This window comes from Pseudomonas sp. PvP027 (assembly GCF_017833005.1).
GTDB classification, from domain to species: domain Bacteria; phylum Pseudomonadota; class Gammaproteobacteria; order Pseudomonadales; family Pseudomonadaceae; genus Aquipseudomonas; species Aquipseudomonas congelans.
On record NZ_JAFIBK010000001.1, the window covers coordinates 3801030 to 3915374 of the forward strand.

The following is a 114345-nucleotide window of genomic DNA, read 5'->3' on the forward strand; positions in this document are numbered from 1 at the left end:
CCCTTGAGGTTGTGGATCGCGGCGAGGCTGGTCAGCAGGCCATCGAGAATGCCTTCCGGCACTTCATTGCCATGCTTGTCGAGGATCGCATCGATGGTCATCAGGTGACCCACGTTGCGAATGAACAACAGCGAGCGCCCGTGCAGGGTGACTTCGCCGCCCTCTGGCGTGGTGTAGACGCGGTCCGGGTTCATGGTGCGGGTAAAGGTTTCACCGCCCTTGGATACCGATTCGGCCAGATCGCCTTTCATAAGGCCCAGCCAGTTGCGGTAGACAACCACTTTGTCGTCGGCATCGACGGCGGCGATGGAGTCTTCGCAGTCCATGATGGTGGTCAGCGCGGCCTCCATGAGAATGTCTTTCACGCCTGCCGGATCGGTCTGCCCGACCGGGCTGGCGGCGTCGATCTGCAGTTCGAAGTGCAGGCCGTTGTGCTTAAGCAGCAAGGCAAACGGTGCTAGGGCATCGCCTTGAAAGCCGACCAGTTGGGCGTCATCGTGCAGGCCGGTATTGCTGCCACCCTTGAGACTGACGACCAGCTTGCCGTCGATCAGCTTGTAAGCCGTCGAGTCTGCATGTGAACCTGCTGCCAGAGGCGCAGCCTGATCGAGAAAGGCGCGAGCGAAAGCGATCACCTTGTCGCCACGCACCTTGTTATAGCCTTTACCTTTTTCCGCGCCGCCTGCTTCGCTGATGGCGTCAGTACCGTAGAGCGCGTCATACAGCGAACCCCAGCGGGCGTTCGACGCATTGAGTGCGAACCGGGCGTTCATCACCGGCACAACCAGTTGCGGGCCGGCCATGGTGGCGATTTCTTCATCGACGTTTTGCGTGGTGATCTGGAAGTCCGCTGCTTCTGGCAGCAGGTAGCCGATCTCCTGAAGGAAGGCTTTGTAGGCCGAGGCGTCGTGAGCCTGTCCGGCATGCGACTGGTGCCAGGCGTCGATTTTCGCCTGTAACTCGTCACGTCTGGCGAGCAGTGCCTTGTTCTTTGGCGCAAGGTCGTGGATCAGTTTGTCCGCACCGGTCCAGAACGCAGTGGCATCGACGCCGGTTCCGGGGGTGGCTTCGTTCTGCACGAAGTCGAACAGGACTCTGGCGACTTGCAGGTCACCGACTTGAACGTACTCAGTCATTGCACTTGCCTCACTCTGCTCAGCAGGGTCGAGCACACTCGGGGAGCGCTCTGTTATTGATCTTGGTGCCATGTAGTGCGCGATTCGGGATACTACATGAGCTGCCTTCGCGTGAAAACGTCGCTGAATATGTCACTAAACGACCGGATATTCATATCGGGTCACGATGATATTCACCGTGTTCCCAAAAGCGCTCAGGATTGTTCCATAAAGCGTGGCAAACGGTACACGATTTACCGCGAGCGAGCTGCCCCTCGGGCATGCCTATACTGGTAAGACCGACGCTGTCTCCAAATCACCTGTGCAGAAAGAGGAATTGACCGTGGATCATCTCGTCGTAACGCTGGTTGCTCCCGACAAACCGGGTCAGGTCGAACGCATCTCGCAGTGCATTGCCGAGCATGGCGGCAACTGGCTGGAAAGCCGCATGTCGCGCATGGCCGGGCAATTTGCCGGGATTCTCAAGGTAGGCGTCGAGGCAGAAAAGTATGACGATCTGATCAATGCCCTGAACGGCCTGTCAGCTCATGGCATCCGCATGTTATTGGCTGAGAGCGTGGTCGAGACGTCCGATACTACCCGCTTGATCAGCATGGAACTGGTCGGCAACGACCGCCCCGGCATCGTGCGCGACATCACCCGCTTGCTGGCCGGGCAGGGCGTCAACGTCGAACACCTGATCACCGACGTAGCCCCTGCGCCCATGAGCAGCGAACTGCTGTTCCATGCCGAAGCAGTGTTGGGCGTCCCGCAGGACTTGTCACTGGATGACCTGCAGATGGCGCTGGAGACCCTGGCGGATGATTTGATGGTCGAGCTGGTGCTGGGGACAAAGGAGTAATAATTTTCGGGTTATCCAAGTTAATCGTGCACCTGCCTGTGGATAACCTGGGGGAATAGCCTTGCGCGCCATATCAGCTGCGGCTTCGCGGGATCTGATCAAAAAACCAGCAGGTTCAAGGGCTTGTGCACAGATAAGGTGAGTCTGCCTGTGGATAACCCTTGGAGAACCTCTTGCAGGCCACGGTCGACGTGGCCTGCGAGGATCTGTGTGTTTTTTGATCAGCTGCGGCCGCGGGATTTCAGCCAGATATCCACACTGTAGATGGCCAGCCCCGTCCAGATGAAAGCGAAGGTGATGATGGTGCTGGTGGTCAGGTGTTCGCCATACAGCAGCACAGCCAGTAGCAGAACCAGTGTAGGCGCGATGTATTGCAGGAAGCCCAGGGTGGTGAAAGGCAAATGGCGAGCGGCGGCGTTGAAGCACACCAGCGGTACCAGCGTGACCGGGCCGGCGGCGGCGAGCCAGATGGCTTGCGTGGTGGTCCAGAATTCCGGTTGCGCGCTTACGGCCATCGGGTTCAACGCGAGCCAGATCAGCGCCAGCGGCACGAGCATCCAGGTTTCCACCACCAGGCCGGGCAGGGCGGCGACCGGTGCTTTTTTACGGATCAGCCCGTAGAACGCGAAGGTCAACGGCAGTGCCAGCGACACCCACGGCAGGCTGCCAACGTGCCAGACCTGCTGTGCGACACCCATCGCGGCGAAGGCGACCGCCAGCATTTGCAGGCGTCTGAGGCGTTCGCCCAGCAGCAACATTGCGAGCAGCACGTTGACCAGTGGGTTGATGTAATACCCGAGGCTGGCCTCCAGCATGCGTCCGTTGTTCACTGCCCAGACGTAGATGATCCAGTTGCTGGCGATCAGCGTGCCGCTCAGCGCCAGCACGGCCAGCCGTTGCGGGTTGTTGCGCAGGTCGCGCCACCAGCCGGGGTGTTTCCAGAACATCAGCACTATCGAGCCGAAGAGCGCTGACCAGAGCGCGCGGTGGATGATGATCTCGATGGCCGGAACGGCGGCGATGGCTTTGAAGTAGATGGGGAACAGCCCCCAGATGACGTAAGCACTCAGGCCCAGAATGTACCCACGACGTGGATTGGCAGCTTGCATGGAGCGTCCCTTTAATACAGAAATTTCCGGTTTTATTATGCGGTGATGCGATGGATCGTTTGAATCCTGTTCACGCAGGTGTGCTGATGGTTATACACATATTCGACTGATTCACGCCAAGTGGAGCTGCTCAAGGGCGGACGCAGAGCGTTCAGAACGGCATGCCCACGCGGAGCATGGGCACGATGGTTTCTCCCGAACACCTATCGTTCCTCACGCTCCAGCGTGGGAATGCCCTTTGTGACGCTCTGCGTCACCGGTTCTCGCTTCACCAAGGGCTTGAGAGTGTCCAGAACGGCGTGCTCTGGGTACTCCACGCAAGTGCGTGCAGCCAGCATCAAAACAACTTCAGCGGTTCTTCATTCAGTGCAGCCATCTGCTCGCGCAGGGCCAGGATATGGTCGCCCCAGTAGCGCTCGGTACCGAACCACGGAAAGCTGTGCGGAAACGCCGGGTCATCCCAGCGCCGTGCCAGCCAGGCGCTGTAGTGCATCAGACGCAGGGCGCGCAGCGGTTCGATCAGGGCCAGTTCGCGAGGGTCGAAATCATGAAATTCGTTGTAGCCGTCCATCAGCTCCGACAGTTGACCCAGACGCTCCTGGCGGTCGCCGGCCAGCATCATCCAGATATCCTGAACGGCAGGGCCAAGGCGGCAATCGTCCAGATCGACGATGTGGAACATCTCGTCGCGGCACATCATGTTGCCGGGGTGGCAGTCGCCGTGCATGCGGATGTTGGTGTGCGGTGTGGCCGCGTAAACGTCTTCGACACGTTTGAGCAGGTCGCGGGCCACCGACTCGTAAGCCGGCAGCAGGCTGCGCGGGATGCAGTCGTTTTTCAGTAGAAAATTGACCGAATCATGGCCGAAGTTCTTCACGCCCAGGGCTTCACGGTGCTCGAACGGCTTGGTCGAGCCGACGGCATGCAGACGCCCCAGTAGCTGACCGAGGCGATACAGCTGATCAAGATTGCCCGGCTCCGGCGCTCGTCCACCGCGACGCGGGAACAGCGTGAAACGGAAACCGGCGTGCTCGAACAGGGTTGCGCCGTTGTGCACCATGGGCGCGACCACCGGCACTTCGACCTCGACCAGTTCAGCGGTGAAGCTGTGCTCTTCAAGGATGGCTTCGTTGCTCCAGCGCTGTGGGCGATAGAACTTGGCGATCAGCGGTTGGCCGTCTTCGATACCGACCTGGTACACGCGGTTTTCGTAGCTGTTCAGCGCCAGGATGCGGGCATCGCTGAGAAAGCCGATGCTTTCGACAGCATCCAGGACCAGATCGGGAGTAAGTGTTGCAAACGGGTGAGCCATGACTACTCCTGCGCGCAGCAGGTTGCCGCGTCGGACCGCTGATGGTAACGCAGACCGGTCCCGCTTCGCCAAACCCATCCCATTAAAGTGCTCAAGGGGTGGACTGTCACCAAACGGTCATCACCCAGTCGCGGTATAGCCATGTTTGCCGCTTAGAGTCGCCGTCAATGAGATCGATCTCAAGCGAGCGACAATGACTGATCTGAAAGAGGTAGCGCATCTGGCCGGGGTTTCCCGAGCCACGGCGGCACGTGCCTTCGCAAGCCCCGACGTGGTGCGCTCGGAGACCCGCGAGCGGGTATTCGCCGCTGCCCGCGCCTTGGGGTTTCGTCCCAACCGGCTGGGCCGCCAGTTGCGTCTGCAAACCACCAATCTGATTGGCGTGGTGGTGCCCAACCTGCTCAACCCGGTATTTGCCGAGCAGTTTCAGGCCATGGAGCGGGCGGCGCGGGCGCGGGGCTATAACCTGCTGCTGGCAACCACCGATTACGCCGCAGAACGTGAAAGCGCCGTGGTTGAGGAGCTGTTGCGTCAGCGGGTCGACGGGCTGGTGCTGACGGTGACCGACGCCGAGCACAACCGGGTGCTGCAAAGCCTGATCAATGAAGACACCCCGTTCGTGCTGGCCTATCACCAGACCGGTAATCCGGAGTACAGCGCGGTGTCTGTGGATAACCGTGCGGGCATGGCGCTGGCCACCCGCTACCTGATCGATGCAGGCCATCAGCGAGTCGCCATGGTCGCAGGCCCGGCGATGCAGTCCGACCGCGCCCGACTGCGTTATGAAGGCTATCGCGACGCCATGGCCGAGTGTGGCCTTGAGGTCCGACCGGTGATTGAAATGCCTGCTCATACCCGCGCTGATTTCGCTGCACTGGAACCGCTGTTACGTGGTCCGGACGCGCCCAGCGCGCTGGTCTGTTCCAATGATTTGCTGGCCATCAGCCTGATTGCCGAATTGCGCCGCAACGGCTGGGGCGTTCCCGAGCGCCTGTCGGTGATCGGCTTTGACGGCATCGCTCTCGGCACGCAGATGCACCCGACCTTGTGCAGCGTGGTTCAGCCCATCGCCGAGCTGGCGCACATCGTCATCGACCAATTACTGGCACGGATTGCTGGCGCAGTACCTGTTTCTCATTGTCTGCCGTGCCACATCCGGCCCGGCGAAAGCACCCAGCCCTACCAGGAGATGCTTCATGCTCAGCCTCAGTAAAACCCTCGCGGCACTGCTGTTATGCGGTGCGGCCAGCCTCGCCCAGGCCGCCGAAACCGCCATCTGCTACAACTGCCCGCCCGAATGGGCCGACTGGGGAACGCAGCTCAAGGCCATTGCCGACAGCACCGGTGTGCAGGTGCCGCTGGACAACAAGAACTCTGGCCAGGCGCTGGCGCAGATCGTTGCCGAGCAAGCCGCGCCGGTCGCTGACGTGGTCTATTACGGCGTGACGTTCGGCCTGCAGGCGCAGAAGGCCGGCGTGGTCGATACCTACAAGCCCAAGCACTGGGACGAGATTCCGGCAGGCCTGAAAGACCCCGAAGGGCACTGGTTCGCGATTCACTCCGGGACCCTCGGCATCATGGTCAACGTCGACGCACTGGGCGGTCTGCCGGTGCCGCAAAGCTGGGCGGATCTGCTCAAGCCCGAGTACAAGGGCATGGTCGGTTACCTCGACCCGTCCAGCGCGTTCGTCGGTTACGTGTCCGCCGTGGCGATCAACCAGGCCATGGGCGGCACGCTGGACAACTTCGGTCCGGCCATCGACTACTTCCAGAAACTGGCGAAGAACTCGCCCATCGTGCCTAAGCAAACGGCCTATGCACGCGTGCTGTCCGGCGAGCTGCCGATTCTGGTCGACTATGACTTCAATGCCTATCGCGCTCGCTACAAGGACAAGGCCAACGTCGCCTTCGTGATTCCGAAGGAAGGCACCATCGGCGTTCCGTACGTGATGAGCCTGGTGGCCAAGGCGCCGCATCGTGCCAACGCCGAGAAGGTGCTGGACTTCGTATTGTCCGACGAAGGGCAGGCGCTGTGGGCCAAGGCCTATCTGCGTCCAGTGCGCTCGAAAATGCCTGCCGAAGTGGCTGCACAGTTCCTGCCGGACAGCGATTACGCCCGCGCCGGTGTGGTGGACTACCAGCACATGGCTGCCGTGCAGGAAGCCTTCGCCGCCCGTTATCTGCGTGAGGTGAAGTAATGTCGGCCTCGCCGGAACAAGCGCTGGCTCTGCGCAAGGGCGGATTTTTCAGGCTGCGGTTGCGCCCGACCGCTGCGGTGGCGCTGGCTCCGGCGATGGCGGTATTGCTGGCCTTCTGGCTGCTGCCGCTGACCCACCTGATTGTGCTCGGTGCGCAAGGTTCTGATTGCAATGGCAGCGGCTACTGGCAGGTCCTGAGCAGTGCGCAGTATCTGGGCAGTCTGGTGCAAACCTGCCTGCTGGCGCTGGTGGTGACGCTTGCGGCGTTGCTGGTCGGCGGCATCAGCGGTGTGTTTCTGGCCCGCAACCACTTTTTCGGACGCTCTGCGCTGGTGGCCCTGCTGACCTTCCCGCTGGCGTTTCCCGGCGTGGTGGTCGGCTTTCTGGTGATTCTGCTCGCCGGTCGCCAGGGCATCTTCGCTGCGCTCGGGCTGCACCTGGCGGGCGAGCGCTGGGTGTTCGCCTACTCGCTGACCGGGCTGTTCATCGGCTATCTGTATTTCTCGATTCCGCGGGTGATTCTGACAGTCATGGCGGCCTGCGAAAGCCTGGACCGCAGCCTTGAAGAGGCGGCTCATTCGCTGGGTGCCGGTCATTGGCGCGTGGTGTGCGATGTGATCATTCCGGGACTGGCGCCCGCGCTGGTGTCCTGCGGCGCGATCTGCTTCGCCACGTCGATGGGCGCCTTCGGCACCGCCTTTACCCTGGGCACGCGTCTGAATGTCACGCCGGTAGCGATCTACAACGTGTTCACCAATTACGCCAACTTCACGGTGGCCGCCGCGCTGTCGGTAATCCTCGGTCTGGTGACGTGGGCAGTGCTGTTGCTGGCCCGTCGCATGGTCGGTAAATCGGGAGTTGTCCTGTGAAACGTTCACCGCTGTTCGTGGCGCAACTTGCGTTCACCCTGTTGGTCTGTGCGTTCATGCTGGTGCCGGTGGTGCTGTCGCTGCTTGCCGGCCTGACGCGCAATTATTTTCTGGGCCTGTCGAGCGGGCTGACCTTCGACTGGCTGGTACAGGTCTGGCAGGCCTATTCACCGACCGTCTGGCTGTCGTTACAACTGGCCGTGGCGTGCGCAATCTGCGTTTGCCTGGTGGGTGTGCCGGCAGCGTATGCACTGGTGCGCATGAACAACCGCTTCAGCCGGGCCTTCGAGGAGTTGATGGTCTTGCCCGTCGCCATGCCCGGTCTGGCCAGCGCCCTCGCGTTACTGCTGACCTACGGCCAGTTCGGCGGCTTTCGCAGCAGTTGGTTGTTCATTCTGGTCGGCCACGTGTTGTTCACACTGCCGTTCCTGGTGCGCCCGGTCATGGCGGTGATGCAGCGTCAGCAACTGCCGGTGCTCGAAGAGGCTGCCGCCAGTCTGGGCGCCGGGCCGATCAAGCGGTTCTTCAGCGTGGTGGTGCCTAACTGCCGGGCCGGGATTCTCGCTGGCGTGCTGATGGTCGTGACCCTGTCGCTGGGCGAATTCAACCTGACCTGGATGCTGCACACACCGATGACCAAAACCCTGCCGGTCGGTCTGGCCGACAGCTACGCCTCGGCCCGACTGGAAGTCGCCAGCGCCTACACCCTTCTTTTTCTGTTGCTGATTGTGCCGCTGCTGATTGCGTTGCAGGCCATCAGCGCGCGTCTTGCCCGTGGAGAGAGCCGATGAGCGGAACCACCATTCGCCTGAAAGGCTGCCGCAAGGCATTTGCCGATGGCACCGTTGCTGTAAAGGATCTGCACCTGACCATCGAGCCCGGCGAAACGCTGGCGATTCTCGGTCCGTCCGGTTGCGGCAAAACCACCACCTTGCGGCTGATTGCCGGGCTTGAACATCCGGATGTCGGCCAGGTGTTGTTCGATGATCAGGACGTTACACGCCTGCCCATCGAGCGGCGCGACGTGGGCATGGTGTTTCAGAACTACGCGTTGTTTCCCAACCTCGATGTGGCCGGGAATATCGTTTACGGCCTGAAGATTCGTGGTCTGTCGGCTGCCGAGCGCAACAAGCGTTGCGATGAGTTGCTGGAACTGGTCGGTTTGACCGGCCACGGCAATCGCCGCGTCAACGAGCTGTCTGGCGGGCAGCGCCAACGGGTTGCGCTGGCCCGGGCACTGGCGCCGCGTCCCCGGGTGCTGTTGCTCGACGAACCGCTCGCGGCACTGGATGCGCAGTTGCGCGAGCGCTTGCGCAGTGAGCTGGACCAGTTGCTGCGTGGGCTGGGCATCACCTCGGTGTTCGTCACCCACGATCAGGGCGAGGCAATGGCCCTGGGCGACCGGATTCTGGTCATGGAAAAAGGCTGCGTCTCGCAATTGGCGACACCGAGGGAAATCTATCAACAGCCTGCCAATGCGTTTGTCGCCGGGTTTGTCGGCAATCTGAACGCGTTCAGTGTGGTCGAGCGTACCGCGTCAGGCCTCAAGGTGAGCGGTGGCGAGTTGCCGTGGCAGGGTGCTGAGGTACCGGGCACGGTCTACTGCCGCCCCGAGCACCTGCGTTTGATGTCAGGAAGCGGCCATCTTCATGGGCGTCTGGTCGGGCAGTTTTTTCAGGGCGCGCAAAGTCGCTTGCTGGTCGATGTCGGTGGCCCGCAGCCGTTGCTGGTGGATAGCACCGACAACGTGATTTACGCCGCAAACGCAGTCATTGCCTTGAGTGTCGAGCCGCAAGTGCTGTTTACCCTGCATTCGTGAAATCGTTTTTCGTAGAGAGATTATTTTGAATCGTCCGTTTCTTATTGCTCAGATCAGTGACCTGCACCTCAAAGCCGACGGGCGCCTGACCTATGGCGTGGTCGACACCCTGGGTGCGTTGCGCCGCGCTGTCGCGCACATCAATGCCAGCAAGCAGCGCCCCGACATCGTGGTGATCAGCGGTGACTTGGTGGACTTCGGTCGTGAGGACGAATACGCCGTACTCAAGCCCGAACTGGAACGTCTGCAGATGCCGTTTTATCTGGTGCCCGGTAATCATGACGATCGACACAACCTGCTGGCGGCGTTTGCCGAGCAGGTGTACCTGCCGTTGTCGGCCAGCGGGCCTCTGGATTGGGTGGTGGAGAAATATCCGGTGCGCCTGATAGGCATGGACACGACCATTCCCGGCGAGCATGGCGGGCAACTGGATTACTGTCAGCTGGACTGGTTGCACGCGCAGCTGTCACGTCGTCCTTATGTGCCGACCGTGATCGTCATGCACCATCCGCCGTTCATTACCGGCATAGGGCACATGGACCGCGAACCCTTCGGCAACGCATCGGCGCTGGAGCGTGTGATCGCCCAGCATCCGCAAGTGGAGCGTTTGCTGTGCGGACATCTGCATCGACCGATGCAGCGACGTTTCGGAGGCAGCGTGGCGAGCATCTGCCCGGGCACCTCACACCAGATCGTGCTCGACCTCGACGAAGCCGCGCCAGCGCATTTCAACCTGGAGCCGGCAGGCTACGTGCTGCACCGCTGGCAGTCGGAACAGGGGTTTGTCAGTCATAACGCCGTGTTCGGCGACTATGAAGGTCCGTACCCTTTCTATGATGTGAACGGGCTGATTGATTAATCATCGCTCCCACGCTCTGCGTGGGAGCGCTGTTCCGGACGCTCTGCGTCCTCTTCCTGAAGTAACGCAGAGCGTCAAAAACTGCATGCCCACGCGTAGCATGGGCACGATCACCACCCCCACTATCAGGCGCCGATAACGCCGCCATCTTCACGGGTGATGACCATCACCGATGAACGCGGTTTGCCGTTGGGCAAATGCTCGGGGAAGGTAGAGCCGCCGTTTTCGCCGGGATGCTGGATACCGATGAACAGGGTTTTGTAGTCAGGCGCAAAGCTGATACCGGTGATCTCGCAACCGATCGGCCCGACCAGAAAGCGACGGATCTCGCCGCTGGCAGGGTCGGCACAGAGCATCTGGTTGTTGCCCATGCCAGCAAAGTCGCCCTTGTTGCTGGAATCACCATCGGTCTGAATCCACAGGCGACCTGCCTGGTCGAAGCTCAGGCCGTCCGGGCTGTTGAACATGTTCTGCGCGTTGATATTGCTCGACCCGGCTTGCGGGGTGCCGGCATGCACAGTCGGATTCCCTGCGACCACAAACAGATCCCATTCGAACTCCATCGCCGAAGGGTTACTGCCTTCTTCACGCCAGCGCAGGATCTGACCGTACTGATTCTTGGCACGAGGGTTCGGTCCGCCAACCGGCTGACCTTCATCGCCGCGCTTGATGTTGTTGGTCAGGGTGCAATACACCTGGCCATCCTTGGGGCTGACCACAATCCACTCCGGGCGGTCCATGCGCGTGGCCTTGACCACGCTGGCCGCCAGGCGCGCATGAATCAACACTTCGGCCTGATTATTGAAACCGGCAGCGGCATCCAGGCCGTTCTTGCCATGGGTCAGCTCGATCCACTGGCCTTTGCCTTTCGGATGATCGGGGTTGCTGTCGCCAGCGTCGAATTGCGCCACGTACAGCGTGCCGTGATCGAGCAGGTCGCGATTGGCTTTCGGGTTCTGGTGGTCGATCTTCTCGCGGCTGATGAACTTGTAGATGAATTCGCCACGTTCGTCGTCGCCCATGTACACCACGGCGCGACCGCCCTTGGTTTGGGTGAACGCCGCATTCTCATGCTTGAAGCGGCCGAGCGCGGTGCGCTTGACCGGCGTCGATTTGGGATCGAATGGATCGATCTCGACCACCCAGCCATGCCGGTTGATCTCGTTGGGGTTCTTCGCCACGTCGAAGCGCGGGTCGTGCGGGTGCCAGTTGATCTCCTTGCTGGCAGCGACAACGCCGTAGCGCTTCATGCCTGCATCGAACTTCTGCTCCGCATTGCTGCTGCCGAAGCAATCCGTGAAGTTCTCTTCGCACGTCAGGTACGTGCCCCACGGTGTTTGCCCGCTGGAGCAGTTCTGGAAGGTCCCGAGCGCATGCGTGCCGGTCTTGTCGGCCTCGGTCTTGAGCCAGTCGTGACCGGCTGCCGGGCCACTCAGGTTGATCGGCGTGTTGCCATGCACGCGACGGTTGTAAGGCGAGTCCTGAACAAACTGCCACTTGCCGTTTTTCTGTTGCACCTCGATGACCGACACGCCTTCGGCCGCCAGAGCCTTTTGCACTTCTTCAGCCGATTGCGGCTCCTTGCCGTGATCGAAGAGGTAGCGGTAGTTGGTGTACTCGTTGTTGATCGCCATCAACGCGCGATCTTTGTGACCTGGCATGGGGAACAGGCACATGCCGTCATTGTTGTCGCCGAACTGCACTTCCTGAGCCTTGGCGGTACCTTTGCCGCTCGGGTCGAACGCCGGGCCGCCTGCCTGCAACGGCTGGCCCCAACTGATCAGTACCGAAGAGGTGTAGCCTGCCGGCAGGCTGATGCTGTCGGCGGTGGCAGCAGGAATGCTCTGGAAGCCGAGCAAGGTGCCAGAGGCCGCACTGACGCTGTCCGCCAGGACAGTGCGGCTGAGCAGGTTGCCACCCAGGAACATCGCCGCGCCACACAGGGCACCCGCGCTGATGAAACCGCGGCGGGTGAGGCCGACCTTGTCTGCGCCGACCATGTTTTCCAGATCGGTGGTTTGATTTTCTTCTAATAGTTTCATCATCACGGCTCCCTCGAATATGGCAGCCACCTTAGTGCGCGCATATGACGAAATTGTGTCGTGGTGATGACTTGCCAGCGCCTAAAGCGGTATGCCAAGCAACACCAGTGAAGCTGCAAATCTTGCCTGCACCGTGGCGCCGGGTTTCAGCTGCTGTGCATGCAGGTGCTCAGGCGTCGCCAGGGCGCACAGCGTCTGGCCGCCGGGGAGTGTGATGCGTACTTCACTTGGACCATCTTCAGCCTCGGCCATGCTGTCGATTCGACCGATCAGGCAATTGTTTCCATTTGTTTCTTGGGTGTCGTCTGGGTGCAGTTGCAGCCAGCCGGCCTTGATCAGTGCAACCACTTCCGTGCCGTTCTCCAGCTCCAGACGCAGGGTGCTGTCATGGGTGACCTGTGCTTCGATAAACACCTCGTCAGCCAATTGCAGGCGAACCTGATCGTTGTGTCCCTGTCGGGTGATGCTGACGATTCGCCCCAGCAACTGGTTGCGTGCGCTGGTACGCAGGGTCAGGCGATTGAGCAGGTCCAGATCGCTGCTGTGTTCGGCTGCTTCCAGCACCTGGGCCTGCAATGCCTGGACGCGCTGATAGAGACGCAGCACTCGCTCGCCCTCGACCGACAACTTCGCGCCGCCACCGCCGCGCCCTCCGACACTGCGCTCTACCAGCGGTTTTTGCGCCAGATTGTTCAACTCGTCGATGGCGTCCCAGGCCGCCTTGTAGCTCAGCCCTGCGCTTTTCGCCGCACGGGTGATCGAGCCCTGTTCGGCAATATGCTGCAACAGCGCAATGCGTTGCGGGCGGCGGACCATGTGTTGCGTCAGCAAGGTGGGTAGGGACATGGAAATCCGGGCGGTCGAGTAGGAGAGGGCAGTATGATCGCTCTTGTGCGCGGCGTCGAAAACCGGACGCGGAGCGTGGTCCGCATGCCTTTCGTGACGCTCTGCGTCACAATTCTGCGCCGCACCGCACGCTCAAGATCTGACGCGGAGCGTGGGAGCGATGAGAGTCTTGAGGTTCATGAACATAGAACCAGATCAATCGCCCGGTTTGGGCGTCCGCGCCAGGCAATACACGTCCACTCTTCGCGCGCCGGCCTTGTTCAGCAATCGTGCAATCACCTCTGCCGTCGAACCGGTTGTCACAACATCGTCGATCAGCGCCAGATGCCTGCCTTGTACCCAATCGGGATCAACCAGGGTGAAGGCGCCGCGCAGGTTGCGTTTGCGGGCTTTGGCGTCCAGGCCCTGTTGTGCGGTTGTCTCCCGGCTGCGCAACACATGCTCTTCGTCGACCGGCAGTTGCAGCTGTTTACCCAGCCAGCCGGCCAGCATCGCCGCTTGATTGTAGCCGCGCTGGCGCAAGCGCTTGTTGGCCAGCGGTACTGGAATGAGGCAGTCGGGACGCGGCAGGTCTTCCTCGAAACGGTGCTGCAGATACTGTGCACACAGTTCCGCCAGCAGCCGTCCCATGGGCCATTTGCCGTTGTGTTTGAAGCGGGTGATCAAGCCGTCGACCGGGAAATCGTACAGCCAGGGCGCGATGACCTGAGTAAAGCCAGGCGGCCGCTTGCAACATTGTGCGCAGCTCATGCCTGAACGAGGTAACGGCAGCGCACAGCACACGCAGGCGTTGCCCAGCCACGGCAGCTCTGCTTCGCACGGCACGCAGATGGGCGCGGGCACCTCACTGCGTTCATCGCATAACAAACAGGATTGTTTGTTTTTTAACCAGATGTAAACCTCGTGAGTATGGTTGGGTTGACAGTGCATGACTCTTCCTTAAATATGCCCGACATCCGTGTAGCGCCTGGGGTCTTTCCCGCCCTCGCGCATTGCCCAGAAACACCAAGGAGCCGCCCGATGAGCGCCAGCACCACCGCCACTTTGCGTCACGACTGGACTTTAGCCGAGGTCAGGGCGCTGTTCGTACAGCCATTCAATGACCTGCTGTTTCAGGCGCAAACGGTGCACCGCGCTCATTTCGACGCCAACCGCGTGCAAGTCTCCACGCTGCTGTCGATCAAGACCGGTGCCTGCCCGGAAGACTGCAAGTACTGTCCGCAGTCCGGCCACTACAACACCGGTCTTGAGAAAGAAAAGCTGCTGGAAGTGCAGAAGGTTCTTGAAGAAGCCGCGCGTGCCAAGGCCATTGGTTCGACCCGCTTCTGCATGGGCGCGGCGTGGAAGCACCCCTCCGCCAAGGACATGCCTTACGTGCTGGAGATGGTCAAAGGCGTGAAAGCCATGGGCATGGAAACCTGCATGACCCTGGGCCGCCTCGATCAGGAACAGACCGAAGCGCTGGCCACCGCCGGCCTGGATTACTACAACCACAACCTCGATACCTCGCCGGAGTTCTACGGCAGCATCATCACCACCCGTACCTACGCCGAACGCCTGCAAACCCTGGCCTACGTGCGTGATGCGGGAATGAAGATCTGCTCCGGTGGCATTCTGGGCATGGGCGAGTCCCTGGATGACCGCGCCGGGCTGCTGATTCAACTGGCCAACCTGCCAGAGCATCCGGAGTCGGTGCCGATCAACATGCTGGTCAAGGTCGCCGGTACGCCGCTGGAAAACGCCGAAGATGTCGACCCGTTCGATTTCATTCGCATGCTCGCCGTGGCACGGATTCTCATGCCGCAATCCCATGTGCGTCTGTCCGCCGGTCGTGAAGCGATGAACGAGCAAATGCAGGCACTGGCGTTCTTCGCCGGGGCCAACTCGATTTTCTACGGCGACAAGCTGCTGACTACCGCCAATCCGCAGGCCGACAAGGACATGCTGCTGTTCTCGCGTCTGGGCATCAAACCCGAAGCGGGCGAAGGGCATGCCGACGAAGTGCACCAGGCCGCCATCGAACAGGCGCTGGTCGAGCAGCAAAGCAGCTCGATGTTCTACGACGCCGCCTCTGCCTGATCCGTTGAATGGGCCGGACTGTTCCGGCCCTTTTTGAATTGTCATCCTCCGGACCGGGGCCTGCATGTCTTTTGATCTCCGCACGCGCCTCGATGCCCGTCGCGCCGCACACCTCTATCGCCAGCGCCCGCTGCTGCAAAGTCCGCAGGGGCCGCAGGTCATCGTCGACGGCCAGCCATTGCTGGCGTTCTGCAGCAACGATTACATGGGGCTGGCCAATCATCCCGAGGTGATCGCTGCCTGGCAGGCGGGCGCCGAGCGCTGGGGTGTGGGCGGCGGTGCTTCGCATCTGGTGATCGGCCACAGCGCGCCGCACCACGAACTGGAAGAAGCGCTGGCCGAACTGACCGGTCGTCCGCGCGCGCTGTTGTTTTCCAATGGCTACATGGCCAACCTCGGCGCGGTGACCGCGTTGGTCGGGCAGGGCGATACGGTGCTGGAAGACCGCCTCAACCATGCCTCGCTGCTGGATGCCGGTCTGCTCAGCGGTGCACGATTCTCGCGTTATCTGCACAACGATGTGAGCAGCCTGGAAGCCCGCCTGGAAAAATCCGTGGGCGATACCCTGGTGGTGACCGATGGGGTGTTCAGCATGGATGGCGATATCGCTGATCTGCCAGCGCTGGCCCGGGCGGCGAGGGCCAAAGGGGCCTGGCTGATGGTGGACGACGCCCATGGCTTCGGCCCCTTGGGCGCCAACGGTGCCGGTATCGTTGAACATTTCGGCCTGAGCATGGAAGACGTGCCCGTGCTGGTCGGCACCCTGGGCAAGTCGTTCGGCACTTCCGGAGCGTTCGTGGCAGGCAGTGAAGAACTGATCGAAACCCTGATCCAGTTTGCCCGGCCCTACATTTACACGACCAGCCAGCCGCCCGCGCTGGCCTGCGCCACCTTGAAAAGCCTGCAGCTGTTGCGCACCGAGCATTGGCGTCGCGAGCATCTGACGCGTCTGATCGAGCAGTTTCGTCGTGGTGCCGAGCAGATCGGGCTGCAACTGATGGACAGCTTTACCCCGATCCAGCCGATCATGATCGGTGATGCCGGCCGGGCGTTGCGCCTCTCGCAGTTGCTCCGCGAGCGTGGCCTGCTGGTCACCGCCATTCGCCCGCCCACCGTGCCTGCGGGCAGTGCGCGGCTTCGTGTGACATTGTCTGCCGCGCACAGCGAAGCCGACGTGCAGCTATTATTGAACACTCTGGAGCAGTGCTACCCGCTGCTGGATGCCCACCAATCCTCGGAGCCTGTTCATGCGTGATCGTCTGATTCTGTTGCCAGGCTGGGGCCTTGGCGTTTCGCCGCTGGAGCCGCTTGCCGCTGCGTTGCGCGGGCTGGATGAGCACCTGCGGGTTGAGATCGAGCCGTTGCCGGATATCGACAGTTGCGATTTGCCAGACTGGCTCGACGAACTGGACACCAACCTGCCAGACGATGCCTGGCTGGGCGGCTGGTCATTGGGTGGCATGCTCGCGGCTGAACTGGCGGCGCGGCGCGGCGATCGTTGCTGCGGGTTGCTGACGTTGGCCAGTAATGCCTGTTTCGTCACCCAAGGGGCCTGGCCGAATGCGATGCCCACGCAGGATTTCGAGGCGTTTCTGGCTGGCTGTGCTGATGATCCAGACCAGACCCTCAAGCGTTTCAGCCTGTTATGTACACAAGGCGCAGAAGACCCGCGCGGTCTGGCGCGGTTGCTCAAGGCCGGCGCACCGCACCTGTCGAAAACGGCGTTGATCGACGGCCTGAAAATACTCCGGCAACTCGACACCCGCAGCGCACTACAAACCTATCGTGGCCCGCAACTGCACCTGTTCGCCGGGCTGGATGCCTTCGTGCCCGCCGAGGCAGCAGGTGATCTGCTGGCCTTGTTGCCTGATGTCGAAGTGGGTCTGATCGAGCAGGCCAGTCATGCATTCCTTGTGGAAAATCCTCACGGGGTGGCGGCCGCGATCCACGCCTTTCTGCACGAGCTGGACGATGACTGATCTTTCGACCCCCAAACCACCTTCTGTTCTGCCTGACAAACGACAGGTGGCCGCATCCTTTTCCCGCGCGGCAGGCAGTTATGACAGCGTTGCCGAGCTGCAGCGCAGTGTCGGTAATGAGCTGCTCGCGCGTCTGCCTGCGCAATGCAATCCGTCCCGCTGGCTTGATCTTGGCAGCGGCACTGGCTACTTCAGCCGTGCACTGGCGCAGGCGTTCGGTCGCAGCGAAGGCATTGCACTGGATATCGCCGAAGGCATGTTGCGTCATGCCCGACCCCTGGGTGGCGCACAGCACTTTATTGCGGGTGATGCCGAACACTTGCCGCTGCATGACCAGAGTTGCGGGCTGATTTTTTCCAGCCTCGCGGTGCAGTGGTGCGCCGATTTCGCTGCGGTGCTCAGTGAAGCTCACCGCGTATTGCAGCCAGGCGGCGTATTCGCCTTTGCCAGCCTGTGTGTCGGCACCCTGTACGAACTGCGCGACAGTTGGCAGGCCGTGGACGGGCAGGTGCATGTGAACCGTTTTCGTCACGAGGATGACTACCGCAAGCTGTGTGCGGCCAGCGGCCTGCGAGTGCGCAGCCTCGACGTTCGTCCGCAGGTCCTGCATTACCCGGATGTGCGCAGCCTGACGCACGAGTTGAAGGCGCTCGGTGCGCACAATCTCAACCCCGGGCGGCCCAATGGTCTGACCGGGCGCGAGCGGATCATGGGCATGGTTCAGGCCTATGAAGGCTTCCGCCAGGACGCCGGACTGCCCGCCACCTATCAAGTGCTGTACGCGGTTCTTGAAAAAAACTGACGGATTGACAGGAAAGAGTGCTGAAATGACTGCCGCCTACTTCATCACCGGGACCGATACCGACGCTGGCAAGACCACGGTGGCTGCCGGTTTGCTGCATGCAGCCCGGTCGTCCGGCCTGAGCACGGCAGCCGGCAAGCCTGCTGCATCCGGTTGTTTTGTCACGCCACAGGGGCTACGCAACCCGGATGCCCTGGCGTTGCTGGCCGAGTGTTCTGTCGAGCTGGATTACGCTGAGGTCAATCCGCAGGCCTTCGAACCGGCCATTGCTCCGCACCTGGCAGCACGCGAAGCCGGCGTCGCGTTGACGGTCGACTCGGTGCTGCAACCCATGCGGCATATCCTCGCCAAACAGGCCGATTTCACCCTGATCGAAGGGGCAGGCGGCTGGCGCGTACCATTGTCCGGGCAGAGCACGCTGTCCGATCTGGCCATTGCCCTGGATCTACCGGTGATTCTGGTGGTAGGCGTGCGTCTGGGCTGTATCAATCATGCGGTGCTGACTGCTGAAGCGATCGCCCGTGACGGTTTACGTTTGACCGGCTGGGTGGCCAACATCGTCGATGCAGACACCTCGAGGCTTGAAGAAAATCTCGCCACGCTGGTCGAGCGTCTGCCTGCACCTTGTCTGGGGCGGGTGCCGCGCTTGAACGAGCCAAGCGCCGAAAATGTGGCGCAGTATCTTGATTTGAAGTTGTTGAGCTGACAGCGCCGCTATGTCGCTGACAGACAAGACAGTTTTGGATTTTCAAGACTCAGGCTATCGTGCGGCCTAGTGCCATTAGTCTATTTGTCGAGTATTTCCGGGCAAATGCTGGTTCAATGGCACGTGTTCGTTTTTTGAACTGAGGATCGGCTTATGCAAATCACCATGAACAACACCCTCTACCCGGGCCTTAGCGCAATGCAGGTCGGGCAAGGTCGTGTGGATCAGGCGGCCACCCAGATCGCCAGCTCCAATATCGAAGTGTCGGGCAGAAGCCAGTCTTCTGACTTCCAGCTCGAGAACCTGCGCTCGGTTGATCGCAGCCAGCGTTCCGATCTGCCGTCCAATATCGTCGAGCTCGAAGCCGGCAAGGGCCAGTTCGAGGCCGGACTGGCTGCGCAAAAAGCCAGCGACGAGATGCTTGGCACGCTGATCGACACCTACGCCTGATTTCGCTGCAACTCCCGCCGTGCCATCAGCGCACGGCGTTGTCCCCCCCCCTGAATTTCTCCGCATCATTGTCCTTTATCACGCCTGCACCTGATTCCGCCCTCCACTAGACTTTTGCTTACGCTTCTTTCGCCCCCCGTACGACGTGCGTCTGCGTGGTTTATGCATGGGCCGTGGACGAATGGTGCGTGCTTCGCTATTGACAAGGTTTGGGCGTAAACGTATGTTTCAAACACCTGTTTGACCGCGAGGCATACGAGATTGTCTGGCGCTTGAGGGTATCTCCCCAGCGACCGCCCGGTCATTCGTTCCAGGATTCATCAGCAGAGGTTATCGCTATGCCTGACTACAAGGCCCCCTTGCGTGATATTCGTTTTGTTCGTGATGAACTGCTCGGCTATGAAGCGCACTATCAGAGTCTGCCAGCCTGTCATGACGCCACTCCGGACATGGTCGATGCCATTCTGGAAGAGGGCGCCAAGTTCTGTGAGCAGGTGCTGGCACCGCTGAACCGTGTGGGCGATACCGAGGGCTGCACCTGGAGCGAGTCCGGCGTGAAGACTCCGACCGGCTTCAAACAGGCTTATAAGCAGTTCGTCGAAGGTGGCTGGCCGAGTCTGGCGCATGACGTTGCGCATGGCGGTCAGGGCCTGCCCGAGTCGCTGGGCCTGGCGGTCAGCGAAATGGTTGGCGAGGCGAACTGGTCGTGGGGCATGTACCCGGGCCTGTCGCATGGCGCAATGAATACGATCTCCGAGCACGGTACGCCCGAGCAGCAGGACGCGTATCTGACCAAGCTGGTGTCCGGCGAATGGACCGGCACCATGTGCCTGACCGAGTCGCATTGCGGCACCGACCTGGGCATGCTGCGCACCAGGGCAGAGCCTCAGGCTGACGGGACCTACAAGGTCACCGGCACCAAGATCTTCATTTCCGCCGGCGAACACGACATGGCCGATAACATCGTCCACATCGTGCTGGCCCGCCTGCCCGACGCACCGGCTGGCACCAAAGGCATTTCGCTGTTCATCGTGCCCAAGTTCCTTTCGGCTGCCGATGGCAGCATCGGAGAGCGCAACGCAGTGAACTGTGGCTCCATCGAGCACAAGATGGGTATCCACGGCAACGCCACCTGTGTGATGAACTTCGACGGCGCTACCGGCTACCTGATCGGCCCGGCGAACAAGGGCCTGAACTGCATGTTCACGTTCATGAACACCGCGCGCCTGGGCACTGCACTGCAAGGTCTGGCGCACGCCGAAGTCGCCTTCCAGGGTGGTCTGCAATACGCCCGTGATCGTCTGCAAATGCGTTCGCTGACCGGTCCCAAGGCGCCGGAAAAAGCTGCAGACCCGATCATCGTTCACCCTGATGTGCGTCGCATGCTGCTGACCATGAAGGCATTCGCCGAAGGCACGCGTGCCATGGTGTACTTCACGGCCAAACAGGTCGATATCGTCAAGTACAGCGAAGACCCGGAACAAAAGAAAGCCGCTGACGCATTGCTGGCGTTCATGACCCCGATCGCCAAGGCGTTCATGACGGAAGTGGGCTTCGAAGCTGCCAACCACGGCGTGCAGATTTACGGCGGCCACGGCTTCATTGCCGAGTGGGGCATGGAGCAGAACGTTCGCGACAGCCGGATTTCGATGCTGTACGAAGGCACCACCGGCATCCAGGCGCTCGACCTGTTGGGCCGCAAAGTGCTGATGACCCAGGGCGAAGCGCTCAAGGGCTTCACCAAGATCGTTCACAAGTTCTGCCAGAGCAATGAAGGCAACGAAGCCGTGCAGGAATTTGTAACGCCACTGGCTGCGCTGAACAAGGAGTGGGGCGACCTGACCCTGAAAGTAGGCATGGCGGCGATGAAGGATCGCGAAGAAGTGGGTGCTGCATCGGTGGACTACGTCATGTTCTCCGGCTATGCCTGCCTGGCGTACTTCTGGGCCGACATGGCGCGTTTGGCGGCCGAGAAGCTGGCGGCCGGTGCTTCGGACGAGGCGTTCTATCGCGCCAAGATCCAGACCGCGCGCTTCTACTTCCAGCGCATTCTGCCGCGCACGCGCACCCACGTGGCGGCCATTCTGTCGGGCGCTGCCAACCTGATGGACATGAAAGAAGAAGACTTCGGCCTGGCTTACTAAGCCTCGCTGCTGTCATGAAAGCCGCCTGATCGCTGATCAGGCGGTTTTTTTATGGCTTCGTTTTAGCGCATTGCTGTACTCGACCCCCTGACCCGAACTGAAAAGGAACTCAGGCCCCGTGCATAGCCACGAGAAGTGTTCTCCAGAACACCTCTCGTTCCTCACGCTCCGCGTCATACAGCGGTTCTGCGCTGGCAGTGATGTTTGCTTCTGGCTTGAGTCACCTTTTCGCTCCTCGGCGACCCCCGGATCAGCGTCAGGACTCCGTCGTCACTAACGTCGCACTCTGCGTCGTCAGTGCCATCGCGATAAAAAAGCGCTTTTTATGTGCAGTGATGACAGGCAAAGCATGACGTTGCGCTGCAGCACGACGCGGAGCTTCACCCAATGCATGCCGACGCGGCGCATGAGCAATCACGCAATAAACATTTCCCGCCTCCTGCCGTTAAAGAAAGTAGCGTGTTTATTGATCCTGCCAATGCATTGTTCGCTGGCGGAGGGCACAATGCCATCAGGTCGGCCAGTCATTTAGATGCCGGGTAGGAGATAACCCTTTTGTTGCGTCCATCAGCTGCACGATTGAGTCATTTTCTGCCGTCACTGGGCTTGCTGGTGGCGGGGCTCGCGGCTGCGTATGTAAAAGACCTGAACGTCTTCTTCACTTCGCTGTTCAACGTGCTTCCGACCCTGGTTCTGCTGCTGGGCGGTGCGTACTGCTGTGTTTACCGACGTCAGCGCGAGCTGTTTCTGATGCTCACGGTGTATATCGCCTACTACCTGCTCGATACTCAGACCGATTACTACCGTGACAACGGCAAGGTTCGTGAGGACGCGGCGGTGATCTTTCATCTGGTCTGTCTGCTGCTGCCGGTGCTGTTCGGGTTGTATGCGGCATGGGAAGAGCGCACGCACCTGTTCCAGGACATGGTCGCGCGGCTTGCGGTGCTGGTGGCGTTAGGCGGCGTTGCGGTGGGGCTTGAGCAAAGTTATCCGGTCGAGCTGCAAATCTGGCTGGCCGACATCCGCTGGCCTGCCCTGCATGGCGCATGGATGAGCCTGATTCAGTTGTCGTACGCGATGTTTCTGGTGTCATTCGGGGTGCTGATCTGGCAATACCTGGAAAAGCCGCGACCGCTGCATGCGGCACAGATTGTCGGCCTGCTGGGTTTGTTCTGGGCATTGCCCAAGACTTTCATCCTGCCGTTCACGCTGAACATACTCTGCAGCCAGGTGATGCTGATGATTGCCGCTGCGGTCGCTCACGAGGCTTATCAGATGGCCTTCCGCGACGAGCTCACCGGGTTGCCTGGGCGTCGGGCGCTCAATGAGCGCATGCAGCGTCTGGGTCGCAATTATGTGCTGGCGATGAGCGACGTGGATCACTTCAAGAAATTCAACGACACCCATGGTCACGATGTGGGGGATCAGGTGCTGCGTCTGGTGGCCAGCAAGCTGTCGAAAATCACCAATGGTGGCGGCAAGGCCTATCGCTATGGTGGTGAAGAGTTCGCCATTGTGTTCGCCGCCAAGAGCATCGATGAGTGCATGCCGCACCTGGAAGCCATCCGCGAGACCATCGCCAATTACGAGATTCAGCTGCGCAACAAGGACAATCGTCCTCAGGACGATCAGCAAGGCCGGCAGCGTCGCAGCGGCGCGCAGGCTGGCAGCGTGTCGGTGACGGTGAGTATCGGCGTTGCCGAACGCCAGCCGGAGCATCGGACGCCCGAGGAAGTGCTCAAGAGCGCCGACCAGGCGCTGTATGCAGCCAAAGGCGCCGGGCGCAATTGTGTGGTGGCGTACGGGCAGTTGAACCGGCGCGGCGCTGTCCGCACAACTGAAGCGGCAACCTGAGTAAACCCTGATACTTCCCATGACCTGTTATGACTATTCAGTCATGACACGACCCTATGTCTCTGAAATGTTGTTCGGTTAGACTCGTGAAACTCGACTGCTGATCTGCGTCGCTGGATGCATCGATCGGCTTCCCAAAGCATTTCGATCCGTGTTCACGAGGTTTGCCATGGCTGACTATAAAGCGCCACTGCGCGATATGCGCTTCGTCCTCAATGAAGTCTTCGAGGTTTCAAAGCTCTGGGCTCAACTGCCCGAGCTGGCCGAAACAGTCGATGCTGAAACGGTCGAGGCCATTCTCGAGGAAGCCGGTAAAGTCACCAGCAAGACCATTGCGCCACTGAGCCGCAACGGTGACGAGGAGGGCTGCCACTGGAAGGACACCGTCGTCACCACGCCTGCAGGTTTCCCCGAGGCCTACAGGATCTACGCCGAAGGTGGCTGGGTCGGTGTAGGCGGTAATCCCGAGTTTGGCGGCATGGGCATGCCCAAGGTGGTTTCGGCTCAGGTCGAAGAGATGCTCAACTCTGCCAGCCTGGCGTTCGGTCTGTACGCGATGCTCACCTCCGGCGCCTGTGTATCGATAGACACCCACGCCAGCGAAGAGCTCAAGACCAAATTTCTGCCCAATATGTATTCAGGCGTCTGGGCCGGGTCGATGTGCCTGACCGAAGCCCATGCCGGTACTGATCTGGGCATCATTCGCACTCGTGCCGAACCACAGGCGGACGGTGCCTACCAGATCACCGGCAGCAAGATTTTCATTACCGGTGGCGAACACGACCTGACCGAAAACATCATTCATCTGGTGCTGGCCAAGTTGCCGGATGCACCGCCCGGTCCGAGAGGCATATCGCTGTTTTTGGTACCCAAGTTCATGGTCGGTGACGACGGCAGCATCGGCGAGCGCAACACGGTCAGTTGTGGTTCGATCGAGCACAAGATGGGCATCCAGGCGTCTGCGACGTGCGTGATGAACTTCGACGCAGCCACCGGTTACCTGATCGGCGAGCCGAATAAGGGCCTGGCGGCAATGTTCACGATGATGAACTACGAGCGCCTAGGCGTCGGCATCCAGGGGCTGGCGTCCGGGGTGCGTTCTTATCAGAGCGCCGTTGAATATGCGCTGGACCGTCTGCAGAGCCGTGCCCCGACCGGTGCGCAGAACAAGGACAAGGCCGCTGACCCGATCATCGTCCACCCCGACGTGCGTCGCATGCTGTTGACCATGAAAGCCTTCAACGAAGGCGGTCGGGCGTTTTCCAGCTACGTTGCCCTGCAACTGGATATCGCCAAGTTCAGCGAAGACGATACCGCGCGCAAGCGTGCCGATGATCTGGTAGCGCTGCTGACACCGGTTGCCAAGGCGTTCCTGAGTGATATCGGTCTGGAAACCACTGTTCATGGTCAGCAGGTATTCGGCGGCCACGGTTACATCCGCGAGTGGGGCCAGGAACAACTGGTGCGTGACGTGCGTATCACGCAGATCTACGAAGGCACCAACGGCATTCAGGCGCTGGACCTGGTCGGGCGCAAGATCGTCGGTTCAAATGGCGCGTTCTATCAGTTGTTTTCCGACGAAGTCCGCCAGTTCATCAACGGCTCGGACAACGCGCTCGGCGAGTTCACTCAGCCGCTGAGCAAAGCCTTGAACATGCTGGATGAGCTCACCGGCTGGGTGCTGGATCGCTCGCGTAACAACCCCAATGAAATCGGCGCAGCTTCTGTGGAGTATCTGCATCTGTTCGGTTACACAGCGTATGCCTACATGTGGGCCATGATGGCCAAGGCAGCACTCGGTAAAGAGCAGCAGGAGGAGTTCTACGCAAGCAAGCTGGGTACCGCACGCTTCTACTTCGCACGCCTGCTGCCGCGTATTCACTCGCTGGATGCCTCTGTGCGCGCGGGCAGCGAGTCGCTGTACCTGTTGAAGGCGTCACAATTCTGACCTGAAAAAGTCTTGTAAGCATTTGCTTACACTACGTGACGCCAATTGGCCTCTTCCCAAGAAAGGGATCCAAAGTTAATCTTTGTTCATGGACGTAGCGCAGGAAGCGCAACAAGACATAACAGGGACACGTAGGGAAGCCTGCCAGGATGGCGGGGTGAAAGGGAAATCAGGGAAACAGTCTGGAAAGCCCCGCTTCGGCGGGGTTTTCTTTGTTTGCGTTTTGACGATTCTGTTTCCTTTCCGCTCGCAGCACACGCTGCTGTGCCCGCAACGCAACGCTTGTCCTGAGCCCCTCCCGCTAAAGAATACTGGCGCGCTGCCAGAGCCGGTTGAACCCTCACCTCCGGCCAGGGTCGATTAGCTGTATGGCCAATCAGAGCCAACCAATCAGGAGCTTTCCATGGACATCATTCGTATCATTTTCGCCATTCTGCTGCCTCCGGTAGGCGTGTTCATGCAAGTAGGCTTTGCTGGCGCTTTTTGGCTGAATATCCTGCTGACCCTGCTGGGTTACATTCCGGGCATCATCCACGCGATCTACATCATCGTTTCGCGTAAGTAACACCTCGTCGCACTTGCTGATCGTTCCCTGATGCGGGAACGATCACACGGCCTGATCAGGCATCCAGCACATCCCGATAGAAACGCCATTCCTTCTCCAGCGCATCTGCCAGGTTGTTTGCCTTGCGGAACCCATGATGCTCGTCCGCATAGAAATGCGCTTCGGTCTTGATACCGTTCTCCTGCAAGGCCTTGAGCATGGAGCGGGTCTGTTGCGGAACCACCACGGCATCCAGTTCGCCCTGAAAGAAAATGACCGGCACGTTGATGCTGTCGGCATGCAACAAGGGTGTGCGAGCCTGATAGCGCTCGATGTCCTTGTCGGGGTCACCGATCAGCCAGTCCAGATAATCACCTTCGAATTTATGCGTCGCCCTGGCCAGTGCCACCGGGTCGCTGACGCCGTAAAGACTGGCACCTGCGCGGAATACGTCGTGGAAGGCCAAGGCGCAGAGCGTGGTGTACCCACCCGCACTGCCGCCACGGATAAAGGCCTGTCGTTCGTCAATCAAGCCGCGCTCGGCCAGATGTTTCACGACTGCACAAGCGTCTTCGACGTCCGCCACGCCCCAGGCCAGGTGCAGGCCTTGCCGGTACACGCGACCGTAGCCGCTGCTGCCACGATAATTGAGGTCTGCCACGGCGAAGCCGCGGTGTGTCCAGTACTGAATGCGCGGGTCCAGCACCGGGTAGCAGGCAGAGGTCGGGCCGCCATGGATGAACACCACCAGCGGCGGTTTTTCCGCGCCAGTCATGGCCGGATAGAAGTAGCCATGGGCCTCGGCCCCGCCACTGGGGTAACGCAGCGTTTGAGGGCGGCTGATCTGATCGGCCGGCAGCGGCGACCCGCCTCCGGCAAGCACCTGAACACTGGCGTCGAGGCGAGAAATGGCCAGTACCGCCGAGGTGCTTATGGCTGAGGCCGCAATGCAATAGACGAACTCTTCGTCAATGGCGAGGCTACGAAAGCGGCTGTAACCTGCGCTGAAATCCTCGACACGGCCGTCAGCCTGACTAAGCCCCAGAACACTTGAACCGTCTTCGAACCAGCTCGCCAGATAACCATCGTTGATCGGCAGCCAGGTGCAGCTGCCCATTTGCCACGGCGCGGAAGCATGATCCGCCGCGCGGGCGGGAAGCGGCGCAAACCCGGAAGGCGATTCGCCCCACGGCTGCCAGAAGCCCGCGCGATCAGTCAGGCAGTACAAGCGGCCATGGGCGTCAAAGCGTGGTTGTTGCAGTGACTCTTGCGCACCCTCGCCTGCGATGCACTGTGCAGCAGCCCAGCTGCCGTCGTCCTGCTTCGTTGCACACATCAAGCGGGTGCAGGTCCACGGCTGATGCGGACGTTGCCATTCGATCCAAGCCAGGCGTCTGCCGTCGGCACTGACAATCGGCGATGAGTAGAAATCAGCGCCTTCGGCCAGCAACTGGCGCTGTCCGTCGGCCAGATCGATAGCGACCAGTCGATGCGTATTGCGCTCCTCTTCAACGGCCAGAATCCGGCCACCGCTGAAAAACACGCCACCGTAGCGCTTGTCGCCCGCGGTCAGCGCCACCGGTTCGCTGGCGTCCAGCGCCTGTCGATACAGTTGCTGGTCGCGCTCGTTGACGAACACTACGGCGTCATCGGCGAGGCAGAACGAACCGCCGCCGTATTCATACACCCGACTGCGCACGCTGAAGCCTTGTGGCGTCAGGCAGCGCTTGCTGTTGGCGTACCAGTGCCAGATGCGGCTGGCGCCGTCTTCGGGACGGTATTCGTTCCAGAACAGGCCCGCCGAGCTGACATCCAGTTCGGCGAAGTCGACGCCTGCAGCGACCGCTTGTGCGGCGCTCAGGCGTTCAGGAGGATTTTGCGATGAGTCGTGAGTTTCGGTCATTGCGAAAGGCCAGCTCTTCAATGGTTTGAGTAGCGGTTTCGGACTCGTCACGAGCCTGAGTGATGATCCCGTGGTGATAGGATTTGCTGCACACCGGGTCGGCATTGGCGGCGTCGCCGGTGAGCATGAAGGCTTGGCAGCGGCAGCCGCCGAAGTCCTTTTCCTTCTCGTCACACGAGCGGCACGGCTCGGGCATCCAGTCATAACCGCGAAAGCGATTGAAGCCGAACGAGTCGTACCAGATGTGCTGCATGCTGTGATCGCGTACGTTGGGGAACTGAATGGGCATCTGGCGCGCGCCGTGGCAGGGCAGCGCCGTGCCATCCGGTGTCACGGTCAGGAAGATGTTACCCCAGCCGTTCATGCACGCTTTGGGACGCTCTTCGTAATAGTCAGGGGTGACGAAGATCAGCTTGCATGGGTGACTCTCTGCCTCCAGCCGTTCGCGGTATTCATTGGTGACGGCTTCAGCGCGGACCAGTTGATCTTTGGTCGGCAGCAGGCCGACGCGATTCAGGTGTGCCCAGCCATAGAACTGACAGGTCGCCAGTTCGACGAAATCCGCCTCCAGCGCGAGACACAACTCGATGATCTTGTCGATGCGGTCGATATTGTGCCGGTGGGTCACGAAGTTCAGCACCATCGGGTAGCCATGCCTTTTCACCGCGCGGGCCATTTCCAGCTTCTGCGCGAAGGCTTTTTTCGAGCCGGCGAGCATGTTGTTGACCTGCTCGTCGCTGGCCTGAAAGCTGATCTGGATGTGGTCCAGGCCTGCTTCCTTGAAGGCGATGATCTTCTCTTCGGTAAGGCCGATGCCCGAGGTGATCAGGTTGGTGTAGAAGCCCAGACGCCGCGCCTCGGCGATCAGTTCGGCCAGGTCCTGGCGCACCAGCGGCTCGCCGCCGGAAAAACCGATCTGCGCCGCGCCCATTTCCCGCGCTTCCTGCATGACCTTGAACCACTGCTCGGTGCTCAGCTCCTGGCCCTGTTTGGCGAAGTCCAGAGGGTTGGAGCAATACGGGCATTGCAACGGGCAGCGATAGGTCAGCTCGGCGAGCAGCCACAGTGGCAGCCCGACCTCGGGAGTGGGCGGTATGTAAGGGATGTTGGTGACGGGTGCTATGTCAGACAAGATCGATCCAGTTTTTTTTCTTGGCGCCTTCCATGAACTCGTCGACGTCCATGCCCAGTTCGGGAACATTGGGGAACTGCTGGTGAAGCGCATGAATGATGGTGGCGATGGTACGCTTTCCATCGATCAGCCCGCCAATCAGGGCCGCGCTTTCATTCAGCTTGATCATGCCCTCAGGGTAAAGCACCACATGAGCCTTTTGCGCAGGCTCATATTGAAAGCGATAGCCCTGATGCCATTTGGGTATTAACGCACGGAGCTTCAAATCCTGTTTCAAATCGTGCTTCATAGCCTGATCCCCTTATGCCAGACGCGTTGGTCTGTGACGCTGTGATATGGCGGGCGGTTCAATTCATAGGCCATGGACATCGCATCGAGCATGCTCCACAGGATATCGAGTTTGAACTGCAGGATTTCCAGCATACGCTGCTGACCTTCGTACGTAGTGTAGTGCTGTAACGTGATTGCGAGACCGTGCTCTACATCGCGTCGGGCCTGACCCAGGCGAGTGCGGAAATACTCGTAGCCTGCCGGGTCGATCCACGGGTAGTGCTGTGGCCAGCTGTCCAGACGCGACTGGTGGATCTGCGGTGCGAACAGTTCGGTCAGCGAGCTGCTGGCGGCTTCCTGCCAGTTGGCGCGGCGGGCGAAGTTCACGTAGGCGTCGACGGCAAAACGCACGCCTGGCAGTACCAGTTCCTGAGAGCGCAGCTGGTCCGGGTCGAGCCCCACGGCCTGGCCGAGGCGCAGCCAGGCTTCGATGCCGCCGTCTTCACCGGGCGCACCGTCATGATCGAGCAGGCGCTGAATCCATTCGCGACGGATCTCGCGATCCGGGCAGTTGGCCAGAATGGCTGCGTCCTTGAGCGGGATGTTCACCTGATAGTAAAAACGGTTGGCGACCCAGCCCTGAATCTGCTCGCGGGTCGCACGGCCCTCGTACATCGCCACATGGAACGGGTGATAGATGTGGTAATAGGCACCCTTGGCGCGCAAGGCCTGTTCGAATTCGGCGGGGGACAGCGCAGTCGCTTCGCTCATGTCAGCTCCTAAAGCTCGATGCTCATGCCATCGAAGGCCACTTCGACGTTGCGACGAACCAGCTCCGCGCGTTCCGGGGAGTCTTCGTCGAGAATCGGGTTGGTGTTGTTGATGTGGATAAGCACCTTGCGCTGCTCGGGGAAGCCTTCGAGGACTTCCAGCATGCCGCCGGGGCCGTTCTGTGCCAGATGGCCCATCTCCCGGCCGGTACGCGTGCCCACGCCACGACGCTGCATTTCGTCGTCGTCCCACATTGTGCCGTCGACCAGCAGGCAGTCGGCGTCGCGCATCTTCTCGGCCAGCGCTTCATCGACCTTGCCCAGGCCCGGAGCATAGAACAGCTTGCCGCCGGTGCGGGTGTCTTCGACCAGCAGGCCGATGTTGTCGCCCGGATGCGGGTCGAAACGGTGTGGCGAGTAGGGCGGGGCGGCGCTGCGCAGCGGGAATGGCGTAAAGCGCAGGTTCGGGCAGGCCGGAATCACGAAGCTGCCCTGCAACTCGATGCGGTTCCAGCTCAGGCCACCGTTCCAGTGCTTGAGCATTTCGAACAGCGGGAAACCGGTGCTCAGGTCCTCATGGACCATGTCGGTACACCACACCTGATGCGGGCAGCCTTCGCGCAGGCTGAGCAGGCCGGTGGTGTGGTCGATCTGGCTGTCCATCAACACGATCGCGCTGATGCCGGTGTCGCGCAATGCGCGCCCGGGCTGCATCGGCGCAAAGTCCTGCAATTGCGCGCGAATGTCTGGTGAGGCGTTGCACAGCACCCAGTTGATACCGTCATCGGACAGCGCAATGGACGACTGGGTCCGCGCGTGAGCACGCAGGCTGCCGTCGCGAAAGCCCGCGCAATTCAGGCAGTTGCAGTTCCACTGGGGGAATCCACCGCCAGCAGCAGAACCTAGAATCTGGATGTACATGACAGCTCCTGGGACACGCTCTGAAATAAAAAACAGCCACAACCATAAAAAAAGCCCCGGCGAACCGAGGCTTCACAGCGCACTGAAATCAACGGCTTGCGAAGTACATGGTGACTTCAAAACCGATACGCAGATCAGTGTAAGCAGGTTTAGTCCACGACATAAAAATCTCCTCGGATAAGTGCAGCGATTGGTGACTACATCTTAGTGCATCGCCGGAGGCATACGTTCAGATGCTTAGGGAGCTATGTTACTCAATTTCACAATTGGACAGGTTCGGAATCTGCAGAAAAGACCGTTACCGTTCAGGTAAGGATAGTGGGACGGCCGTGCTGGCAGGGCGATTGGCCACGATCAGCCAGCCACCAGTGGCGCTGATCAGTTGATCTGCAGAGGCCAGCAAGGAGTGTGTATCCAGATTTGACAGAGCCCGCTGCAAGGCATGCGCATGGTCACCCCGATGCCCGGCAAGGTGTGCCTGCCACTGCAGGCCCGCACGCTGTTGCTCCGGCAGACTCGACGGCTCGAACTGCGCTGCAAGGGCGTTTGTCTGCTCAGGCAAATTTGCGTCGCGGACCAGTTGTGGCAATTTGCCGATAAAGGCCTCGATGTGCGCAAACAGCTGTTGGGCATTGCAGGTGGGTGATTGCACGCCGAACAGCAAGCCGTTCCTTCCGTCGATCTGCCTGAGGCCGCTGAACACCGCGTAACCCAATTGCAGCTCGACCCGCAGCCGCTGATAGAACGGCGCTTGGGCCAGCTGCGCGAGCAGGCGCCAGGCCGCTTCATCGTCGATGGAAGTGGTAGGCGCCGGGCAGAACACCAGCACGGCGTCTTCCGAGGAGGACGATGCTTGCGCCGTCCAGTGCTTGCCGGAGCGAATGGTTGGCGCATCGGGTGGGGAGGTTTGCCGAACGCCGGGTGCTGCATTCAATATCGCATCCAGCGTTGACTGGCTGGCCGGGCCGAAACCGCTGCTGAACCTGATCCAGCGCGAAGCTGCCCATAAGCCTGGCAGGTCGCTTATGTTCAGTTCCGGGTCGCTGCGCAGGTAATGATCGGCAAGCTGTTTGAGCAACTGACGAATCGGGATCAACACCGGCTCCTCGTGTTCAAGCGCGTGGGCGCCGGGGTGCTGCAAGCGCTGCAGGCTCTGTTGCAGGACTGCCAGCATCGGTTGGCGCAAGCCGTTCAATTGAAGCTGCCAGTAAGGGCCGTAAGCGCTGAATGTCAGGGTTACGCCAGCCTGACGCGCGTCTTCGGCCAGTGGCTTGAGTGCGGCATCGAGCATCCGCCAAAAAGCGGGCTGCGGGGACGGCAGTTGCCAGCGCAGGTAAAGCGCCGCTTCAGCCGGGTCTTCCGCTGCCGTATCGAGAAACGGATTCGGCGCTGGCAGGCGCCAAGCGACCGGCTCGAGATCGAGGTTATCCACAGCAGCAAAACTGACCAGTGCATCAGCGGTGAGCTTCGCCAGTAATGTGCTTAAGGCTTTTTGGCCTTGCTCGCTCAACTGCGCGGGCGTTTCGCGGCAGTGATGGTTTGCCAGAGCCAATGCACCGCACATCTGCAGACGGCGCTGTTCGAGACGGTGGTATTCCTCGATTTGCGTTGGCCAGTGAGCCTTGAAAAAACTGATCCAGCTGAAAAACAGGCTGTTGATAGCGGTCGCGTTCGCCGGGTCGCCTTTAAACTCGATATCCAGCAAAAGCTGCCCGCCGAACTGGTACAGCGGCGCGGCGTTCAGTGAGGTGCAAAGGCCCCTGCGGACCAGCTCGGCAACCAGTCCGCCAGGCTGCGCGGCATTCAGCCAGTGACAGAAGAAGGCCACCGCTTCGTCAGCCTTGGCTGGCAAGTCCTCGAAGGCAAACAGCAGATGGTTTTGCTCGCCAGCCTGTCGGGGGCTTGCCATCAATGCTGGAGGCGGGCGCTGTCTGACCTTCATCCCGCTGGCGAAAACCGCGCCGTGATTCATCGCCAGTGCCTGCAGTTCAGCCAGCGGCAGCGGGCCACTCAGGCACAGGGTCATCTGCCCGGCTTGATAGAAGCCTTGATAAAAGTCGTGCAATGCCTGCTGAAAAGCCGGGTTGGGCACTGACAGGCTGTAGCGATTGCCGGCGTGAAAGCCGCGTAGCGGATGCTGTGGGTTGATCGCCGTCAGCAAGCGCGTCTGATCGCGGGACGCGCTATCGCCGAGCCAGGCGATGAACTCGGCGTGCAGCACTTCGCGTTCGCGCAATTGATCTGCGAGGCCCATGCGCGGTCGGGCAAGCATGTCGCACAGGCGCTCCAGCCCTTGGGCGAAGGCCGCCTGCGGCAGTTCGAAGAAGAAGTCGGTGGTGCGCTCGCGGGTGCTGGCATTGACCTGCCCGCCATGACGCTGCACGAAGGTCATCAGGTTGTCCCCGGCCGGGAAGCGCTCGGTGCCGAGGAAAAACAGGTGCTCGAGAAAATGCGCCAGCCCCGGCCACGCCTGTGGTGCATCATGACTGCCCGCCGTCACACGCAATGAGGCCGCACAGCGCTTGAGCCGTGGCTCGTGACACAGCACCACATTCAGGCCGTTGGCCAGGGTGAGGCGTTGAGTGTCAGCAGAGTGTGCGGCAGGCATGAGGGGCGTCCGGAAAGCTGTGCAAGGCGAAGCGTCATGCTAGCGGATTAGCTGACCTGTTCGCGAGCCTGCTGCTCAAGCCTCCGAAATAGAGGACGCAGAGCGTCCAGAACGGCATGCCAACGCGGAGCATTGGCACGATAAGCAACGAGAATTACGATAAGCAAACGCGCTATTTCCAGAGGCTGTGCCGGCCTGTTCAGGATCAAGTCAGCGACGCATAAAGCGCCGGACGGCGATCCAGGAAATAGTCGTTCGCGGTTCTGGCCTGGGCCAGCAGTGACTTGTCCAGCGTACCGACCAGCAGTGCTTCGTCCTGACCTGCCAGCACCGGGCGGCTGCCGTCCGGTGCGCAGATGCTGCTGAGCCCGCAGTAACGAATCTCGCCTTCGCTGCCGCAGTAGTTGGCGTACACCACGTAGCAGTGATTCTCGAAAGCCCGCGCGCGGACGGTCACGTCGCAGACGAAATCGTAAGGCAGCATGTTTGCAGTGGGGACCAGAATCAACTCGGCCCCAGCCAAAGCCAGCCGGCGGGTGTTTTCGGGGAATTCCACGTCGTAGCAAATCAGCAGCCCCAGTCGCCAGCCATTCAATTCGACCACCGGGTAATGATCGTCGCCTGCGGCGAACATCGACTTGTCCAGCTCGCTGAACAGGTGCGTCTTGCGGTAGTTGCACAGGCGTGTGCCTTGGCTGTCGATCAACTGCACGGCGTTGTAAATCTGCCGATCGGTAGCGCGCTCCGCATAGCCGTAGAGGATCGCAATGCCGCTGGCCTGTGCGATGGCGGCAATGCGCGTTGCTGCCGGACCGTCCTGCGCCTGCGCCAGCTCAGCGACAGCCTGAGCGCCGATGTTGTAGCCACTGAGGAACATTTCCGGGCAGATCAGCACCTGTGCCCCTTGCTCGGCGGCGGCCTGAGCCTGCTGTTCCAGGCGAGTCAGGTTGCCGCTGATATCCAGCGGCAATGGCGGGCATTGATACAGCGCAACGCGCATGGGGTTTTCCTTCTGTCAGTCGCCCAGTGCAATCGGGCCGATTTCGTGGAACACATCACCGGGGCCGGGGTTCTCGGCGTGAGTCTTGCCGCCGAAGTGATTCATGATGCCCCACACGGCGTTCAGTGAGGTCTGCACTGCGCCTTCGACCCACGCCGGTGTCCACGACACATCGTCGCCGGCGATGAACATGCCGCGCTGTTCGCTGGGCATGTCCTGTTGCATGAAGTGCGCATACATACGCTGGTTATAGCGGTAATGGCCCGGCAGCGCACCCTTGAACGCGCCCAGGAAGTGCGGATCGGCTTCCCATGACACGGTAATCGGATCACCGATGATCCGCGCTGCGATGTCCACTTTCGGGTAGATCTTCTTCAAGGCATCCAGCGCCAGCTTCACCCGCTTCTCGATGGGCTGCGGGAGCATCTTCAGTGCATCGCTCATCCACGAGTAGGACAGACAGATCACGCCCGGCTTGTCGTCGCCGTTATCGAACAGGTAAGTGCCACGGGTCAGCCGGTCGGTGAGGGTCATGCTCATCAGGTCGCGGCCGGTTTCCGGGTCCTTGTCCTTCCAGAACGGGCGGTCGACCATCACGAAGGTCTTCGAGGACTGCATGTAGCGGGTGCGGTCCAGGGCCATCCACATTTTCTGCGAGAACAGCGACTCTTCGCACTCGATCTGCGTGGTCAGCAGCCAGCTCTGGCAGGTGGTCAGCACGGCAGCGTACTGCCGGGTGTCGCCCCAGTTGTCGGTCACTGCAAAACTGCCATCCTCGGCGCGTGCAATGCGCTTCACGCCGGGACGTGGTGCGCCGCGGTGCAGCGACGACAGGCTGGTGCCCTTGGGCCAGTGCGCGCAATGCTCGGGCACGTGGCTCCACAAGCCGACCGGCACTTGCTGCACGCCGCCGACGATCAGGTGCTGGTGTTCATCGCAGTTGGTCATGACTACGCGGAAGATTTCCAGCATCGAGTTGGGGAAGTCCGAGTCCCAGCCGCCCGTGCCGAAGCCCACCTGGCCGAATACTTCGCGGTGAAAGAAAGACAGCTTGGCGAAGGCCTTGGAAGTCGCGACAAAGTCATAGAACGTGCGGTCGTCCCATAACGGCACCAGCTTGTTCCACAGCTCTTTGAGACGCGGCACGTCGCGGTCGCGGATAGCCTGCTGGATGTCACCGAATTGCGAGCCGCTTTCCAGTGCGTCGGCCCAGGCGTCGGCGACTTCCTGAAACAGTGCTGGCAGGTCCGAGAGCATCTGTGCGTAGTAGGTGGTGCCTTCCAGGTCGATAACGGTGCTGCCGGACGCCGCGGTCAGCGGGTTGGGGAACGGCCTGGATTCAAGGCCCAGCTTGTCGACGTAATGAAAGAACGCCGTCGAGGACACCGGAAAGCGCATGCCGCCCAGTTCGGCAACGATACCTTTGGCGCCTTCGAACTCCTGCGAGCGCAGGCGGCCACCCATTTTCGAGGCTTCGTACACCACCGGCTTGAGGCCCATCTTCATCAATTCGTAGGCCGCCACCAGACCGGCTATCCCGGCACCGATAATTGCCACTTCGGCGCCGTGGTTCTCCACAGGAATGCTGCCCAGACCTTTCGGGTGCTCAATCCAGTCATCGAACGCGAAGGGGAAGTCGGGGCCGAACATGGTGATCGGCTTTTTGCCGTTGGCGGGGTGACGGTTGTTCTTCATGACGGACCTTGGTGGGCAACGGCGAAAAACAACAGTCTAGAGAAGGGCGGGCACGTTAATAAGACGCAAAGTGCCGTCGATATGCTGTTTGTTTTGGCTAAGTGACGAAGCTGGCGGTCACTTTGTATGAGTTGCTTGATCGAGTAGTCAGTTACACCGGCTGGCCGCGGTCGATCTTGCTGCTGAGAATGATCGAGGTCGTGGTCTTCTCCACACCATCCACGCTGCCGATCAGGTCCAGTAGCTGGTCCAGTTGCTCGGGAGAATCCGTGCGCAGCCAGGCGACATAATCGAACTCGCCGCTCACCGCACAGAGTTGCTGAACCTGCGCCATGGCACTGAGCCGCCGCACCACTTCCTTGCCCGAGCGGGGTTGCACGGTGATGCCGACATACGCCTGCAACCCGCCACTGACCACGCGCTGGCCAAGGCGCACGCCGTAACCGGTAATCACTTTGCTGCTTTCCAGGCGTGCCAGCCGCGAGGTGACGGTGGTGCGGGCGATGCCCAGTTGCCGGGCGAGCATGGCAACGCTTTCGCGCGCGTTGATTTGCAGCGCGGCAATCAGTTGGCGGTCGATTTCATCCAGCACTGGCGGGCGGGTATCGGGCACGTGCGGTTCCTTAAAACTTCCAGCGTTTGGCAGTCTTGGCCAGACGCGCCTGCAGGCCGTCGAGGTTGAGCGCCAACTGCTGGGTCATCAAGTGGTAGCCCTTCAGCTCGGTAGGAATGACGGCTTTCACTACAGGTGTTCCGGGTGTCTCCGGTGTTTCGTTCGTGCGCGCCAGGCGCTCGGTGGCACCTGTTTGCAGGGCGCGGGCCATGCCGATCAGTTGTCGACGAATCTGGCGGTAGTCAGCGTCCAGCGATGCCTTGAGAGTCTCGTCGGCAAGCTGATTCAGATTCGCCGGGCGAATATTGGCGAGAATCTCCAGGGTGCTCAGGCACATGCGGAAGTGGCCTTGAATGGCGTCCAGCTCGACCATGGACATCTTCACTTCCTTGGACACCGACGGCAGTAGCGAGCGCAGTTGCAGCATCGTGCCGTTTAGCTTGGCGGTCAGTTTCAAATGCTCGTCAGCGGTAACCGGCTGGCCCTGCACGATGCGCCCGTACACCTTGGCGCAGTCACGCAGACCACTGGCCAGGTTGTAGCGCCAGGAAAACACCGCATACAGCGGCAGGGCGAAGGAGAACGCCAGGGCCAGCGCGATACCGATCAGAATATCGACGGTACGCCACAGCCCGTCACTGATCGGGTTGTAACCATGACCGGCCACGATGAACAGCGTGATCGCCGACAGCAGCGCGGTGTAACCCCCTTTGCCAATGGCGTGATAGGCGAAGAAGCCGCACATCACCGACATCATTGCGTAGGTCAGCAACGGCATTTCCAGATAGCCCTGCTGGACCACCACGATCAGACCGAGGCCGGCACCGATCAACGTTCCGTAGGCCCGTTCGACCGACTTCTTGCCGATATTGCCGTGATGCTGCAAACCGCCGATCACGATCAGCATGGTCACCGACGCCCACTCGCCATGAGGCAGGTTGAGGCCGGTGGTCAGCAGAATAGTCACCAGCAGGCCCACCGCAATCCGCGCCGCGTGGATCAGCCGCGCATGCCGATAACGGCGATACGGGTCCAGCAAAGGACGCAAAACAGGGCGAAGCCAGGAGGGTATGAAAGCAGAGCGCGAATTCGTCATGCGTTAAGAGACCGCGAGGGTAGGGAAGAGATTCCCTGATTGGATGATGGCAGGCCTCAGTAAGCCACATTTTGATGGGGGATGGGTGGGGTATGTCGGTGATCAGTGACGTGGCATAGCGCATTCAAGGTTTAGGAATGACGCGCTGAAGGCAGTAATCACGATTTTTATGATTAATTAAGATGTCACTTGGTGATACTTTATTAGAGTTAATGTGTTCTTTCGTGAACTATTATTTTCGGGTCCACGTAGCTATACGTGTTACTTTGTTTTTTCTCGAACACCTGTGCACGTCCACTGGTAACCGCTCATGAAGGCTTTTTTCCCCGTTCAGTGCACCGACACGCTTTTGCGCATTGCGCTGCTGGTAAAGCAGACCAGGTTGCAGCAAGGCATCCGTCAGGTCGATCTTGCCGAAAGGCTGGGCATCTCGCTTCGTACGTTTCGACGTATCGAGGCAGGCAATGCCGAAGGCGTATCGCTGCGTGACTTCATGTTGGTGGTCTGGGGGCTGGGGGTGTCGGAGCGATTGTTTCAAGGGCTTCGGGATGACCAGTCGTTCAGTGTCGAGCAGCTTGAAGCAGCCGACCGAAAGCGTGTCCGCCTGCCTCGAAACAAGCCGGAGGACTTCTGATGGCACAGGCTTATATCTACATGGAGTGCCCTGTCAGCGGGGAGACACTGACGCTGGGCAAACTGACGATTCAGGCGGGCGTCGGAACGTTCCAATATGCACCGGATGCGGTGCAGGAAAGCATCTGGGTGCCGGATCCTTTCAGGTATCCACTGTCCACGCGGTCCTACACCGTGACTAAAAATGGTGGCGTCCCGGGTTTTATCGATGATGCCATGCCCGATGGTTGGGGAGAGCGGTTGCTGCATCGGATTGAAAAAGGCGCGTTGGACTCGATACAGCTGCTGCTCAAGTCTCCCAACAGCGACAGAGCGGGCAATATCATGGCCGGCCTGTCTCGTGTAGCGCAGGACGGTCTGGGCCAGACGCCTCCCAAGGCCTTTCGTGCCAAAGGGCTCGATCGTTTCATCGATGCCTGTGAAGCGATCTATGACAGCCAGCTCAGCGCCGAGCAACTGGAGGCTCTGAAGGTAAGGGATCAGCGATCTTCCGCTGGCGGCGCTCGTCCCAAGCGAACTTATCTGGGCGACAGAAAACTGATTCTGGCCAAGCCTCGCGACAAATTCGATCACTATGACCTGCCCTCCGTTGAGCACGCCTGCATGACCTTCGCCGGGCTTAAAGGGCTGCAGGCGGCCAACACTTCTCTGTATCGCGGCGAGCGGATCAATACACTGTTGGTCGAGCGTTTCGACCGCGCTTTTGATGAGCAGATCCATCGCTTCCGCCGCCTGCCGATGCTCAGCGGCTTGACCTTGCTGGACGCCGAGTGGAAGGCCCGTACGCACCCCGACTGGCAATATGCGGCGCTCGCAGATGAGCTGTATCGTCGTGGTGCGCCTGACCGTGATCGGCAGGAGCTGTATCGGCGCATGGCCTACAACGTGCTGGTCGGCAATGCCGATGACCATCCCCGTAACCACGCAGTCATCTGGAAAGAGGGTGGCTGGAGGTTATCGCCGATGTACGACGTACTGCCCATTCTGGACGAAGGGCCTGCTCAGGCACTTGCCATGTCAGTCGGCATCGAAGGGGCGCGGCTCAACCGAGGCAATCTGCTCAGTCAGCATACTCACTTTGCCTTGAGCAAGGAGCAAGCCGAGGCGACGCTGGACGAGGTGGCCGGTTGGGAAGCCGAACTGCGTGATTACTACAGCCAGCTCCTATCCGGTGCGGAACTGGATGCTGCGGTCGATGCGACCAGTGGCGCACGTCTGAAGCGCTAGCAGTTCCTTCTGCTTTGTAGCGTTCTACGGCAAGGTCCGATTGATCTGGTAGCGAGTGCTGCGGCCTCCACCGGGAAGGCGGACCAGGCAGTTTTTGGCAAGCAGGTAAAGTTAATCGGCTCATGGAGTGAGCCGATTGTGGTGATTATTCGGCTCACCGTCCAGATGTGCCATCGGCGTCTGGTTTCGATGTCAGGTAGTCACGGAGGAAAAACGGGTGGAATTTGATCTGCGTGTGTCGCAGCACAGCGACCTGGACTCGTTACAGCGCCTGTCAGTGCGGGCGCGTCACCGTTACAAAAGCATTCCTGCTCTGGCGCATGTCGCCGAAAGCCTTCCGCTGGGGGTAGACAGGTTTGAAGCCTGCCGGGTAGTTGTCGCAGTCGACAGGCACAGCGGTGACATCATCGGTTTTGCAGCCATGCGCCTGCTGGATGATGACCTGTACCCAGACAACATCTCGGTCGAGCCTGATGCATCCGGCAAGGGTGTTGGAAAAAGACTGCTGGCGTCCGTCGAGGCGTATGCGCATGTCTGTCAGCTTCACGCGATAAGTCTGACGACATTTCGCGAGCCGCGCTGGAACGGTCCATGGTTTCGGCGAAATGGCTTCCAGCCGATGCCAACGGAGCGTATCGGCGATGGGCTGAGAAGTGTCATGGAGCGTCAGGCGCAGTCTTTCAACCCTGCGACGCGCGAGACCTTGTGGCGTCTGCTGTAACCCGCGCAGCAACGCGGGCAATCCGCCACCTTCGTTTTATTGTTCAAGATTCGTACAGCCAGCCTTTGCCATATTCGCCTTGCCAGCCTGTTCTCTTGCCCCTGTGCGAGTTGCAGCGCTCCAGCCAAAATGTATCAAAACGGACATATTCCGGACACGCAACGACCACAGAACTCGCGCCAATCGCTGACGGACCGGCTCATAACCAGAAAATCTCAGGCACCTCCTTCAGACGAGCTAATACCTGCTGCCATGAATAACCTGAACCTGTCGACGCTAGGCCAGAATGAACAATCGCTGGACGTGATTTACGGTCCGATTCAACCTGAGCTGCTACGTGAGGAAGTGCTGGCCGATTTGCTGGAAGCCAGTGTCCGGCGCAATCCGCAGCAAGCGGCATTGATCTTCGGCGAGCGCCAGATCAGCTATGGCGAGCTGGACCGGCAGGCCGATCAGGTGGCTTCTGCGCTGATCAGTGCGGGTGTTCGGCCGGGTCACATTGTCGGTCTGTGGCTGCCGCGTGGCATCGAGCTGCTGGTCATGCAGGCCGGTATCGCCAAGGCTGGCGCCGCCTGGTTGCCTTTGGATCAGGACACGCCGGTTGAGCGTTTGCAGATTTGCCTGGACGACGCCAGCGCAGTCGGGCTGGTGTCCTGCGATGCGATGATGCCTGGGTTGGCCGACACCGGTCTGAAGGTGTGGACTGCCGAACAACTGCTGACGCCGACCGACACAGCGTTGGTGCGCCGCAGTGGGGTGCTTCCCGACCATCCTGCCTATGTGATCTACACCTCCGGCTCCACGGGCAAGCCCAAGGGCATTCTGATTTCCCAGCGCAGCATCTGCCATTTTCTGCGCAGTGAAAACGCGATACTCGGCATTCGGGCCAGCGACCGGGTTTACCAGGGCTTTTCGGTGGCCTTCGACATGTCCTTCGAAGAAATCTGGATTGCCTATCTGGTGGGCGCGACGCTGTGGATAGGTCCGAAGGAAACCAGCGGTGACCCCGAAACCCTGCCGCGCTTGTTGAATGAGCAGCGCATCAGCGTGTTGCATGCGGTGCCGACTTTGCTGGCGCTGTTCAGCGAAGACGTTCCCGGCTTGCGCCTGATCAATCTGGGCGGCGAGATGTGTCCGGAATCGCTGGTCGAGCGCTGGGCAACGCCGAACCGGCAGATGTTCAACACCTACGGCCCTACCGAAGCCACTGTATCGGCCAGCTTGGCGCGTCTGTCGCGTGGTCGCCCGGTCTCGATTGGCACACCGCTACCCAATTACGGACTGTTGGTCATCGCCAATGACCCGGCGGTCGGGAGCAACCTGGCGCCCAGCCTGCTGCCGCGTGGTGAAGTCGGCGAGCTGTGCATCATCGGCCCCGGCCTGGCTGAGGGATATCTTGGCCGGCCGGACCTGACCGAGGAAAAATTCCTGCCGAACCCATGGTCCACCGGCTATCACGATGCGCGTCTGTATCGAACCGGAGACCTTGCCCGGATCGACGATGACGGGCAGGTGCAGTGCCTCGGGCGTGCCGACGATCAGGTAAAAATTCGGGGCTTTCGCGTCGAGCTGGGCGAGATTGAATCGCTGTTGGCGCAACAGCCTGGCGTGGGAACCGTTGCCGTCCTGTTGCGTAACGAGGAGGGCGTGGATCAGCTGATTGCTTATCTGGTGAGCGACACCTCGACGCCTTCCGCATTCACCAGTCAGTTGCGCAAAACCCTGCAGGCGCAGTTACCGCCGTACATGGTGCCGGGACACTTCGAACTGCTCGACAGCATGCCACGCCTGACGTCCGGCAAAATCGACCGTAAAACGCTCAAGGCCCGTCCGTTGACGGTCAATGCCGAGGCCGCCAATGCGGAGTCCGATGTGGCGGAAACAGAAGGTGAGATTGCGCTGTTTGCCGCGCTGAGCACACTGTTCCCCGGCATGCCGATCCGCCGCGATGCGGACTTTTTTACCGATCTGGGTGGGCATTCCTTTTTTGCCGCGCGTCTGGCCTCGGCCCTGCGGGCCAACCCGCGTTTCGCTCAAGTCACGGTGCGTGACATTTACCAGCATCGGCGTATCGGTGCGATTGCCCAAGTGCTGGATCAGGCACCCCAAGAGATGGACGCTCCGGTGGACTGGACGCCTCCGTCAGCCTGGCGCCGCTGGCGCTGTGGCGTGGCTCAGGCGCTTGCATTACCGGTCATGGTCAGCCTGCGCATGAGCCAGTGGCTCGCACCGTTCTTTACCTATCACCTGCTCACCGGTTCGCCCGACGACTCTGTCACCTTGGCGACTTTGGCGTCGATCTCGGTGTTCCTGATTGCCACCGTTCTGCAGTTTTTCATCGCGCTGGCGGCCAAGTGGCTGATCGTCGGCCGCCTGAAGCCTGGGATCTATCCGTTGTGGGGCGTTACTTACTTTCGCTGGTGGGCCGCAGACCGCATGGTCGAGTCGGCGCCGACTTATCTGCTGAGCGGCTCTTCGCTTTACCCCCTGTGGATGCGTGCACTGGGCGCGAAGATCGGGCAGGACGTGATTATCGGCGGGGCGACAGTACGGGCTCATGACCTGCTGGAAATCGGCGACGGGGTCAGCGTCGGCAACGGTGTCAGTTTCGAAAACGCACGCGTCGAGCGGGGCCTGCTGCATCTGGGGCGTATCGCTTTGCAGGACAATGCCTGTGTCGGCTCGTACGTGATCTTGGAAGGCAATACGGCCGTAGGCCCGTGGGGACATCTGGAAGCCCAATCGGCCATGGCCGACGGTCGGGAGGTTCCGGCCGGGCGCATCTGGCAAGGCTCGCCAGCGCGTGACGTCGGCGCGTTCGATACACTCAGTCAACCTGCGCGCCCCGTGAACAGCCCTGCGCGTTTGCGCGCCGAAAAACTGTTCTTCGTCGTCGGCGTTCTGCTGGTCGCGACGCTGTTCTTCATCCCGGTCTTCCCGACCTTTTTCCTGATCGACTGGTTCGACACGCAGCATGTCTTGCCATGGTTCGAGGGCAGCGGGCCACTGGGACAACTGGCGCGCTATTTCCTGCTCGCGTTCCCGGCCAGTGCAGTGCTGATTGTGGCGACCGTCCTGGCGTCTGCGGCATTGCGCTGGGTGGTCTTCCCACGCCTCAAACCGGGCCGTTATGAGGTACACAGCAATACCTACTGCGCCAAATGGCTGATCAGCCAGATTCAGGAAGCCAGCCTCAACGTGCTGTCCGGCATCTACGCCACGGTGTATTCGCCCTTCTGGTATCGGTTGCTGGGCGCGAAAGTAGGGCGCGACGCCGAGATTTCCAGCGCGCAGGGCGTTATCCCGGACATGCTGACCCTGGGCGATGAAACCTTTATCGCCGATGCGGTGATGCTCGGCGATGAGCGTATCGACGGCGGCTGGATGACCATGCAACCCACGGTCGTGTCGCATCGCAGCTTTGTCGGCAATGGCGGATATATTGCGGACGGCACGGTACTGCCGGAAAACGTCCTGATCGGCGTCCATTCCTGCGCGCCGCCCAACAGCAAAATAGTCGACGGCGACACTTGGCTGGGCTCACCACCGATCCACCTGCCTGCTCGCGAGCAAGTGAGTGGCGCTCCCGAGTCGCTGACGTTCAAGCCCTCACCGCTGCGCCGCCTGGCCCGAGGCCTTGTCGAAGGCGTGCGCATCGTTACCCCTCATGCGGTGGTGATCGCGGTTGGCTACACGGTGATGCTTGATCTGATGCCACTCGCCGATGATGAACGCTGGGGTGCCGTACTGGCCTACCTCGCCGTCATCGGCATGGCCTACAGCGTGGGTAATTTTCTGCTGATCGCGGCCTTGAAATGGCTGGTGATGGGCCGCTATCGCAAACGCGCTGACCCCATGTGGACGCCCTTCGTATGGCTTTCGGAAGGCATCACCAGTCTGTATGAAGGCATGGCCGCACCAAACTTCATGCGCTACCTGCGCGGTACGCCGTGGTTGCCGCTGGCGTTCAATCTGCTCGGCTGCAGGATTGGTCGCGGGGTTTACATGGACACTACCGACATCACCGAATTCGACTGTGTCAGCATCGGCGCAGACAGCGAGCTGAACGCCGGCGCCTGCCCGCAGACCCATCTGTTCGAAGACCGAATCATGAAGATCGACCACGTCAGCATCGGCGAACGCGTTTACATGGGGCCACGCAGTGCTGTGCTGTATAGCGCCGTCGTCGGCAACGATGCGCACCTTGGCGCACTGACTCTGGTGATGAAGGGCGAACACATTCCTGCAGGCAGCCGATGGGCCGGCTGCCCCGCGTCACCTGACAGGGCATGAAGCACGGGGCGAGCTGGGCATTCGATGAAGATGGCCGGCTTGCCCCGCCAAAGCCTTTCCCTCGGCAGAATGTATTGCTGGTCAGCTGCGTCACCAGACTGGGCTCTGCAAGAGATGAAGCCAGAAAACGCATTCGGGCTTGCGTGCGTACCGCCGTGGAACAGTGGCTCGAATTGCCATCGGGGGCGATGACGTTCATCAGCGCCGCAGGTGTCGCGCCGCGATTGCTCATCGACGGGCTGCCGGAGCCCGGGTTTTCCATCAGCCACGAAGCTGGATTCTCTCTGGCTGCCGTCAATCTCCAAGGCGCAGTGGGCGTGGACTTGATGCAGTTTCAGGCGGTGCCGGACTGGCATGCTGTCGCGCTGGATTATCTGGGGGCTGAGGTTGCTACCGGCCTGTCAGGCATGCCCGAGTCGATTCGCCCGATCGCGTTCGCCAAGGCATGGTGCAGGCGCGAAGCATTTTTGAAGTTGCGTGGGTTGGCGCTTGAGGAATGGGCAGCAGTGGGAGGGTTGCAGGGCGTTGAGGTTGAGGTTGAATTGGGGGAGGGGATGGTGGGTGTGGTGGCGTTGAGTCAGGGTTTGATGGAATACCTGAATCTTGCTGAGCGGCGTACGGATCCTGAACTGGGACTGTCAGAAATCCCTGATCGATGCGCTGCTGCCAATCATTTCAAAATCTGATCTGGTCGAGCAACTCAACCTTTTCTTTGTTACGCGAGTTTTGCTCTTCAACTTTCTGTTTAACCGCCTCGATGTGCTCAGCGAGCTTTTCTTCTGCCTTTTTTACGTTCTTCTCGGCGGCTGTCGGTTTAGGCGCTGCGGGTTTCCGGAGCTTTTGTTCCATCCCTCCCAGCGGATGATGTGAGGGCTGGGAGGGTTGAAAATCCACCTCGACAAAGCCTGGGTGCTTATCTTCCAGACCTGAACCCGGAGGTGATAGCGCATGCAGTTGCTTCAGCTGACCACTGCTGTCGACATGAATCCTGACTTCAATGTCCCGATCCGGCTTATCGCTCTCGTCCGAGAAATCCTGCGCACGGTAGCTGTAGTGCCGGCTGCCCTCTCCTGAAGATCCTCCGGCGTCGTCAGCGTCCAGATCGGTCATCTCCCCGGTCGGTTTCAACCATGCGGCGAGCCGATGTTTACCAATCCCTTTCGGCAGTTTGAAGCTGCCTACCCTTATCGGCGGTCGGCCTCGCGGAGAAATCTGCGAAGGGACTTCGTGAGTATGACTCTGCGGAGCACTTGGGCCACTCGAACGAGCTGGCCCCGGGGCATGTGCATCGGAGGCAGGCGGACCCCCTGCAGGGTGAGTAATACGGGAGGGATCGAATCCTCGGATCGGGAACATGACGCGAACCTTTAACTGAAGCTTGAAGGCTGAGTGGTCAATACGGCATGCAAGGTTCCCTGGATAGGGGCTTTGTGCGTGTTCGATGGGCGTCGCCGGATTATTCCGGCGTTTGCGCGCCACTGGTCCTGGACAGTTCAGCGGGCCGGGTTGCCGCATTGGAAAAGGCCAAATGATAGGCCAGGCCGACGAACACCGCGCCGCCCACCGCGTTACCTAAAAATACCGGAACGAAATTGTCGCCGAACTGCGCCCAGCTCAAAGCGCCGGCAAAGATCGCTGCAGGAATGACGAACATGTTGGCGACGATGTGCTGAAAGCCGATTGCTACAAATGCCATCACCGGAAACCACATGCCGACCACTTTACCGATCACATCCTTGCTCGCGTAGCTGAGCCACACCGCCAGGCACACCAGCCAATTGCAGCCAATGCCGGAGATGAAGGCCTGTTCGAAGCTGGCCCCCACTTTTGCATTGGCGATGGCCACGGTCTTGGCCATGAATGCGCCTTCAGTCAGACCCACCACATGGCCGAAACAATAGGCGACGAACAGCGCGCCGATCAGGTTGGCCAGCGTCACCAGCAACCAGTTGCGCACCAATTGACCCAGACCGATACGCCCGGCGAACAACGCCATGGGCAGGCTCATCATGTTGCCAGTCAGCAACTCGCCGCCAGCCAGCACCACCAGAATTAGCCCGACCGGAAACACCACAGCGCCAAGCAGATTGCCCAGCGACGCCCACTCGTGAGGGATCATGGTGCTGACATGAATGTCGAGGAGAAACCCGAGGGCGATGAAAGCCCCTGCCAGAAAGCCCAGGATCATCAACGACGACAGGCCCATGTGGGCCTTCTTGACGCCGCTTTCGACGGCAATTTCAGCGATTTGCTGCGGGGTGTTCAAAGACATGGTGGGCTCGTGCGTGGTCGTGGGCTGAGCGTGGGGAGTAGAAACTCAGGCGGTGCGCGCATCTGTCGCACCGGCAAACAACGTTACGGAATGTTTCGGAAGATGGCTAATCGGATGTTTTGATCGGGTGATTGAGATGGTCGATGAGTGGGGAGGTTTGCGCGGAGGTGGGCTTATAGTTGTTTGGTTGGCAGGTTTGTAGTGGGTCGACTAAACCCGAGCACTGAGTTGTCAGCGACCGAGCCACCTTAGAAACGCTGACTCAAGCGCTCAAGCCAGCGGACTGACGCAACTGCAGGCAACGGAGCAAGGCGCCAAGGCTTCTGTAGGACGTTTACTCGTTCCGCAACACGATCCTGTTTTTTACTTCATCCGGCTTGGTATTGCCCGGCATCACCCCATAACTATCCCTGTCTCCATAAACCGCAAGGACAGACCATGACCAACCCAACCGAAACCGCCATCCTTGCCGGCGGCTGCTTCTGGGGCATGCAAGATTTGTTGCGACGCTACCCCGGCGTACTGCATACGCGAGTCGGCTACACCGGTGGTGACGTACCGAACGCCACCTACCGCAACCACGGCAACCATGCCGAAGCGATTGAGATCGTGTTTGACCCGGCGGTGATCAGCTACCGGCAGATTCTTGAGTTCTTTTTCCAGATCCATGACCCGAGCACGCCTAACCGGCAGGGTAATGATCTTGGGCCAAGCTATCGTTCGGCGATTTACTACCTGAGCGAACAGCAAAGGGATATTGCCGAAGATACCGCGGCTGACGTGGACGCCTCCAAGCTGTGGCCGGGACGTGTGGTCACGCAAATCGAGCCCGCCAGGGAGTTCTGGGAGGCGGAGCCGGAGCATCAGGATTATCTGGAGCGGATACCGAACGGTTATACCTGCCACTTCATCCGGCCGAACTGGAAGTTGCCCAAGCGGGCTTGAACCTGAATCGCACCGGGAAAGGCTGCGATAGGGGAGAGCGCAAAAGCTGACCTGTCCCTGTCATGCAGGCAACTGTAGTGGTATCAGACACTTCTATCTGGCGATATTCTCGCCTGAATGAGTGTCCGGAATCACTAGACCACTACAGGACTGTATCTGAGAGGACCTCACCAGAAACACAAAAGCCGCGCAATGCGCGGCTTTGAGTATGGTGGGCCCACACGGACTCGAACCGTGGACCAAAGGATTATGAGTCCTCTGCTCTAACCAACTGAGCTATGGGCCCTCAGTAGGTCGCGGATTATAACGGCGGTTTCGCGGCTGTGCTATCCGAAAAGTCCGAAAGATTCATAAGAAGAAATCTTGCGCAGAATTCTTCGGCGTCGAGGGGCAGGCTGACGATGTAGCCCTGGATCTGTTCGCAGCCTTCGCTGGTCAGAAATTGCTGCTGTTCGCTGTTCTCCACGCCCTCGGCGATCACGGTCAGTTGCAGGCTGCGTCCAAGGGCGATGATGGCGCGGACGATGGCGGCGTCGTGGGTGTCTTCCGGCAGGCCGCGGACGAAGGACTGGTCGATCTTGAGGATGTCCAGTGGCAGGCGTTTGAGGTAGCTCAGTGAGGAGTAGCCAGTGCCGAAGTCGTCGATCGCCAGTTGCACGCCGAGTGTCTTCAATTGGTGCAGCACTGCCAGCGCTTCCTGGGTCTGGCTCATGATGAAGTTTTCGGTGATTTCCAGTTGCAGGCAGCCGGGTTCCAGGCCGTTGTCCGTGAGCAGCTTTTCGATGCGTTCCAGCAGGTTGGTCTGGCGCAGTTGAGCGCCTGCCAGGTTCACCGATAGCGGGCCGAACGGCTGACAGGTCTTGCGCCATACGCCCATCTGGCGGCAGGCCTGCTCCAGCACCCAGTCGCCGATCTGCAGGATCATGCCGTTTTCTTCCGCCAGGGGAATGAAGTGCTCGGGCGGCACTTCGCCAAATGTCGGGTGGTTCCAGCGGATCAGTGCTTCTGCGCCTGCCATTGTGTGGGTTATCAGGTTGATTTTGGGCTGGTAGGCCAACGTCAGTTGATTGCGCTCCAGAGCGCGTCTCAGTTCCTGCTCGAGGGCGATGCGCTCGCTGGCCTGGTCACTGAGGTCGCAGGTATAGCTTTCGACCCGGTTGCGACCTTTTGCCTTGGAACGGTACATCGCAGCGTCGGCATTTTTGACCAGCGTGGCCACGTCATTGCCGTCGGTAGGAAACACGCAGCTACCGATGCTGGGGCTGATGTAGAGCTCATGTTCGCCAGCTTGAAAGGGCGTGTTGAAGCAGGCCAGTAATTTATTCGCGATAGCCTGCGCGTCGCTGGCTTGCAGCAGGCCTGGCAACAGAACGATGAACTCGTCACCGCCCAGGCGTGCGACGGTATCGATGTCGCGCAGGGTTTCCTTGAGCCGGTGTGCGATGCCTTTCAGCAGCAGATCGCCGACCGGGTGGCCGAGGCTGTCATTGATGTGCTTGAAGCGATCCAGATCGAGAAACAACACTGCGCCGAGGCTGCCGGACTCTTCGCTGTGTAGCAGGGCGGCCTGAAGCCGGTTCTCGAACAATATCCGGTTGGGCAGGCCGGTGAGCGGATCATGATGAGCTTGATAGTCGAGGCGCGCCTGTGCGTGTTTGAGGCTGGATATGTCGGCGAAGACGGCGACGAAGTGGGTCAGGAAGTTGTCTTTGTTGCGCACGGCACTGATGGTCAGCCAGCTCGGGTAAAGCTCGCCGTTCTTGCGGCGATTGCTGATTTCGCCCTGCCAATGACCCTCGGCTGCCAGTTGGTGCCACATCGAGGCATAGAACGCACTGTCATGCTGGCCGGAGGCAAGCAGGCGAGGGGTCTGGCCAATGGCTTCATCCTCGCTGTAGCCAGTGATTTCCGTGAATGCCCGATTGACGGCACTGATGCGCTGGTCGGTATCGGTGATGAGCACACCTTCGGCGGTGCTTTCGAATACCGTTGCGGCCAGGTGCAGCTTTTCCTGCATCTGGCTGCCTTCGGTTACATCCCGTGCAATTGTCAGCAGGCAGTCATCGCCCGCGATAATGAGGGGTTGAGAGGACAGTTCGCACAGTCGTATATCGCCGTTGGCATTACGCAGCCGGACGCGCAGGTCTCTGACGAAACCATGCTTCTTCATACGCTCGACGAGCCTTGAGCGCTCACTCAAGTCAACCCAGATGCCCAGGTCGAACGTTGAGTGGTCAAGGCAGTACTTTTCGCTGTATCCGGTGATACGGCAGAATCCTTCGTTGACCTCCAGAAGCATGCCGTCCTGTTGCCGGGTAATCGCCAGTCCGTCGGGCGAGGCATGAAAGGCTTTGGCGAATTTCTCTTCGGAAAGCTGTAACTGTCGCCGGGCCTGTTTGAGCTGGGTGATATCTCGCACTGTCACCAGCACAGCGGGCGTCGAGCTTTGCTCGAACGGTTGGGCGGACATGAGGCCGGAAAAGATTTCGCCGTTTTTGCTCCGGAAGGGCATCTCCAGATTATGGATATCGCCCGTCTGCAATTGCTGCAGGACTTTTGGGCCGATGCCTGGCACTGCCCACAGATTCAGTTCTGTAGGTGTCTTTCCAAGCACTTCGTCAAGGGCTAGCCCGGTTCGCTCCACGAACGCCGGGTTGGCATCCATGATCTGCCCGTCGGCAAGGCTGGCGATGATCATTGCATCCGGGCATTGGGCGAAGACCGAGGCGAATCTTCCTTCGGACAGGCACGACGCCTCCCGATCACCGTTGTCGATTACTCCACTCATATGCGGTTTACGTCCGTGCTTGACTATCGCTGATGATGGTGTGGCGTAACCTTGTACTTCATTGATCCAAGGTTTTACTCGAAGAGCGCTTGTTTCCAGCGTGATACGTAGTTGTAGGTCAATTCATCAGTACCTGCAAATGGATTGATGTATGACCTCTTCTTGTTTTGATCAATTGACGACTGGGCCTGCAAGTTTTGAATTTTTTTCTGCCCGGAAACGCAAAACCCCCGGCATGCCGGGGGTTTTGTTGACTCGCTGGTGTGATTACTCGTCGAGGAACGAGCGCAGGTGCTCGCTTCTCGTCGGGTGGCGCAGCTTGCGCAGTGCCTTGGCTTCTATCTGACGGATCCGCTCGCGGGTTACGTCAAACTGCTTACCAACCTCTTCAAGGGTGTGGTCGGTATTCATGTCGATGCCGAAACGCATGCGCAGAACCTTTGCTTCACGGGCGGTAAGGCCCGACAGCACTTCGCGTGTCGCTTCTTTCAGGCTTTCAACAGTGGCAACATCGATTGGCGACTGCATGGTCGAGTCTTCGATGAAGTCACCCAGATGCGAATCTTCGTCGTCACCGATCGGGGTTTCCATGGAGATCGGCTCTTTTGCGATCTTCAATACCTTGCGGATTTTATCCTCAGGCATCTCCATGCGTTCGCCCAGCTCTTCCGGGGTCGGTTCGCGACCCATTTCCTGCAGCATCTGCCGGGAAATGCGGTTGAGCTTGTTGATCGTCTCGATCATGTGCACCGGAATACGAATGGTGCGGGCCTGGTCGGCAATCGAGCGAGTGATCGCCTGACGGATCCACCAGGTGGCATAGGTCGAGAATTTGTAGCCACGACGGTATTCGAACTTGTCCACAGCCTTCATCAAGCCGATGTTGCCTTCCTGGATCAGATCAAGGAATTGCAGGCCACGGTTGGTGTACTTCTTGGCGATGGAGATCACCAGACGCAAGTTCGCTTCGACCATCTCTTTCTTCGCGCGGCGGGCCTTGGCCTCACCGATCGACATGCGACGGTTGATGTCCTTGATCTCGGCGATTTTCAGGCCGGTCTCTTCTTCCAGGGCGGACAGCTTCTGCTGGCAACGCTGGATGTCAGGCTGCAGGCGACCAATGGCTTCGGCGTATTTGCTCTTGCCCTTGGCCAGTGCGTCAGTCCAGCTTTCGTCAACTTCGTTGCCCGGGAACTGGCGCAGGAAGTCGGCGCGCGGCATACGTGCATCACGTACACACAGCTGCATGATGGCGCGTTCCTGTGCACGAAGACGCTCGAGCGCACCGCGTACACGCTCTACCAGACCTTCAAACTGCTTTGGAACCAGTTTGATCGGCATGAACAATTCGGCCAGAGCAACCATTTCGGCAATGGCGTGCTTGTCGTCGCGACCAAATTTCTTCAGGGCCTTGCGGGTGATTTCCATTTGATCGGAAACCGCACCGAAGCGCTGTTGGGCGATGACCGGATCAGGACCGCTCTCGACTTCGTCTTCTTCGTCGCTGGCGTCCGCCGACTCTTCCTCTTCGTCATCGGCACCTTCGGCCTTGACGGCTTTCGGGTCGACAGGCGGCGGGACTTCGGCAGGCGGCGCAATGCCGTCGTCCGGGTCGATATAGCCGCTCAGGACATCGGAAAGGCGACCGCCTTCACTGGTGACGCGTGTGTATTCGGAGAGAATGTGGTCAACCGTGCCTGGGAAGTGCGCAATTGCGCCCATCACTTCACGGATGCCTTCTTCGATACGTTTGGCGATTTCGATTTCGCCTTCACGGGTCAGAAGTTCAACGGTACCCATTTCCCGCATGTACATACGAACAGGATCGGTGGTACGACCGATGTCGGTCTCGACCGCTGCCAACGCTGCAGCCGCTTCTTCTGCGGCTGCCTCATCGGTATCGGCGTCGGCCAGCATCAAGGCGTCCGCATCCGGAGCACTCTCGTGTACCGGGATCCCCATGTCGTTGATCATGCGGATGATGTCTTCCACCTGCTCGGGATCTGAAATATCCTCGGGCAAGTGGTCGTTGACCTCTGCGTAAGTCAGATACTTCTGCTCACGACCCAGGGTGATCAACTCTTTGATACGAGATTGCTGTTGCGCTTTTCCGGACATAACACCCTATCCACTGAAGGTCTTGGCGGGCAAAAAACAAGCCGAGGATTATACCCGAGCTATGACCTCACGCGCCAGTTGAGGTCGGGGTTTGTGCGGGAACATTGCGATTTAGCAGTTCCCTAAGCTGAATTTTCTCTTCTGCGCTCAACTCGGTCTGCCGAGCCTTGCTGATCAGATGTTCCAGACTGCGCTCGCGCTGGCGAGCGGATAAGCTAGTTATAGTGTCGAAAAACTGTTGTTCAAGGTTATCGGCCTCAATCAGCCATTCCTTTTCTGCCAGTGCGCGCAGCAAGCGGCCCTGTTCGGTGCCATGCCATCGCGCTATCAACTGTAACGACCGAAGGTTCGGATTCTTTTGCCGGGCCTCGATAAGAGCGACCAGCAGTTGTGCGTTTGATTGGTCTTCTGCAGCGAAATGGCTGGCATTTTCGACCTTTTCCGCCAATTCGGGGTGATGCAGCAAGGTTCTCAGCGCAGCCTGCATGGGCGGTTCGACGGCGGTAGGCACACGCGGCGTTCGAGGTTCAAAGTCCTGGCGCTTGCCTTTTTTACCCCAGGATTTGTTGTCCCATTTTTTTTGATTCTGACCGCCGGTTTTCTTCTGCGTCCATTCCTGCTGAGGCTCATAACCGCCTTGTGGCTGGTAATCGGCAAAATCAGGCATGGCATCATAGTCGACATACGGGTCGTAACTCGGTGGCGCCTCTGCCGGCGCGCTCTGCACCAGCTGACTGACGGCTTCTCCGGTCAGTCCGGTAATTTCGCTCAGGCGCTGACGCATCAGAATACGCAGGTTCGCGCCGGGCACCTTGTCGATCAGTGGCGCTGCCAGGGTGGCCATGTGCGCCTTGCCTTCCAGCGAGCGCGGGTCGGACTCTTTGGTCAGTTGTTCGAAAAAATAATCGGCCAGCGGCTGCGCGTGCTGATTGATGCGTGCCTTGAACGCGTCGGTGCCTTCTGAGCGTACCAGCGTGTCCGGGTCTTCGCCTTCGGGAAGAAACAGAAAGCGCGCCCGCCGTCCGTCCTGCAGGTTCGACAGGGTCGCTTCCAGTGCACGCCATGCAGCGTTGCGCCCGGCCTGATCGCCGTCGAAGCAGAACAACACGTTGGGCACGACCCTGAACAGGCGCTTCAAGTGCTCTTCGCTGGTCGCTGTACCCAGCGTGGCCACGGCATTGCGCAAGCCTTGCTGGGCGAGGGCGATGACGTCCATGTAGCCTTCGACAACAATGATTTCATCGAGGTTGCGATTGAATTTGCGCGCCTCGAACAGGCCGTACAGCTCCTGACCCTTGTGGAAAACCGGTGTTTCCGGGGAGTTCAGGTACTTGGGTTTGTCATCGCCCAGTACGCGGCCGCCAAAGGCAATGACGCGCCCACGTGAATCACGGATCGGAAACATCACCCGGTCGCGGAAGCGGTCGTAGCGTTTACCGGTTTCGGCGTTCTCGATCAGCAGGCCGGCATCGATCATCACCTTTTGCTGCAATGAGTCGCTGCTCAGGTGTTTGTACAGGTTGTCCCAGCCGGGAGGGGCGAAGCCCAGGCCGAAGTCCCTGGCGATTTCGCCGGACAGTCCGCGGCCCTTGAGGTAATCCACCGCAGCCTTGCGTGACGGGTGGCTTTTCAGGGCCTGACGGTAAAACTCGGCAGCGGCGGTCAACAGCGGGTAGAGCGGGGAATCGGTCGGTTGCCGGGGCTTCTGGCCTTTTACGCTCTGTTCGCGAGGCACTTCCATGCCGGCGGCCTTGGCCAGGTCCTCGACCGCCTGGGGGAAGTCCAGATTGTCGTGGTCCATGATGAAGCCGAGCGCGTTGCCACCTGCGCCGCACCCGAAGCAGTAATAGAACTGCTTGTCCGGGCTGACGCTGAAAGAGGGGGTTTTCTCTTTGTGGAACGGGCAGCACGCGGTGTAATTCTTCCCGGCTTTCTTGAGCTGCACGCGCGAACTGACAACATCGACAATATCGGTGCGGTTCAGAAGGTCGTCGATAAAGCTCTGGGGAATCAGCCCGGCCATGGCGTTCTCATCATTCAAGCGTGGTGCAAAAGTATCGGATGACTCTACGAGCGTTCCGTCAGCCTGTCAGCCGTCTTTTTGAAGACGTCGGCAATAAACGGGCACGTCTTTGCATCCGAAGGACGGTGTTGGCCTGAAAGGAATAAGGCTTGATCCCGCGAGTGGATCAAAAAGGCCACAAGCTTCGTTGCCCACATGAGTGGTCAGAGCCCGGGACACGGAAGACGCTGCCTTGGCTGAGCTTCTTGCGAAGTCATCAAGGCATACTCGTCTTGTCATCGGTCGATGTGCTGCCCGAGTGGGCATGACCGATGTAGCCTGTGAACAGGCTGGACGTGCTTGACTGAATATCCGAGTCGCATCGGCGGCCTGGACAGGGTCAATCAATAAAGCAAACGCAAAACAGCGAAGCTGTAACTGCCGAAAGCCCGGCTGGTTGGCCGGGCAAGGCAGAAGCTTGCGACGAAGGTCTGTAAATTAATACAGACGAACGGCGCGGCGCTGTTCGCGCTGGACTTTCTTGGCGTGGCGTTTGACAGCAGCTGCTGCCTTGCGCTTACGCTCCGAAGTCGGCTTCTCGTAAAATTCGCGGCTACGAACTTCAGCCAGAACACCGGCTTTTTCGCAGGAGCGCTTGAAACGACGCAGAGCTACGTCGAAGGGTTCGTTCTCTTTAACTTTGACGGCTGGCATCCAGAGCTACCTTCATTCATTACCGGGGTCAACGCTCAGTGCAAACACTGCACAAAAGTACGTCGGTTTTTAAGGGTTGCGGATGTTAACCCCTCATTGAGAGGAATGCAAAGCCTCTGATCGAAAACCGCTGGTCGGCACCTCGGTCGACGACTATTATGCGCGCCTTCAAATCTGCCCCCTACAAGGCGCAACCCCATGCTAGTACTGGGATTAGAAACCTCCTGCGACGAAACCGGCGTCGCATTGTACGACAGCGAACGCGGTTTGCTTGCGGACGCATTATTCAGCCAGATCGACCTGCACCGTGCCTATGGCGGCGTGGTGCCGGAGCTGGCTTCGCGTGATCACGTCAAGCGCATGCTGCCCCTGATTCGCCAGACACTGGCCGAAGCGGACTGCGTGGCCACTGATATCGACGCCATTGCCTACACGGCCGGCCCTGGATTGGTGGGCGCCTTGCTGGTCGGCGCTTCATGCGCCCAGGCGTTGGCATTCGCCTGGGACATTCCGGCGCTGGGCGTGCATCACATGGAAGGTCATCTGCTGGCGCCGATGCTGGAAGAAAACCCGCCACAGTTCCCGTTCGTCGCCTTGCTGGTGTCCGGCGGCCACACGCAGCTGGTACGTGTCGACGGCATCGGTCAGTACGAATTGCTTGGCGAGACCCTGGATGATGCTGCAGGTGAGGCGTTCGACAAGACCGCGAAGATGATGGGCATGCAGTACCCAGGCGGCCCCGAGATTTCAAAGGCGGCCATGCAGGGCGTGGCGGGGCGTTTTGTTTTCCCTCGGCCGATGACTGATCGTCCCGGTCTGGAATTCAGCTTCAGCGGCCTGAAAACCTCTGCGCTCAATACCTGGCAGCAATGCCGGAACGCTGGAGACGACAGTGAGCAAACCCGCTGCGACATCGCTCTGGCCTTCCAACAGGCGGTAGTGGAGACTTTGACCATCAAGTGCAAGCGCGCGCTCAAGCAGACTGGCCTCAAGAGCCTGGTGATTGCCGGTGGTGTGAGCGCCAACAAGGCACTGCGGGCTTCGCTGGAAAGCATGCTTGGCGACTTGCGCGGCCATGTCTATTACGCGCGGCCCGAGTTTTGTACCGATAACGGCGCCATGATTGCCTTTGCCGGGTGTCAGCGTTTGCAGGTCGGGCAGAAGGAAGATTTGAGCATCAGCGTGCAGGCGCGCTGGCCCATGGAGCAGTTGTCGGGGTTGTGACGGCAGGCGAGGCGGGTTGCGCCTCAGAAATGTCGTTCGCGCCCGGCGAGCAGGTCGCGTAGATTGCCGCGATGGCGCCAGACGATGAGCAGGGTCAAGACGCTCATCGGCAACAGCGCATGAGGCTCCTGCCATGCCAGCAATGGCAGGGTCAGGGGGGTGGCGATCAGGGCGGCAAGCGAGCTGGTGCGGGTCAGGTAGAGCGTCAGCAGCCAGGCGACTATCGCCAGGGCGGCGGCGGGCGGATACAGGCCCAGCAGCACACCGGCGGCGGTCGCTACGCCTTTGCCACCGCGGAAGCGAAAGTACAACGGGAACAGATGGCCCAGCACTGCGCAGACACCGATCCAGCCCTGCTGTGCAGTGTCCATGTTCCAGGCGCTGGCCATCAGGATCGGCATCAGGCCTTTGCAGAGATCGCCGAGCAGGGTCAGGATGGCGAGTTTTTTCCCGGCCAGACGCAGCATGTTGGTCGCACCGGCATTGCCGGAGCCACTGGCACGCGGGTCAGGTATGCCGCTCAGTCGGCTGAGCAGGATGGCGAAGGACAGCGAGCCAAGCAGGTAGGCGAAGGTGGCCAGTAACCAAAACATGCGAACCATTCCGGGCGAGGGTGCCCTGATTCTAACGGCGCATCGCGCCCTTGTCGTGCAGTGGAGAGTAGTGCTTGGACAGAGTTTTCATCGAGGGCCTTGAGGTCGATACGGTCATTGGCGCCTATGACTGGGAGCGCGGCATTCGTCAGTGCCTGCGTCTGGACCTCAGTTTTGCCTGGGACAATCGCCCCGCCGCCGCAGGGGATGATCTGAGCAAGGCCCTCGACTACGCCAGCGTCTCGACACGTATCCAGGCGTTCGCCGAGCAGGCACAGTTCCAGTTGGTGGAGACCTTCGCCGAGCGACTGGCCGAAGTGCTGATGGGTGAATTCAATATTCCCTGGCTGCGCCTGAAACTGACCAAGCCCGGTGCTGTGGCGGCCGCCGCCGGTGTGGGCGTGGAGATCGAGCGCGGATGTCGCTGACGCGGATTTTCCTCGGCCTGGGGAGCAACATCGAGCGTGAGCGCCACTTGGTTGCGGGGCTTGATGCGCTGGATGGCTTTCTGACTGACCTGAGCTGCTCGCCGGTTTTTGAAAGCCATGCGGTCGGTATCAAGAGCGGGCCGTTCTTCAATCTGGTGGTGTCGGCGCTGACCGATCTGCCCTTGATGGAGCTGGATCGTCGCCTGAAATTCATCGAAGCGGACAATGGCCGCTATGCCCCGGATCGCAAAGGGTTGCCCCTGGATATCGATGTGCTGCTGTATGGCGAGCAGGTGGGTAATTTCGACGGGCTGATTCTGCCGAGGGCGGAAATCCTGAAGAATGCCTTCGTGCTGCGCCCATTGGCGTTGATTGCCCCTGAACGTCTGCATCCGGGCGTGGGAATTGCCTTCAGCAAACTCTGGGCTGATGCGCAGATTGATCAGCAGCTCTGGCCTGTGGCTTTCGAGTGGCGCGGGCTGGGTCTGACGCCTGAGGATTTACTGCGTAGTTGAGGTGTCTCCACCGCACATCGTTTACACAAGTCCTGGAACGCCCAGAATAAAGGGTTTCCAGGCTTCTGCCCGGAGGGCGTGGGAGAGAATCGAGCGACGCTTCGCTTGTTCGCGAAAGCTCTGTTCTGGGCGATACATCTTCATTGGATGTAACTGCCCGTTCGCGAACAAGTTCGCTCCTACGGCCTTCGGCCAGAACCAAAGCGGATATGTGTACGGCGATGAAACACTGCCGCGTGGGAGCGATAACCGTGCGAGAGAGCCTGTCAGGCGACGTGCTCGGCCTTGTAGGTTTTCAGCGCCTTCAATCGCTCGCTTTTCAGCGCATCACCCAGTTCCTTGCCCTTCAGACCCTGTTCCAGCAACGGCTGTACGGAAACTGCGCGTGCGGCTTCGGCAGCGCCGCGCAGGTAATCGGCCTGTGGGTAACTGCGTTGTTCGAAGCCGTGGCGTCCTCGAGCGTCCATTTCGCAAGCCGCAATGAATTCTTCAAAGCGCTGCGGGCGGCGGTAGACGTCGAAGCTTTGCAGCAGCTCCAGCAGGGTCGAGGGCTTCAGCTCCAGCGCACGGTGGCCGTGGGTATGGTACTGGCCGACCAGCAGCGCCAGTTCCTGGCAGTCCCTTGGTACACGAAAGCGCTCGTTGACCGCCTTTATCAGGCGCAGGCCGGTGTGTTCATGGGCGATGTGCCGTGGCCATTCGGCTTCCGGGGTCAGCCCTTTCCCGAGGTCGTGCAGCAAGCAGGCCCAGCGCACCGTCAGCGGATGTTTATGGCGTGCGGATTGTTCTAGGACACTGAGCACGTGTACGCCGGTGTCTATTTCCGGGTGATGCGCCGCTGGCTGCGGTACACCAAACAACGCTTCGACCTCGGGCATCAGCTCGTTGAGCGCGGCGCAGTCGTGCAGCACCTGGATGAACACCTGAGGCTGTTCTTCCATGAGCGCGCGCGAGATTTCCTTCCAGCTTCGCTCGGCAGTCAGCGCCTTGAGTTCACCCGACTCACTGAGCTGGCGCATCAGCCCCAGGGTCTCGGGTGCGATGGTGAAACCGTAGCCGGCGTAGCGGGCGGCGAATCGGGCCACACGCAAGACCCTGAGCGGATCTTCGGCGAATGCGGGGGAAACGTGACGTAATATCCGCGCTTCTAAATCTTTCTGGCCGTTATAGGGATCGGTGAGATTGCCGTCCTTGTCTTCCGCCATGGCGTTGATCGTCAGGTCACGCCGAATCAAATCCTGCTCAAGCGTCACCTCGGGGCTGGCGTGGAAAACAAAGCCTCCATAGCCCACGCCGCTTTTGCGTTCGGTGCGCGCCAGCGCGTATTCCTCATTGGTCAGCGGATGCAGAAACACCGGGAAATCTGTACCGACCGGGCGGTAGCCCTTGATCAGCATGTCCTCGGTACTTGCGCCGACCACGACCCAGTCGATGTCCGTGACAGGTTGACCCAGAAGACGGTCGCGTACAGCACCGCCCACTTTATAAATCTGCATAAAAAGCCTCCGTAAGCGCGACAGGATAAACCTTGTGTCGTGCTTGCGGAGGCTAAAGCTGCATGACCAAGCGTTTTAAGCACTATTGGCCTAGCGCTTAAAGGTGGACGACCGCCATATCAAGCCGGGGATATTCACTGTCGGCATGCTCGCCTTTCGGGGGTACGTGATGAGTCTTGACCACCTGATCGCCCTGCAAGGTTTCCAGGTGGATGTCAAAGCCCCACAGCCGGTGCAGGTGTTTGAGCACCTCGTCTGTCGAGTCACCGAGCGGTTTGCGATTGTGCTGTTGATGGCGCAGGGTCAGCGAGCGATCGCCTCGGCGGTCGATGCTGTAGATCTGCACATTGGGTTCCCGGTTGCCCAGGTTGTACTGCGCAGCGAGTATTTCGCGGATGGTCCTATACCCGTTTTCATCATGAATGGCGGGTACCAGAAGGTCTTCCTGCTGGTCGTCGTCCATGATGCTGAACAGTTTGAGGTCGCGAATCACCTTGGGCGACAGGTACTGGAGGATGAAGCTCTCGTCCTTGAAACTGCTCATCGCAAACTTGATCGCCGTCAGCCAGTCGCTGCCGGCAATCTCCGGAAACCACTGCCGGTCCTCATCGGTAGGGTTTTCGCACATCCGGCGGATGTCCTGATACATGGCAAAGCCCAGCGCGTAGGGATTGATGCCGCTGTAATAGGGGCTGTCGAAACCAGGCTGAAAAATCACGCTGGTGTGCGACTGCAGGAACTCCATCATGAAGCCGTCGGTGACCAGGCCTTCGTCGTACAGGTCATTCATCAGCGTGTAGTGCCAGAACGTAGCCCAGCCTTCGTTCATCACCTGTGTCTGGCGCTGAGGATAGAAATACTGCGCGATCTTGCGCACGATGCGCACCACTTCGCGCTGCCAGGGTTCAAGCAGCGGGGCGTGCTTCTCGATGAAGTAGAGAATGTTTTCCTGCGGCTCAGCCGGGAAGCGTGCATTGTCTTCCTTGCTGCCCTTGTCGGCACTTTTCGGGATGGTGCGCCAAAGATCGTTGATCTGCCGCTGAAGGTGCTCCTCCCGGTCCTTCTGCCGACGCCGCTCCTCTTCGGCGGAAATCGGGTAGGGCCGCTTGTAGCGGTCCACACCGTAGTTCATCAGCGCATGGCAGGAGTCCAGCAAGTCCTCCACGGCATCGATGCCATGGCGCTCCTCGCATTGCATGATGTACTGCTTGGCAAACACCAGGTAATCAATAATCGAGCTGGCGTCGGTCCAGGTGCGAAACAGGTAGTTGCCCTTGAAGAAGCTGTTGTGGCCATAGCACGCATGGGCGACGACCAGCGCCTGCATGCAGATGGTGTTTTCCTCCATCAGGTACGCAATGCACGGGTCCGAGTTGATGACGATCTCGTAGGCCAGCCCCATCTGGCCGCGTGAATAGGACTTTTCCGTGCTGAGGAAGTGTTTACCGTAGGACCAATGGTGATAGCCCAGCGGCATGCCTACCGACGCATAGGCATCCATCATCTGCTCGGCAGTGATCACTTCGATCTGGTTGGGATAGGTGTCCAGCGCATACCGCTCGGCAATCCTGCCGATTTCGCGGTCGTAGGCGCGGATCAGTTCGAATGTCCACTCTGACCCCGTGGAAAGGGGTTGGCGCTTCTGCTCTCTGGCGGTCATGACACTAACCTTCGCTGAAAGAGTTCGCGGAATACCGGATAGATATCACCGGCAGAGACCAGCTGTTGCTGGGCAAACGTGTCGGCAAAATCTTCACCGATGCGTTCGTATTCATACCACAAGGCCTGGTGCTCACGCGGGGTGATTTCCACGTACGTGTAGTACTGCACGAAGGGCATGATCTGTTTGGTGAGGATTTCCCGGCAGATGGGCGAATCATCGTTCCAGTTGTCGCCATCCGACGCCTGTGCCGCGTAGATATTCCAGTCACTGCTCGGGTAGCGTGCGGCCATGATTTCCTGCATCAGTTTCAATGCGCTGGAAACGATGGTGCCGCCGGTTTCCCGGGAATAGAAAAACTCTTCCTCGTCCACTTCGCGGGCGCTGGTGTGGTGACGAATGAAGACCACATCGATCTTGTCGTAGTTACGTTTGAGGAACAGGTACAGCAGGATGAAAAAGCGCTTGGCGATGTCCTTGGTCGCCTGGGTCATGGAGCCGGAGACGTCCATCAGGCAAAACATGACCGCCTTGGAGCTGGGGTTGGGTTGCTTGACCAGCAGGTTGTACTTGAGGTCGAAGGTGTCGAGGTAGGGCACACGACGAATGCGCGCCTTCAGTCGGTCGATCTCTACTTCCAGTTCCTGAATGTCGCCGAAGTTATCCGGCTCTTCGCGCTTCATGCGCTCAAGCTCGGCGGTGGCTTCCCTGAGTTTCGCGCGACTGCTGCCGGACAGCGCGATGCGGCGTGCATGCGCCGAGCGCAGGGTGCGGATGATGTTGATACGCGACGGGTTGCCTTCGTTGCTGATACCCGCGCGCACGGTCTTGAAGGTGTCGGTGCCGGTCAGGTTGCGCTTGACCAGGTTCGGCAGCTCAAGGTCTTCGAACATGAACTCGAGAAACTCTTCCTGAGTAATCTGGAACGAGAACTCATCCATCCCTTCGCCGGAGTTGCCCGCCTTGCCGGGGCCCTTGCCACCACCACCGCCTTGAGGGCGGGCGATGTGCTCGCCTGTGGTGAACTCCTTGTTGCCAGGATGAACAACAGTCTGCTTGCCGCCGCGACCGTGGTGCAGGACCGGTTCGTCGATGTCGCGCCCGGGAATGCTGATCTGCTCGCCGTGTTCCATGTCAGTGATGGAGCGCCGGCTGACCGCTTCCTCCACTGCTTTCTTGATGTGGTCACGGTAACGCCGCAGAAACCGCTGCCGGTTTACCGTGCTTTTGTTCTTGCCGTTGAGACGTCGGTCGATCACATAGCTCATAGGCTCCTCCGGGGAGCTTCAAGTTGTAAGCCTCAAGCTGCAAGCGAGCACGCGATCAGTCCCGAGCCCGGGTCTTGATCGCTTTTCGCCTGCAGCTGATAGCTTGAAGCTTGCAGCTGCGTTACTGCGATTTCCGCACGCGCAGATACCATTCGGAAAGCAGACGTACCTGCTTGTCCGTGTAGCCCCTCTCGACCATTCGTGTCACGAAGTCGTTGTGCTTCTGCTGATCCTCTTTGCTGGCCTTGGCATTGAAGCTGATGACGGGCAGGAGATCCTCGGTGTTGGAGAACATTTTCTTCTCGATCACCACCCGCAGCTTCTCGTAGCTGAGCCAGGTCGGATTCTTGCCATTGTTGTTGGCACGGGCGCGCAGCACGAAATTGACGATTTCGTTGCGGAAATCTTTCGGGTTGCTGATACCAGCCGGTTTCTCGATCTTTTCCAGTTCTTCGTTCAGGGCCACACGGTTGAGGATCTCGCCGGTTTCCGGATCGCGATATTCCTGATCCTGAATCCAGAAGTCCGCATACAGCACGTAACGGTCGAAAATGTTCTGACCGTACTCGCTGTAGGATTCCAGATACGCCGTCTGGATTTCCTTGCCGATGAACTCGATATAGCGGGGTGCCAGGTATTCCTTGATAAAGCGCAGATAGCGTTCGCGCGTTTCGGCAGGGAATTGCTCCTGTTCGATCTGTTGTTCCAGTACGTAAAGCAGGTGCACCGGGTTGGCCGCGATTTCATGCGGATCGAAGTTGAAGACCTTGGACAGAATCTTGAATGCGAAGCGGGTGGACAGACCATTCATGCCCTCGTCGACGCCCGCACTGTCGCGGTATTCCTGAATCGACTTGGCTTTCGGGTCAGTGTCTTTGAGGTTCTCGCCGTCATACACGCGCATCTTGGAGTAGATGTTGGAGTTGTCCGGCTCTTTGAGGCGCGACAGCGTGGTGAACTGCGCAAGCATTTTCAGGGTGTCCGGCGCGCAGTGCGCCTTGGACAGCGAACTGTTGAACAGCAGCTTGTCGTAGATCTTGATCTCGTCGCTGACACGCAGGCAGTACGGCACCTTCACGATGTAAATACGGTCGATGAAGGCTTCGTTGTTCTTGTTGTTGCGGAAGCTGTGCCATTCCGATTCGTTGGAGTGCGCCAGCAGGATACCGGTGAACGGGATCGCTCCCAGCCCTTCGGTACTGTTGTAGTTGCCTTCCTGGGTTGCGGTGAGCAGCGGGTGAAGGACCTTGATCGGTGCTTTGAACATCTCGACGAATTCCATCAGGCCCTGGTTGGCCCGGCACAGTGCGCCCGAGTAGCTGTAGGCATCGGCGTCGTTCTGCGGGAATTCTTCCAGCTTGCGGATATCTACCTTGCCGACCAGCGCAGAGATGTCCTGGTTGTTTTCGTCGCCGGGCTCGGTTTTCGCCACGGCAATCTGATTGAGAATCGAAGGGTAGAGCTTCACCACCTTGAACTGACTGATGTCACCGCCAAACTCGGCCAGGCGTTTGGTCGCCCAGGGCGACATGATGGTGCTCAGGTAGCGTCGCGGAATCCCGAAGTCTTCCTCGAGAATCGCGCCGTCCTCTGTGGCGTTGAACAGGCCCAGGGGCGACTCGAATACTGGTGAGCCCTTGATGGCATAGAACGGGACTTTTTCGATCAGTTGCTTGAGTTTTTCCGCCAGGGACGACTTACCACCGCCCACCGGGCCGAGCAGATACAGGATTTGTTTCTTCTCTTCCAGGCCTTGAGCGGCATGGCGGAAATACGAAACGATCTGGTCGATGCATTCTTCCATTCCGTGGAAGTCGGCAAAGGCCGGATAGCGGCGTATGACTTTGTTGGAGAAGATCCGCGACAGCCTGGAGTTGGTGGAGGTATCCACCAGTTCGGGTTCGCCGATCGCCAGCAGAAGACGTTCTGCGGCAGAGGCGTAGGCGCTGCGATCCTGTTTGCAGAGCTCAAGATACTCCTGTAACGAGAGCTCTTCTTGCCGCGTGCTTTCGAAGCGTTGTTGGAAGTGGCTGAATATACTCATGACGTCACCTCGCTCGATACGTGGAGCCGGCGGCGGATCGTCAGTCGATGCTGGCAGCAACCGCTTAGCAGCCACTGTTTCCCCCCAGAACACCCTAAAAGTAACTACCGATGACCCACGCGCCGGTGTACCGGCTCTCCCCTGAATACGGATGGCCTAGGGCTAAGGATAGTTCGGATTCGGAAAGATAAAGAAGGGATGCGCGAGAAGAGGGGCTGACCGTTCGTCAGATGGCTCGCGAGCCCGCGTAGAACGCGGGATCAGCTGTCATAAAAATATTTTCTATCAGCCTTGCACGGTTTCTTGCGGGTAAGTGGCGCGCCACAGCTCGAAACCGCCGTCCACGCTGTACACATCCGAGAAACCCTGGCCAACCAGGTAGGCTGCAGCACTCTGGCTGGAGTTGCCGTGGTAGCAGACGACCACCAGCGGCTTGTCCAGGTCGGCCTCGCGGATGAAGTCGGCGATCGAGTGGTTGTCCAGATGCACGGAATCGGGAATGTGATTGCTCTGGAAAGCCTGTGGATCCCGAACATCGACCAGCACGGCGCCTTGCTCGCGCAGAGCCTGGGCCTGTTCAGGTGGAATACGTTTGAATTCAGTCATTGCCTGGGCTCCTGAGCCTGAGGTTACGGAAGGGGAGTAGCGCCGGCTTGCACTCGGGTAACAAGCCCGTCGGCGGCATTGCCGATAGCATCGCAATTGCACTGATGACGTTCAAGCGTATCGACATTGAGCAGCGTCATCGAGCCACCCCAGACACACCCGCTGTCAAGGGCAAAGACGCCCGGTTCGTCGCAGCGACCTTCCAGCGCAGCCCAGTGACCGAAAATGATTTTCACGTCTCGGGTCTTGCGGCTCTGGTGGCTGAACCAGGGCGCGTAGCCAGGTATCGCGGTGCCGACCCCTTCCTTGCTCTTCAGATCGAGCTTGCCGTCGCTGGTGCAGAAGCGCATGCGAGTGAAGTAGTTGGTGATGACCCGCAGACGCGTCACGCCTTGCAGGTCGTTGTCCCACTTGGCCGGTTCATTGCCGTACATGCCGTCGAGGAAGGCGCCATACGGCTGGTCGTCCTGCAGCGCGTGTTCGACTTCGGCAGCGTGCTTCAAAGCCTTTTTCAGTGTCCACTGTGGCGCGATACCGGCATGCACCATGGCGACATTGCGTTCTGCATCGTAATGCATGAGCTTTTGCCGACGCACCCAGCCGAGCAGCTCGTCACGGTCAGGCGCTTCAAGGATTTCAAGCAGCGTGTCGCCTTTTTTCAGCAGCTCTTTTTTACGGGCCACTGCCAGCAGGTGCAGGTCATGATTGCCGAGTACGCACACCAGCGATTCGCGGATGCTGTACAGGTAGCGAAGCGTTTCCAGCGATTGCGGGCCACGATTGACGAGGTCACCCACCAGCCAGAGGCGATCCTGCTCCGGGTTGAAGTGCACGTGCTCGAGCAGGCATTGCAGAGGTTCAAGGCAGCCCTGCAGGTCACCAACGGCGTACACCGCCATCAGTGCAGCGAGCCCGGAACAGCCAGACGGAAAGGCTTGATAACCGCATCGAAGCGTTTGCCGTCTTCGGCCAGCATCTGATAAGTGCCCTGCATATTGCCGACTTTGGTCGTCATGACCGTACCACTGCTGTAGGTATGGCTTTGGCCGACCTTGATCAGTGGCTGCTGGCCCACCACGCCTTCGCCACGCACTTCCTCGACATTGCCATCACCGTCGGTGATGATCCAGTGCCGCGACAGCAGTCGGGCGGGGAGTTCGCCGTTGTTATGCACGGTGATGGTGTAGGCGAAAGCGAAGCGGTTCTGCTCGGGTTGCGATTGCTCCGAGAGGAAGCGTGTGACGACGCTGACGTCGACCTTGTAACGAGAATCGGGCATGCAATAGGCCTTGAAATCCATAGCTGCGAAAAAAGGGCGTGTGCGGCAGGTAGATCAGTCTAGGACAAGTAAGCGGAAAACGAAGACTGAGCCTGCCGTTTACTTGTCCCCAGGGTTCACTCTGTCACAACTTTTTCGCTGAGAGTGTCTGCCAGACGAACGAATGCAGCCAGATCGAGCTGCTCGGGACGCAAGCTGCCGTCTACTCCGGATGCGGTGATCTCATCGCTGCTCAACAGCAGCTTGAGCGTGTTGCGCAGGGTCTTGCGGCGCTGGTTGAACGCCTCACGCACGATTCGCTCCAGCACGCGGTGGTCCTTGGCAGGATGAGGCAGTGTTTCGTAAGGGACGAGGCGCACAATGGCCGAGTCCACTTTCGGCGGTGGGTTGAACGCGCCCGGTCCGACGTTGAACAGGTGTTCCACGCGGCAATGGTACTGGACCATGATCGACAGACGCCCCCAGTCACCTCCGCCGGGGCCGGCAGCCATGCGCTCGACCACTTCCTTTTGCAGCATGAAGTGCATGTCGCGGATCAGGCTGGCGTTCTGCAGGAGGTGAAAAATCAGCGGTGTCGAAATGTTGTACGGCAGGTTGCCCACCACCCGCAGGCTGCGCGGTTCGGCGCCGAGGGTGTTGAAGTCGAACTTCAGCGCATCGCCCTGATGCAGGTTGAAGTTAGGTTTGCCGTCGAACTGACTGTTCAGGATCGGGATCAGGTCCTTGTCCAGCTCGACCACGTCCAGCTGAGCGCCACTGTCGAGCAGTCCTTCGGTCAGTGCACCCTGGCCCGGCCCGATTTCCAGCAGCCGGTCTTCAGGTTTGGCACGGATGGCACGCAGGATCTTGTCGATAACGCCTGCATCGTGCAGGAAGTTCTGCCCGAAACGCTTGCGCGCCCGGTGTTGGTATTGCTCGGTCATGAATGGGTCTCGGCCATCTGGTAGGCGGTTTGCAGTGCGACGTGCAGGCTGCCGGTGTCAACGTTCGCAGTGCCGGCCAGGTCCAGCGCCGTGCCGTGATCGACAGAGGTGCGGATGATTGGCAGGCCGAGCGTCACATTGACCGCTGCGCCGAAACCTTTGTATTTCAGCACAGGCAGGCCCTGATCGTGGTACATCGCCAGCACTGCATCGCAGTGCTCCAGATATTTGGGGGTAAACAGAGTGTCTGCAGGGAGCGGGCCGCGCAAGTCCAGGCCTTCGCTGCGCAGGCGCTCCAGAGCAGGTTCGATGATGTCGATTTCCTCACGACCCAGATGCCCGCTTTCGCCGGCATGAGGGTTGAGGCCGCATACCAGAATGCGTGGGTGGGCAATGCCGAACTTGTTGACCAGATCGGCGTGCAGGATGCGTGTCACGCGCTCCAGGCGATCCGCCGTGATGGCGTCGGCCACATCGCGCAACGGCAGGTGAGTGGTCACCAGTGCTACGCGCAGGTCGCCGGTTGCCAGCATCATCACCACCTGTTCGGTGTGAGTCAGTTCAGCGAGAAATTCGGTGTGTCCGGAAAACGCGATACCGCCGTCGTTGATGACGCCTTTGTGCACCGGGGCGGTGATCATGCCGCTGAACAGACCGTCCAGGCAGCCCTGACCCGCGCGAGTCAGTGTGTGCAGGACGAACGCCGCGTTGGCCTTGTTCAGCACGCCGGTTTGCACCGGAGCGGCCAGTGGCGTATCCCAGACGTACAGACTGCCGGCAGGCGCGGGCAGGTCGGGAAACGCGTCGGGCGTGACTTCGATCAGACTGACCGCCACACTCAGTTGCGTGGCCCGCTCAAGGAGAAGGTCACGGCTGGTGATGGCAATCAGGGGATGTGGCTGAGGCTGCGTGGCGAGCAGCAGGCAGAGGTCAGGACCTATGCCGGCCGGCTCGCCGGGTGTCAGTGCGAAACGCTTGGGTTTCACTGTGCAGCCTGGGTCGCGCCAGGGAGTTTGATTTCTACGTAGGCTTCGTCGCGGATCTGACGCAGCCAGGTTTGCAGCTCTTCGTCGTACTTGCGGTTGCGCAATACGTTCAGCGCCTGCTGTTCACGAGCCTGATCGGTAGCGTCCGTGGAGCGACGACCGAGTACTTCAAGAACATGCCAGCCATACTGGGTCTGGAACGGTTTGGACAATTCGCCTTGTGGCGTTTCGCTCATCACCTGACGGAATTCCGGAACCAGAGAGTTGGGATCAACCCAGTTCAGATCGCCGCCATTGAGTGCCGAACCCGGATCTTCCGAAAAGCTTTTTGCCAGCTCGGCGAAATCCTCACCGTTTTCGATGCGGTCGTAGATCTTCTGCGCAAGACGCTTGGTCTCTGCCTCATTCCGGATTTCGCTTGGCTTGATCAGAATATGACGCACATGCACTTCATCACGCATTTGCGCCTGACCCTGGCCACCACGCTTTTCCAGCAGCTTGAGGATGATGAAACCGCCCGGCGTACGCGCAGGAGGCGTTACGTCACCGACAGGCATCGAACTGAGCATGTCACCGAAGGGAGGTGGCAATTGTGCAGCCTTGCGCCAGCCCATGTCGCCGCCTTCCAGTGCGTTTTCGCTGGACGAGGAGGTGGCTGCGAGCCGGGTGAAGTCAGCACCTTTCTTCAGTTGATCGTAGATCCCCTTGGCCTTGGCCGCTGCAGCCTGGATAGCGTCCGAAGAGGCGCTGTCAGGTGTGGCGATCAGAATGTTGGCCAGGTGAAACTCTTCAGACAGCTGAGCCTTACCCATATCGGAGGCGAGGAAGTTCTTCACTTCCTGCTGGGACACCTGGATACGTTCGGCCACCCGGCGCTGACGCACACGGCTGATGATCATTTCCCGGCGCACCTGTTCGCGCGCATCGTTATAGGACAGGCCGTCATGCGCCAACGCGGCACGGAACTGCTCCACGCTCATGTTGTTGCGCTGGGCAATGGTGCCAATGGCCTGGTTCAGTTCGTCGTCGGAGACACGAATGCCAGAGCGTTCGCCCATCTGCAACTGCAGGTTTTCCAGGATCAGACGATCCAGAACCTGTGGTTGCAGGGCTTCTGCAGGCGGTACGCCAGAGCCGCGCTTGGCAATGGTCTGCTGTACCTCACGTACCCGCTGGTCCATCTGGCTTTTCATGATCACGTCGTTGTCGACGATGGCCACGACACTGTCCAGAGGTTGAACCGCAGCATGCACTGCTCCGCTCAGGAGTAACGCGCCCAGCATCAGCGGGCGCAGACAATCAGAAAGCTTGGTCTTCACGTTCACGATAACCTTGGATGCCTTTGTCGAGGAAGCTGTCTACCTTGGCGCCAGTTACACCGCCGAGCCCCTTCAACACGATTTGTAGGAATATGCCGCGGTCGCCTTTCTCGTTCTGAGGTGCTGCCTGGCTGAACTCGTCGTAGTCGATCCAGTAGCGATTGACCAGACGCATTTTCCAGCAGCAGTTGTCGTACTCGAACCCGCCGAAAGCTTCGATGGTGCGTTCACGGTTGTAGTCATACTGCCAACGGCTGATCAGGCTCCACTGCGGCACGATCGGCCAGATGACCGAGAAATCGTGCTGCTGAATCTTGTAGTAGTCCTTCACGTAGTTTGGCGAACCCGGGGTGCCGTAGTCACCGCCACCCACGACCCAGCGACCGGTGCTTTCGTCGTAACGAATCTGGTCGTTGCGATAGCGATAGCCGACGTTGACGACCTTGTTCGGGTTGTCTTCAGGCTGGTAGTGGAACATCGCACTGCCCGAACGGGTGCTCTTGCTGTCCGGATCCCAGTTGAAATCGGAGTTGAAGCGCCAGTCACGGTTGAAGCGGTATTCGTATTCCAGTGCATAAGGCGAAACATTGGAGCGCGCATCGTCACGATCGGCGAATGCGACACCCGGCAACTGCACCTTGCGGTCTTCGAAATACAGCGCCTGACCGATGCTGAAGCGTTGGCGTTCGAAGCCGTTGTCTTCGATCCAGCGGTTAGTAACGCCCAGCGACAGCTTGTTCTCGTCGCCGATGCGGTCGGTACCGGTGAAACGGTTGTCCCGGAACAGCGAGGCGAAGTTGAAGGTGCTTTCGCTGGTGTCGAATACCGGGATGTCGTTCTGGTCTTTCTCGGGAACATAGAGATAGAACAGACGCGGCTCCAGGGTCTGGCGGTAATCCTTGCCGAACCAGTTGGTATTGCGGTCGAAGTACAGGCCGCTGTCGACGCTGAAGATAGGCACGCTGCGGCTTTGGCTGCTGCTGTATTCTTCGCCAGTCGGATTTTTAAGCGGGTTTGTGAGGTCTGCCTTGCCTTGGCTGTCCAGATCCAGATCGTATTGCGTGTACACATACTTCAGCTTCGGCGTCAGGAAGCCATAGGTCCAGTTCATCGGCAGGCTGACGGACGGAGCCAGGTTCAGGCGATCGCCGTTGGCGCGAGCCAGGCCGGAGATGTTGTTGTCCAGGCGTGTCTCGGAGTTGCCGTCTTCATCGATGAACGCGCCGCTGCGCAGGTCACGTTCGAAGCGCACCGCTTCAGTCTGATAATCGAACTTCAGACCGCCGGGGTTGTAAGGCAGCGTACCGTTGAGCGTCAGCTGAGGCAGGCGGTTGTACGGCGTAACGTTGGCAACCGTCGCCAGCTTGTAGGCCTGGGCGTTGAGCACTGCCGAGTAGCTGTCGCCACGGTAGGTCAGGGAGCCCTGCTGGTTGAGGAAGTCAGTTCTTTTCACGCCGATCTGATCGGTTTCCAGGTCCTGGAAATAGTACGGATCGCTGATGTCGGTGTAATCGACCTGGGTCAGCCAGCGCGTATCAAGCCCGCCCTTGTGCTGCCAGTTGATCATCCAGCGGGTCTTGTCGTAGTCCGACTGCAGTTTGCGGTCGTCATTCTCGTCGTTCAGATACGCGCCGCCGAACTGACCTTCGCTGCCCTTGGTCAGGTAGCGGAACTCGCCTTCCATCAGCAAGCCACGATCAGCCATGTAACGCGGGTACAACGTGGCGTCGTAATTCGGCGCCAGGTTGAAGTAGTACGGGGTGACCAGCGTGAAGCCGTTGTCGCCGCCTGCTGCAATGGTAGGCGGCAGGAAACCGGACTGGCGACGATCGTCGATCGGGAAGTAGATATACGGCGTGTAAAGAACCGGTATGTCCTTGACCCGCAGGGTAACGTTGGTCGCTGTACCGAAGCCGGTGGCCGGGTTCAGCGTGATGTTGTTGCCCTTGAGCGTCCAGGCGTTGCTGTTCGGCTCGCACGTCGTATAGGTACCGTCCTTGAGCCGGATGATCGCGTTCTCTGCACGCTTGGCGTACAGGGCGTTACCGCGAATGTTCGACTTGTGCAGGACGTACTCGGCGTTGTCGACACGAGCTTCGCCGGTATCGAGTTGCAGTTCGGCCTTGTCACCGACGATCAGCGCACCGTTGTCGCGCAGACGGACATCGCCGTTCAGCTCGCCACGGTTCTCGGCCTGATGCAGTGAAGCCTCCTGGGCCTGCACCTGCATGCTGCCCTGGCGCATCACGACATCACCCGCCAGCGTCGCGACCTGCGCTTCCTGTTCGTAACGCGAAGCCTTGGCTCCCACGAACATCGGCGCGTCTTTCATCGGCGTCTTGTCGTCCATGCCAGGACGGATCGGCTCGACGTAGGCACCCGAGCAATACGGGCCGGTTTCGGCCAGTTGCGCTGCGGTAAGCTTTTCGCGAGGAACCCAATCGAGGTGGCTGTAGTCAGCACTACGCGACTTCAGACCTTTGCCCTTGGCTTCAGTGACCAGTTGCGTACCCGCAGACTGCTCACCCGAAGAGGTGCCTTGTGAGGTGACCGTGCCGTTGGAACTGACCGACGTCGTGTCATGCACGGGGCGCGGAGGCAGATCCACTGCAGCAGCATTGGATTTCGGCGCACAGTTCCAGGCACCCGAAGCAGAGACTGAGCAGTCATACTGTTCCGCGGCGACCACGAACTGAGTGGCCAGAGGTTGCATCGCCAGCAGACTGCCGGTTACGAGCAACGGAAATTTTTTACGAAACGCGGGGGATTTCAATGCCATCTTATTAGTCCGGGCTTCCTGCGCGCCATCTGCCCGCGGGGGGGCCGCACGCCTCTCGATGGGCTGAAAAAGATTCCGGATAATAAAGCATGACCCGCTTGACGGCTAGCGCCGTCGGAGACCCTTGTAATGTCAGATCAAGATATACGCCTGCAATCCCTGAAAGTTTGGCTCGATGAGCAGTTGCCGGCGCTGTTTTCGGCGCACGATTGGGGCGCTGTGCCCCCGGCTACATTGACTGCGGCCAGTAGTGACGCAAGTTTTCGCCGTTATTTTCGCTGGGAGGGGGCGGGCCGAACTTTTATTGTCATGGACGCCCCTCCACCACAGGAAAACTGCAAACCGTTCGTGGATATCGCTCATTTATTGGAAAAGTCGGGCATTAATGTTCCAAAAATTTATGCCGAAGACCTGACACAAGGCTTTTTGCTGCTCAACGATCTGGGTCGTCAGACTTATCTGGATGTCATTGACGCTGATAATGCCGATGCATTGTTCGCTGATGCTATCCAGGCGTTGCTGGCCTACCAGCAACTGCCTATGGACGCGCCGTTGCCCAGCTATGACGTAGCGTTGCTGCGCCGTGAGCTGGAGTTGTTTCCCGAGTGGTACGTGAAACGGCACCTGGGTATCGAAATGGACGAGGCGCAGCTGAGCGACTGGCAGCAGGTCAGCGAGTTGCTGATCAACAGCGCCCTGACACAGCCCAAAGTGCTGGTGCATCGCGACTATATGCCGCGAAATCTTATGATCAGCGAGCCCAATCCTGGTGTGCTGGATTTTCAGGATGCGGTCTATGGCCCGGTCACCTATGACGTGACATGCCTGTTCAAGGACGCTTTCCTGAGCTGGCCGCAGGAGCGCGTGAGTGACTGGTTGCGCAGTTACTGGGATCAAGCGCGTACCATCGGTCTCCCGGTACAGGAAGATTTTGCAGCATTCGAGCGCGCCAGTGATCTGATGGGCGTACAGCGACACTTGAAGGTGATCGGCATTTTTGCCCGCATTTGCCACCGCGATGGAAAACCGCGTTATCTGGAAGACGTTCCGCGCTTTTTCGCTTATATAGAGGCGGTTTTGTCACGTCGCCCCGAGCTGGCGCAACTCGGGCAGTTGCTTACCAGTCTGCAGCCGGTAGACACCGCTGTCTGAAATGACAGAGACGGCCAGCGTAAGAAAGGGCCGGTTTTAAACATGGCCACTTTGAATGATGGCCACTTTGGAAAAGATCTTGATTGTGTCGAAGAGGATTGCATGAAAGCGATGATTCTCGCCGCCGGTAAAGGCGAGCGAATGCGCCCGTTGACCCTGCACACGCCAAAACCCTTGATACGTGTCGGGGATGTGCCGTTGATCGAATACCACCTGAACGCGTTGCGCGATGCCGGGTTTCACCAACTGGTCATCAACCATGCGTGGCTGGGCCAGCAGATCGAGGATTACCTGGGTGACGGCCAGCGTTTCGACCTGAGCATTCGTTACTCGCCCGAAGGCCTGCCGCTGGAAACCGGCGGTGGCATTCAGCGCGCATTGCCATTGCTGGGCCTTGAGCCGTTCGTGGTGATCAACGGGGATATCTGGACTGATTACGACTTCGGCGCATTACGCGTGCCGCTTGAAGGCCTCGCGCACCTGGTATTGGTCGATAACCCCGCGCATCATCCGACGGGTGATTTCTCGCTGGTCGACGGTCGGGTACGCGACGACGATTCGGCGGGTCAGCGGCTGACCTACAGCGGCATCGCCATCCTCCATCCACAGCTGTTTGCCGATTGCGAGCCCGGCGCGTTCAAACTCGCGCCGCTGTTGCGCGAGGCGATGCATAAGGGGCTGGTCACCGGCGAGCACTACAGAGGGCGCTGGGTCGATGTCGGTACCCACGAGCGCCTGGCTGAAGTCGAGCAGATGCTAGCGGAGACTCGCTGAATGCTCTGGCCCGGCACACTGATCGGCGCTGGAGCTGGTTATGCAATTGCCAGTATTCCAGGCGCAATGCTCGGTGCTCTATTGGGGCAGGCGCTGGACCGGCGCCTGAAGCTGCAGAGCTGGACGCATCTGCGTGAGCGTATGGGTGGACGCGCAACGATCCCCCAGGATGAGCTGCTGTTTGTGCTGCTGGGCCGTCTGGCCAAAAGTGACGGACGGGTTCTGGCCAGCCATATCCACCAGGCACGTATCGAGATGCGCCGTTTGAATCTGAACGAGACGGATCAGTTGCGCGCCATCAACGCCTTCAAGCGCGGCCGCGATGGCACCGATGGCCTGCGCAGTTATCTGCGTGGGCTGCAACGGCAGCCGGACATTGCCGAAGATATGTTGCGCGCCTGCTGGCGGATGGCCTGGGCGGATGGCAAGGCTTCCCGGGTCGAGCGAGAGCTGATCGGGGTATGGGGCATGTGGCTTGGCTGGACAGGGCCGCAAGTCGAGGCGCTGGCTGCTGACCACGACCCCATGAAACGCGCACCTGTCAGCAGCGGCGACGACTACAAAAGTGCGATGACGCTACTGGGGATAAGGTCGGACACGGATCCTTTGAGCATCAAGCGTGCCTACCGGCGTCTGCTCAGCCGGCATCACCCTGACAAGATTGCCGGCTCGGGCGCCAATCCACAGCAAGTGCGGGTGGCGACCGAGAAGACCAGCGAGTTGCACAATGCCTATCGGGTGGTCAAAGCCCGACGCGGGTTCAACTGAACCTGCTGGTACGCCTGACGCTTATTTTTCCTCCTTGGCATCTATCCAGCCGCGAACGCGGCGGAATAGCTGCTCTTGTTCGGTATCTCCGCTGCCGGCGATGTTGATCAGGCCAATCTGGGTAAAGCCCGGCCCCTTGGTGCGTTTACTGGCCTGCAGGCGCGCCTTTGCAGCCTCGTCGGGCGAGTTTTTGTAGATGAAGTCGACGGCCTTTACTTTCAGCTGAGGCACCATGTCCAGCAGCGAAGGCTTGGCATTCATGGGTTCACGCGCCGCCAGCATCACCAGTTTCTGCACCACAGGCGATGTCCGTTCATTGAGGAACCTGGTCGCCCAGTACGCGCCGCTGCTGTGGCCGATCAACACGATACTGCGTGCCTTGTTCTGCTGCGCAAAGCTGATGGCGCTTTCGATCCGCGCGAAGATGCGCTCGGCCTGGGCCTTGTTGAGTTCTTCGTCGGCAGCAGCCTTGGCTGTTTCAGCCGCAGCCAGCGCCTCGGCTTCTGCGGCCGGGTCTTTTGCTGTCGCGGTGGCGTCCTTGGGGGTCTCCTTCGGTGCTTCAGCGGCTTTGGTTGCGTTTGCATCTGCTGGAGCAGCATCGGGCTCGCGTGCACCCGGTGTGTTGTCGAGCGGATCCGGCATGGTGATGCTCAGGCTCGACCAGCCGACATCCGGAAACTTGCGTCGCAGCGGGCCGACGGCGTCGGGCCAGTCCGGCGACTCGGCGTCGCCAGGCACAATGATGACCGCGCCTTCAGGTGCGTCAGTGTTGGCGGGTTTCCAGAGTGCGAGAAAGCTGTCGTCTCCGGCCTGAAGTTGCTGCTGATCTTCGCGCGGCAATTGGCGTTCCAGCGCTATTGCGTCTTCCTGGGAGCGGCTAAGCAGCGGGGCTCTTTCGACGGGCGCTTGCGCAGCAGCGTCCTTTTCCGGCGCAGGGGCCGGGTCGGCGGCGAGGGCAGGCAAGGCGCAAGGCAGTAGCAATGACAGAAACAATGCAGGAAACGTTGCGCGAAAGGTGTAGGACATCGGATATTCCAAGCCAGAAACTATCCCGGCAGCCTAATGGGTTGATCGGCTTTTGTCAGGCCTGAGCCTGCGCGGCACACGGCCGTGATACGCACACACGAGAGCGACCTAGTGATGATTCGTCTTCTGCGCACCGGTTTTATCGGCTGCCTGGCCTTGCTCTTGATGGCTCAGATGGCGATTACGCTGGCTGACGAAGCTCAAACACCTGCCATTGCGCAGTTGAGCGCAGCGCAACGCAACTGGCTCGACCAGCACGGCCCGTTGCGTGTAGGGCTGGTATTGCGAGCACCTTACGCACAGTTCGATCAACGCTTGCAACAGTTGTCCGGTGCCAATGTCGACCTGATGAATGCGCTGGCGGCGACGCTGCCGGTCGAGTTGCTGTGGCGAAACTTTCCTGACCAGAGCGCGCTGGAGAAAGCGCTGGCCAAGGGTGAAATCGACGTTGCGCCCGGCTTGATGCAAACCCCCACAGGTCTGCGTCTGTGGTTGTTTTCCGACCCGTATCTGCGTGTTTCGCAGTTGTTGATCGGCGAACGTGATGGCAGCACTGCCGTTGACCTGGAGAAACTCGACAGCCTTTCGCGCGTCGCGGTACGCATGCCTAGCACTACGGCCGACTACCTGCGCAGCAACTTTGCGCATCTCAACCTGCAAGGGGTACCGCTGGAGCGCCAGGCCATGCAATTGTTGCTCAGCCAGCAAGCGCGTTATGCCGTGGTGGACGAAGCGCAACTCAGCCGTCTGCTTCGCGAGCCGGAGTTCGCAGGGCTGGCGGTAGTGGGGGATATCGGGCTGCCGCAATTGTTGCGTGTGGCTTCACGTCGCGATATGCCGGAACTGGCAGTCATTGTCAGCGAAGCGTTGCGGGCGATCCCTGCCAAGCAGCTGGAGCAGCTGCATGCGCGCTGGATGCCGCTGACCCCGTCACATTTCATCGAGTCGACCAAACTCTGGACGAACCTGTGCATTCTGCTGCTGGTGATGTTACTGGCGTGTTTCGCCATCGTGGTCTGGCAGCGTCGCCAGCAGCAGGCGCTGGAGCAGGAGCTGCTGGCGGCGCGTGAAGAACTCGCCCGACGTGTCGAAGGTGAGGAAGCGCTGCGCCTGGCGCAGTTCTCCATTGATCAGAGCACCGTCGGCATTCTGTGGGTCAACTGGGACAGTCGGGTGCGTTACGCCAATCGGGCGGCGGAATCCATGCTGGGCTATGCGCCGGGACAAGTGGTGGAGCGTCCACTGATCGATTTCGAGCCCGGTCTGCATATGGATCGCTGGCTCAACCTGTGGAAGAACGCGCGCTCCAGCGAAGACAGCCCGCAGGTGTTCGAGACCCATTGCCTGCGCGCCGATGGCAGCCTGCTGCCTGCCGATGTCTCGTTGAGCTTCCTGCGCTTTCGTGACGCCGAATACCTGGTGGTGTTCCTCACTGACGTCAGCGAACGACGCCGCGCGCATGACCAGTTACGTGATTTGTCAGCGCATCTGGAAAGCGTGCGTGAGGAGGAGAAAGCGCGTATTGCCCGCGAGGTTCATGACGAGCTGGGTCAGATGCTGACGGTATTGAAGCTCGAGACGTCGATGTGCGAGCTGGCCTATGCCGACCTCGACCCCGGCCTGAGCGAGCGGCTGGAGAGCATGAAGCGTCTGATCGCTCAGTTGTTTCAACTGGTGCGTGATGTTGCCACGGCCTTGCGGCCACCGATTCTAGACGCCGGTATCGCTTCGGCCATTGAATGGCAGGCACGCCGTTTCGAGGCGCGCACGCAGATTCCGTGTCTGGTGCAGGTGCCGGACAATCTCCCGGCGCTCAGCGATGCCAGAGCCACAGGCATGTTCCGGATCCTTCAGGAAGCCCTGACCAACGTGATGCGCCATGCTCGGGCACACACGGTGGAGATCAGTCTGACATTGCAGGACGACATGATGTGCATGAGCATCGCCGATGACGGGCAGGGGTTTGTCATCGAGCCGGGCAGAGCGGTTTCGTTCGGTCTGGTCGGGATGCGCGAGCGGGTGCTGATGCTCGGCGGCAGACTGGAGCTGGACAGCGAGGAGGGTGAGGGCACAACCTTGCGCGCCTATATCCCGCTGGACCCCATCGCACAGGAGCGAAGACAGTGATTCGTGTTTTGGTAGCCGAAGACCACACCATCGTGCGCGAAGGGATCAAGCAATTGATTGGCCTGGCCCGTGATCTGCAAGTGGTGGGCGAGGCCAGCAATGGCGAACAGTTGCTCGAAACCCTGCGGCATGTGGCCTGCGAGGTGGTGCTGCTGGATATCTCCATGCCCGGTGTCAACGGCCTTGAGGCGATACCGAGGATTCTTGCATTGACCAATCCGCCGGCGATTCTGGTGCTGTCGATGCACAATGAGGCGCAGATGGCTGCGCGTGCGCTGAAGGTCGGCGCGGCAGGTTATGCCACCAAGGACAGCGACCCGGCGCTGCTGCTCACGGCCATTCGCCGGGTGGCGGCTGGCGGGCGTTATATCGATCCGGATCTGGCTGACCGCATGGTCTTTGAAGTGGGACTCACCGACAGCCGGCCCCTGCACTCGCTGCTGTCGGAACGCGAGTTTTCGGTATTCGAGCGCCTCGCCCAGGGCGCCAACGTCAACGACATTGCTCAGCAACTGGCCTTGAGCAGCAAGACCATCAGCACCCACAAGGCACGGATGATGCAGAAAATGAAACTCAACTCGCTGGCCGATCTGGTCAAGTACGCGATGGAGCACAAGCTGCTCTGAGTCTGAAAACGACACCTGGCACCCCGCGCCCCTTTGCGACGCAGAGCGTCGAGACCTGCATTCCCACGCTGGAGCGTGCGGAACGATAGGTGTCCGTGAGAACACTGTCGTGCCCATGCTCCGTACGGAACGAGAGGCGTCCTTGAGAACACTATCGTGCCCATGCTCCGCGTGGGCATGCCGTTCAGGACGCTCTGCGTCCTCTTGCGATGCGGAGCGTCGAGAAGGGTGCCTGAGCCGACATATCCAATCGCGCCATCTCTGTAGGGCAATCCCTACCCCTGGCCTTCCAGTCGGCCTAGGCGATTCTCTCCCGGCCCCCGATTTGCGGGGGCTTCGGGCTGCTCTAGGCTGGAGCCCACGCAGACAAAACAAAGGTGTGGGTAATGAGCGACGTCGATACAAGCGCTGGAGCAAATGATGTTCTGGTCAGCTTTCGTGGTGTGCAGAAGAGCTACGACGGCGAAGCACTGATCGTCAAAGACCTCAACCTGGACATTCGCAAGGGCGAGTTCCTGACCCTGCTCGGTCCTTCCGGCTCTGGCAAGACCACCAGCCTGATGATGCTGGCCGGTTTCGAGACCCCGACGGCCGGTGAAATCCTCCTCGGTGGCCGCGCCATCAACAACGTGCCGCCGCACAAGCGCGACATCGGCATGGTGTTTCAGAACTACGCCTTGTTTCCGCACATGACCGTGGCCGAGAACCTGGCGTTCCCGCTGTCGGTGCGCGGCATGAGCAAAACCGACGTCGGTGAGAAGGTCAAAAAGGCACTGGGCATGGTCCAGCTCGACACCTTTGCGCATCGCTACCCGGCGCAGTTGTCCGGCGGGCAGCAGCAGCGCGTTGCGCTGGCGCGTGCGCTGGTGTTCGAGCCCCAGCTGGTGCTGATGGATGAACCGCTCGGCGCACTCGACAAGCAATTGCGCGAACACATGCAGATGGAGATCAAACACCTGCACCAGCGCCTGGGCGTGACCGTGGTCTATGTGACTCACGACCAGGGCGAAGCCCTGACCATGTCGGACCGGGTCGCAGTCTTTCACCAAGGCGAGATTCAGCAGATCGCACCGCCCCGCAGCTTGTACGAAGAACCGAAGAACACCTTCGTGGCCAACTTCATTGGCGAGAACAACCGCCTCAATGGGCGTCTGGTCAGTCAGGACGGCGACCGCTGTGTGGTCGAGCTGGAGCGTGGCGAGAAAGTCCACGCGCTGGCGATCAACGTCGGCCAGCCTGGCGGGCCGGTGACCCTGTCGATCCGCCCCGAGCGCATCAACCTCAATGGCCGCAGCGAGAGCTGCGCCAACCGTTTTTCCGGTCGTGTGGCCGAGTTCATTTACCTGGGCGACCACGTTCGTGTGCGTCTGGAAGTGGCAGGCAAGAACGACTTCTTCGTCAAACAGCCGATTGCCGAACTGGACCCCGGCCTGAGCGTGGGCGATGTGGTGCCCATCGGCTGGCAAGTCGAGCACGTCCGTGCGCTCGATCCCTTGCAGCAAGTGCATTGATCTACCGAAAAAAGCAATAACAGAGGCGACCTGATCGCCCATCCCAATCGCTTACCAACACTGCTCGTGGAGAAAGAACACATGTTGAAATCTTTGAAGTTCACCGCCATCACGTTGGGCATGATGTGCGCGGCGCAAGCCCTGGCAGCCACCGACCTGACCGTCATCTCCTTTGGCGGTGCCAACAAGGCCGCTCAGGAAAAAGCGTTCTACGCGCCGTGGGAAAAGGCCGGCAACGGCAAGATCATCGCCGGTGAGTACAACGGGGAAATGGCCAAGGTCAAAACCATGGTCGACACCAAGAGCGTTTCCTGGGACCTGGTAGAAGTCGAATCGCCGGAACTGGCGCGTGGTTGCGACGAAGACATGTTCGAAGAGCTGGACCCGAAACAGCTGGGCAATGCCGCTGACTTCGTGCCTGGCGCCATCACCACTTGCGGTGCCGGCTTCTTCGTCTGGTCCACCGTGCTGGCGTACAACGCTGACAAGGTCAGCACTGCACCCAGCGGTTGGGCCGATTTCTGGGACACCAAGAAATTCCCGGGCAAGCGCGGCCTGCGCAAAGGCGCCAAGTACACCCTGGAATTCGCCCTGATGGCCGACGGCGTTGCGCCGAAAGACGTCTACAAGGTACTGGCCAGCAAAGATGGCCAGGACCGCGCGTTCAAGAAGCTGGATGAGCTCAAGCCAAACATTCAGTGGTGGGAAGCCGGCGCACAGCCGCCGCAGTACCTCGCTTCCGGTGACGTGGTGATGAGTTCGGCCTACAACGGCCGTATCGCCGCAGTGCAGAAGGAAAGCAACCTCAAGGTGGTATGGACCGGTGGCGTGTATGACTTCGACGCCTGGGCGATCCCGAAGGGTTCGAAAAACGCCGATGCCGCGAAGAAGTTCATCGCCTACATGCTGAGCCCCGAGCAGCAGAAGACCTACTCGCAGAACATCGCCTACGGCCCGGCCAACACCCAGGCGGTCAAGCTGCTGGACAAGGAAACCCTGCAGAACATGCCGACCACGCCTGAGAACATCAAGGATCAGGTGCAGATGGACGTGGCGTTCTGGACCGACAACGGCGAATCCCTCGAGCAGCGTTTCACTGCCTGGGCTGCCAAGTAATCCGTTTGCGTTGAGTCAGAACCGGGCGCTCCCTGAAGCGGGGAGCGCCCCCTCGTTGAAAGATTCCGGAGTTCGCTATGGCCATCGCCGTGCCCTTGACTGAAGGCGCCAGCCCCAACTTGAAGCAACGTCTCGCTCGCGCCGAGCGAGTCAACCGCTGGAAGGCTCAGGCATTGATCGCTCCGCTGGTGATTTTCCTGTTGTTGGTGTTTCTGGTGCCGATTGCTGCGCTGCTTTACAAGAGCGTCGGCAACCCCGAAGTCGTGACTGCGCTGCCGACCACCGTGGTCGAAGTGCAAAAGTGGGATGGTAAAGGGCTGCCGCCCGAGTCGGTCTACAAGGCAATGAGCCTGGACCTGGCCGAAACGCGCAAGAATTCCACGCTGGGCGATCTGTCCAAGCGTCTGAACATCGAGCTGGCCGGATACCGCAGCCTGCTGAGCAAAACCGCCCGCGCGTTGCCGTTCAAGACTGAGCCGGCCTCTTATAAAGAAGCGCTCGAAGCGCTGGACGAGCGGTGGGGCGACCCTGCCTATTGGCAGGCGGTGCGTCGCAATACCAGTAGCATCACCCCTTATTACCTGCTGGCGGCAGTCGACCATCGCATCGACGATCTCGGCGAAGTGGCCCCGGCGACCCCGGACCAGGCAATCTATCTGGACATCTTTGCCCGCACGTTCTGGATGGGTCTGGTGATCACTGCGATCTGTCTGGTGCTGGCTTATCCGCTGGCCTATCTGCTGGCCAGCCTGCCTGCCCGGCAGAGTAACCTGCTGATGATTCTGGTGTTGCTGCCGTTCTGGACCTCGATTCTGGTGCGCGTGGCCGCCTGGATCGTGTTGTTGCAGTCCAGCGGTCTGATCAACAGCGCATTGCTGGCGATGGGCATCATCGACAAGCCGCTGGAACTGGTCTTCAACCGCGTCGGCGTGTACATCTCGATGGTGCACATCATGCTGCCGTTCATGATTCTGCCGATCTACAGCGTGATGAAAAACATTTCCCCAACCTACATGCGCGCTGCCATCTCGCTGGGCTGCCACCCGTTTGCGAGCTTCTGGCGGGTGTACTTCCCGCAGACCTACGCCGGGATCGGTGCTGGCTGTCTGCTGGTGTTCATTCTGTCGATCGGCTACTACATCACCCCGGCGTTGCTGGGCAGCCCGAACGATCAGATGGTCAGCTATTTCGTCGCGTTCTACACCAACACCAGCATCAACTGGGGCATGGCCACCGCGCTCGGCGGGCTGCTGCTGTTGGCGACCATCGTGCTGTACCTGATTTATAGCTGGCTGGTCGGCGCCAGCCGCCTGCGTCTGAGCTGAGGAGTGTCACCATGCTGAACCCTTACACATCGCCGATCGAGCGCCTCTGGTATTACGCCTTGCGCATCATCTGCACCCTGGTGCTGCTGTTTCTCGTGCTGCCGGTACTGGTCATCGTGCCGCTGTCATTCAACTCCGGCAGCTTTCTGGTCTATCCGCTGCAAGGCTTCTCGTTGCAGTGGTATCAGGACTTCTTCAACTCTGCGGAGTGGATGCGCGCGCTGAAGAACAGCATGATCGTCGCCCCGGCCGCGACCCTGCTGGCGATGGGCTTCGGCACGCTGGCAGCGATCGGCCTGACCCGCGGCAACTTCCCCGGCAAGGCGCTGGTCATGGCCCTGGTGATCTCGCCGATGGTGGTGCCGGTGGTGATCGTCGGTGTCGCCAGCTACCTGTTTTTTGCGCCACTGGGATTGGGCAACAGCTACACCTCGCTGATTCTGGTTCATGCGGTGCTGGGTGTGCCGTTCGTGATCATCACCGTGTCGGCGACGTTACAGGGCTTCAATCAAAACCTGGTGCGAGCTGCTGCCAGCCTTGGTGCATCGCCACTGACCGCTTTCCGGCGCGTGACCCTGCCACTGATTGCGCCGGGGGTGATTTCCGGCGCGCTGTTCGCCTTCGCGACCTCGTTCGACGAGGTGGTGGTCACGCTGTTCCTTGCGGGGCCGGAACAGGCGACCTTGCCTCGGCAGATGTTCAGCGGCATCCGTGAAAACCTCAGTCCGACCATCGCCGCCGCTGCGACCCTGCTGATCGGCTTTTCGGTGGTCTTGCTGCTGGTGCTTGAGTGGTTACGCGGGCGCAGTGAAAAACTCCGTACGGCTCAGTAACCAGGCGCGGCAAGGTTCAAGCTGCCAGCCAGGGCGAATCCATTGGCGTGCAGCTTGAGGCTTACCGCTCCGGGCGAAGCTTGGCGTACAATCCGCGCACCGTGATTCTGCTCAAACAGGTGCGTCATGCAGCCCTTCGTTATTGCCCCATCGATTCTTTCCGCTGACTTCGCCCGTCTGGGTGAGGAAGTCGACAACGTGCTGTCCAGCGGCGCCGACTTTGTCCACTTCGATGTGATGGACAATCACTACGTCCCGAACCTGACCATTGGTCCGATGGTGTGCAGCGCTCTGCGCAAACATGGCGTCACTGCACCGATTGACGTGCACCTGATGGTCAGCCCTGTGGATCGCATCATCGGCGACTTCATCGAGGCCGGTGCCACCTACATCACCTTTCACCCGGAAGCAACCCAGCACATCGACCGTTCGCTGCAACTGATCCGCGAGGGTGGCTGCAAGGCGGGCCTGGTGTTCAACCCGGCCACGCCGTTGAACCTGCTCGAATACGTCATGGACAAGGTCGACATGATCCTGCTCATGAGCGTCAACCCCGGTTTTGGCGGGCAGAAGTTCATCCCCGGCACGCTCAACAAGCTGCGTGAAGCGCGCGCGTTGATCGATGCTTCCGGACGCGACATCCGCCTGGAAATCGACGGCGGCGTGAATGTCAACAATATCCGTGAAATCGCCGCGGCAGGTGCGGATACCTTCGTCGCAGGTTCAGCCATTTTCAATGCGCCGGACTACCGCGAAGTGATCGAAAAGATGCGTACAGAACTGGCGTCATCCCGCGCATGAGCGGCTTCGAGCAGCTGTTTGCAGGCAAGCTTCCCAAGCTGATCATGTTCGACCTGGACGGCACCCTGGTGGACTCGGTTCCCGATCTGGCCGTGGCGGTGGACACGATGCTCTCCGAGCTGGGGCGTCCGATCGCCGGGCTGGAATCGGTGCGGGCCTGGGTGGGCAACGGTGCGCCGGTGCTGGTACGCCGTGCGCTGGCCAACGACCTCGACCACAGTCAGGTCGACGACGCACTGGCCGAGCAGGGCCTGGAAATCTTCATGCGCGCCTATGCGCAAAAGCATGAGCTCACCGTGGTCTACCCCGGCGTGCGTGAAACCCTCAAATGGCTGCAGAAAATGGGGGTCGAAATGGCCCTCATCACCAACAAGCCGGAGCGCTTCGTCGCGCCGCTGCTTGACGAGATGAAGCTGGGGCGTTTCTTTCGCTGGATCATCGGCGGTGACACCATGCCGCAGAAAAAGCCCGATCCTGCCGCGCTGTTTTTCGTGATGAAAATGGCCGGCGCACCTGCCTCGCAATCACTGTTCGTCGGCGATTCGCGCACTGACGTGCAGGCGGCCAAGGCTGCCGGTGTCGCCTGCGTCGCGCTGAGCTATGGCTACAACCATGGGCGGCCGATTGCCGAGGAAAACCCGGCGATGGTTATCGATGATCTGCGCAAGCTGATTCCCGGTTGCCTGGACATGGACGCTGAGATACTGTTGCCCGACATCAAACGTCCCTCCTCAAGAGAATCCATCGTGGTGGTCACTCGCAAACTCTGGATGAAAGTCATCAAGGCCCTGGCCCGCTGGCGTTGGCGCACCTGACCTGATCCAGGCCGGCCTGCCGGCACGCTTGCCTACCTGACCGTTTTGTCCTCAAACCACGAGGTTGCTCATGAACCGTGAAGAATTCCTGCGTTTGGCCGCTGAAGGCTACAACCGCATCCCGCTTGCCCGCGAAACCCTGGCCGACTTCGACACGCCGCTGTCGATCTACCTCAAGCTTGCCGATCAGCCCAACTCCTACTTGCTGGAGTCGGTTCAGGGCGGCGAGAAGTGGGGGCGTTATTCGATCATCGGCCTGCCATGCCGCACTGTGATGCGCGTGCATGGTCATCACGTCAGCGTGACCCATGATGGCGTCGAGATCGAAAGCCTGGATGTCGAGGATCCGCTGGACTTCGTCGAGACCTTCAAGGCGCGCTACAACGTACCGACGATTGCCGGACTGCCACGTTTCAACGGCGGACTGGTGGGCTACTTTGGCTACGACTGTGTACGTTATGTCGAGAAGCGTCTGGCCAACTGCCCGAACCCTGACCCGCTTGGTGTGCCGGATATCCTGTTGATGGTGTCTGACGCGGTCGTGGTGTTCGACAATCTGGCGGGCAAGATGCACGCCATCGTGCTGATCGATCCGGCGCAACAGGATGCCTACGCAAGGGGCGTTGCGCAGCTCGATGAACTGATGCACAAGCTGCGTCAGCCGATCACGCCGCGCCGCGGTCTTGATCTGGACCGGCCTCCTGCTGCCGACCCGGTGTTTCGCTCCAGCTTTACCCAGGACGATTACGAGGCGGCGGTCGACACGATCAAGCAGTACATCCTCGCCGGCGACGTGATGCAGGTTGTCCCGTCACAGCGCATGTCCATCGATTTCAGCGCCGCGCCCATCGATCTGTATCGGGCGCTGCGCTGCTTCAACCCGACGCCTTACATGTATTTCTTCAACTTCGGCGACTTCCATGTCGTCGGCAGTTCGCCGGAAGTGCTGGTGCGGGTCGAAGACAATCTGATCACTGTGCGTCCTATCGCCGGTACTCGTCCTCGCGGTGCCACCGAAGAGGCGGATCGCGCGCTGGAAGAAGACCTGCTCTCCGATCACAAGGAAATCGCCGAACACTTGATGCTCATCGATCTTGGCCGCAACGATACCGGTCGGGTGTCCGAGATCGGCACGGTCAAACTGACCGAGAAAATGGTCATCGAGCGTTATTCCAACGTGATGCACATTGTGTCCAACGTCACAGGCCAGTTGAAAAGCGGGCTGAGCGCGATGGACGCTCTGCGCGCGATTCTGCCGGCCGGCACCCTGTCCGGGGCGCCCAAGATCCGCGCCATGGAAATCATCGACGAGCTGGAGCCGGTCAAGCGCGGCGTCTATGGCGGGGCAGTCGGTTATCTGGCCTGGAACGGCAACATGGACACGGCGATTGCGATTCGGACTGCGGTGATCAAGGACGGTGAACTGCATGTACAGGCCGGTGGCGGCATTGTCGCCGACTCGGTTCCAGTACTGGAATGGGAAGAAACCCTGAACAAACGCCGCGCCATGTTCCGCGCCGTAGCCCTGGCCTCGCAGACTGCCGAGGACTGAGCAGGCTTGGCTGCTCTGCGTCTCAAAGCGGACGCAGAGCATCGCACGATAGTTGAGATTATCGTTCCTCACGCTCCAGCGTGGGAATGCCTTGGGTGACGCTCCGCGTTACAGATTTGCGCCGCGCCGCGGTTCTCAGGATAGGACGCGGAGCGTCCAGAACGGCATGCCGACGCGGAGCGTCGCACGATAGCGAGGCTGTCCTGCGGTCTGTCTAGAAACTCAGACTCAACGCAACATTCACCCCTTGCTGGGTCACGTCGTCGTTCTTGCGCCAGTTGTAATTGCCGCGCAGTGTCAGGTCCTGGGTCAGCTTCTGGCTGACGCCCAGCGTGGCCCGATTCAGGTCGCGTTGCGGCGTGTAGCCTTCCAGCGTGAAACCGACTGACTGTACGCTGTTGAGCGCCATTGTCACGTCCTGTTGATCGGTCTCGAACTCCCTTTCATGGGCAACTTCGCCCCACACCTGGGTGCTCGGTGTCACCTGGAACTTGCCCTGCACACCAACGCCTGCTCGCCGCGATTTGCGCGTCTGGTCACTGAAGGTCAGAGCCGTTGAACGGTCGCCTTTTTCCGAGTAGCCGTCGACATCGATGTGCGCGTAATCGGCGCTGACGAAAGGCGACAAATGCCAGCGGCTGGTCGGCCCCGCGATGTCGAAACCGACTCGCCCGCTGACAGCCCACATTTCACCGTCGGTATCGCCTTTTTCCTGGCCTTCGCTGACGCCCAGCGCGAACTTACGCTCGGCATTTTCGTAATCCAGCTTGCCGCCCGACACCGCCAGATCACCCCACCAGTGGTTGGCTTGATACTGCAGGAACGCAGTGGCGATGTAGCTGTTGAGTTTGTAGTCCGAGTCCCTGGGGCCCGCTTCAAGATTCTGGCGATACGCTCCAGCAACAACCCCGGTGCGCCAGTTTTCGGCAAACCGGTAGCTGCCGCCAATGGTCAGGTTATAGCCTCTTCCGTCAGCATCAGCCGAGCTGTCCTGCGCGTCGAAGTCCATTTTCTGACCGCCCGCCGACAGCATGCTCTGCCACTGCCCGACGCCTTGCCAGTTACCCCAGTCGCTGAGCCACTGTGCGCGAATCTCGTCCTGATGCATGCGCAGCGTGCCATTGGCCATTTCCGGCAGCAGGCTTATCTCCCACGGCGCCGAGAGCAGCGAGTACGCATAGTCGGCCAGCAGTCGTTGTCCGGCTTCGGTAGGGTGGACGCGATCGTTGAAGAACAGTCGGCTCGGATTCGGCGTAGCACTGGTTCTGCCGTTGGTGGTGCTTTCCCGGCAGCTGTCGCCGCTGAAACAGGTACTGACCAGATTCTCGTTGGGGTCGAACCCGAAGCGTGCCGGCTCAGCGAGGATTTCATTGATCAGCAACGGAACATTCAGCGGAATGATCTGGGCATTGATCTGCGCCAGTCGGCTGACCAGTTGCTGATTGAAGCCCGCGCTGAGTGCAGAGGACGCCGAGGCCAATGGTGAACCGCTCAAGGCTGGCGTTTTACCGATGTCCGGCAGCAACCAGACCATGATGTAGCGCGCACCGGCCTGTTGCAGGGCTTGCGCGCTGTCAGCCAACTGATTGGCAGCTTGCGCGGCGCTGCTGGCGCTCAGCACACGACCTTGCAGGAAGTCGTTGCCGCCCCCGGTCAGGTAATAAAGAGCGTTGGGGTCGGCGCGAAAACCGTTGGCGGGCAGATAACCGGTCCGGCTGCGCAGCAAGGTGCCGGTGTTCGGGTCGACGACGGTGGACTGCGAGTTGATCGAGTCAAGAATCTGGTCGGTCCGATAGCCGCCGACTGCCCAGTTATTGCCATCGGGTGCGCCCAGCGCAGCGTTGACCGGCGAAGTGGACGCCGCCAGATCTCCTGCCGGAACACCGAGCATCCTGCCGATCAGCGTCGACGAGTTCAGGTTGAACGCTTCACCGCTGCCGTCCTGATAGGTTGGGCCGACACGATTGGTGAACCTGAGCGTAGAGCCCCTTGGCCCGGCGGTGTCCGGAAACTGCCCGGCATCGGCCAGACTGTCACCGAACACCACCATGGTGGAGTAGGGCGCTGCAGCAGCGGTGCCGCAGGCAAGCGATAACAGGCAAGCCGCGAAGGGCCAGCGCCTCGATGTCTTGGTCATGAAAGGATCCCGATTGTTTTTGTTTTGTACCGGAAACGTAGCAAGATTTTTCATGACTGCAAAGTTCGATGAACATTATCGCGCTGCGGCGGTGCTTTTTTGACCTCAGGCAGCCCTGTTGGTCACGATGGCGCTCAGATAGTTGGCCAGGTCGTGCAGGTAAACGAAGGGGTGGCCCTGACGACTGCCGCCTGTACGGCTGACCTTCAAGTCGATGCGTCCTGCGTTGATCTTGCGCAGCAGATTCCTGTCGTTCGACAGGTGCGAAAAATAACGCTCTCTGACGGCGCTCAGTGAAGGGCACGGCGTGGCGAATTCTTTGCGAAGTTGATCCAGTATTTCGTTCATTCCATGACTCCCTGTGGTTTGCATGTGAGTACTCCCGAAATGGGGTGCAGGCAAACAATACGATATGTAGCGTCCTGTGACAATACAGTTTGTATTTTTAAATACGATTTGTATCGTATCGCTCATAGGGAGTCGATGTACCAGCATACGTGGGCAGTGCCGTTTTCAGGGTTGCGGGTCACTGTGATGCCTTCGGCTTCGCTGATCTGATCCATGATGCGCTCCCAGTGCGCCACCGACTCTCCAGGTTCTCGAGTCAGCAGGACCTGATGCTCGATCTGGGCCTTGTCACTGGTGATAGCGTCCTGAATCCGCTGTGCCAAGGCCAGGTAAGCGTCGTGTTGCAGGGTGTCGGGGGACTGATTGAGCATGAATGAACTCCTTTTTACTGTATGTGCATACAGTAATTGAGGGGTGTTTCTCACGCAAGCTACAAATGTTTCCTACACGGACACATGCCCGTGCAGGAAACAGTGCGCATGAAAAAGCCCCGATTATCGGGGCTTGGGCGGAGCATGGCGGGTGGTCAGAGGCGCATCGTCATCTGCCTGATGACACCGATCAGCTTGCACTCCTCGGTTACCGGAAGTGTCGGGTAGGAGGGGTTAAGCGGCTTGAGAAAGTAGCGTCCGGCGTCTTCGACAAGTTTCTTGAACGTGGCCTCGTTGCTTTCCGGCAGTTTGGCGATGACCAGCTTGCCGGCAGTGGGCTCGATTCCGGTGTCGACCAGAATCAACATGCCTTCGGGAATGCTCTGGCCTGCGGGCGCGGTCATCGAGTCTCCACGGACTACCAGCCAGAAGGCCCTGCCCTTGGCTTTATAGTCGCTGATCTCGAAGGTGTCCGAATAGCCGGCAGGGTAAGGCTCGACGGCTTCATTCCAGCCACCGGCCTCCACCCAGCTGATGACCGGATAGCGATAGAAACGTGAAGGCTGCACCGTGGGCTCCACGTTGTGCATGCCGGGTTCGCTGGCCGCGAGGGAGGTGGTGAGGATCGGCAGGCCCAGCTCGGTCAAGAATCGATTGATGACCTCGATCTTCGGCTCACGCTTGCCGTTCAGCCAATGCCCCACCGCGCCGGGCGTCACGCCCATGCGCTCAGCCATTTCTTCCTGGCTGATCTCCTGGGTTTCCATGACCTGTCTTGCGACTTCATACCATTTTCTGTTCATGCGTCGAATCATACAGGCTGTAGGGTGTTGAGCAATATACATAATGTAATGCTTCGTTGTGTCATAAAAATACAGAATGTATTGTAAGGCTTTGGTTCTGTGCAGCGAAAGACGCTGCGCAGCGTTTCGGAAAGGTCCTACAGGAGAGACACGATGATCGAGAAAGTAGAAGCAGTGATGCAGCATTGGGGCGAACAGCGCATGCGCATCGGCCTGGGCGGTGGACTGAGCAGCCCGATGGCCGGGATCATGGAATGGGGCGCGTACATTCCGCGTCGTACACCCGGCTCGCGTGCGCTGGTGGGGAATGGCAGCGGTCTGGACTATATAAGCAGCGAAGTGGAGGCGGCCGTTGCGCAGCTGTCACGCAGTCCGGCAAAGAGCCGCGGGCCTGAACTGGCCCAACTGGCGACATTGCGTTATGTCGAGTCGTTGCCAGTGCGTGAGCAGATGCGCCTGGTGGGCATTAATGAGGGCGCAGACCGCACCTATCGCAACTGGATCAACAAGCTTCATCAGCAGGTGCTGGCGATTCTCGCTGAGCGCAGCGCTTCCAGAAGCAACAACGCCGCCGTCGACAAGGTTGCACGAGGGTAGATGAAGGCACGGTTTCACGCCGTTTATCCGGGTCGATTGCACAGCTGTGGCCGAACTCGTGTTGAACTCCGGTCAAACTCGACCCACCCCGAAACTGCCCCTTCCCAGGCTTTCCGGAGGGGGGTAAAAAGGTCCCACGATATGCGATTTGCGCCTCAGGGCAGCAGCCGGAATCAGGCTGATAGACAGCCACAACCGGTCACTCGCGACCCACCTGAAACCCCGCCTCGGCGGGGTTTTTCATTGGGCCAGATACGGAGGCCATTGCAAATGTTGAAGGACTATCGATGCGGGCAGTGCAAGAAGCTGCTGGCCCGCATGGGTGAATACACAGAGCTCCAGATCAAATGTTCCCGCTGCGGGACGTTGAATCATGTGAAGGCCGCGAGCCTCGAGTTATCGCCGTTGAGCGACATGAAAGCGGAATTCTCCGCGACAAATCATTCGACTCAATAGGTGAGATTAATGGGCTACTTTCTAAATTCAATGACCGAAAACGGGCGTGCGGTTCTCCCTCCCCGGACCGAGATGGTTCTCAACCAATATCTGGATTCTCCTAACAAAAGATTTCGGTTGATCTTTCAGGACGATAGCAACCTGGTATTGCGGGACAATGGAAATCCGATCTGGGCTGCAAATGGTGATGTTCCATACTCAGATGAAGTCTTCCCGCAACGCGGCATGGGAGCTCCGGTTTCGCTTGCCTACGTAAACTACAATCTGGGTGTCTCTGATAACCAGCGTTCTCGTCTCTGGGGGACTCACAACACCACAGTTCCTAGTAAGCAGTTTCAGGATGCGGCGGCTCGCACATACCTCCAGCTTCAGGATGACGGAAATATCGTCATCATTGATGCAACGCCAATTTGGAAAAGCAAGGATTCGATTCCTGTCGCACCGGACATTTCTGCGACGATGATTTCTCCGGGTACCATGATCTACCCGAATCAGTCGTACTCCATAGGCACTTCTACTCTGATCTTCCAAGGCGACGGTAACCTCGTGCTTTATGGAGCAAATGGCTTGGTGCATTGGGCGAGCTACACCCAAGGAAAAGGCGGTGCCCTGGCGTCGATGCAGGAAGACGGTAATTTTGTAATCTACGATAATGCCGGCACGCCTCTGTGGCACACCCACACTAATGGGAATCCTGGTGCCTATGCTCGAGTTCAGGATAACGGCAGTTTCTCGATCGTTTATCCGAAAATTGTTTGGGCCAGGTTTGGCTTCAGGCCTGATATCAAGCCAGTGAAGGTTTTCTATCCAAGCAATGGTGCATGGAGCACCTGGAATCCGGCGATCTATACGTTTTGATTGATCTGCCCCGGCTCTTTAGCCGGGGATTGTTTGTATTTAATCACCAGCCCCGGGGTGTTCCGGGGCACCCCTATTTTTTAAGTCTTGAAAGTTCAAGGCTTTTCTGTGGCACGAGTCTGTGCACCGCGCTCCTTTGACCGTTTCCTACGGTCTTTTATTCAGAGGTAAAGATGGACCCAACCGACCTAGGCCCAGGCACAGCTACCTGGCTGGGCGGCACGGGCACAATTTTGCTTGGCGGCTTTCTATGGCTGCGCAAGTTTCTTTCCAGAGATGCAACAGACCGGGCGATGGACAACGCGGACATCGGCACGGTTCGGCGTCTCAATGAGCTGCTCGACTCCGAGCGACAGGCGCGCAAGGAGGCTGAAGCGAGGGCTGACCAGTTTGCCAAGGAGCGCAACGAGCTTGCCGCTGCGGTTGGCCGGATGGAGGGCAAGATCGAGGCGCTCACCAGCCACATCGTTCAACTCACCGACAAGGTCACCACGCAAAGCGCCGAAATTGCCCGGCTGCGATCCCAACTCGGAGGTGCAAACGATGCACAGATGCGCAATTGATTTCATCGCTCGCCATTGGTGGCGGCGTCTGGAGGTGTGGCTGATTTCCGTACTGCTGATCGCTGGCTGTCTGATGCTCGGTTTTCAGGCCGGGCAGTGGTCGGCGAATGCCGAGCATACGCAGCAGCTGGCCGAGGTTCGCAATGCCTACGACGCAGCGCTTGGCAAGCGCGATCGGCGCCTGGACAGGCTGGCCGAAACCACCACCCAGGCGGCAGACAAGGTCGAGAGTGCCGCATCGATTGCCAATCAGGCCGCTCACACGGCCAGCCGTGCTGCAGACAAGGCTGATGAAGCGTTGGGCAAGGCGAACCAGTAGGCGTTACCCACGCCGCAATCAACCTTCAACACACGCGGAACCCCTCATGAAGATAACCCCGATAGTTGCCCATTTGCAGGCGACCTGCCCGAGCTTTGCCGGGCGAATCAGTGCCGGTATCGACTGGGCTGCGGTCGCCCTCGGCGATCAGCTCGCCCATCCGTCGGCGTATGTGATTGCCACGGGTGATCAGTCCACCGCCAACGACTTGCAGAACGTCATTCGCCAGAACATCACCGACACGATCGATGTCGTGGTGGTGCTCGATGGCGGCGACAAGCGCGGGCAGGAAGCCAGTGACCAACTGCATGCCCTGCGCGGCGAACTGTGGCGTGCACTGGTGGGCTGGAATCCGGATCAGGATTACGACGCGATGCAGTACACCAGTGGCGCGCTGGTGCAGATCAGCGGCGACCGGGTGACGTATCGCTTCGGGTTTGCAGCGCAGTTTCAACTGGGCCGCAACACCTCCAATCAGCCTGCCGAGACCTGGCACGAAGCGTATCTGGATGGTTTGCCTGGGTTTACCGGCGCCACCCTCGAGATGGACTGCGTTGACCCCGCAGATCCGAATTTGAAATCCCCCGGCCCTGATGGCCGTATCGAAGCGAAGTTCACAGCAGAGGTAACCCCATGACTCAACGCATCACTGTAGTACCGGCCGAGGGCCGCACTGTGCCGGATCCGGAGGCGGGCGATTTGCTGCCCGTCGAAGGCCGGCAGGTGACCTTCAACGCCTGGTGGCAGCGTCGTCAGAACGACGGCGACATCACCCTTCAAACCGAGCAATCCACCACCACCCATCAAGCCTTCACGGCTTAACCAAGAGGAAGCCAAACAATGGCTATCAGCTTTAACAACATTCCATCCGATGTTCGCGTGCCGCTGTTTTATGCGGAGATGGACAACTCGGCCGCCAACAGCGCGTCGGCCAGCATGCGTCGACTGATCGTTGCGCAGGTCAACGACGATGTGTCCGGCCCCGAACTGGGTTCTCTGGTGCTGGTGCCGAGCGTGGCGCTGGCGAAAAACATCGGCGGTCAGGGCTCCATGCTGGCCGCCATGTATGAAACCTGGCGCAAGGCGGACCCCACCGGCGAAGTCTGGTGCCTGCCGTTGCTCAATACCGAAGGCGCCAAGGCCGGCGCAACAGTCACCCTCACCGGCGCGGCGACCGAAGCCGGTCTGCTGAATCTGTATGTCGGCGGCATGCGAGTGCAGGCCACTGTCGTTAACGGCGCAACCGCTGCCCAGGCGGCTACCGCACTGTCGGTAAAGATCAATGCCACGCCTGACCTGCCGATCACTGCGGCTGTCGAAGCGGGTGTGTTGACCCTTTCCTGCAAATGGAGCGGGGCAAGCGGCAACGACATCCAGCTGGAATTCAATCGCCAGGGCAAGACCAATGGCGAAGTCATTCCTGCTGGCCTGACCGCGGCAGTAACAGCCATGACCGGTGGCGTGGGTACGCCTGATCAACTCAAGGCACTGGCTGCGCTGGGCGACGAACCGTTCGAGTTCATCTGCATGCCCTGGACCGACACCGCCACGCTGGATGCTTGGAAAGCGGCAATGGACGACAGCACCGGTCGCTGGAGCTGGGCCCGTCAGTTGTACGGTCATGTTTACAGCGCCAAGCGCGGCACGGTCGGTACGCTGGTGGCCGCAGGTCAACTGCGCAACGATCAGCACATCACCCTTCAGGGTGTGGAAAACGGTGTTCCGCAACCTGTCTGGCTGCAAGCCGCTGCACTGGCTGCGCGCACAGCGGTGTTCATCTCTGCCGACGCCAGCCGTCCGACCCAGAGCGGCACCATGCCCGGTATCGATCCTGCTCCGGCCAGCCAGCGTTTCACCCTGACCGAGCGTGAGTCGCTGCTGCGTTACGGCATCGCCACGGCTTACTACGAAGGCGGTTACGTGCGCATCCAGCGTTCGATCACCACCTACCAGAAGAACGCGTACGGCCAGGCTGACAACTCGTATCTGGACAGCGAAACCATGCACCAGTCGGCGTTCATCATCCGTCGCCTGCAAGGCATCATCACCAGCAAGTACGGCCGCCACAAGCTGGCCAACGATGGCACGCGTTTCGGTGCCGGCCAGCCGATCATCACGCCGAGCACCATCCGTGGCGAGTTGATTGCGCAGTACGCACGTCTTGAAGAAGAAGGTCATGTGGAGAACGCCGAAACGTTCGCCCAGCACCTGATCGTCGAGCGTGATGGCAATGACCCAAGCCGCGTGAACGTGATGTTCCCGCCTGACTACATCAACGGCCTGCGCGTGTTCGCGCTGCTCAACCAGTTCCGCTTGCAGTACGACGAAGCGGCATAAGCCTAACCAACCCTTTCAAGCCCGCCTCGTGCGGGTTTTTTCATTCTGGAGATAAACAACATGGGTCAGAAAGTTGCGGGTACCTGCTACATCAAAGTGGATGGCACCCAATTGACCATCAGCGGCGGCGGCGAAGCGCCTCTGATGAACATCAAGCGCGAGACGGTCGTGCCTGGTTACTACAAGGAAACCGAAAAGGCCGCGTGGTTGAAGTTCACCGCCGTGCATACCGCAGATCTGCCGCTCAAGCTGCTCACCACCGGTGTGGACATGACCATCACCTGTGAATTCAAGAACGGCAAGACCTACGTCCTGTCCGGTGCCTACCTGGTCGAAACGCCAAGCAGCAAAGCTGACGACGGCACCATCGAGCTGCAATTCGACGGTAATCAGGGGAGCTGGCAATGAGTGAAGTCATCGACCTGGCCAGCCCGATCGAAGCGCACGGCGAAACCCTTTCGCAACTGACATTCCGGCGCCCTACGGCGCAGGAAGCGCGGGCCATCAAGGCCCTGCCGTACAGGATCGACAAGAACGAGGAAGTTTCCCTGGATCTGGACGTGGCGGCGAAGTACATCGCCGTCTGCGCCGGCATCCCGCCCTCGTCGGTCAATCAGATGGACCTGTGCGACATCAACACGCTGAGCTGGAAGGTTGCGAGTTTTTTCATGGCAGCGGCATCAGCGACCTCGAAGGCCTGATCGCCGTCGTTTACGACCTCGCGTACTTCTGGAAGACCGATCCCGAACTGATGATGTCCAGGGAGCTGGACATCATCACCGAGTCGATCTTGCAGGCGCAACGCATCAACCAGATCCTGCAGGGGGAGTGATGGCAGACACTATCAAGACGCTGATTACCGGCGTCGACAAGCTGTCTCCAACGCTGGCAACCATCCGCAACAACGTTGAAGGCTTCGAGACCAGGCTTGAAGGCTCTGGTCTTGGGAACGTCGAAGTGGGCGAGATGATCAAGGGCAATGCTTTGACAGAGCCCTTGATTGCCGGGGTAAAGGCAGCGATCGGTTTTGAGACCAGCATGGCCGGCGTGAAACGATCGGTCACCTTTGAAACACCGCAACAGTTCCAGCAGATGAGTTCCGACATTCTGGACCTCAGTGAACGACTGCCGGAAAGCGCCAACGGTATCGCGGCAATTGTCGCCGCGGGTTCCAAGGCCAATGTACCGCGCGAAGAACTGACCGGGTTTGCCAGCGACGCCGTGAAAATGGGCGTCGCATTCGATCAGACAGCGGCCGAGTCGGGCGACATGATGGCCTCGTGGCGGTCATCGTTTCAGATGACTCAGCCGCAGGTCGCGGCGTTGTCCGAGAAGATCAACGTGCTCGGCGGCAACAATCTGGAAAAGAAAATCGCCACCATGGTGACTGCAATGGGCCCGCTCGGGCCGGTTGCGGGGATGGCCTCCGGGCAACTGGCGGCCATGGGCGCGACCCTGGCCAGCGTCGATGTGCCGGCCGATGTGGCCGCCAGCGGCATGAAGCGTTTCATGCAGTCGTTGACCGAAGGGGGCGCGGCGAAAGCCGGGGCGTTCGAGGCGTTGCAGCTCGACGTCAATCAGTTGACCCAAGGCATGCAGAGTGACCCGTCCGGGACCATTGAAAAGGTTCTGACGGCGGTTTCCAGTGTTGATCCCGGCAAACAGTCGGACGTCATCACGCAGCTGTTCGGTGCCGAATCGCTGGGCGCGATCACGCCGCTGCTGGCCCACCTCGATGTGCTCAGGTCCAACCTGGCCAAGGTCGGGGAGGGCGTGCAAAACAGCGGCTCCATCGAGAAGGAGTTCGCAGACAACTCCCAGACCACGGCCACTGCCATCAAAGAGATGACCAACCGTGTCGATCGTCTGGGCATCAATATCGGCAGTATGTTCCTGCCGGCGATGAACGAAGCAATGGCCGTGATCGGGCCGATGATTTCTCAGGTCGCCGCACTGGCGGCCGAACACCCTGGCGTTATCAAGGGTGTGGTGGCCGCTGCGATTGCGTTCGGTGTATTGCAAGTTGCGGTCATGACCGCGACGACCGCCATGAGCGTACTTAGCGCGGTGATGGGCCTGTCACCGCTGGCCTTGATCGTGCGCGGCCTCGCGCTGGCGGCAGTTTTTCTGATCGCCAACTGGTCGACCGTCGCACCTTATTTCCAGGCGGTCTGGGAGGCGATTCGCGGACCGGTGATGGCGCTGTGGGACGTACTCAAGGCGGTCTTCGCCTGGACGCCGCTGGGCATGATCGCAGCCAACTGGCAGCCACTGACCGAATTCTTTGCTGCGCTGTGGGACGTGATCAGGGCGCTGGCCACGCCGGTTTTCGATTTTCTGCAAACGCTGTTTGCGTGGTCGCCGCTGGGCATGGTCGTGGCCAACTGGCAGCCGTTGTCCGAGTACCTGGCCGGGCTATGGGAAACCATCAAGGCCGAGGCGCAACCGTTTACCGATGTGCTGGCAACGCTGTTCAGTTTTTCGCCGCTGGGCATGGTCATCGAGAATTGGCAGCCGATCAAAACCTGGTTCGCAGGTCTGTGGGCGGACATCAAGCCATTCATCGAGCCGATCATTAGCTGGTTTGGTGGCGACACGAATAAGACCGTCCTGCAGCGGGCGACCGAGAAGGCCAATCAGTTCGCGGAAGAACAGCGGATACGCAACGCAGGGCCAGGCGGCGGGACCGGGGCGTTTCTGGCGGCCGGTGCCGTCGAGAACGTTCGCACGAATCAGCTTCAGCTCAATCAGGCCACCGGCGTGCCGCCGACCAGTCAATTGCTCGGCGTACCAACCCCACTGGCTCCCGGCAGCCTGTTATTGCAACAGGGCGCAGGCGGGGCCGGCCCGCGACTTGAAGGCGAGCTCAACATTCGCTTTGAAAACGCGCCGCCGGGCATGCGTGCGGGGCAAGTGCAGACCAACCAGCCGGGTTTGACGATATCGCCAAACGTCGGTTATCGAACCCTCGGCGCAGGAGCCGGATCATGAGTACATGGCGTGACAGCCTGCTGCCAGCGTCTTTCCGGGGCGTCGGTTTTTTCATTGAAAAAGCCGTCGTCCCGGCAGGTCGCAAAGGGCAGTTGCATGAGTTTCCACAACGCGACGAGCCTTATTTCGAGTCGCTGGGCAAACAGTCGAAAGTTCATACGCTGACGGGGTTCATTGTCGGTCCCGACTGCTTCGAACAGCGAGACAAACTGCTACAGGCTCTAGAGCAGGAAGGTGCCGGCGAGCTGGTACATCCCTGGCTGGGGCGCGTGCAGGTCCAGGTTGGCGAATGTGGCGTCACACACAACCTGAGCGAAGGCGGACTCGTCCGACTGGACCTGAAGTTCTATCCGGCCAACCCGCTCAAGTTTCCCGTGTCGACCCTCAATACGCGACGGCAGTTGCTGGGCGCGTCCGAGAGCCTGCTGGACTCGGCGCTCAGGCGCTACCGCTCGGTGATGGCCACGGTGGACGCGGTGCGTATCAATATTCAGGCACTGCGCAGCGCCCTGTCGGGTGTATTCGCGACCATTCAGCGGCAGTTCACACCGTTCATGACGATCTATTCGGATGTCACCGCGCTGGTGCATTCGCTGGTCAATGCACCGTTGACGGTCAGCACGCTGTTTACCACGTTCTTCGCCAGTTTCGACGGTGACAGCCGTCGAGCCAGAAGAGCGAACGGCACCAGCAGTATTGGCGGGGCGAATACCGGAACGAATGTCGGGTCAGGTTCCGGCAGCTCCACAGGTGGCAGTTCAGGCAGCGGTTCCGCCAGTGGTAGCAATGGCAGCGCTGCAGCAAGGTCCGGCAGTAATGGCGGCGTGTCCTCTGTTGAAACGGTCGATTACCGGTCGGTGATTTCCGAGGCCACGCAACAGGCGGAAGCGGTGTCCGGCATCAATCTGGTCAGTCAGAGCAGCGGGCTGGATACCGGCGTGACGGCTCAGGCCGCCGCCAATCTGGTTCAGGATGCCTTGTTGGTCAAGGTGGCGAAAATCGTCGCGAGCATGCCGGTTGCAACAACCGTCACGCCGCTCACGGTGGTGCCGTCGCTGGATCAGCAAGTGACGCAAGCGCTGCAACGCGTCGATGTGCCGGTTGCCGATGACGTCATCGAGCTGCGTGACACCTTGAGTTCGGCGATCTGGGAAGCGTCGTTGAAAGCCGACCCAGAACATTACCTGGCGCTCAACACGTTGCGTCAGGCGTTGATCAGGCACCTCAACGCGGTGGCGGCCTCCGGCGTACGTCTGGTGGACATGAAGGTGTCCGAGCCTTTGCCGGCGCTGGTGCTGGCTTATCGCCGATTCGGTGACGCCAGCCGGGCGCAGGAAATGGTGCAGCGCAATCGGCTGGCCCACCCGGGTTTCGTGCCGCCCGGCACGCTGAAGATCGCGCAGGAGTGACCCATGATCGACCCTAACGTTGTCACCCTGACGGTTGACGAGCATGACTACGCCGGCTGGAAGGCGGTGGAAATCTCTGCCGGGATCGAGCGTCAGGCGCGCAGCTTTGACGTGAGCATTACCTGGCAGTGGCCGGGCACTGAAATCTCGCATCCGATCACGCCCGGCGCAGCGTGCGAGGTGCGTATCGGCGGCGAGTTGATGCTGACCGGCTGGGTGTTTGCCGCGCCGATCAGCTATGACGGCAAGCAAGTCACGCTAAAGATTTCCGGACGCTCGAAAACCGCTGACCTTATCGACTGCTCGGCCATCAACAAGCCGAGCCAGTGGAAGGAGGTGGGGGTGCTGAAGATCGTTGAAGCGCTGGCTGCTCCCTATGGCTTGTCGGTGATCAGCGAAATACCGGAAACCTCGAAGATGGCCGATCACACCATCGAGCCTGCCGAAACCGTGTTCAAGTCCATTGACCGGCTGCTGACCCTGTTCCGGATTTTTTCCACCGATGACGAATACGGCAATGTGGTACTGGCCAGGCCGGGTAGTCGCGGGCAGAGCGCAGATGCGCTCGAACTCGGCAAGAACGTGTTGAGCGCGAGCATAGCGCGGGACTTTTCCGGGCTCTTTTCCGAGTACCGGGTCATCGGTCAACAGACCGGTAATGACCAGACGTTCGGCAAGGAGTCATCGGAGGTCTCGGCAGAAGTCACGGATAACCGGCATGACGATCCCGCGCATAAAAAGCGTCTTCGCGTACTGGTCGTTCATGAGGATGCGCCAATCACACCCAAACTCGCTTTGAGTCGCGCCAACTGGGAGCGCGGTCAGCGGGCCGGCAAGGCGCTGCTCACCACCTACAAGGTCCAGGGCTGGCGGCAGTCCAACGGCGCGCTCTGGCGGCACAACACTATGGTGCGGGTGATCGATCCGGTCATTGGTTTTACGAGCCGGAACATGCTGATTTCAGCCGTGACCTACTCGCTGACCGACCAAGGCACGATCACCACACTGGTGGTCGGTCCGCCCGAAGGTTTCCAGGCCGAGCCGGGTGATCCCAACAAGCGCAGCAAGGTGCAGGTCAATCAGGACGCTTACTCCTGGTTGCTGCCCATCGACGAGGAAACAACCTCATGAGCTTACTCAATCGCATGCTGGTGCGTGGCACGGTGGTGCTCGCCAGGGCCAGCAGCAAAATGCAGGCGCTGCAAATGCGCCTCACCGCCGGAGAGGTCAAGGACGACATGGAGCACTTCGAACCCTACGGTTTCACCAGCAACCCGCTGGCCGGCGCCGAGGGCATTGCCGCTTTCATTGGTGGTGACCGGTCGCATGGTCTGCTGCTGGTGGTGGCCGACCGGCGCTATCGCCTCAAGGGTCTGGAGTCCGGCGAAGTGGCGATCTATACCGACGAGGGCGACAAGATTCACCTCAAGCGCGGCAAGGTCATCGACATTGAAACCGACACCTTGAACATCAAGGCGGCGGTGGCCGTGAACTTCGACACACCACAGATCACCCAGACCGGAAAGATCGTGTCCCAGGGTGACCAGCTCGCCGCGGGCATCAGCCAGATCAGCCATCTGCACGGCAACGTGCAGGGCGGTAATGGCCAGAGCGGGCCGCCCGTTGGAGGTGCCGGATGATCATTGAAGGCTCTCTGCAGGCGTCCTTGCTGCGCTCGGTGGTGATCAGCCTGTTCACCTGGCGGCGTGCCGAAGCGGACGACCCGTTCGACGATGCCGAGCGCTATGGCTGGTGGGGCGACACCTACCCGGCGCAGGCCAATGACCGCATCGGTTCCAGGCTGTGGCTGCTGCGCCGGGTCAGGCTGACTGCCCAGACTCAGCGCGACGCCGAGTTCTATGCCCGCGAAGCGCTCGACTGGCTGATCGCAGACGGCCAGGTCAAGAACATCAACATCCTTACCGAACAGGTTCAGAGCAACCGCCTGAACCTGGGCGTCGAGCTGGTCGTCTCGGACGGTCAGGTCGTGCGCTTCAACCCTTCTGAACAGTGGCAGGTGATTTATGCCGTTTGAAACACCTACGTTACCGGCGTTGATCAACCGAACCCAGGTCGACCTCGCCGACGAAGCGCTGCGTCAGTCCGATGCCCGGGTATTGTCCCGCGCGCACAGCGGTGCGGCCTACGGGCTGTACGGCTATCAGGACTGGATCGCCGACCAGATTCTGCCGGACACCGCCGATGAGGAAACCCTCGAGCGGCAAGCCATCCTGCGCCTGAGGCAGCCGCGCAAGGTGGCACAGGCGGCTACCGGGACGGTGCGCTTCACCGCTGCGGCCGGCGCGGTGCTGGATGCGGACACGGTGCTGCAGTTCAGTGATGGACGCTTCTACCGCGTGACCAAAGGCGTCACTACGGTTGCGGGCAACAACACGACCACGGTCGAAGCGGTGGATGCCGGTGTTCTGGGTAATGCGGATGCCGGTCTGGTGATGACTGCCGTGCAACCGGTCGAAGGTATCGACAGCACCTTCACCGTCATCGCCGACGGTTTGTCCGGCGGCATCGCGCAGGAAAGTATCGAGTCGTTGCGTGCCCGTGTCGTGCGCTCCTACCGGGTCATTCCGCATGGCGGCAATCAGGATGATTACGTGACCTGGGCGCTGGAAGTGCCGGGCGTGACGCGCGCCTGGTGTGTGCGCCGGTTCATGGGGCCAGGGACTGTCGCGGTGTTTTTCATGCGCGACGACCAGGCCGATCCCATTCCCGACGCCGAGCAGCTCGCTGCGGTCGCTGCGTATATCGAGCCGCTGCGTCCGGTTACGGCAGACGTGTATGTGCTGGCGCCGGTGCAGAAACCGGTGGTTTACACCATCCGGCTCACACCGGATACCTCTGCCGTGCGGGCAGCGGTCGAGGCGCAGCTGCTGGACCTGCACAACCGTGAGGGCGGACTGGGCGAAACCCTGTTGCTCACGCACATTGCCGAGGCCATCAGCCGCGCGACAGGCGAAACCGATCATGTGCTGGTTTCTCCCGTGGCCAACGTTACCGCGGCCGCCAACCAGCTGCTCACGTTCGGGGGTATTCAATGGTCGTCATAAGAACCGCCGAACACTACGCGGAGCAACTGCAGACGCTGTTGCCTCCCGGCCCTGCGTGGGATCCGGAGCGGGTGCCGGAATTGCAGCAGGTCATTACCGGCCTGTCCCGCGAGTTCGCGCGCATCGATGGCCGCGCGTTCGACCTGCTCAACGAGATGGACCCCGCCACCGTCAGTGAACTGGTCCCGGACTGGGAGCGGGTGATGAACCTGCCTGACCCGTGCCTGGGGCTCAAACCCCTGTTCGCAGACCGGCGTCTGTCGGTGCGACAGCGGCTCGTGGCAACGGGAGGGCAGAACGCGGCGTTCTACATCGACATTGCCATCAGCCAAGGCTACCCCGATGCCACCGTGACCGAACACCGAGCGCCCCGTATGGGGCGTTCGCGTTTTGGCCAGGCGCACTTCGGCACCTGGAACGCGCAATTCATGTGGACCCTGAACACCGGCGGGCGCCAGCGCCTGGGCCGACGCTTCGGGGCCAGCTACTGGGGAGAGCGGTTCGGGGTGAATCCCGGGCTGGCCATCGAGTGTTTGATCCGTCGAGCAGCACCGGCGCACAGCGTCGAATTCGTAAACTTCAACTGAGGAACACAATGTGGATTATCCCAAGAGTGTGCCGGGCGTAGGCTTGGCAAGCGGCAAGTTTGTAGATGAAAACCCGGCGACCGGCATGCCCGGCTCGCTTATTCCTGCGCAGTGGGGTAACTCGATCACGCAGGAGATTTTGAATGCGATGGCGGCCGGTGGTGAGCAGCCTGATGAAACCAGAACAGACCAGCTTGCATCGGCTATCACGCAGATAGGTTCGCAAGTCAGGCAGGCTTATCGTGGTGCCGGTTTTGGCTATACCGCATCCGAGACCCTTCTGCCCGGGGCAGCGGGGCACTGGCACAGAATCAACCTCGCCGGTATCACGCTGACCCTGCCTCCCAAGGCGAGCGTAGTGGTAGGTAAGTCGATAACCTTTCATAACGCATCGCCAGGAGCGGCAACTATCAAGGCCAACGGTGCTGAGGTCATCTCTCTATACGGTGCCGGCAGCAATACGTTGAAGCTGAATGCGGCGGAGTGGGTAGAGCTTGTTTTTAACACTGACGCGATCTACATCACCAAGCGCGGCAAAATCACAGAGGTAAAGGAGGTCGACTCTAAAAAAGTGTTCTCTTTCAATACCGATATAGTTTTTACAAGAGACCAGATGGAGTTGCTGCTACTGGATGCTACTGGCGGCAATCGTGCATTCACACTGCCCTCTTCAAATGCGGCACTAGGCGTAAAGGACGTCATTGTTCGCAGGATAGACAGCAGTGGCAACCGGCTGACCGTGAATGCAAGTGCCGGGGAAAAGATCAGGTTTCATACCCATTTAAATGCTGCTGGTTATTCCTTTCTGGTTCTAATGGGGGCTGGCGATTGGTGGCATCTGCGCAGTGATGGTGCCGGGAGTTGGTGGCCGGTAGGACGCTACGACAATACACCTCTGGGACGACCCGTCTTCGAAACAACGACGTTGTTCAGCCCAGGAGGATACGGAGCGTTGAACGGTGGGCTTCTTAACCGCGCCGACTGGCCGTGGCTTTGGGATCATGCGCAAAAGTCCGGGATGGTTTACACCGAAGCAGCTCGTACCGGCAAGGAAGGTGGATGGAGCAGTGGCGACGGCGCCCTGACCTTCCGAGGGCCCGAAGGTAGGGGCGAGTTCTTGCGGGTACTGGATGAGTCTCGTGGGGTCGATGCGTCGCGTGTCGCCGGCTCTTGGCAGGACGGCACTTGGCTCAGGACGGTGGCTCAGGAGTGGAGCGGGTCTGACATAGAAACGGGTACTTACTTGTTAGGCAATGGTCATGCCCAGGCAGATGGACGTCTCAGTTCCATAGGCCCTAATGGCGTGTTGCCGATCGGTGCTTTGGTTCCAGCTGGAGGTTCTGCGTATCTCCGTGAAACGACAGATAACGGCGCGACGGGAGCTGCTATGAGAGACGACCAGCAACCGATGAACAACTGGATTCGTTTCCGTAGCCGCAACATGGCCTATCCCGGCCGTATTAAACTGATCTGAGGACATTATGCCTACTTACTTGATAGATGACTCTGGGGCCTTGATAGGGCCTGTTGAATTACCGGTTGTTCCTGGACTGGGCGAGCAAACGCCCAGCAACGCTGTAAGCATGACCGAATTACTTAACGAGCCGAACACAGGATTTGCCTGGACACTCATAAACGGTGAGCTGCAGCAGGTCATAGATCGCCGTGGCTTGATGTATCGAATAAACGACGGCTCGGTAGAGGAGTGGAGCAGCCTCGGTCTGCCGCCTGAACGGCTTACCGCCAAACAATGGCCTGGAAAATATTACGTTTGGCGAGAGGGGGAATGGGTTCTTGATGTCGAAGCGCAGAGGGCCGCTTTGGCTTCTGCTGCTTTGGTGGTTCGTGACCAGCGTTTGCAGGAAGCAGCTACACGTATCGCCCCGTTGCAGTATGCCGAAGAACTGGGAGATGCCACCGAGGCGGAGAAGGCAAGTTTGCTCGAATGGAAACGCTATAGCGTGAAGCTGAACCGGATCGAGCAAACCCCGGATTACCCTCTCCAGATCAAATGGCCTTCACCGCCCTCCGATGCAACTGCCCTGTAGACATGACCGCGAGAGCGGTTTTTTTTTTGCCCGTCTTTCGAGACCGCTGCGTGCGTTTTAGTCGCGTGCCAAATCCTCACAGACTCTGCGGACAAAAGATGCTGAGTCGTTAATAAAACGTGATTCATAACGCCACACAGCACTGACCTTCCGCATCGTTAACTCAGGCGTTATCGGCAGAGGCGTCTGGTGTGCACATAAATCGTCATCCCGTAATAACAGCACTCTCTTAATACACAACATGAAGGATTAACCATGAACATAGTACCCATCTCCCGTAACCCGCAATGGGCTGACCAGGCCCATACCTCCATGACGCTGTGGGTGATCATTACTGAACCCGGCTATATGGATCGTCAGGACGCTATATCGGTCTCTGCCAATCATCCGGATCCGCAATACGCAGCATTGTTCAGCCGAGCAATCGCCGGTGAGTTCGGTGAGATTCTCGAGCCGAGTGAGCAGATGATCCTTATCAACGTCAATGCGGAGCGCGGTATCTACCTGGACAACGCTACCAAGAGAATCAACGAGCTGGACTTTCAACTGACTATTGTGCAAAACGCCATTGCATCGGGGTCGGCCACAGTCGCGCAAATCGAGTCTCGGCCTGCGCTGCAAGCCGAGCTTGATGCGTATTCGCTTTACCGGGCACAGCTCTCCAATCTGAGTTCGCTCCCGGGATTCCCTACTTCTTTCGCCTGGCCTGTTCCTCCTGCGACTCCGTTTGTTTACGTAAAGCCGCCGGAAGTGACTACACCGCCTACAGGCGTTAGCGAAGATGAACTGCCTTGGATCATGAACAGCATTCGTAACCCTCGCTGGGTCGATCAAGCTCATACCGCTATCGTACTTTTAGTTGTTTTCGAGAAAACCAAATATACGAATGGTGAGGAGGCCGTAACTGTTTCTGCCAACGCCCCTAAGCCACAAGCCAGAGAACTTTTCAACCGTGCCTTTAACGGCGAGTTCGGCCTGATTCTCGAACCGATCACGGAAGTGGGAACGGGCGATGTCATGACTCAGCGCAACGGATACTCGGCCATGGCCACTGCGAAAGTCGATACGTTGATCAGCAGACTGGTCGTTGTACAAAGTGCCATTGAAGCCCAGTTGAGAAACCTGTCTGCGCTGCAGGCCGAGCTTGATGCGTATTGGCTTTACCGTGTGCAGCTCGCCCAGCTCGATGCGCAGCCAGGCTTTCCAGAGTCGTTCGTGTGGCCCGCTCCGCCAGCGTCGCCGTTTGTATATGTAAAGCCGACTGAACAGCTGGCACCGGTTAGGGGCGTAAGTGCAGACGAGCTGCCCAAGTCCTGACGCCCCGCTCTGAGGGGGGCGTTGTTTTATTCGCCATTTAATCTCGCTTTTGAACAGGAGAGCCTTATCGGCTCACGGGGTGGGCTCGTCCCGCAAGCCCTTGGGGCGGATCAATGCCTCTCGACCAGTAACAAAAACTGAACATCATCCCTGACGCCGGCGCCACCGCCGGCGTTTTAGTTCCTGTCATCAAACGAAACAGGAGGTCCGCTGACGCCCGCAAGCGTCAATCATTCACAAACCCATACTCTCTCAATAGAAAATCAAAGGTATTCATATGTACACAGTAATAAGCGCTCGTGATCCACGTTGGTCCGATATGACACACACATACATTAACCTGTGGGTGTTGTTTGCAGAGTTTAAAGACACTTTCGGCGAGGTGCCTTTTAGTGCATCTCCCAACGACTCCGCTGCTCACGGAGTCGATCTGTATAACCGCGCCCTCGCTGGTGAGTTTGGCCCGGTTCTCGAGCCGACCGAGGAGTCGGTCGTGCAGTTGGTGACGAGTCAGCGAAATAACCTATCAAGTAACGCTACCGCTCGAATCCACGCTTTGCTGGACGATCTGGATATTCTTCAAGACGCTATAGCAATGAATCTGGCGACCGAAGCGCAAGTGAAATCCGTGCCAGCAATAAACGCTGAGCTGTACGCGTTCCGTCTTTATCGCGTGCAGCTTTCCCTAATTGACACATTGCCAGGTTACCCAAGGAAGTTCGACTGGCCAGTGGCGCCTGCGCAGCCTTTTGTGTATGTGCCACCTTCTGAGTAGTTGGCCATTTGGCAGGGCGAGCGCGAAAACGAATTGCACCCGACGCCGGCTCTGAAGCTGGCGTTACTGTTTATGCTTTCGATATCGCCGCAGCCTGCTGATATGACTGCTGCTAACGACTCAGGTAATGACGCCTCGCAATGATGGGGCGTCTGTTACCCCTGATGCGCGTCGCTCTTGAGTCACGAAAGCTTCGTCGATTGGGGGCACTGACGAGCTTCATAAGCAAGGCAGGAGTAACCATGCCTATCAACCAGCAACAACTACTGCAAATCCTCCCTAACGCCGGCCTTAAAGCCGGCGTTTTCGTTCCTGCTCTCAACACCGCCATGGCCCGCTACGCCATCAACACTCGCCTGCGTATCGCCGCGTTCATCGCTCAGATAGGGCATGAGTCCGGGCAGCTTCGTTATGTGCGCGAGCTGGGTAGCGACAGCTATCTGGCCAAGTACGACACGGGCCAGTTGGCGCTGCGTTTGGGCAACACGCCAGAAGCAGATGGCGACGGTCAGTTGTATCGGGGCCGTGGGCTGATTCAGGTGACGGGTCGGGCCAACTACGAAGCGTGTGGCGAAGCGCTGGGGCTGGACCTGTTGAGTCAGCCGCAACTGCTCGAACAACCCGACCACGCGGCCATGTCGGCGGCATGGTTCTGGGATCGGGCCAACCTCAACGCGCTGGCAGACAAGGGTGATTTTCTGATGATCACCCGCCGCATCAACGGCGGTACCAACGGCCTGGCGGATCGGCAGGCGCTTTACCAGCGGGCATTGGAGGTGCTGCCGTGAAAGTGCTGGATATGCGATTCCTGATCCTCGCATTCGTGCTGGGGGCTGGGCTGGGTACATGGGCGGCCTGGAAATGGCAGGCGGCCCGCTATGGCCTGCAACTGTCCACGCAAGCACTGACGTGGCAGCGCGAGCGCGAGCAAGCGGCGCTGGCGGTCGTCGACTGGCAGAACGCCGAGCAGGCACAACGACGGGCGCTGGAAGTCCGTTTGCACACCAACGATACAACCATCCACAAGGAGTTGAGCGATGCACAGACTGCTCAGGCTCGTTTACGTGATCGCCTGGCTACCGCTGATTTGCGCTTGTCAGTCCTCCTTGCCAACAGCCCCGCCAACCATGCTGGCATGCCAGCCGGCACCGATGCCGGCGGCGTGGTTCATGGAAGCTCGCGAGGCGAACTTGACCCAGCGGCTGCTGGACGAATTGTCGCCATCACCGACTACGGCGATCAGGGATTGATCGCTTTGAAGGCCTGCCAAGCCTACGTGCGCGAGATTGCGCACTGATGTTCCTCTCGGCTCCCCACCCCCTAGGCCATCGTGCCCCTGCCTCAATCCCGCCTCCGCAAGGAGGCGCGGCCCTCTTTTGCGTTGTTGCCAGCCTTTCAATCGGCCTGGCCCGGTACATTCATATTGCACCGGCCGATTCGGTACGCTAATGTCCTGAAACGTACCGATGAGACCCCTTCCGTGACGACAGTCAGCAAGCTTTTGATGCGCGTTATCAAGGCTCACGCCCGTTGGCGTTGGCGCGCCTGACTTTTTCCTTGCCGGCCCTGCCGGTCCCGTACCTGTATGCCTTCGATTTTGTGATGCTTTTCTCCGTCCCCCGGCCCTGTGGCTGACGAGGGGATGCATGAGTGAAGCAGAATCCGGAAGGCCTGAATCACGTCAGTAAATCAAAAGGTTGATAGCAAAATGCTGCTGATGATCGATAACTACGATTCGTTTACCTACAACGTCGTGCAGTACCTCGGTGAGCTGGGGGCGGACGTCAAAGTCATTCGCAATGACGAACTGAGCATCGCCGAGATCGAAGCCCTGAACCCGGAGCACATCGTGGTCTCGCCTGGGCCGTGCACGCCCAATGAAGCTGGCGTCTCGCTTGATGTGATCAAGCACTTCGCGGGCAAGCTGCCGATTCTGGGCGTATGCCTGGGGCATCAGTCCATCGGTCAGGCCTTTGGCGGCGACGTGGTTCGTGCGCGGCAGGTCATGCATGGCAAAACCAGCCCGGTCATTCACGAAGACGGCGGGGTGTTCGATGGCTTGAATCATCCGTTGGTGGTCACCCGCTACCACTCGCTGGTGGTCAAGCAGGATACGTTGCCCGACTGCCTGGAAGTGACGGCCTGGACTGCGCTGGAAGACGGCTCGGTCGATGAGATCATGGGCCTGCGCCACAAGACACTGAACGTCGAAGGGGTGCAGTTTCACCCCGAGTCGATCCTGACCGAGCAGGGCCACGAGCTGTTCGCCAATTTTCTCAAGCAGAGTGGCGGCCATCGTCAGGGCTAAGGATTTTTTATGAGTACCCCCATGAATATCAAAAGCGCGCTCGATCGCGTGGTCAACCAACTGGACCTGACCACTGAAGAGATGAGTGATGTCATGCGCGAAATCATGACCGGCCAATGCACTGAAGCGCAGATTGGTTCTTTTCTGATGGGCATGCGCATGAAGAGTGAGACCATCGACGAAATCGTCGGTGCGGTTTCGGTCATGCGCGAGCTGGCGGACAAGGTCGAGCTGAAAACCCTGGATGGTGTGGTCGATATCGTCGGCACCGGTGGCGACGGGGCGAACATTTTCAACGTCTCGACGGCTTCCGCCTTCGTCATCGCAGCCGCGGGTTGCACAGTGGCCAAGCACGGCAACCGTGCTGTCTCGGGTAAAAGTGGCAGTGCCGATCTGCTCGAGGCTGCCGGGGTTTATCTGAACCTCACGCCTGTTCAGGTCGCACGTTGCATCGACAGCGTGGGTATCGGTTTCATGTTCGCCCAGTCTCATCACACGGCCATGAAACACACTGCCGGGCCACGCCGCGAGCTGGGTCTGCGCACACTGTTCAATATGCTCGGCCCGCTGACCAATCCGGCGGGCGTTCGTCACCAGATCGTTGGCGTGTTCAATCAGGCGCTTTGCCGTCCGCTGGCCGAGGTGCTGCTGCGTCTGGGCAGCAAGCATGTGCTGGTGGTCCACTCGCAGGACGGCCTGGACGAATTCAGTCTGGCTGCACCGACCTTCGTGGCCGAGCTGAAAAACGGCGAAGTCACCGAATACTGGGTACAGCCCGAGGACCTGGGCATCAAAAGCCAGAGCCTGTATGGCCTTGCCGTGGAAAGCCCTGTAGCTTCGCTGGAGCTGATCCGCGATGCGCTGGGACGTCGCAAGACCGAGAACGGGCAGAAGGCTGCCGAGATGATCGTGCTCAATGCCGGCGCCGCGCTTTACGCTGCTGATCACGCCACAAGCCTCAAAGAGGGCGTGGCCCTGGCGCACGACGCGTTGCACACTGGCCTGGCGCGGGAAAAACTGGAAGAGCTGGGTGCCTTCACGGCGGTATTCAAGCAGGAGAACGAAGCATGAGTGTGCCAACCGTACTGGAAAAGATCCTTGCCCGAAAGGCCGAGGAAATCGCGGCTCGTCGTGCAATGGTGAGCCTGACCGAGCTTGAACAACAGGCCGCCCAGGCCGACGCGCCACGTGGCTTTGCCAAGGCATTGATCGCTCAGGCCAAGGCAAAGCAGCCCGCCGTTATCGCGGAAATCAAGAAGGCTTCGCCGAGCAAGGGTGTCATCCGCGAACACTTCCTGCCGGGTGAGATCGCCAGAAGTTATCAGGCCGGTGGCGCGACCTGTCTGTCGGTGCTGACCGACGTGGACTTCTTTCAGGGCTCCGATGCCTATTTGCAGGAGGCCCGTGCGGCGTGCAACCTGCCGGTGATCCGCAAGGATTTCATGATCGACCCCTATCAGGTGGTCGAAGCACGTGCCCTCGGCGCTGACTGCATTCTGCTGATCGTCTCGGCACTGGATGACATGCAGATGGCTGAACTGGCTGCTGTTGCCAAAAGCTTGAATCTGGATGTGCTGGTCGAGGTGCACGACGGCGATGAGCTGGAGCGCGCGCTCAAGACGCTCGATACGCCGCTGGTGGGCATCAACAATCGCAACCTGCACACGTTTGAAGTGAGCCTGGAAACCACGCTGGACTTGCTGCCACGTATCCCGCGCGATCGCCTGGTCGTCACCGAAAGCGGCATTCTCAATCGTGCGGATGTCGAGCTGATGGAAATCAGCGATGTCTATTCGTTTCTGGTGGGGGAGGCTTTCATGCGTGCCGAACACCCTGGCGCCGAGCTGCAGCGGTTGTTCTTCCCTGAGCGCAAGATTGCGGTAAGCGCTTCGTCCGGCGACTGAGCTGAACACCTTTCCGAGGTCCTGCATGCAAGACTCGATCATCGACATCTGTGTCGAACAAGGCCTGCAGGCCGAGCAGGATCTTCTGGCGTCGGTATGCTCCGGGGCGGCAGATCACGGGCTGCTGTTCTGGCGGCCCAATGATCGCGCGCTGGTCATGCCACGGCGGATGAGCCGGTTACCGGGGTTTGCCGAAGCCAGCGAGACCCTGTCGGACAATGCATGGCCCGTCCTCTTGCGTGAAACCGGCGGCGAGCCGGTGCCACAGTCCTGCGCCACGCTGAATATCGCGCTGGTCTATGCGCAACCGCACACTGACATTGATCGTGACCGCATAGAAACCGCCTACCTGCGATTGTGTCAGCCGATTCTCGATCTGTTGATCGAGTTGGGTGGTCAGGCTTCACTGGGTGAGGTGGCAGGCGCATTCTGCGACGGCCGCTTCAACGTCAATCTCGACGGTCGCAAGATGGTTGGAACGGCTCAGCGATGGCGTCAGAGTCAGGGCGGGACGCGTTCTGTAGTGCTGGCGCATGGTGCTTTGCTGCTGGATAACGAGCGCGTTCAGATGGCGGCCGCGGTAAACCGCTTCAATGAGCTGTGCGAGCTTGAGCCGCGTGTTCAGGCCGCAAGCCACATTGCCCTGTACGAAGCGTTTCCGGGCGCTGACGTCCTGGGGCGCTTGGCGCAGGCTTACCGGAAGCTGCTCGCCGGGCTCTGAATATCAAGGGCTCAGCGTGTCCCGTAGACCACCATGGTCTTTCCTTTGACGTTGACCAGGCTCTGTTCTTCAAGGGCTTTGAGCACGCGTCCGACCATTTCCCTCGAGCAGCCGACGATGCGTCCGATTTCCTGTCGGGTAATCTTGATCTGCATGCCGTCCGGGTGAGTCATTGCATCCGGCTGCTTGCACAGTTCGAGCAACGTGCGAGCCACTCGCCCGGTGACATCGAGAAACGCCAGATCACCGACCTTGCGCGTTGTATTGCGCAGACGCTCGGCCATCTGGCTGCCGAGCGCATACAGAATTTCCGGTTCTTGCCTGGTCAGCTCGCGGAACGCGTCATATGAAATCTCGGCCACTTCGCACTCGGTCTTGGCTCGCACCCAGGCGCTGCGCACGGACTCCTTTCCCTGGTGCTCGAACAGGCCCAGTTCGCCGAAAAAATCCCCGCTGTTGAGGTAGGCGACGATCATCTCCCGACGCTCGTCGTCCTCGATCAGGACCGTGACTGAGCCCTTGAGGATCAGAAACAACGACTCGGATCGCTCACCGGCATTGATGATGTTGGTTTTCGCGGGGCAGCGGCGGCGTTCTGCATGGGGCAGCAGCTTGTCCAGACTGTTTGCTTTGGGCGTAAAGGTTATTGCGACCATGCGAGACTTCCGAAATAAGGTGTATGGCCAAATGGCATACCTGTAGGTATCGGCTGCGCCTTTATTCTCGCCAGCTTTTCCAGACGTGTAGGAAGCTATTTGCGAACATTCCTACGCGTTTCCTACAAAAAGGCATTTCTTCCGGGCAGCTTTTGGCCCTGTGCTAAGCTGGCGACCCCTTTTTTTACAGTGGAGTCTTGGCGATGAAGGCACGCATCCAATGGGCTGGCGAAGCCATGTTCCTCGGCGAATCCGGTAGCGGTCATGTGGTGGTAATGGACGGTCCGCCGGAGAGCGGTGGTCGCAACCTGGGTGTACGCCCGATGGAAATGGTCTTGATCGGTCTAGGTGGCTGCAGCAACTTTGACGTTGTGAGCATTTTGAAAAAGTCACGCCAACCCGTGGAAAGCTGCGAGGCGTTTCTGGATGCCGAGCGTGCCGATGAAGACCCGAAAGTGTTCACCAAAATCCACCTGCACTTCGTCGTCAAGGGACGCGGGTTGAAAGAAGCACAGGTCAAGCGGGCTATCGAACTGTCCGCAGAGAAGTATTGCTCTGCCTCGATCATGCTCGGTAACGCGGGTGTGAAGATCACTCACGATTATGAAATTGTCGAACTGGGCTGAACGCCAGACATCCAACGATCATAAAAACGGCGCACACTCTGGCAGACGGCTTCGGACGTCTGCATAATGCGCCACTTTTTACGGGCGCAGCATGTATTGGTTTTCTGCTGCCGGTCCGAACAGACAACCAAAATCGCCAACGCGAAGAGGTGTTAACCGTCCTACGCAGATGAGCCGGGCTCACCTGACGGGCATGCTTGATCACGCGGCTGGCGCCGCACCCATATAGAGAGTTTTTAACGGTGAAAAGCAAACTCAAGCTCCACGGGTTCAATAACCTGACAAAGACCTTGAGCTTCAACATTTATGACATCTGCTATGCGGAAACCCCGCAGGACCAGCAGG

The 114345-nt window shown here is 59.7% G+C and carries 108 protein-coding genes and 1 tRNA gene (2 of these 109 running past the window's edge); 67 read left to right on the plus strand and 42 right to left on the minus strand.

Features of this window, described 5'->3' with window-relative positions; genetic code table 11:
• On the minus strand, positions 1-1136 hold the 5' portion of the coding sequence (locus tag JOE33_RS16200) for a malate synthase G (RefSeq protein WP_122695058.1). Its footprint begins 1042 nt before the window's first position; 1136 of the gene's 2178 nt are visible here — the first part of the coding sequence; the start codon lies at positions 1134-1136; its stop codon lies off the left edge, out of view.
• Between the two features lie 322 nt (positions 1137-1458).
• On the opposite strand from JOE33_RS16200, the gene JOE33_RS16205 reads away from it, so the two are divergent.
• A complete protein-coding gene (locus JOE33_RS16205) occupies positions 1459-1977 on the plus strand; it encodes an ACT domain-containing protein (RefSeq protein WP_010435576.1) in 519 nt (172 codons plus the stop codon).
• A gap of 221 nt (positions 1978-2198) precedes the next feature.
• Here JOE33_RS16205 and rarD read toward each other — a convergent pair whose 3' ends face one another.
• Both rarD and JOE33_RS16215 read right to left on the minus strand, forming a co-directional pair.
• Complete coding sequence (rarD, locus tag JOE33_RS16210) at positions 2199-3086, minus strand: EamA family transporter RarD (RefSeq protein ID WP_010435578.1); 888 nt, start codon at positions 3084-3086, stop codon at positions 2199-2201.
• 337 nt (positions 3087-3423) lie between these two features.
• A complete protein-coding gene (locus JOE33_RS16215) occupies positions 3424-4398 on the minus strand; it encodes a serine/threonine protein kinase (RefSeq protein ID WP_010428370.1) in 975 nt (324 codons plus the stop codon).
• Between the two features lie 193 nt (positions 4399-4591).
• On the opposite strand from JOE33_RS16215, the gene JOE33_RS16220 reads away from it, so the two are divergent.
• The 6 genes from JOE33_RS16220 to JOE33_RS16245 are packed head-to-tail and all read left to right on the plus strand — an operon-like array spanning position 4592 to position 10143.
• A complete protein-coding gene (locus tag JOE33_RS16220; RefSeq protein ID WP_010428371.1) occupies positions 4592-5611 on the plus strand; it encodes a substrate-binding domain-containing protein in 1020 nt (339 codons plus the stop codon).
• Entirely contained in the window at positions 5595-6596 is a 1002-nt protein-coding gene (locus JOE33_RS16225; RefSeq protein WP_003411850.1) for an extracellular solute-binding protein, read from the plus strand. The genes JOE33_RS16220 and JOE33_RS16225 overlap by 17 nt, the downstream gene beginning before the upstream one ends.
• The gene (locus JOE33_RS16230; protein WP_010428373.1) at positions 6596-7465 is read left to right on the plus strand and encodes an ABC transporter permease; all 870 of its coding nucleotides are present in this window, start codon (positions 6596-6598) and stop codon (positions 7463-7465) included. Before JOE33_RS16225 ends, JOE33_RS16230 begins: the two co-directional genes overlap by 1 nt.
• Positions 7462-8256 carry an ABC transporter permease subunit gene (locus JOE33_RS16235; RefSeq protein WP_003316181.1) on the plus strand — a complete coding sequence of 265 codons (795 nt, stop codon included), beginning with the start codon at positions 7462-7464 and terminating at the stop codon, positions 8254-8256. The genes JOE33_RS16230 and JOE33_RS16235 overlap by 4 nt, the downstream gene beginning before the upstream one ends.
• Positions 8253-9284 (plus strand): ABC transporter ATP-binding protein, encoded by a 1032-nt coding sequence (locus JOE33_RS16240; RefSeq protein ID WP_187625327.1) that lies wholly within the window; start codon positions 8253-8255, stop codon positions 9282-9284. Before JOE33_RS16235 ends, JOE33_RS16240 begins: the two co-directional genes overlap by 4 nt.
• Positions 9285-9309: 25 nt before the next feature.
• Positions 9310-10143, plus strand: a complete 834-nt coding sequence (locus JOE33_RS16245) for a phosphodiesterase (RefSeq protein WP_003411846.1) — start codon at positions 9310-9312, stop codon at positions 10141-10143.
• A gap of 125 nt (positions 10144-10268) precedes the next feature.
• On the opposite strand, the gene JOE33_RS16250 is transcribed toward JOE33_RS16245, so the two are convergent.
• The 3 genes from JOE33_RS16250 to JOE33_RS16260 form a co-directional block, all read right to left on the minus strand.
• A complete protein-coding gene (locus JOE33_RS16250; protein WP_187625331.1) occupies positions 10269-12185 on the minus strand; it encodes a PhoX family phosphatase in 1917 nt (638 codons plus the stop codon).
• An 81-nt stretch (positions 12186-12266) separates the two neighbouring features.
• Complete coding sequence (locus tag JOE33_RS16255) at positions 12267-13031, minus strand: TOBE domain-containing protein (RefSeq protein WP_010428380.1); 765 nt, start codon at positions 13029-13031, stop codon at positions 12267-12269.
• Between the two features lie 195 nt (positions 13032-13226).
• Positions 13227-13961 carry a ComF family protein gene (locus tag JOE33_RS16260; RefSeq protein ID WP_032611816.1) on the minus strand — a complete coding sequence of 245 codons (735 nt, stop codon included), beginning with the start codon at positions 13959-13961 and terminating at the stop codon, positions 13227-13229.
• Positions 13962-14051: 90 nt separating this feature from the next.
• On the opposite strand from JOE33_RS16260, the gene bioB reads away from it, so the two are divergent.
• The 10 genes from bioB (at position 14052) to JOE33_RS16310 (ending at position 25558) form a co-directional block, all read left to right on the plus strand.
• A complete protein-coding gene (gene bioB, locus JOE33_RS16265) occupies positions 14052-15110 on the plus strand; it encodes a biotin synthase BioB (RefSeq protein ID WP_010428384.1) in 1059 nt (352 codons plus the stop codon).
• Between the two features lie 64 nt (positions 15111-15174).
• A complete protein-coding gene (bioF, locus tag JOE33_RS16270; protein WP_187625328.1) occupies positions 15175-16365 on the plus strand; it encodes an 8-amino-7-oxononanoate synthase in 1191 nt (396 codons plus the stop codon).
• On the plus strand, positions 16358-17089 hold the full coding sequence (locus JOE33_RS16275) for an alpha/beta fold hydrolase (protein WP_187625329.1): 732 nt from the start codon (positions 16358-16360) through the stop codon (positions 17087-17089). Before bioF ends, JOE33_RS16275 begins: the two co-directional genes overlap by 8 nt.
• Entirely contained in the window at positions 17082-17891 is an 810-nt protein-coding gene (bioC, locus tag JOE33_RS16280; RefSeq protein WP_187625330.1) for a malonyl-ACP O-methyltransferase BioC, read from the plus strand. The genes JOE33_RS16275 and bioC overlap by 8 nt, the downstream gene beginning before the upstream one ends.
• A 25-nt stretch (positions 17892-17916) precedes the next feature.
• Entirely contained in the window at positions 17917-18597 is a 681-nt protein-coding gene (gene bioD, locus JOE33_RS16285) for a dethiobiotin synthase (RefSeq protein ID WP_122528882.1), read from the plus strand.
• 153 nt (positions 18598-18750) lie between these two features.
• Positions 18751-19047: a hypothetical protein gene (locus tag JOE33_RS16290; RefSeq protein ID WP_010428390.1), complete on the plus strand. Its 297-nt coding sequence runs from the start codon at positions 18751-18753 to the stop codon at positions 19045-19047.
• Positions 19048-19385: 338 nt separating this feature from the next.
• Positions 19386-21191: a phenylacyl-CoA dehydrogenase gene (locus JOE33_RS16295; RefSeq protein ID WP_032611808.1), complete on the plus strand. Its 1806-nt coding sequence runs from the start codon at positions 19386-19388 to the stop codon at positions 21189-21191.
• Between the two features lie 555 nt (positions 21192-21746).
• Positions 21747-23045 (plus strand): GGDEF domain-containing protein, encoded by a 1299-nt coding sequence (locus JOE33_RS16300; RefSeq protein ID WP_032611806.1) that lies wholly within the window; start codon positions 21747-21749, stop codon positions 23043-23045.
• Positions 23046-23214: 169 nt separating this feature from the next.
• Positions 23215-24993: an acyl-CoA dehydrogenase C-terminal domain-containing protein gene (locus tag JOE33_RS16305; RefSeq protein WP_122589937.1), complete on the plus strand. Its 1779-nt coding sequence runs from the start codon at positions 23215-23217 to the stop codon at positions 24991-24993.
• A gap of 403 nt (positions 24994-25396) precedes the next feature.
• Positions 25397-25558, plus strand: a complete 162-nt coding sequence (locus JOE33_RS16310; RefSeq protein ID WP_002555565.1) for a YqaE/Pmp3 family membrane protein — start codon at positions 25397-25399, stop codon at positions 25556-25558.
• A gap of 55 nt (positions 25559-25613) precedes the next feature.
• Here the strand turns inward: JOE33_RS16310 and JOE33_RS16315 are convergent, their stop codons facing one another.
• The 11 genes from JOE33_RS16315 to JOE33_RS16365 all read right to left on the minus strand — a co-directional run bounded on the left by JOE33_RS16315 (position 25614) and on the right by JOE33_RS16365 (position 37545).
• Positions 25614-27440, minus strand: a complete 1827-nt coding sequence (locus JOE33_RS16315; protein ID WP_187625845.1) for a S9 family peptidase — start codon at positions 27438-27440, stop codon at positions 25614-25616.
• On the minus strand, positions 27403-28572 hold the full coding sequence (pqqE, locus tag JOE33_RS16320) for a pyrroloquinoline quinone biosynthesis protein PqqE (RefSeq protein WP_054994471.1): 1170 nt from the start codon (positions 28570-28572) through the stop codon (positions 27403-27405). Before pqqE ends, JOE33_RS16315 begins: the two co-directional genes overlap by 38 nt.
• Entirely contained in the window at positions 28565-28861 is a 297-nt protein-coding gene (gene pqqD, locus JOE33_RS16325) for a pyrroloquinoline quinone biosynthesis peptide chaperone PqqD (RefSeq protein WP_010428946.1), read from the minus strand. The genes pqqE and pqqD overlap by 8 nt, the downstream gene beginning before the upstream one ends.
• Entirely contained in the window at positions 28858-29613 is a 756-nt protein-coding gene (gene pqqC, locus JOE33_RS16330) for a pyrroloquinoline-quinone synthase PqqC (protein ID WP_010428943.1), read from the minus strand. The genes pqqD and pqqC overlap by 4 nt, the downstream gene beginning before the upstream one ends.
• Positions 29614-29621: 8 nt before the next feature.
• Positions 29622-30533, minus strand: a complete 912-nt coding sequence (gene pqqB / locus JOE33_RS16335) for a pyrroloquinoline quinone biosynthesis protein PqqB (protein ID WP_032611800.1) — start codon at positions 30531-30533, stop codon at positions 29622-29624.
• Positions 30534-30621: 88 nt separating this feature from the next.
• Positions 30622-30696, minus strand: a complete 75-nt coding sequence (pqqA, locus tag JOE33_RS16340; protein ID WP_003422658.1) for a pyrroloquinoline quinone precursor peptide PqqA — start codon at positions 30694-30696, stop codon at positions 30622-30624.
• A 135-nt stretch (positions 30697-30831) separates the two neighbouring features.
• Positions 30832-33141, minus strand: coding sequence for a pyrroloquinoline quinone biosynthesis protein PqqF (gene pqqF / locus JOE33_RS16345; protein WP_187625846.1), 2310 nt, complete (start codon positions 33139-33141; stop codon positions 30832-30834).
• 205 nt (positions 33142-33346) lie between these two features.
• Positions 33347-34141, minus strand: coding sequence for a carbon-nitrogen hydrolase family protein (locus JOE33_RS16350; RefSeq protein WP_010428934.1), 795 nt, complete (start codon positions 34139-34141; stop codon positions 33347-33349).
• Between the two features lie 15 nt (positions 34142-34156).
• A complete protein-coding gene (locus JOE33_RS16355; RefSeq protein ID WP_003341224.1) occupies positions 34157-35836 on the minus strand; it encodes an NAD(P)/FAD-dependent oxidoreductase in 1680 nt (559 codons plus the stop codon).
• A gap of 151 nt (positions 35837-35987) precedes the next feature.
• Positions 35988-36449: an Lrp/AsnC family transcriptional regulator gene (locus tag JOE33_RS16360; protein WP_003395085.1), complete on the minus strand. Its 462-nt coding sequence runs from the start codon at positions 36447-36449 to the stop codon at positions 35988-35990.
• 10 nt (positions 36450-36459) lie between these two features.
• Complete coding sequence (locus tag JOE33_RS16365) at positions 36460-37545, minus strand: FUSC family protein (RefSeq protein ID WP_187625847.1); 1086 nt, start codon at positions 37543-37545, stop codon at positions 36460-36462.
• 310 nt (positions 37546-37855) lie between these two features.
• Between JOE33_RS16365 and JOE33_RS16370 the strand changes: the two genes are divergently transcribed.
• From JOE33_RS16370 to JOE33_RS16390, 5 genes are all read left to right on the plus strand, one after another.
• The gene (locus JOE33_RS16370) at positions 37856-38179 is read left to right on the plus strand and encodes a helix-turn-helix transcriptional regulator (protein WP_010428926.1); all 324 of its coding nucleotides are present in this window, start codon (positions 37856-37858) and stop codon (positions 38177-38179) included.
• Entirely contained in the window at positions 38179-39405 is a 1227-nt protein-coding gene (locus tag JOE33_RS16375; protein ID WP_187625848.1) for a HipA domain-containing protein, read from the plus strand. Before JOE33_RS16370 ends, JOE33_RS16375 begins: the two co-directional genes overlap by 1 nt.
• A 217-nt stretch (positions 39406-39622) precedes the next feature.
• A complete protein-coding gene (locus JOE33_RS16380) occupies positions 39623-40126 on the plus strand; it encodes a GNAT family N-acetyltransferase (protein ID WP_122579018.1) in 504 nt (167 codons plus the stop codon).
• A gap of 252 nt (positions 40127-40378) precedes the next feature.
• On the plus strand, positions 40379-44419 hold the full coding sequence (locus JOE33_RS16385) for a Pls/PosA family non-ribosomal peptide synthetase (RefSeq protein ID WP_187625849.1): 4041 nt from the start codon (positions 40379-40381) through the stop codon (positions 44417-44419).
• Positions 44416-45105, plus strand: coding sequence for a 4'-phosphopantetheinyl transferase superfamily protein (locus JOE33_RS16390; protein WP_187625850.1), 690 nt, complete (start codon positions 44416-44418; stop codon positions 45103-45105). The genes JOE33_RS16385 and JOE33_RS16390 overlap by 4 nt, the downstream gene beginning before the upstream one ends.
• Here the strand turns inward: JOE33_RS16390 and JOE33_RS16395 are convergent.
• Together JOE33_RS16395 and JOE33_RS16400 are read right to left on the minus strand one after the other, a co-directional pair.
• Positions 45095-45529 (minus strand): hypothetical protein, encoded by a 435-nt coding sequence (locus JOE33_RS16395; RefSeq protein WP_054994478.1) that lies wholly within the window; start codon positions 45527-45529, stop codon positions 45095-45097. The two genes, JOE33_RS16390 and JOE33_RS16395, sit on opposite strands and share 11 nt — an antisense overlap.
• 346 nt (positions 45530-45875) lie before the next feature.
• A complete protein-coding gene (locus JOE33_RS16400; RefSeq protein ID WP_054994479.1) occupies positions 45876-46691 on the minus strand; it encodes a formate/nitrite transporter family protein in 816 nt (271 codons plus the stop codon).
• A 438-nt stretch (positions 46692-47129) separates the two neighbouring features.
• Between JOE33_RS16400 and msrA the strand changes: the two genes are divergently transcribed.
• Positions 47130-47636 carry a peptide-methionine (S)-S-oxide reductase MsrA gene (gene msrA / locus JOE33_RS16405; RefSeq protein WP_024693084.1) on the plus strand — a complete coding sequence of 169 codons (507 nt, stop codon included), beginning with the start codon at positions 47130-47132 and terminating at the stop codon, positions 47634-47636.
• Positions 47637-47845: 209 nt separating this feature from the next.
• On the opposite strand, the gene JOE33_RS16410 is transcribed toward msrA, so the two are convergent.
• From JOE33_RS16410 to rpsU, 5 genes are all read right to left on the minus strand, one after another.
• A tRNA-Ile gene (locus tag JOE33_RS16410) sits at positions 47846-47922 on the minus strand.
• A 15-nt stretch (positions 47923-47937) separates the two neighbouring features.
• Positions 47938-50424 (minus strand): EAL domain-containing protein, encoded by a 2487-nt coding sequence (locus JOE33_RS16415; RefSeq protein ID WP_187625851.1) that lies wholly within the window; start codon positions 50422-50424, stop codon positions 47938-47940.
• Positions 50425-50691: 267 nt separating this feature from the next.
• Positions 50692-52542 (minus strand): RNA polymerase sigma factor RpoD, encoded by a 1851-nt coding sequence (gene rpoD, locus JOE33_RS16420; RefSeq protein WP_010428811.1) that lies wholly within the window; start codon positions 52540-52542, stop codon positions 50692-50694.
• A gap of 67 nt (positions 52543-52609) precedes the next feature.
• Entirely contained in the window at positions 52610-54565 is a 1956-nt protein-coding gene (gene dnaG / locus JOE33_RS16425; RefSeq protein WP_032611780.1) for a DNA primase, read from the minus strand.
• Positions 54566-55042: 477 nt separating this feature from the next.
• A complete protein-coding gene (gene rpsU, locus JOE33_RS16430) occupies positions 55043-55258 on the minus strand; it encodes a 30S ribosomal protein S21 (protein ID WP_002551877.1) in 216 nt (71 codons plus the stop codon).
• A 198-nt stretch (positions 55259-55456) separates the two neighbouring features.
• Between rpsU and tsaD the strand changes: the two genes are divergently transcribed.
• Positions 55457-56482, plus strand: a complete 1026-nt coding sequence (gene tsaD, locus JOE33_RS16435; RefSeq protein ID WP_003394970.1) for a tRNA (adenosine(37)-N6)-threonylcarbamoyltransferase complex transferase subunit TsaD — start codon at positions 55457-55459, stop codon at positions 56480-56482.
• Positions 56483-56505: 23 nt separating this feature from the next.
• On the opposite strand, the gene plsY is transcribed toward tsaD, so the two are convergent.
• Positions 56506-57075, minus strand: coding sequence for a glycerol-3-phosphate 1-O-acyltransferase PlsY (gene plsY / locus JOE33_RS16440; protein WP_187625852.1), 570 nt, complete (start codon positions 57073-57075; stop codon positions 56506-56508).
• A gap of 74 nt (positions 57076-57149) precedes the next feature.
• On the opposite strand from plsY, the gene folB reads away from it, so the two are divergent.
• Positions 57150-57503, plus strand: a complete 354-nt coding sequence (gene folB / locus JOE33_RS16445) for a dihydroneopterin aldolase (RefSeq protein ID WP_003316242.1) — start codon at positions 57150-57152, stop codon at positions 57501-57503.
• Positions 57494-58018 carry a 2-amino-4-hydroxy-6-hydroxymethyldihydropteridine diphosphokinase gene (folK, locus tag JOE33_RS16450; RefSeq protein ID WP_010428799.1) on the plus strand — a complete coding sequence of 175 codons (525 nt, stop codon included), beginning with the start codon at positions 57494-57496 and terminating at the stop codon, positions 58016-58018. The genes folB and folK overlap by 10 nt, the downstream gene beginning before the upstream one ends.
• A gap of 266 nt (positions 58019-58284) precedes the next feature.
• On the opposite strand, the gene JOE33_RS16455 is transcribed toward folK, so the two are convergent.
• From JOE33_RS16455 to JOE33_RS16505, 11 genes are all read right to left on the minus strand, one after another.
• Positions 58285-59514 (minus strand): multifunctional CCA addition/repair protein, encoded by a 1230-nt coding sequence (locus JOE33_RS16455; RefSeq protein ID WP_187625853.1) that lies wholly within the window; start codon positions 59512-59514, stop codon positions 58285-58287.
• Between the two features lie 97 nt (positions 59515-59611).
• Positions 59612-61174: a SpoVR family protein gene (locus JOE33_RS16460; protein WP_032611772.1), complete on the minus strand. Its 1563-nt coding sequence runs from the start codon at positions 61172-61174 to the stop codon at positions 59612-59614.
• The gene (locus tag JOE33_RS16465) at positions 61171-62442 is read right to left on the minus strand and encodes a YeaH/YhbH family protein (RefSeq protein ID WP_011269137.1); all 1272 of its coding nucleotides are present in this window, start codon (positions 62440-62442) and stop codon (positions 61171-61173) included. Before JOE33_RS16465 ends, JOE33_RS16460 begins: the two co-directional genes overlap by 4 nt.
• A 121-nt stretch (positions 62443-62563) precedes the next feature.
• Positions 62564-64486, minus strand: coding sequence for a PrkA family serine protein kinase (locus JOE33_RS16470; RefSeq protein ID WP_003316247.1), 1923 nt, complete (start codon positions 64484-64486; stop codon positions 62564-62566).
• 285 nt (positions 64487-64771) lie between these two features.
• Complete coding sequence (glpE, locus tag JOE33_RS16475) at positions 64772-65092, minus strand: thiosulfate sulfurtransferase GlpE (RefSeq protein ID WP_003372784.1); 321 nt, start codon at positions 65090-65092, stop codon at positions 64772-64774.
• 23 nt (positions 65093-65115) lie between these two features.
• Positions 65116-65991 (minus strand): symmetrical bis(5'-nucleosyl)-tetraphosphatase, encoded by an 876-nt coding sequence (locus tag JOE33_RS16480; protein WP_096139756.1) that lies wholly within the window; start codon positions 65989-65991, stop codon positions 65116-65118.
• A complete protein-coding gene (gene apaG / locus JOE33_RS16485) occupies positions 65991-66371 on the minus strand; it encodes a Co2+/Mg2+ efflux protein ApaG (RefSeq protein ID WP_096139784.1) in 381 nt (126 codons plus the stop codon). Before apaG ends, JOE33_RS16480 begins: the two co-directional genes overlap by 1 nt.
• 116 nt (positions 66372-66487) lie before the next feature.
• Complete coding sequence (rsmA, locus tag JOE33_RS16490) at positions 66488-67294, minus strand: 16S rRNA (adenine(1518)-N(6)/adenine(1519)-N(6))-dimethyltransferase RsmA (protein WP_096131496.1); 807 nt, start codon at positions 67292-67294, stop codon at positions 66488-66490.
• A complete protein-coding gene (gene pdxA, locus JOE33_RS16495; RefSeq protein ID WP_032611767.1) occupies positions 67291-68280 on the minus strand; it encodes a 4-hydroxythreonine-4-phosphate dehydrogenase PdxA in 990 nt (329 codons plus the stop codon). The genes rsmA and pdxA overlap by 4 nt, the downstream gene beginning before the upstream one ends.
• Positions 68277-69599, minus strand: coding sequence for a peptidylprolyl isomerase (locus tag JOE33_RS16500; RefSeq protein ID WP_032611837.1), 1323 nt, complete (start codon positions 69597-69599; stop codon positions 68277-68279). Before JOE33_RS16500 ends, pdxA begins: the two co-directional genes overlap by 4 nt.
• Complete coding sequence (locus JOE33_RS16505) at positions 69580-72378, minus strand: LPS-assembly protein LptD (protein WP_122528896.1); 2799 nt, start codon at positions 72376-72378, stop codon at positions 69580-69582. The genes JOE33_RS16500 and JOE33_RS16505 overlap by 20 nt, the downstream gene beginning before the upstream one ends.
• A gap of 129 nt (positions 72379-72507) precedes the next feature.
• Here JOE33_RS16505 and JOE33_RS16510 point away from each other — a divergent pair, with 129 nt between their 5' ends.
• The 3 genes from JOE33_RS16510 (at position 72508) to JOE33_RS16520 (ending at position 75072) form a co-directional block, all read left to right on the plus strand.
• Positions 72508-73530 carry a phosphotransferase gene (locus JOE33_RS16510; RefSeq protein ID WP_032611764.1) on the plus strand — a complete coding sequence of 341 codons (1023 nt, stop codon included), beginning with the start codon at positions 72508-72510 and terminating at the stop codon, positions 73528-73530.
• Positions 73531-73632: 102 nt separating this feature from the next.
• Positions 73633-74304, plus strand: a complete 672-nt coding sequence (murU, locus tag JOE33_RS16515) for an N-acetylmuramate alpha-1-phosphate uridylyltransferase MurU (RefSeq protein ID WP_032611762.1) — start codon at positions 73633-73635, stop codon at positions 74302-74304.
• Positions 74305-75072, plus strand: coding sequence for a TerB family tellurite resistance protein (locus JOE33_RS16520; RefSeq protein ID WP_032611760.1), 768 nt, complete (start codon positions 74305-74307; stop codon positions 75070-75072).
• Between the two features lie 21 nt (positions 75073-75093).
• Here the strand turns inward: JOE33_RS16520 and JOE33_RS16525 are convergent, their stop codons facing one another.
• Complete coding sequence (locus tag JOE33_RS16525) at positions 75094-76098, minus strand: alpha/beta hydrolase family protein (RefSeq protein WP_032611758.1); 1005 nt, start codon at positions 76096-76098, stop codon at positions 75094-75096.
• Positions 76099-76212: 114 nt separating this feature from the next.
• Here JOE33_RS16525 and JOE33_RS16530 point away from each other — a divergent pair, with 114 nt between their 5' ends.
• From JOE33_RS16530 to trpE, 9 genes are all read left to right on the plus strand, one after another.
• A complete protein-coding gene (locus tag JOE33_RS16530) occupies positions 76213-78225 on the plus strand; it encodes a transporter substrate-binding domain-containing protein (RefSeq protein ID WP_187625854.1) in 2013 nt (670 codons plus the stop codon).
• Positions 78222-78851 carry a response regulator transcription factor gene (locus JOE33_RS16535; RefSeq protein WP_032611756.1) on the plus strand — a complete coding sequence of 210 codons (630 nt, stop codon included), beginning with the start codon at positions 78222-78224 and terminating at the stop codon, positions 78849-78851. Before JOE33_RS16530 ends, JOE33_RS16535 begins: the two co-directional genes overlap by 4 nt.
• 386 nt (positions 78852-79237) lie before the next feature.
• A complete protein-coding gene (locus JOE33_RS16540) occupies positions 79238-80362 on the plus strand; it encodes an ABC transporter ATP-binding protein (RefSeq protein ID WP_003411754.1) in 1125 nt (374 codons plus the stop codon).
• An 81-nt stretch (positions 80363-80443) separates the two neighbouring features.
• A complete protein-coding gene (locus tag JOE33_RS16545) occupies positions 80444-81478 on the plus strand; it encodes an ABC transporter substrate-binding protein (protein ID WP_122589431.1) in 1035 nt (344 codons plus the stop codon).
• A gap of 77 nt (positions 81479-81555) precedes the next feature.
• Positions 81556-82803: an ABC transporter permease gene (locus JOE33_RS16550; protein WP_004415813.1), complete on the plus strand. Its 1248-nt coding sequence runs from the start codon at positions 81556-81558 to the stop codon at positions 82801-82803.
• Between the two features lie 11 nt (positions 82804-82814).
• Entirely contained in the window at positions 82815-83636 is an 822-nt protein-coding gene (locus JOE33_RS16555) for an ABC transporter permease (protein WP_096131489.1), read from the plus strand.
• 126 nt (positions 83637-83762) lie between these two features.
• Entirely contained in the window at positions 83763-84437 is a 675-nt protein-coding gene (gene rpe, locus JOE33_RS16560; RefSeq protein WP_054992511.1) for a ribulose-phosphate 3-epimerase, read from the plus strand.
• On the plus strand, positions 84434-85252 hold the full coding sequence (locus JOE33_RS16565; protein WP_187625855.1) for a phosphoglycolate phosphatase: 819 nt from the start codon (positions 84434-84436) through the stop codon (positions 85250-85252). The genes rpe and JOE33_RS16565 overlap by 4 nt, the downstream gene beginning before the upstream one ends.
• Before the next feature lie 70 nt (positions 85253-85322).
• Complete coding sequence (gene trpE, locus JOE33_RS16570) at positions 85323-86804, plus strand: anthranilate synthase component I (protein WP_187625856.1); 1482 nt, start codon at positions 85323-85325, stop codon at positions 86802-86804.
• 214 nt (positions 86805-87018) lie between these two features.
• Here trpE and estP read toward each other — a convergent pair whose 3' ends face one another.
• The 4 genes from estP to JOE33_RS16590 form a co-directional block, all read right to left on the minus strand.
• On the minus strand, positions 87019-88941 hold the full coding sequence (estP, locus tag JOE33_RS16575) for an esterase EstP (RefSeq protein ID WP_187625857.1): 1923 nt from the start codon (positions 88939-88941) through the stop codon (positions 87019-87021).
• A 105-nt stretch (positions 88942-89046) separates the two neighbouring features.
• Entirely contained in the window at positions 89047-89289 is a 243-nt protein-coding gene (locus JOE33_RS16580) for a pyocin activator PrtN family protein (protein WP_003316268.1), read from the minus strand.
• A gap of 122 nt (positions 89290-89411) precedes the next feature.
• Positions 89412-89660 (minus strand): DUF1654 domain-containing protein, encoded by a 249-nt coding sequence (locus JOE33_RS16585; protein WP_010438974.1) that lies wholly within the window; start codon positions 89658-89660, stop codon positions 89412-89414.
• 155 nt (positions 89661-89815) lie between these two features.
• Entirely contained in the window at positions 89816-90427 is a 612-nt protein-coding gene (locus tag JOE33_RS16590; RefSeq protein WP_187625866.1) for a LexA family transcriptional regulator, read from the minus strand.
• A 189-nt stretch (positions 90428-90616) separates the two neighbouring features.
• Between JOE33_RS16590 and JOE33_RS16595 the strand changes: the two genes are divergently transcribed.
• From JOE33_RS16595 to JOE33_RS16725, 27 genes are all read left to right on the plus strand, one after another.
• Entirely contained in the window at positions 90617-91060 is a 444-nt protein-coding gene (locus tag JOE33_RS16595) for a hypothetical protein (RefSeq protein WP_032611745.1), read from the plus strand.
• A gap of 270 nt (positions 91061-91330) precedes the next feature.
• Positions 91331-91516, plus strand: coding sequence for a Com family DNA-binding transcriptional regulator (locus tag JOE33_RS16600; RefSeq protein WP_187625858.1), 186 nt, complete (start codon positions 91331-91333; stop codon positions 91514-91516).
• Positions 91517-91525: 9 nt separating this feature from the next.
• Positions 91526-92374, plus strand: a complete 849-nt coding sequence (locus JOE33_RS16605; protein ID WP_187625859.1) for a putidacin L1 family lectin-like bacteriocin — start codon at positions 91526-91528, stop codon at positions 92372-92374.
• Between the two features lie 173 nt (positions 92375-92547).
• Positions 92548-92937 (plus strand): hypothetical protein, encoded by a 390-nt coding sequence (locus JOE33_RS16610; RefSeq protein WP_003411734.1) that lies wholly within the window; start codon positions 92548-92550, stop codon positions 92935-92937.
• Positions 92918-93256: a hypothetical protein gene (locus JOE33_RS16615; RefSeq protein ID WP_003372736.1), complete on the plus strand. Its 339-nt coding sequence runs from the start codon at positions 92918-92920 to the stop codon at positions 93254-93256. Before JOE33_RS16610 ends, JOE33_RS16615 begins: the two co-directional genes overlap by 20 nt.
• A 46-nt stretch (positions 93257-93302) precedes the next feature.
• The gene (locus JOE33_RS16620; RefSeq protein WP_209924100.1) at positions 93303-93893 is read left to right on the plus strand and encodes a hypothetical protein; all 591 of its coding nucleotides are present in this window, start codon (positions 93303-93305) and stop codon (positions 93891-93893) included.
• Positions 93890-94078 (plus strand): DUF2635 domain-containing protein, encoded by a 189-nt coding sequence (locus JOE33_RS16625; protein ID WP_002551914.1) that lies wholly within the window; start codon positions 93890-93892, stop codon positions 94076-94078. The genes JOE33_RS16620 and JOE33_RS16625 overlap by 4 nt, the downstream gene beginning before the upstream one ends.
• Before the next feature lie 18 nt (positions 94079-94096).
• Positions 94097-95593, plus strand: coding sequence for a phage tail sheath subtilisin-like domain-containing protein (locus tag JOE33_RS16630; RefSeq protein WP_054992503.1), 1497 nt, complete (start codon positions 94097-94099; stop codon positions 95591-95593).
• A gap of 60 nt (positions 95594-95653) precedes the next feature.
• Positions 95654-96001, plus strand: a complete 348-nt coding sequence (locus JOE33_RS16635; RefSeq protein ID WP_010438998.1) for a phage tail tube protein — start codon at positions 95654-95656, stop codon at positions 95999-96001.
• Entirely contained in the window at positions 95998-96294 is a 297-nt protein-coding gene (locus JOE33_RS16640) for a phage tail assembly protein (protein ID WP_032611735.1), read from the plus strand. The genes JOE33_RS16635 and JOE33_RS16640 overlap by 4 nt, the downstream gene beginning before the upstream one ends.
• A 130-nt stretch (positions 96295-96424) precedes the next feature.
• Positions 96425-98584 (plus strand): phage tail tape measure protein, encoded by a 2160-nt coding sequence (locus tag JOE33_RS16645; protein ID WP_187625860.1) that lies wholly within the window; start codon positions 96425-96427, stop codon positions 98582-98584.
• Positions 98581-99993, plus strand: a complete 1413-nt coding sequence (locus tag JOE33_RS16650) for a DNA circularization N-terminal domain-containing protein (protein ID WP_122589421.1) — start codon at positions 98581-98583, stop codon at positions 99991-99993. The genes JOE33_RS16645 and JOE33_RS16650 overlap by 4 nt, the downstream gene beginning before the upstream one ends.
• 3 nt (positions 99994-99996) lie before the next feature.
• Positions 99997-101124: a phage baseplate assembly protein gene (locus tag JOE33_RS16655; RefSeq protein WP_187625861.1), complete on the plus strand. Its 1128-nt coding sequence runs from the start codon at positions 99997-99999 to the stop codon at positions 101122-101124.
• Entirely contained in the window at positions 101121-101633 is a 513-nt protein-coding gene (locus JOE33_RS16660; protein WP_003341098.1) for a phage baseplate assembly protein V, read from the plus strand. Before JOE33_RS16655 ends, JOE33_RS16660 begins: the two co-directional genes overlap by 4 nt.
• On the plus strand, positions 101630-102028 hold the full coding sequence (locus JOE33_RS16665) for a phage GP46 family protein (protein ID WP_122528903.1): 399 nt from the start codon (positions 101630-101632) through the stop codon (positions 102026-102028). The genes JOE33_RS16660 and JOE33_RS16665 overlap by 4 nt, the downstream gene beginning before the upstream one ends.
• Positions 102018-103058 (plus strand): baseplate J/gp47 family protein, encoded by a 1041-nt coding sequence (locus JOE33_RS16670; RefSeq protein WP_044343678.1) that lies wholly within the window; start codon positions 102018-102020, stop codon positions 103056-103058. The genes JOE33_RS16665 and JOE33_RS16670 overlap by 11 nt, the downstream gene beginning before the upstream one ends.
• The gene (locus JOE33_RS16675) at positions 103046-103645 is read left to right on the plus strand and encodes a putative phage tail protein (protein ID WP_187625862.1); all 600 of its coding nucleotides are present in this window, start codon (positions 103046-103048) and stop codon (positions 103643-103645) included. The genes JOE33_RS16670 and JOE33_RS16675 overlap by 13 nt, the downstream gene beginning before the upstream one ends.
• A 10-nt stretch (positions 103646-103655) precedes the next feature.
• Positions 103656-105119, plus strand: a complete 1464-nt coding sequence (locus tag JOE33_RS16680) for a phage tail protein (RefSeq protein WP_187625863.1) — start codon at positions 103656-103658, stop codon at positions 105117-105119.
• A gap of 7 nt (positions 105120-105126) precedes the next feature.
• On the plus strand, positions 105127-105693 hold the full coding sequence (locus tag JOE33_RS16685) for a tail fiber assembly protein (protein ID WP_096131480.1): 567 nt from the start codon (positions 105127-105129) through the stop codon (positions 105691-105693).
• Between the two features lie 255 nt (positions 105694-105948).
• The gene (locus tag JOE33_RS16690) at positions 105949-107010 is read left to right on the plus strand and encodes a phage tail assembly chaperone (protein WP_240009404.1); all 1062 of its coding nucleotides are present in this window, start codon (positions 105949-105951) and stop codon (positions 107008-107010) included.
• A gap of 277 nt (positions 107011-107287) precedes the next feature.
• Entirely contained in the window at positions 107288-107785 is a 498-nt protein-coding gene (locus tag JOE33_RS16695; protein WP_122528907.1) for a phage tail protein, read from the plus strand.
• A gap of 242 nt (positions 107786-108027) precedes the next feature.
• Positions 108028-108573 (plus strand): glycoside hydrolase family 19 protein, encoded by a 546-nt coding sequence (locus JOE33_RS16700; RefSeq protein WP_010439024.1) that lies wholly within the window; start codon positions 108028-108030, stop codon positions 108571-108573.
• Complete coding sequence (locus tag JOE33_RS16705) at positions 108570-109082, plus strand: lysis system i-spanin subunit Rz (protein WP_187625864.1); 513 nt, start codon at positions 108570-108572, stop codon at positions 109080-109082. Before JOE33_RS16700 ends, JOE33_RS16705 begins: the two co-directional genes overlap by 4 nt.
• A gap of 411 nt (positions 109083-109493) precedes the next feature.
• Complete coding sequence (locus JOE33_RS16710) at positions 109494-110093, plus strand: aminodeoxychorismate/anthranilate synthase component II (protein WP_003394873.1); 600 nt, start codon at positions 109494-109496, stop codon at positions 110091-110093.
• 21 nt (positions 110094-110114) lie between these two features.
• Positions 110115-111164, plus strand: coding sequence for an anthranilate phosphoribosyltransferase (gene trpD / locus JOE33_RS16715; protein ID WP_187625865.1), 1050 nt, complete (start codon positions 110115-110117; stop codon positions 111162-111164).
• Complete coding sequence (gene trpC, locus JOE33_RS16720; RefSeq protein ID WP_096139775.1) at positions 111161-111997, plus strand: indole-3-glycerol phosphate synthase TrpC; 837 nt, start codon at positions 111161-111163, stop codon at positions 111995-111997. Before trpD ends, trpC begins: the two co-directional genes overlap by 4 nt.
• Before the next feature lie 25 nt (positions 111998-112022).
• Positions 112023-112718, plus strand: a complete 696-nt coding sequence (locus JOE33_RS16725) for a lipoate--protein ligase family protein (RefSeq protein WP_096139776.1) — start codon at positions 112023-112025, stop codon at positions 112716-112718.
• Between the two features lie 11 nt (positions 112719-112729).
• Here the strand turns inward: JOE33_RS16725 and crp are convergent, their stop codons facing one another.
• Positions 112730-113374, minus strand: a complete 645-nt coding sequence (crp, locus tag JOE33_RS16730; RefSeq protein ID WP_010439039.1) for a cAMP-activated global transcriptional regulator CRP — start codon at positions 113372-113374, stop codon at positions 112730-112732.
• A gap of 203 nt (positions 113375-113577) precedes the next feature.
• On the opposite strand from crp, the gene JOE33_RS16735 reads away from it, so the two are divergent.
• Positions 113578-114000 carry an OsmC family protein gene (locus JOE33_RS16735; protein ID WP_003372688.1) on the plus strand — a complete coding sequence of 141 codons (423 nt, stop codon included), beginning with the start codon at positions 113578-113580 and terminating at the stop codon, positions 113998-114000.
• A 242-nt stretch (positions 114001-114242) separates the two neighbouring features.
• A protein-coding gene (speD, locus tag JOE33_RS16740; RefSeq protein ID WP_003316303.1) for an adenosylmethionine decarboxylase crosses the window boundary here: on the plus strand, positions 114243-114345 show its start. 692 nt of this gene lie beyond the right edge of the window; only the first 103 of its 795 coding nucleotides appear in the window; its start codon is at positions 114243-114245; the stop codon falls past the right edge of the window.

Excerpts from the sequence above, each read along its gene's own strand:
- JOE33_RS16605 (WP_187625859.1), top strand. The coding sequence starts at position 91,526 with ATGGGCTACTTTCTAAATTCAATGACCGAAAACGGGCGTGCGGTTCTC.
- JOE33_RS16600 (WP_187625858.1), top strand. The coding sequence starts at position 91,331 with ATGTTGAAGGACTATCGATGCGGGCAGTGCAAGAAGCTGCTGGCCCGC.
- apaG (WP_096139784.1), bottom strand. The coding sequence starts at position 66,371 with ATGCCCGATTCTCGTTACAAGGTCGACGTCAGCGTCGTCACACGCTTC.
- JOE33_RS16625 (WP_002551914.1), top strand. The coding sequence starts at position 93,890 with ATGACTCAACGCATCACTGTAGTACCGGCCGAGGGCCGCACTGTGCCG.
- JOE33_RS16220 (WP_010428371.1), top strand. The coding sequence starts at position 4,592 with ATGACTGATCTGAAAGAGGTAGCGCATCTGGCCGGGGTTTCCCGAGCC.
- JOE33_RS16595 (WP_032611745.1), top strand. The coding sequence starts at position 90,617 with ATGATCGAGAAAGTAGAAGCAGTGATGCAGCATTGGGGCGAACAGCGC.
- msrA (WP_024693084.1), top strand. The coding sequence starts at position 47,130 with ATGACCAACCCAACCGAAACCGCCATCCTTGCCGGCGGCTGCTTCTGG.
- JOE33_RS16480 (WP_096139756.1), bottom strand. The coding sequence starts at position 65,991 with ATGGCGGTGTACGCCGTTGGTGACCTGCAGGGCTGCCTTGAACCTCTG.
- JOE33_RS16470 (WP_003316247.1), bottom strand. The coding sequence starts at position 64,486 with ATGAGTATATTCAGCCACTTCCAACAACGCTTCGAAAGCACGCGGCAA.
- JOE33_RS16635 (WP_010438998.1), top strand. The coding sequence starts at position 95,654 with ATGGGTCAGAAAGTTGCGGGTACCTGCTACATCAAAGTGGATGGCACC.
- pqqD (WP_010428946.1), bottom strand. The coding sequence starts at position 28,861 with ATGAAGCACGATTTGAAACAGGATTTGAAGCTCCGTGCGTTAATACCC.
- JOE33_RS16240 (WP_187625327.1), top strand. The coding sequence starts at position 8,253 with ATGAGCGGAACCACCATTCGCCTGAAAGGCTGCCGCAAGGCATTTGCC.
- JOE33_RS16725 (WP_096139776.1), top strand. The coding sequence starts at position 112,023 with ATGCAAGACTCGATCATCGACATCTGTGTCGAACAAGGCCTGCAGGCC.
- JOE33_RS16455 (WP_187625853.1), bottom strand. The coding sequence starts at position 59,514 with ATGCAGATTTATAAAGTGGGCGGTGCTGTACGCGACCGTCTTCTGGGT.
- trpD (WP_187625865.1), top strand. The coding sequence starts at position 110,115 with ATGAATATCAAAAGCGCGCTCGATCGCGTGGTCAACCAACTGGACCTG.
- JOE33_RS16370 (WP_010428926.1), top strand. The coding sequence starts at position 37,856 with ATGAAGGCTTTTTTCCCCGTTCAGTGCACCGACACGCTTTTGCGCATT.
- JOE33_RS16695 (WP_122528907.1), top strand. The coding sequence starts at position 107,288 with ATGTACACAGTAATAAGCGCTCGTGATCCACGTTGGTCCGATATGACA.
- bioC (WP_187625330.1), top strand. The coding sequence starts at position 17,082 with ATGACTGATCTTTCGACCCCCAAACCACCTTCTGTTCTGCCTGACAAA.
- pqqC (WP_010428943.1), bottom strand. The coding sequence starts at position 29,613 with ATGAGCGAAGCGACTGCGCTGTCCCCCGCCGAATTCGAACAGGCCTTG.
- JOE33_RS16415 (WP_187625851.1), bottom strand. The coding sequence starts at position 50,424 with ATGAGTGGAGTAATCGACAACGGTGATCGGGAGGCGTCGTGCCTGTCC.
- JOE33_RS16230 (WP_010428373.1), top strand. The coding sequence starts at position 6,596 with ATGTCGGCCTCGCCGGAACAAGCGCTGGCTCTGCGCAAGGGCGGATTT.
- JOE33_RS16260 (WP_032611816.1), bottom strand. The coding sequence starts at position 13,961 with ATGCACTGTCAACCCAACCATACTCACGAGGTTTACATCTGGTTAAAA.
- JOE33_RS16225 (WP_003411850.1), top strand. The coding sequence starts at position 5,595 with ATGCTCAGCCTCAGTAAAACCCTCGCGGCACTGCTGTTATGCGGTGCG.
- trpC (WP_096139775.1), top strand. The coding sequence starts at position 111,161 with ATGAGTGTGCCAACCGTACTGGAAAAGATCCTTGCCCGAAAGGCCGAG.
- JOE33_RS16510 (WP_032611764.1), top strand. The coding sequence starts at position 72,508 with ATGTCAGATCAAGATATACGCCTGCAATCCCTGAAAGTTTGGCTCGAT.
- rarD (WP_010435578.1), bottom strand. The coding sequence starts at position 3,086 with ATGCAAGCTGCCAATCCACGTCGTGGGTACATTCTGGGCCTGAGTGCT.
- JOE33_RS16700 (WP_010439024.1), top strand. The coding sequence starts at position 108,028 with ATGCCTATCAACCAGCAACAACTACTGCAAATCCTCCCTAACGCCGGC.
- JOE33_RS16660 (WP_003341098.1), top strand. The coding sequence starts at position 101,121 with ATGAGCTTACTCAATCGCATGCTGGTGCGTGGCACGGTGGTGCTCGCC.
- JOE33_RS16375 (WP_187625848.1), top strand. The coding sequence starts at position 38,179 with ATGGCACAGGCTTATATCTACATGGAGTGCCCTGTCAGCGGGGAGACA.
- JOE33_RS16665 (WP_122528903.1), top strand. The coding sequence starts at position 101,630 with ATGATCATTGAAGGCTCTCTGCAGGCGTCCTTGCTGCGCTCGGTGGTG.
- JOE33_RS16585 (WP_010438974.1), bottom strand. The coding sequence starts at position 89,660 with ATGCTCAATCAGTCCCCCGACACCCTGCAACACGACGCTTACCTGGCC.
- dnaG (WP_032611780.1), bottom strand. The coding sequence starts at position 54,565 with ATGGCCGGGCTGATTCCCCAGAGCTTTATCGACGACCTTCTGAACCGC.
- JOE33_RS16675 (WP_187625862.1), top strand. The coding sequence starts at position 103,046 with ATGGTCGTCATAAGAACCGCCGAACACTACGCGGAGCAACTGCAGACG.
- JOE33_RS16310 (WP_002555565.1), top strand. The coding sequence starts at position 25,397 with ATGGACATCATTCGTATCATTTTCGCCATTCTGCTGCCTCCGGTAGGC.
- JOE33_RS16620 (WP_209924100.1), top strand. The coding sequence starts at position 93,303 with ATGAAGATAACCCCGATAGTTGCCCATTTGCAGGCGACCTGCCCGAGC.
- JOE33_RS16650 (WP_122589421.1), top strand. The coding sequence starts at position 98,581 with ATGAGTACATGGCGTGACAGCCTGCTGCCAGCGTCTTTCCGGGGCGTC.
- JOE33_RS16250 (WP_187625331.1), bottom strand. The coding sequence starts at position 12,185 with ATGAAACTATTAGAAGAAAATCAAACCACCGATCTGGAAAACATGGTC.
- estP (WP_187625857.1), bottom strand. The coding sequence starts at position 88,941 with ATGACCAAGACATCGAGGCGCTGGCCCTTCGCGGCTTGCCTGTTATCG.
- JOE33_RS16545 (WP_122589431.1), top strand. The coding sequence starts at position 80,444 with ATGTTGAAATCTTTGAAGTTCACCGCCATCACGTTGGGCATGATGTGC.
- JOE33_RS16460 (WP_032611772.1), bottom strand. The coding sequence starts at position 61,174 with ATGACCGCCAGAGAGCAGAAGCGCCAACCCCTTTCCACGGGGTCAGAG.
- JOE33_RS16615 (WP_003372736.1), top strand. The coding sequence starts at position 92,918 with ATGCACAGATGCGCAATTGATTTCATCGCTCGCCATTGGTGGCGGCGT.
- JOE33_RS16610 (WP_003411734.1), top strand. The coding sequence starts at position 92,548 with ATGGACCCAACCGACCTAGGCCCAGGCACAGCTACCTGGCTGGGCGGC.
- JOE33_RS16690 (WP_240009404.1), top strand. The coding sequence starts at position 105,949 with ATGAACATAGTACCCATCTCCCGTAACCCGCAATGGGCTGACCAGGCC.
- bioD (WP_122528882.1), top strand. The coding sequence starts at position 17,917 with ATGACTGCCGCCTACTTCATCACCGGGACCGATACCGACGCTGGCAAG.
- JOE33_RS16710 (WP_003394873.1), top strand. The coding sequence starts at position 109,494 with ATGCTGCTGATGATCGATAACTACGATTCGTTTACCTACAACGTCGTG.
- JOE33_RS16505 (WP_122528896.1), bottom strand. The coding sequence starts at position 72,378 with ATGGCATTGAAATCCCCCGCGTTTCGTAAAAAATTTCCGTTGCTCGTA.
- rsmA (WP_096131496.1), bottom strand. The coding sequence starts at position 67,294 with ATGACCGAGCAATACCAACACCGGGCGCGCAAGCGTTTCGGGCAGAAC.
- JOE33_RS16580 (WP_003316268.1), bottom strand. The coding sequence starts at position 89,289 with ATGAACGAAATACTGGATCAACTTCGCAAAGAATTCGCCACGCCGTGC.
- JOE33_RS16565 (WP_187625855.1), top strand. The coding sequence starts at position 84,434 with ATGAGCGGCTTCGAGCAGCTGTTTGCAGGCAAGCTTCCCAAGCTGATC.
- JOE33_RS16215 (WP_010428370.1), bottom strand. The coding sequence starts at position 4,398 with ATGGCTCACCCGTTTGCAACACTTACTCCCGATCTGGTCCTGGATGCT.
- JOE33_RS16390 (WP_187625850.1), top strand. The coding sequence starts at position 44,416 with ATGAAGCACGGGGCGAGCTGGGCATTCGATGAAGATGGCCGGCTTGCC.
- JOE33_RS16540 (WP_003411754.1), top strand. The coding sequence starts at position 79,238 with ATGAGCGACGTCGATACAAGCGCTGGAGCAAATGATGTTCTGGTCAGC.
- pqqB (WP_032611800.1), bottom strand. The coding sequence starts at position 30,533 with ATGTACATCCAGATTCTAGGTTCTGCTGCTGGCGGTGGATTCCCCCAG.
- rpoD (WP_010428811.1), bottom strand. The coding sequence starts at position 52,542 with ATGTCCGGAAAAGCGCAACAGCAATCTCGTATCAAAGAGTTGATCACC.
- JOE33_RS16295 (WP_032611808.1), top strand. The coding sequence starts at position 19,386 with ATGCCTGACTACAAGGCCCCCTTGCGTGATATTCGTTTTGTTCGTGAT.
- JOE33_RS16530 (WP_187625854.1), top strand. The coding sequence starts at position 76,213 with ATGATTCGTCTTCTGCGCACCGGTTTTATCGGCTGCCTGGCCTTGCTC.
- JOE33_RS16630 (WP_054992503.1), top strand. The coding sequence starts at position 94,097 with ATGGCTATCAGCTTTAACAACATTCCATCCGATGTTCGCGTGCCGCTG.
- JOE33_RS16685 (WP_096131480.1), top strand. The coding sequence starts at position 105,127 with ATGCCTACTTACTTGATAGATGACTCTGGGGCCTTGATAGGGCCTGTT.
- JOE33_RS16735 (WP_003372688.1), top strand. The coding sequence starts at position 113,578 with ATGAAGGCACGCATCCAATGGGCTGGCGAAGCCATGTTCCTCGGCGAA.
- JOE33_RS16640 (WP_032611735.1), top strand. The coding sequence starts at position 95,998 with ATGAGTGAAGTCATCGACCTGGCCAGCCCGATCGAAGCGCACGGCGAA.
- JOE33_RS16645 (WP_187625860.1), top strand. The coding sequence starts at position 96,425 with ATGGCAGACACTATCAAGACGCTGATTACCGGCGTCGACAAGCTGTCT.
- JOE33_RS16655 (WP_187625861.1), top strand. The coding sequence starts at position 99,997 with ATGATCGACCCTAACGTTGTCACCCTGACGGTTGACGAGCATGACTAC.
- rpsU (WP_002551877.1), bottom strand. The coding sequence starts at position 55,258 with ATGCCAGCCGTCAAAGTTAAAGAGAACGAACCCTTCGACGTAGCTCTG.
- crp (WP_010439039.1), bottom strand. The coding sequence starts at position 113,374 with ATGGTCGCAATAACCTTTACGCCCAAAGCAAACAGTCTGGACAAGCTG.
- JOE33_RS16465 (WP_011269137.1), bottom strand. The coding sequence starts at position 62,442 with ATGAGCTATGTGATCGACCGACGTCTCAACGGCAAGAACAAAAGCACG.
- tsaD (WP_003394970.1), top strand. The coding sequence starts at position 55,457 with ATGCTAGTACTGGGATTAGAAACCTCCTGCGACGAAACCGGCGTCGCA.
- JOE33_RS16290 (WP_010428390.1), top strand. The coding sequence starts at position 18,751 with ATGCAAATCACCATGAACAACACCCTCTACCCGGGCCTTAGCGCAATG.
- JOE33_RS16365 (WP_187625847.1), bottom strand. The coding sequence starts at position 37,545 with ATGACGAATTCGCGCTCTGCTTTCATACCCTCCTGGCTTCGCCCTGTT.
- plsY (WP_187625852.1), bottom strand. The coding sequence starts at position 57,075 with ATGTTTTGGTTACTGGCCACCTTCGCCTACCTGCTTGGCTCGCTGTCC.
- JOE33_RS16355 (WP_003341224.1), bottom strand. The coding sequence starts at position 35,836 with ATGAAGAACAACCGTCACCCCGCCAACGGCAAAAAGCCGATCACCATG.
- folK (WP_010428799.1), top strand. The coding sequence starts at position 57,494 with ATGTCGCTGACGCGGATTTTCCTCGGCCTGGGGAGCAACATCGAGCGT.
- JOE33_RS16305 (WP_122589937.1), top strand. The coding sequence starts at position 23,215 with ATGGCTGACTATAAAGCGCCACTGCGCGATATGCGCTTCGTCCTCAAT.
- JOE33_RS16385 (WP_187625849.1), top strand. The coding sequence starts at position 40,379 with ATGAATAACCTGAACCTGTCGACGCTAGGCCAGAATGAACAATCGCTG.
- JOE33_RS16525 (WP_032611758.1), bottom strand. The coding sequence starts at position 76,098 with ATGTCCTACACCTTTCGCGCAACGTTTCCTGCATTGTTTCTGTCATTG.
- rpe (WP_054992511.1), top strand. The coding sequence starts at position 83,763 with ATGCAGCCCTTCGTTATTGCCCCATCGATTCTTTCCGCTGACTTCGCC.
- bioF (WP_187625328.1), top strand. The coding sequence starts at position 15,175 with ATGTCTTTTGATCTCCGCACGCGCCTCGATGCCCGTCGCGCCGCACAC.
- JOE33_RS16395 (WP_054994478.1), bottom strand. The coding sequence starts at position 45,529 with ATGACCGATCTGGACGCTGACGACGCCGGAGGATCTTCAGGAGAGGGC.
- glpE (WP_003372784.1), bottom strand. The coding sequence starts at position 65,092 with ATGACTGAATTCAAACGTATTCCACCTGAACAGGCCCAGGCTCTGCGC.
- JOE33_RS16400 (WP_054994479.1), bottom strand. The coding sequence starts at position 46,691 with ATGTCTTTGAACACCCCGCAGCAAATCGCTGAAATTGCCGTCGAAAGC.
- murU (WP_032611762.1), top strand. The coding sequence starts at position 73,633 with ATGAAAGCGATGATTCTCGCCGCCGGTAAAGGCGAGCGAATGCGCCCG.
- JOE33_RS16590 (WP_187625866.1), bottom strand. The coding sequence starts at position 90,427 with ATGGAAACCCAGGAGATCAGCCAGGAAGAAATGGCTGAGCGCATGGGC.
- bioB (WP_010428384.1), top strand. The coding sequence starts at position 14,052 with ATGAGCGCCAGCACCACCGCCACTTTGCGTCACGACTGGACTTTAGCC.
- JOE33_RS16670 (WP_044343678.1), top strand. The coding sequence starts at position 102,018 with ATGCCGTTTGAAACACCTACGTTACCGGCGTTGATCAACCGAACCCAG.
- JOE33_RS16550 (WP_004415813.1), top strand. The coding sequence starts at position 81,556 with ATGGCCATCGCCGTGCCCTTGACTGAAGGCGCCAGCCCCAACTTGAAG.
- pqqF (WP_187625846.1), bottom strand. The coding sequence starts at position 33,141 with ATGCCTGCCGCACACTCTGCTGACACTCAACGCCTCACCCTGGCCAAC.
- JOE33_RS16350 (WP_010428934.1), bottom strand. The coding sequence starts at position 34,141 with ATGCGCGTTGCGCTGTATCAATGCCCGCCATTGCCGCTGGATATCAGC.
- JOE33_RS16275 (WP_187625329.1), top strand. The coding sequence starts at position 16,358 with ATGCGTGATCGTCTGATTCTGTTGCCAGGCTGGGGCCTTGGCGTTTCG.
- JOE33_RS16255 (WP_010428380.1), bottom strand. The coding sequence starts at position 13,031 with ATGTCCCTACCCACCTTGCTGACGCAACACATGGTCCGCCGCCCGCAA.
- JOE33_RS16555 (WP_096131489.1), top strand. The coding sequence starts at position 82,815 with ATGCTGAACCCTTACACATCGCCGATCGAGCGCCTCTGGTATTACGCC.
- trpE (WP_187625856.1), top strand. The coding sequence starts at position 85,323 with ATGAACCGTGAAGAATTCCTGCGTTTGGCCGCTGAAGGCTACAACCGC.
- JOE33_RS16520 (WP_032611760.1), top strand. The coding sequence starts at position 74,305 with ATGCTCTGGCCCGGCACACTGATCGGCGCTGGAGCTGGTTATGCAATT.
- JOE33_RS16315 (WP_187625845.1), bottom strand. The coding sequence starts at position 27,440 with ATGACCGAAACTCACGACTCATCGCAAAATCCTCCTGAACGCCTGAGC.